The organism is Oribacterium sp. HCP28S3_H8, assembly GCF_052064775.1.
Taxonomy (GTDB): domain Bacteria; phylum Bacillota; class Clostridia; order Lachnospirales; family Lachnospiraceae; genus Oribacterium.
In genome coordinates this window covers 1-99,463 of the sequence record NZ_JBQHUZ010000010.1, presented here as the reverse complement: position 1 = coordinate 99,463, position 99,463 = coordinate 1, and the positions used below count along the sequence as shown (strand labels likewise).

General features: G+C 47.7%; 80 protein-coding genes and 2 tRNA genes. 15 read left to right on the top strand and 67 right to left on the bottom strand.

From position 1 onward, the window contains the following. Positions 1-511 precede the first annotated feature (511 nt). From ACTNEN_RS11690 to ACTNEN_RS11605, 18 genes are all read right to left on the bottom strand, one after another. Positions 512-585: transfer RNA gene (locus ACTNEN_RS11690), tRNA-Met, on the bottom strand. A 52-nt stretch (positions 586-637) separates the two neighbouring features. Next, positions 638-710 (bottom strand) — tRNA-Val (locus ACTNEN_RS11685). Positions 711-904: 194 nt separating this feature from the next. Then, positions 905-1,924 (bottom strand): glycosyltransferase family 2 protein, encoded by a 1,020-nt coding sequence (locus ACTNEN_RS11680; protein WP_441206679.1) that lies wholly within the window; start codon positions 1,922-1,924, stop codon positions 905-907. A gap of 124 nt (positions 1,925-2,048) precedes the next feature. Then, positions 2,049-2,984 (bottom strand): carbamate kinase, encoded by a 936-nt coding sequence (gene arcC / locus ACTNEN_RS11675; protein WP_441206677.1) that lies wholly within the window; start codon positions 2,982-2,984, stop codon positions 2,049-2,051. A gap of 14 nt (positions 2,985-2,998) precedes the next feature. Then, positions 2,999-6,214, bottom strand: a complete 3,216-nt coding sequence (gene carB / locus ACTNEN_RS11670; protein ID WP_441206675.1) for a carbamoyl-phosphate synthase large subunit — start codon at positions 6,212-6,214, stop codon at positions 2,999-3,001. A gap of 4 nt (positions 6,215-6,218) precedes the next feature. Continuing rightward, the gene (locus ACTNEN_RS11665; RefSeq protein WP_441206674.1) at positions 6,219-7,331 is read right to left on the bottom strand and encodes a carbamoyl phosphate synthase small subunit; all 1,113 of its coding nucleotides are present in this window, start codon (positions 7,329-7,331) and stop codon (positions 6,219-6,221) included. A 46-nt stretch (positions 7,332-7,377) separates the two neighbouring features. Further along, positions 7,378-8,214, bottom strand: a complete 837-nt coding sequence (gene dapF, locus ACTNEN_RS11660) for a diaminopimelate epimerase (RefSeq protein ID WP_441206672.1) — start codon at positions 8,212-8,214, stop codon at positions 7,378-7,380. 219 nt (positions 8,215-8,433) lie between these two features. Next, positions 8,434-9,141 (bottom strand): ABC transporter ATP-binding protein, encoded by a 708-nt coding sequence (locus ACTNEN_RS11655; protein WP_441206670.1) that lies wholly within the window; start codon positions 9,139-9,141, stop codon positions 8,434-8,436. Continuing rightward, complete coding sequence (locus tag ACTNEN_RS11650) at positions 9,134-9,913, bottom strand: ABC transporter ATP-binding protein (protein ID WP_441206668.1); 780 nt, start codon at positions 9,911-9,913, stop codon at positions 9,134-9,136. The genes ACTNEN_RS11655 and ACTNEN_RS11650 overlap by 8 nt, the downstream gene beginning before the upstream one ends. A 1-nt stretch (position 9,914) precedes the next feature. Continuing rightward, positions 9,915-11,006 carry a branched-chain amino acid ABC transporter permease gene (locus ACTNEN_RS11645; RefSeq protein WP_441206666.1) on the bottom strand — a complete coding sequence of 364 codons (1,092 nt, stop codon included), beginning with the start codon at positions 11,004-11,006 and terminating at the stop codon, positions 9,915-9,917. 13 nt (positions 11,007-11,019) lie between these two features. Continuing rightward, positions 11,020-11,901 (bottom strand): branched-chain amino acid ABC transporter permease, encoded by an 882-nt coding sequence (locus tag ACTNEN_RS11640; protein WP_441206664.1) that lies wholly within the window; start codon positions 11,899-11,901, stop codon positions 11,020-11,022. An 82-nt stretch (positions 11,902-11,983) separates the two neighbouring features. Continuing rightward, positions 11,984-13,189 carry an ABC transporter substrate-binding protein gene (locus ACTNEN_RS11635; RefSeq protein ID WP_441206662.1) on the bottom strand — a complete coding sequence of 402 codons (1,206 nt, stop codon included), beginning with the start codon at positions 13,187-13,189 and terminating at the stop codon, positions 11,984-11,986. 342 nt (positions 13,190-13,531) lie between these two features. Further along, positions 13,532-14,947 carry a D-alanyl-D-alanine carboxypeptidase family protein gene (locus tag ACTNEN_RS11630; RefSeq protein ID WP_441206661.1) on the bottom strand — a complete coding sequence of 472 codons (1,416 nt, stop codon included), beginning with the start codon at positions 14,945-14,947 and terminating at the stop codon, positions 13,532-13,534. Then, positions 14,944-15,786: a DNA-3-methyladenine glycosylase family protein gene (locus ACTNEN_RS11625; RefSeq protein ID WP_441206659.1), complete on the bottom strand. Its 843-nt coding sequence runs from the start codon at positions 15,784-15,786 to the stop codon at positions 14,944-14,946. Before ACTNEN_RS11625 ends, ACTNEN_RS11630 begins: the two co-directional genes overlap by 4 nt. Next, the gene (locus ACTNEN_RS11620; protein WP_441206657.1) at positions 15,767-17,803 is read right to left on the bottom strand and encodes an aminopeptidase; all 2,037 of its coding nucleotides are present in this window, start codon (positions 17,801-17,803) and stop codon (positions 15,767-15,769) included. The genes ACTNEN_RS11625 and ACTNEN_RS11620 overlap by 20 nt, the downstream gene beginning before the upstream one ends. 14 nt (positions 17,804-17,817) lie before the next feature. Further along, positions 17,818-18,150, bottom strand: coding sequence for a hypothetical protein (locus ACTNEN_RS11615; RefSeq protein ID WP_441206655.1), 333 nt, complete (start codon positions 18,148-18,150; stop codon positions 17,818-17,820). After that, entirely contained in the window at positions 18,122-18,637 is a 516-nt protein-coding gene (locus tag ACTNEN_RS11610) for a VanZ family protein (protein ID WP_441206654.1), read from the bottom strand. Before ACTNEN_RS11610 ends, ACTNEN_RS11615 begins: the two co-directional genes overlap by 29 nt. Positions 18,638-18,650: 13 nt before the next feature. Further along, on the bottom strand, positions 18,651-18,800 hold the full coding sequence (locus ACTNEN_RS11605) for a hypothetical protein (protein WP_441206653.1): 150 nt from the start codon (positions 18,798-18,800) through the stop codon (positions 18,651-18,653). Positions 18,801-18,905: 105 nt separating this feature from the next. On the opposite strand from ACTNEN_RS11605, the gene ACTNEN_RS11600 reads away from it, so the two are divergent. Then, the gene (locus tag ACTNEN_RS11600; RefSeq protein WP_441206652.1) at positions 18,906-19,637 is read left to right on the top strand and encodes a GNAT family N-acetyltransferase; all 732 of its coding nucleotides are present in this window, start codon (positions 18,906-18,908) and stop codon (positions 19,635-19,637) included. A gap of 139 nt (positions 19,638-19,776) precedes the next feature. On the opposite strand, the gene ACTNEN_RS11595 is transcribed toward ACTNEN_RS11600, so the two are convergent. From ACTNEN_RS11595 to ACTNEN_RS11510, 18 genes are all read right to left on the bottom strand, one after another. Then, a complete protein-coding gene (locus ACTNEN_RS11595; RefSeq protein ID WP_441206651.1) occupies positions 19,777-22,230 on the bottom strand; it encodes a glycogen/starch/alpha-glucan phosphorylase in 2,454 nt (817 codons plus the stop codon). A gap of 15 nt (positions 22,231-22,245) precedes the next feature. Further along, positions 22,246-25,500, bottom strand: coding sequence for an isoleucine--tRNA ligase (ileS, locus tag ACTNEN_RS11590; protein WP_441206649.1), 3,255 nt, complete (start codon positions 25,498-25,500; stop codon positions 22,246-22,248). A gap of 167 nt (positions 25,501-25,667) precedes the next feature. Further along, positions 25,668-26,087 carry a PTS transporter subunit EIIB gene (locus ACTNEN_RS11585; protein ID WP_441206647.1) on the bottom strand — a complete coding sequence of 140 codons (420 nt, stop codon included), beginning with the start codon at positions 26,085-26,087 and terminating at the stop codon, positions 25,668-25,670. A 27-nt stretch (positions 26,088-26,114) separates the two neighbouring features. After that, the gene (locus ACTNEN_RS11580) at positions 26,115-27,026 is read right to left on the bottom strand and encodes a LysR family transcriptional regulator (RefSeq protein ID WP_441206645.1); all 912 of its coding nucleotides are present in this window, start codon (positions 27,024-27,026) and stop codon (positions 26,115-26,117) included. Positions 27,027-27,038: 12 nt separating this feature from the next. Continuing rightward, the gene (locus ACTNEN_RS11575) at positions 27,039-27,785 is read right to left on the bottom strand and encodes a cell wall-binding protein (RefSeq protein ID WP_441206644.1); all 747 of its coding nucleotides are present in this window, start codon (positions 27,783-27,785) and stop codon (positions 27,039-27,041) included. A gap of 23 nt (positions 27,786-27,808) precedes the next feature. Beyond that, positions 27,809-28,795, bottom strand: coding sequence for a diaminopimelate dehydrogenase (locus ACTNEN_RS11570; protein WP_441206642.1), 987 nt, complete (start codon positions 28,793-28,795; stop codon positions 27,809-27,811). Positions 28,796-28,885: 90 nt separating this feature from the next. After that, positions 28,886-30,076, bottom strand: a complete 1,191-nt coding sequence (locus ACTNEN_RS11565; RefSeq protein ID WP_441206640.1) for an alanyl-tRNA editing protein — start codon at positions 30,074-30,076, stop codon at positions 28,886-28,888. Next, complete coding sequence (locus ACTNEN_RS11560; RefSeq protein WP_441206638.1) at positions 30,073-31,899, bottom strand: aminopeptidase P family N-terminal domain-containing protein; 1,827 nt, start codon at positions 31,897-31,899, stop codon at positions 30,073-30,075. The genes ACTNEN_RS11565 and ACTNEN_RS11560 overlap by 4 nt, the downstream gene beginning before the upstream one ends. 75 nt (positions 31,900-31,974) lie before the next feature. After that, a complete protein-coding gene (locus ACTNEN_RS11555) occupies positions 31,975-32,790 on the bottom strand; it encodes a Cof-type HAD-IIB family hydrolase (RefSeq protein WP_441206637.1) in 816 nt (271 codons plus the stop codon). Positions 32,791-33,005: 215 nt separating this feature from the next. Further along, on the bottom strand, positions 33,006-33,437 hold the full coding sequence (locus ACTNEN_RS11550) for an aspartate carbamoyltransferase regulatory subunit (protein WP_441206636.1): 432 nt from the start codon (positions 33,435-33,437) through the stop codon (positions 33,006-33,008). Positions 33,438-33,451: 14 nt separating this feature from the next. Next, the gene (gene pyrB / locus ACTNEN_RS11545) at positions 33,452-34,378 is read right to left on the bottom strand and encodes an aspartate carbamoyltransferase (RefSeq protein WP_441206635.1); all 927 of its coding nucleotides are present in this window, start codon (positions 34,376-34,378) and stop codon (positions 33,452-33,454) included. A gap of 16 nt (positions 34,379-34,394) precedes the next feature. Further along, positions 34,395-35,039 (bottom strand): orotate phosphoribosyltransferase, encoded by a 645-nt coding sequence (gene pyrE, locus ACTNEN_RS11540; protein WP_441206633.1) that lies wholly within the window; start codon positions 35,037-35,039, stop codon positions 34,395-34,397. Between the two features lie 115 nt (positions 35,040-35,154). Then, complete coding sequence (pyrF, locus tag ACTNEN_RS11535) at positions 35,155-35,853, bottom strand: orotidine-5'-phosphate decarboxylase (protein ID WP_441206631.1); 699 nt, start codon at positions 35,851-35,853, stop codon at positions 35,155-35,157. Between the two features lie 10 nt (positions 35,854-35,863). Continuing rightward, the gene (locus tag ACTNEN_RS11530; protein WP_441206629.1) at positions 35,864-36,775 is read right to left on the bottom strand and encodes a dihydroorotate dehydrogenase; all 912 of its coding nucleotides are present in this window, start codon (positions 36,773-36,775) and stop codon (positions 35,864-35,866) included. Further along, positions 36,769-37,491: a dihydroorotate dehydrogenase electron transfer subunit gene (locus tag ACTNEN_RS11525; protein WP_441206627.1), complete on the bottom strand. Its 723-nt coding sequence runs from the start codon at positions 37,489-37,491 to the stop codon at positions 36,769-36,771. The genes ACTNEN_RS11530 and ACTNEN_RS11525 overlap by 7 nt, the downstream gene beginning before the upstream one ends. Beyond that, a complete protein-coding gene (locus ACTNEN_RS11520) occupies positions 37,488-38,804 on the bottom strand; it encodes a dihydroorotase (RefSeq protein WP_441206626.1) in 1,317 nt (438 codons plus the stop codon). The genes ACTNEN_RS11525 and ACTNEN_RS11520 overlap by 4 nt, the downstream gene beginning before the upstream one ends. Positions 38,805-39,197: 393 nt before the next feature. Then, the gene (locus tag ACTNEN_RS11515) at positions 39,198-39,467 is read right to left on the bottom strand and encodes a type II toxin-antitoxin system HicB family antitoxin (protein ID WP_441206624.1); all 270 of its coding nucleotides are present in this window, start codon (positions 39,465-39,467) and stop codon (positions 39,198-39,200) included. A 24-nt stretch (positions 39,468-39,491) separates the two neighbouring features. Continuing rightward, on the bottom strand, positions 39,492-40,400 hold the full coding sequence (locus ACTNEN_RS11510) for a helix-turn-helix transcriptional regulator (RefSeq protein WP_441206623.1): 909 nt from the start codon (positions 40,398-40,400) through the stop codon (positions 39,492-39,494). 333 nt (positions 40,401-40,733) lie between these two features. On the opposite strand from ACTNEN_RS11510, the gene ACTNEN_RS11505 reads away from it, so the two are divergent. After that, entirely contained in the window at positions 40,734-41,504 is a 771-nt protein-coding gene (locus tag ACTNEN_RS11505; protein ID WP_441206621.1) for a type III pantothenate kinase, read from the top strand. Between the two features lie 83 nt (positions 41,505-41,587). Here the strand turns inward: ACTNEN_RS11505 and cls (ACTNEN_RS11500) are convergent, their stop codons facing one another. From cls (ACTNEN_RS11500) to pdxR, 5 genes are all read right to left on the bottom strand, one after another. Then, on the bottom strand, positions 41,588-43,135 hold the full coding sequence (gene cls / locus ACTNEN_RS11500) for a cardiolipin synthase (RefSeq protein ID WP_441206619.1): 1,548 nt from the start codon (positions 43,133-43,135) through the stop codon (positions 41,588-41,590). Positions 43,136-43,138: 3 nt separating this feature from the next. Next, complete coding sequence (gene tgt, locus ACTNEN_RS11495; protein WP_441206618.1) at positions 43,139-44,320, bottom strand: tRNA guanosine(34) transglycosylase Tgt; 1,182 nt, start codon at positions 44,318-44,320, stop codon at positions 43,139-43,141. A 174-nt stretch (positions 44,321-44,494) separates the two neighbouring features. After that, positions 44,495-46,699, bottom strand: coding sequence for a protein translocase subunit SecD (gene secD, locus ACTNEN_RS11490; protein WP_441206617.1), 2,205 nt, complete (start codon positions 46,697-46,699; stop codon positions 44,495-44,497). A gap of 207 nt (positions 46,700-46,906) precedes the next feature. After that, positions 46,907-47,434 (bottom strand): signal peptidase II, encoded by a 528-nt coding sequence (locus tag ACTNEN_RS11485; RefSeq protein WP_441206615.1) that lies wholly within the window; start codon positions 47,432-47,434, stop codon positions 46,907-46,909. 33 nt (positions 47,435-47,467) lie between these two features. After that, positions 47,468-48,598, bottom strand: coding sequence for a MocR-like pyridoxine biosynthesis transcription factor PdxR (gene pdxR, locus ACTNEN_RS11480; RefSeq protein WP_441206613.1), 1,131 nt, complete (start codon positions 48,596-48,598; stop codon positions 47,468-47,470). A gap of 139 nt (positions 48,599-48,737) precedes the next feature. Between pdxR and mutY the strand changes: the two genes are divergently transcribed. After that, positions 48,738-49,901 carry an A/G-specific adenine glycosylase gene (mutY, locus tag ACTNEN_RS11475; protein WP_441206612.1) on the top strand — a complete coding sequence of 388 codons (1,164 nt, stop codon included), beginning with the start codon at positions 48,738-48,740 and terminating at the stop codon, positions 49,899-49,901. Positions 49,902-49,910: 9 nt separating this feature from the next. Here mutY and cls (ACTNEN_RS11470) read toward each other — a convergent pair whose 3' ends face one another. The 4 genes from cls (ACTNEN_RS11470) to ACTNEN_RS11455 all read right to left on the bottom strand — a co-directional run bounded on the left by cls (ACTNEN_RS11470) (position 49,911) and on the right by ACTNEN_RS11455 (position 56,353). Next, entirely contained in the window at positions 49,911-51,473 is a 1,563-nt protein-coding gene (gene cls / locus ACTNEN_RS11470; protein WP_441206610.1) for a cardiolipin synthase, read from the bottom strand. A gap of 868 nt (positions 51,474-52,341) precedes the next feature. After that, positions 52,342-53,715 (bottom strand): DEAD/DEAH box helicase, encoded by a 1,374-nt coding sequence (locus tag ACTNEN_RS11465; protein WP_441206609.1) that lies wholly within the window; start codon positions 53,713-53,715, stop codon positions 52,342-52,344. Between the two features lie 153 nt (positions 53,716-53,868). Next, on the bottom strand, positions 53,869-55,017 hold the full coding sequence (locus tag ACTNEN_RS11460) for a mandelate racemase/muconate lactonizing enzyme family protein (RefSeq protein WP_441206608.1): 1,149 nt from the start codon (positions 55,015-55,017) through the stop codon (positions 53,869-53,871). A 46-nt stretch (positions 55,018-55,063) separates the two neighbouring features. Further along, positions 55,064-56,353 carry an SLC13 family permease gene (locus ACTNEN_RS11455; RefSeq protein WP_441206607.1) on the bottom strand — a complete coding sequence of 430 codons (1,290 nt, stop codon included), beginning with the start codon at positions 56,351-56,353 and terminating at the stop codon, positions 55,064-55,066. A 374-nt stretch (positions 56,354-56,727) separates the two neighbouring features. On the opposite strand from ACTNEN_RS11455, the gene ACTNEN_RS11450 reads away from it, so the two are divergent. The 4 genes from ACTNEN_RS11450 to ACTNEN_RS11435 all read left to right on the top strand — a co-directional run bounded on the left by ACTNEN_RS11450 (position 56,728) and on the right by ACTNEN_RS11435 (position 59,880). Further along, a complete protein-coding gene (locus tag ACTNEN_RS11450; protein ID WP_441206605.1) occupies positions 56,728-57,675 on the top strand; it encodes an AraC family transcriptional regulator in 948 nt (315 codons plus the stop codon). Further along, a complete protein-coding gene (locus ACTNEN_RS11445) occupies positions 57,672-58,460 on the top strand; it encodes an AzlC family ABC transporter permease (RefSeq protein WP_441206603.1) in 789 nt (262 codons plus the stop codon). Before ACTNEN_RS11450 ends, ACTNEN_RS11445 begins: the two co-directional genes overlap by 4 nt. A 1-nt stretch (position 58,461) precedes the next feature. After that, entirely contained in the window at positions 58,462-58,788 is a 327-nt protein-coding gene (locus ACTNEN_RS11440; protein ID WP_441206602.1) for a branched-chain amino acid transporter permease, read from the top strand. Positions 58,789-58,932: 144 nt separating this feature from the next. Next, positions 58,933-59,880 carry a 3-hydroxyacyl-CoA dehydrogenase gene (locus ACTNEN_RS11435; RefSeq protein ID WP_441206601.1) on the top strand — a complete coding sequence of 316 codons (948 nt, stop codon included), beginning with the start codon at positions 58,933-58,935 and terminating at the stop codon, positions 59,878-59,880. Positions 59,881-59,989: 109 nt separating this feature from the next. Here the strand turns inward: ACTNEN_RS11435 and ACTNEN_RS11430 are convergent, their stop codons facing one another. The 4 genes from ACTNEN_RS11430 to ACTNEN_RS11415 form a co-directional block, all read right to left on the bottom strand. After that, entirely contained in the window at positions 59,990-61,000 is a 1,011-nt protein-coding gene (locus tag ACTNEN_RS11430; RefSeq protein WP_441206600.1) for a GGGtGRT protein, read from the bottom strand. A 25-nt stretch (positions 61,001-61,025) separates the two neighbouring features. Then, positions 61,026-61,718 carry an iron-sulfur cluster assembly scaffold protein gene (locus ACTNEN_RS11425; protein ID WP_441206598.1) on the bottom strand — a complete coding sequence of 231 codons (693 nt, stop codon included), beginning with the start codon at positions 61,716-61,718 and terminating at the stop codon, positions 61,026-61,028. Positions 61,719-61,896: 178 nt separating this feature from the next. Next, entirely contained in the window at positions 61,897-63,294 is a 1,398-nt protein-coding gene (gene gltA / locus ACTNEN_RS11420; protein WP_441206596.1) for an NADPH-dependent glutamate synthase, read from the bottom strand. Positions 63,295-63,311: 17 nt separating this feature from the next. Beyond that, positions 63,312-64,193, bottom strand: coding sequence for a sulfide/dihydroorotate dehydrogenase-like FAD/NAD-binding protein (locus ACTNEN_RS11415; protein ID WP_441206595.1), 882 nt, complete (start codon positions 64,191-64,193; stop codon positions 63,312-63,314). A gap of 341 nt (positions 64,194-64,534) precedes the next feature. Between ACTNEN_RS11415 and mgtE the strand changes: the two genes are divergently transcribed. Then, positions 64,535-66,133, top strand: a complete 1,599-nt coding sequence (gene mgtE, locus ACTNEN_RS11410; protein WP_441206594.1) for a magnesium transporter — start codon at positions 64,535-64,537, stop codon at positions 66,131-66,133. 211 nt (positions 66,134-66,344) lie between these two features. Here the strand turns inward: mgtE and ACTNEN_RS11405 are convergent, their stop codons facing one another. Further along, a complete protein-coding gene (locus ACTNEN_RS11405; RefSeq protein WP_441206593.1) occupies positions 66,345-67,562 on the bottom strand; it encodes an iron-containing alcohol dehydrogenase in 1,218 nt (405 codons plus the stop codon). A gap of 286 nt (positions 67,563-67,848) precedes the next feature. Here ACTNEN_RS11405 and ACTNEN_RS11400 point away from each other — a divergent pair, with 286 nt between their 5' ends. Beyond that, a complete protein-coding gene (locus ACTNEN_RS11400) occupies positions 67,849-68,493 on the top strand; it encodes a hypothetical protein (protein ID WP_441206592.1) in 645 nt (214 codons plus the stop codon). A gap of 155 nt (positions 68,494-68,648) precedes the next feature. Here the strand turns inward: ACTNEN_RS11400 and ACTNEN_RS11395 are convergent, their stop codons facing one another. Both ACTNEN_RS11395 and ACTNEN_RS11390 read right to left on the bottom strand, forming a co-directional pair. Next, on the bottom strand, positions 68,649-72,284 hold the full coding sequence (locus ACTNEN_RS11395; protein WP_441206591.1) for a UvrD-helicase domain-containing protein: 3,636 nt from the start codon (positions 72,282-72,284) through the stop codon (positions 68,649-68,651). Next, positions 72,238-75,696 carry a PD-(D/E)XK nuclease family protein gene (locus tag ACTNEN_RS11390; protein ID WP_441206590.1) on the bottom strand — a complete coding sequence of 1,153 codons (3,459 nt, stop codon included), beginning with the start codon at positions 75,694-75,696 and terminating at the stop codon, positions 72,238-72,240. Before ACTNEN_RS11390 ends, ACTNEN_RS11395 begins: the two co-directional genes overlap by 47 nt. A gap of 270 nt (positions 75,697-75,966) precedes the next feature. On the opposite strand from ACTNEN_RS11390, the gene ACTNEN_RS11385 reads away from it, so the two are divergent. Then, entirely contained in the window at positions 75,967-76,545 is a 579-nt protein-coding gene (locus ACTNEN_RS11385; RefSeq protein WP_441206589.1) for a manganese efflux pump MntP, read from the top strand. Positions 76,546-76,728: 183 nt separating this feature from the next. Here ACTNEN_RS11385 and ACTNEN_RS11380 read toward each other — a convergent pair whose 3' ends face one another. Further along, positions 76,729-78,036: an O-acetylhomoserine aminocarboxypropyltransferase/cysteine synthase family protein gene (locus ACTNEN_RS11380; RefSeq protein WP_441206587.1), complete on the bottom strand. Its 1,308-nt coding sequence runs from the start codon at positions 78,034-78,036 to the stop codon at positions 76,729-76,731. A gap of 384 nt (positions 78,037-78,420) precedes the next feature. On the opposite strand from ACTNEN_RS11380, the gene ACTNEN_RS11375 reads away from it, so the two are divergent. Next, a complete protein-coding gene (locus ACTNEN_RS11375; RefSeq protein ID WP_441206585.1) occupies positions 78,421-79,002 on the top strand; it encodes an ECF transporter S component in 582 nt (193 codons plus the stop codon). Between the two features lie 2 nt (positions 79,003-79,004). After that, on the top strand, positions 79,005-79,991 hold the full coding sequence (gene add, locus ACTNEN_RS11370; RefSeq protein WP_441206584.1) for an adenosine deaminase: 987 nt from the start codon (positions 79,005-79,007) through the stop codon (positions 79,989-79,991). Positions 79,992-80,013: 22 nt separating this feature from the next. Here the strand turns inward: add and ACTNEN_RS11365 are convergent, their stop codons facing one another. Then, entirely contained in the window at positions 80,014-80,619 is a 606-nt protein-coding gene (locus ACTNEN_RS11365) for a uridine kinase family protein (protein ID WP_441206583.1), read from the bottom strand. Positions 80,620-80,691: 72 nt separating this feature from the next. Further along, positions 80,692-81,306, bottom strand: a complete 615-nt coding sequence (locus tag ACTNEN_RS11360; protein ID WP_441206582.1) for a uridine kinase family protein — start codon at positions 81,304-81,306, stop codon at positions 80,692-80,694. Positions 81,307-81,381: 75 nt separating this feature from the next. Here ACTNEN_RS11360 and ACTNEN_RS11355 point away from each other — a divergent pair, with 75 nt between their 5' ends. Beyond that, complete coding sequence (locus ACTNEN_RS11355) at positions 81,382-83,550, top strand: Tex family protein (RefSeq protein ID WP_441206580.1); 2,169 nt, start codon at positions 81,382-81,384, stop codon at positions 83,548-83,550. Between the two features lie 165 nt (positions 83,551-83,715). Here ACTNEN_RS11355 and ACTNEN_RS11350 read toward each other — a convergent pair whose 3' ends face one another. The 9 genes from ACTNEN_RS11350 to ACTNEN_RS11310 all read right to left on the bottom strand — a co-directional run bounded on the left by ACTNEN_RS11350 (position 83,716) and on the right by ACTNEN_RS11310 (position 94,159). Then, complete coding sequence (locus tag ACTNEN_RS11350) at positions 83,716-84,858, bottom strand: glycerate kinase family protein (protein WP_441206579.1); 1,143 nt, start codon at positions 84,856-84,858, stop codon at positions 83,716-83,718. Positions 84,859-85,069: 211 nt separating this feature from the next. Then, complete coding sequence (locus ACTNEN_RS11345; protein WP_441206578.1) at positions 85,070-86,593, bottom strand: PrpR N-terminal domain-containing protein; 1,524 nt, start codon at positions 86,591-86,593, stop codon at positions 85,070-85,072. A gap of 32 nt (positions 86,594-86,625) precedes the next feature. Beyond that, positions 86,626-87,228, bottom strand: coding sequence for a TetR/AcrR family transcriptional regulator (locus tag ACTNEN_RS11340; RefSeq protein ID WP_441206577.1), 603 nt, complete (start codon positions 87,226-87,228; stop codon positions 86,626-86,628). Between the two features lie 53 nt (positions 87,229-87,281). Continuing rightward, positions 87,282-88,682 carry a radical SAM protein gene (locus tag ACTNEN_RS11335; RefSeq protein WP_441206576.1) on the bottom strand — a complete coding sequence of 467 codons (1,401 nt, stop codon included), beginning with the start codon at positions 88,680-88,682 and terminating at the stop codon, positions 87,282-87,284. Positions 88,683-88,877: 195 nt separating this feature from the next. Then, the gene (locus tag ACTNEN_RS11330) at positions 88,878-89,816 is read right to left on the bottom strand and encodes a prolyl oligopeptidase family serine peptidase (RefSeq protein WP_441206575.1); all 939 of its coding nucleotides are present in this window, start codon (positions 89,814-89,816) and stop codon (positions 88,878-88,880) included. Between the two features lie 123 nt (positions 89,817-89,939). Further along, complete coding sequence (locus ACTNEN_RS11325) at positions 89,940-90,833, bottom strand: alpha/beta hydrolase (RefSeq protein WP_441206574.1); 894 nt, start codon at positions 90,831-90,833, stop codon at positions 89,940-89,942. Positions 90,834-90,917: 84 nt separating this feature from the next. Continuing rightward, positions 90,918-92,411, bottom strand: a complete 1,494-nt coding sequence (locus ACTNEN_RS11320; RefSeq protein WP_441206573.1) for a tripartite tricarboxylate transporter permease — start codon at positions 92,409-92,411, stop codon at positions 90,918-90,920. Positions 92,412-92,430: 19 nt separating this feature from the next. Further along, complete coding sequence (locus ACTNEN_RS11315) at positions 92,431-92,916, bottom strand: tripartite tricarboxylate transporter TctB family protein (RefSeq protein ID WP_441206572.1); 486 nt, start codon at positions 92,914-92,916, stop codon at positions 92,431-92,433. An 88-nt stretch (positions 92,917-93,004) separates the two neighbouring features. Further along, the gene (locus ACTNEN_RS11310) at positions 93,005-94,159 is read right to left on the bottom strand and encodes a tripartite tricarboxylate transporter substrate-binding protein (protein WP_441206571.1); all 1,155 of its coding nucleotides are present in this window, start codon (positions 94,157-94,159) and stop codon (positions 93,005-93,007) included. A gap of 238 nt (positions 94,160-94,397) precedes the next feature. On the opposite strand from ACTNEN_RS11310, the gene ACTNEN_RS11305 reads away from it, so the two are divergent. Beyond that, positions 94,398-95,375 (top strand): LysR family transcriptional regulator, encoded by a 978-nt coding sequence (locus ACTNEN_RS11305; RefSeq protein ID WP_441206570.1) that lies wholly within the window; start codon positions 94,398-94,400, stop codon positions 95,373-95,375. After that, positions 95,375-96,217: a LysR family transcriptional regulator gene (locus tag ACTNEN_RS11300; protein WP_441206568.1), complete on the top strand. Its 843-nt coding sequence runs from the start codon at positions 95,375-95,377 to the stop codon at positions 96,215-96,217. The genes ACTNEN_RS11305 and ACTNEN_RS11300 overlap by 1 nt, the downstream gene beginning before the upstream one ends. 10 nt (positions 96,218-96,227) lie before the next feature. Here the strand turns inward: ACTNEN_RS11300 and ACTNEN_RS11295 are convergent, their stop codons facing one another. From ACTNEN_RS11295 to garR, 3 genes are all read right to left on the bottom strand, one after another. Then, on the bottom strand, positions 96,228-97,082 hold the full coding sequence (locus tag ACTNEN_RS11295) for an aldo/keto reductase (protein ID WP_441206567.1): 855 nt from the start codon (positions 97,080-97,082) through the stop codon (positions 96,228-96,230). An 87-nt stretch (positions 97,083-97,169) separates the two neighbouring features. Further along, the gene (locus ACTNEN_RS11290; protein ID WP_441206566.1) at positions 97,170-98,069 is read right to left on the bottom strand and encodes a dihydrodipicolinate synthase family protein; all 900 of its coding nucleotides are present in this window, start codon (positions 98,067-98,069) and stop codon (positions 97,170-97,172) included. Between the two features lie 153 nt (positions 98,070-98,222). Beyond that, the gene (gene garR / locus ACTNEN_RS11285) at positions 98,223-99,119 is read right to left on the bottom strand and encodes a 2-hydroxy-3-oxopropionate reductase (RefSeq protein WP_441206564.1); all 897 of its coding nucleotides are present in this window, start codon (positions 99,117-99,119) and stop codon (positions 98,223-98,225) included. Positions 99,120-99,463 lie beyond the last annotated feature (344 nt).

Here is a 99,463-nt window from a genome sequence, read left to right as displayed (position 1 = left end):
GAAAATCCTCTTTAGAATCTTCAGGGTCTGTGTATTATTCGATCTTTGATTTTCAAGGTTCCGTTTTGCTCTCGTCTGTTTCGCGACAGCCTGTATATATTAGCAGGTAGCCTTGAAACTGTCAAGCAGTTTTTTGAAGGATTATTTGAATCTCTGGAGCTGATTGCAGCAGCGGTCATACGCTCTTTTATATTATATTCTCTTGATCCTTACCGATTTTTGTGTCCGTCGTTTGGCGAACTCATCTAAACTACCACCTGGGTGCATTACTGTCAAGTGTTTTTTATATTTTACCGATATATTTTGCTTTACAAATTTTATTTTACAAGCTACTTTCTATTATCGTCATTTATCATCTTGTCTTTTGCGTATATATGATCATAAGTACAAAGCTTTTACATAAGATAGAGCAAAAAGCATCCTTTTTTGGAACGCAAACGCCAGAAACCGCGAGAGATATGGTCAGAGCAGGTAACAAAAAAACGGTGCCATGCAACACCGTTTTCCATCGTAGCGAGAGGGAGACTTGAACTCTCGACACCGCGGGTATGAACCGCGTGCTCTAGCCAACTGAGCTATCTCGCCATATTTAATTTCGTCCCAGACCGCGCTAAATGCGCAGTCCAGACCAAATCTATGGGGCCTACAGGGCTCGAACCTGTGACCCTCTGCTTGTAAGGCAGATGCTCTCCCAGCTGAGCTAAGACCCCGTCCGTCGCCTGTTATCTTTGCGACTTGTTTATAATACAAGACGAAGTCTGTTTTGTCAACAATGAATTTTATGATTTTAAAGAAATCATGCCATACCGATCACACAGCTCTATTTATAGTCCCCAGGCTCATCCCTACATACTTAAGGTAGCTATGTCCACCGTAGTTCCGTAACAAAATCATGTAAAACAGCTCAGTTAAATCCATAGAACTTCTGCGTAACCTTATACGCCGCAATCGTCAGCTTATTGCCCACTTTGCCAGGCAGATTAACGCCCTGCCCCAGAAAGCTTGTACGAAGCCGAAGCCATAACCTGAAATTCTTTTTCTTAAGGTACTGCCACAGCTCCCGTTTTTTAGCCATGTTTTCTTCTGTACCGGATTTAATCGCAAGTATAGACGAAATGGTCGTAATAATATCCAGATAGTTAAACATATAGTGTCGAAGCTTAGCCGATGGTATCTTGGACAGGTCACAACAATCCGCCATAATTTTATTTACCCGAATCTGCTGATCAATCCTCCCGATCATCACTGCTTCATTTACCGACTGGTCTTCTCTGCCAATAAAATAATGGTACAGATTCACATCCATATAATACATCTTTTTTACAGAGGGAAGAGGCTGATATACAAAGATATTATCTACGTAAAAGGTATGCTTCGGCAGCACCAGACCACAATCTCTCAGCATCTGTGTGCGGTAAATCACCGAATGCATTAAAATATATTGCCCCAGCATGAAATGCTTTACATCCTTCCATCCGAAAATCTGATTCTGCGGAAATGCCGTGCGGTAACGCATTACCTTTTTATGCTCCTGTCCCACCTTATCATAGATAAAGTTTGCGACAAACATATCCACCGGTGTTCCTGCCATAACCTGCTCTCTAAGCTTTCCAAGCACCTCAGGCAAAGCCTTGTCATCCAGCCAGTCATCCGAATCCACAACCTTAAAAAATAGACCGGTCGCGTTTTTTAAGCCGGTATTCACCGCTTCACCATGTCCTCCATTTTCCTGATGTACCGCCTTGCAAATTCCCGGATACCTTGCTTCATATTCTCTGGCGATTTCAAAGGTATTATCCTTCTGTGAACCATCATCTACAATTATGATCTCCACCTCATCTCCGCCCGGCAGGATGCTTTCTATACAATGGCGCATGTACTCTGCTGAATTGTAGCATGGTATTGCGAAACTTATTAATTTCATAATATAACCTCATTCAATATAAAAAACAGTCATGCAGAGATTTTAACCCTGCATGACTGTTTTTACAAGTCCCCTGTTTTGGAGCCCATAACCATGTTACGCGCTCCTTTACCACATTATGCTCCTACTGAATCGTAGTTCCGGCAAGACCGGAAACCGCCTTTTCAGCAAGCTCCATAGATGTAATAATCGCCTTTCTGCCGTTTCCAGACTCCACAAATTCAATACCTGCTTCCACCTTAGGCTGCATAGAGCGGAACTCAAAATGTCCATCCTTTATATACTGCTTTGCTTCCTCAATTGACATCTTGTCCAGCTTTTTTTCATCCGGCTGACCAAATTTAAGTGAAACTTGATCTACTGCCGTGGTAATCAATAGAATGTCGGCATCCACTTCCTTGGCAAGAAGGCCTGCCGCAAGATCCTTTTCTATAACAGCGGCTGCTCCCTTAAGATTGTTCCCCTGCCGCAGCACCGGGATACCACCCCCACCGCAGGCAATCACTACCTGATCGGCGTCAAGCAGTGTCTTGATTGCGTCAATTTCCACAATAGATTTTGGCGTCGGAGCAGGTACAATTCTGCGGAACCTTCCATCTGCAATCATCTGCACATGATTTCCGTTATCCTCTTCCTTTTTGGCTTCCGCAGCATTCATAACCTTGCCCACCAGCTTGATCGGATTATAGAAGCTCTCGTCATAAGGATCCACAAGAACCTGCGTAAGAATCGTAGAGGCTGTCTTATAAATTCCCCGTTTCACAAGCTCCGCCCGCACAGCGTTCTGCAGATCGTATCCGATCATGCCCTGACTCATGGCTGAGCATACCGCGAGAGGTGTTTTGGTATACTGCTCCGGATAGTTCTCGGAGAGATCCTTCATGGCAGTATGAATCATGCCAACCTGCGGAGAGTTAGAATACACAATAGCAATCTGATAGCCGCTCTCCACAAAATCACCGATCATAACGGCAGTTCTTTTTACAGCTTCCTTCTGTTCCGGAAGTGTATATCCCAGGTCCTTATGTCCGAGGGCAATGACCATTCTTTTTTTACTCATTACGCTTCCTCCTGTTACGCCTTTCTATCCAGTTTTGCGATATCTATGAGATGCAGCTCAGCAGACTTATTTTCCAGAGAGGTGGCAAGCGCTCTTGCGGTATCAATCGCCGTAAGTACATTGACACCGGTCTCCACTGCATTTCTGCGGATCACAAAGCCATCCTTGGATGCCTCTGCACCCTCCTTAGGTGTATCAATGACAATGTCCAACTCATGTCCAAGCACGAGATCCAGGATGTTAGGCGACTCCTGCTCCACCTTACGTACCTGGAAGCATTTTACTCCACCTTCGGTCAGTGCCTGATAGGTTCCATGTGTTGCAAAAATGCGATATCCAAGCTTTTCAAAGCGCTTTGCAATCGGGATAATTTCCTTCTTATCCTCATCTCTTACGGTAATTACCATGTTGCCGTATTTCGGCAGCTGAATGCCCGCTCCCTGGAACGCCTTATACAGTGCCTCGTTAAAGGACTTTGCAATGCCGAGACATTCGCCTGTGGACTTCATCTCCGGTCCCAACGAAATATCCGCGCCTTTGATCTTTTCAAAGGAGAACACCGGCATCTTAATCGCATAGTAGTCTGCTTCCGGCTGCAGTCCCGGTTTGTAGCCAAGCTCCCGGATGGTATGCCCGCAGATAATCTGTGTTGCGAGCGGAACAATCGGGATTCCGGTGACCTTGCTGATGTACGGCACGGTTCTTGAGGATCTTGGATTCACCTCAATGATATAGACCTCATCGCCGTCCGCGATAAACTGCACGTTGACCATGCCGATGACATGCAATGCCTTGGCAAGCCGCTCGGTATAATCGATAACCCGCTGCTTGGCGGTCGGTGTAAGACTCCGCTCCGGATATACAGAAATCGAGTCACCGGAGTGGATACCCGTACGCTCGATATGCTCCATAATACCCGGGATGAGAATGTCTTGACCGTCACAGATTGCATCGACCTCGAGCTCTGTGCCCCGGATATATTTGTCGACGAGAATCGGATGCTCCTGCGCAATCTGGTTGATTTCTCCGATATATTCGTCAATATCCTGGTCGCTTATCGCAATACGCATGCCAGCTCCACCTAAAACATAAGATGGTCTCACAAGTACCGGATATCCCAGTTCGTGCGCTGCTTTCTTTGCCTCCTCTGCAGTAAATACCGTGTGTCCTGCTGCGCGCTGGCATCCTGTTTCCTGGAGGATCTTATCAAATCTCTCCCGGTCCTCTGCCGCATCCACGTCATCCTGCTGCGTTCCGAGAATCGGCACGCCCATTTTTTCCAGTGCATTGGCAAGTTTGATTGCTGTCTGACCGCCGAACTGTACCACTGCGCCATCCGGATGCTCGATGTCGACAACATTCCGCACATCCTCCGGAGTCAGCGGTTCAAAATAGAGCTTATCCGCAATATCAAAATCGGTTGAGACAGTCTCGGGGTTATTATTGATGATAATCGTCTCATAGCCCTCTCTCTTAAACTGCCATGTACTATGAACAGAGCAGAAGTCAAACTCGATACCCTGTCCAATCCGGATTGGTCCGGACCCGAGCACCAGCACCTTCTTATGCTTGGATGGATCACGGAAGGCTCCTGTTGACTCATTTTCAGATCCGAAAACACTGTAGTAGTATGGCGTTTCCGCTTCAAATTCCGCTGCACAGGTATCTACCATTTTGAATGCGGCATGAATATTCCACTGCTCACGGAAGTCATGGATTTCCTCCTCCGTATAGCCTGTAAGACGGGCGATCACACTATCCGGAAACTCTATCCTCTTGGCTTCTCTCAACAGAGTTTCATTCATGGACTCCTCATGGAGCCGCTGTTCCATCTCTACGATGATCTTAAGCTTATCGATAAACCATTCGTCAATTTTGGTAATCTCATGGATTTCCGAGTAGCTCCAGCCTCTGCGTAACGCCTCCGCAATGACCCAGATCCGCCGGTCATCCACATGATGCAGCATTTTATGAAGATCATGGTCGTCGAGCTCCGAGAAATCATAGGACAACAGAGAGTCCACGTGCTGCTCAAGTGAGCGGATTGCCTTCATCAGTCCGCCCTCAAAGTTGTTGGCGATCGCCATAACCTCTCCGGTTGCCTTCATCTGTGTGCCGAGGATATGATCGGCAGTGATAAATTTATCAAACGGAAGCCGTGGCATCTTGACCACCACATAGTCAAGCATCGGTTCAAATGCCGCAAAGGTCTTGCCCGTAACTGCGTTTTTAATCTCATCCAGCGTATATCCCAGCGCAATTTTAGCTGCAACCTTGGCAATCGGATAGCCTGTTGCCTTGGAAGCAAGCGCCGAGGATCTGGAAACTCTGGGGTTCACCTCAATGACACAATATTCAAAGCTCTCCGGATTAAGGGCGTATTGAACGTTACAGCCTCCAGTGATTCCCAGCTCGGAAATGATGTTAAGTGCCGAGGTACGAAGCATCTGGTATTCCTTATCCGACAGGGTCTGAGAAGGTGCAACGACAATGGAATCCCCTGTATGCACGCCAACCGGATCCAGGTTTTCCATGTTGCAGACCGTGATTACATTACCTGCACCATCGCGCATAACCTCATACTCGATTTCCTTCCAGCCGGCAATACTTTTTTCCACCAGAACCTCATGCACGCGGGAGAGACGTAGACCATTTTCCAGGATTTCCTGGCACTCCTCCCGATCCGCTGCGATACCACCGCCGGATCCACCCAGCGTGTATGCAGGACGCAGTACCACCGGATATCCGATAGACTCCGCCACACGGATACCATCCTCAACGGAGTGCACCACCTCTGACGGAGCAACCGGCTCATGGATCTTTTCCATGGTCTCCTTAAACATAAGACGATCCTCTGCCTTTTTGATGGTCAGAGCGGTAGTACCGATCAGACGTACATTATGAGACTTGAGAAATCCAGCCTCGTCCAGTGCCATCGCCAGATTCAGCCCTGCCTGACCTCCCATGGTCGGCAGAATCGAGTCGGGCTTCTCGAGCTCGATAACCTTTTCCACAACCTCAAGTGTCAGAGGCTCAATATACACGTGATCCGCGATATCCTTGTCCGTCATGATGGTTGCAGGATTGGAATTGAGCAGGACAACCTCAACGCCCTCCTCTTGAAGAGAGCGGCATGCCTGGGTGCCTGCGTAATCAAACTCCGCTGCCTGTCCAATGACAATCGGGCCGGAGCCAATGATCAGAACCTTTTTAATACTTGCATCTCTCATATACTCAGTTTGCCTCCATCATGCTGATAAATTGATCAAAAAGATATCCCGAGTCTCTCGGTCCGGGACAAGCTTCCGGATGGTACTGCACAGTCACAATATTTTTACCTACATAGCTAAGACCTTCGTTGGTCCCGTCATTGACATTGACAAACGCCGTTTTTGCGATCTCCGGATTAAGGGAGGCAGGATCCACAGCATACCCATGGTTCTGCGAGCTGATATACACACGCCCGCTGGCAAGATCCTTGACAGGATGGTTACCTCCACGGTGACCATATTTCAGTTTATAGGTATCCGCACCCGTGGCAAGTGCCATCAGCTGATGTCCGAGACAGATCGCAAAAATCGGCACGTCTGATTCATAAAGCTTCCGGATTTCTCTGATGATACCAGTATTCTCCTTTGGATCCCCCGGACCATTGGAAATCATAATGCCATCCGGATTACTGCCGAGAATCACCTCCGCAGGCGTATCTGCCGGGTATACCGTCACATCACAGCCATGCCGCTGCAGCGAACGTATAATGTTCCGCTTTGCTCCTACATCCAGAAATGCCACCCGCTTCGGCTCTTTCTCACCTGTATACCGGCTGCCATCCGGATTCTGTGCCTGCGCGGCATATACTTCCCTGGTTGTGGTCTTCATCACAACCCCACGTACCTGATATGCACGGATTTTTTCCAGGACAGGCAGAAGCGCATCCCCATGATAGCGCTTTGTAGTGATCATACCATTCATGGTCCCCTTATCTCTCAAAAGCTTTGTAAGCGCCCGGGTATCAATGCCGGCAATCCCGGGAATCTCATATTTTTTCAGGAAATTCTGAATGGTATTTTCAGATCTCCAGTTGCTCGGCATACGGGAAAGCTCTCTCACAATATATGCATCCGGCCATGGATGGGCAGACTCCATATCCTCTGTGCAGATTCCGTAATTACCGATCAGGGGATAGGTCATAACCACCGCCTGTCCTGCATAAGACGGATCTGTCAGCACCTCAAGGTATCCGGTCATCGAGGTGTTAAATACTACCTCGGAAATGACCTCCTTTTCCGCGCCGATCGATGTCCCCTTAAAAACAGTTCCATCCTCCAGTATCAGAAATGCATCCATTCTTTTTCTCCTTTATAACAAGATCAACTGTCTCTACTTTACTTAATTACAGTGGAAAATCTCCTGCAAAAACCTCTACTGCCGGTCCTGTCATGATGCAGTGTCCGTTGTCTGAAATATAGCGGATGCTGAGATCTCCTCCCCGGAGATGCACCAGCACCTCCTGATCCCTGTCCAGCTTACCTGCCATACAGCCCGCGGCTACCGCAGCCGTAGCTCCTGTACCACATGCCAGCGTTTCTCCGGAGCCCCGCTCCCAGACTCGGAAATCAATCTCTCTCCGACTGATCACACGGATAAACTCCGAGTTCACCTTATCCGGAAAGCGCTTATGCTCCTCAAAATCTTTGCCATATAAAAGAAAATCCAAATCAGAGACTTCCGAAACACCGAGCGCTTTATTGTCTTCCAGAAAATAAACAGCGTGGGGATTTCCCACATCAATGCCAATAAAAACGAGGTCCATGCCTCTCACAGTGATCCTTTCCGGGAGCTCACTTGTAAGCTTTGCCTGCCCCATGTCCACTGCTGCACTGATCATTTTTCCATTTTCTGTAAACAGCTCGATGTTCTTAAGCCCTGATTTGGTATCTATTACTGCTGTTGTACGATCTGCGGCAATCAAACCGTGATCATAAATATATTTTGCAACACAGCGAATGCCATTGCCACACATGTTTCCCTCGGATCCGTCTAAATTAAACATATGCATATATGCATCTGCCCTATCAGACGGCTCAATCAGAATCAGACCATCTCCTCCGACACCGAAATGCCGATCGGCAATCCGTCTAGCGAGACTGGAAGGGTCTGTAACCTGTTCCGAGAAGCAATTAACATACACATAGTCGTTTCCACAACCCTGCATTTTTGTAAATTTCATTTCATTACCTCTCTGAGATTTTTCATATCATATCATAAACCGACCTATGCTATCAAGGAAATTCCAAAATGTATACTATATGGAACATTATACATAAAATAAGCCATGCACCGCATATATATGCAGTACATGGCTTCTATAATAAATAATGACCTAAATACGATCTCCTAATAAGATCAGCTTAGAAAGCTAAGGTTCTACGAAATGATTTTTACAGCTTCATTTTTTTCTGCCAAGATAAGCTGCCTGAATCTCGTCATTGGCAAGCAGCTCTGCACCGGTGCCTGTCATTGTGATGCTGCCGGTTTCCATAACATATGCCCTGTCTGCGACCTTCAGCGCCATGTTGGCATTCTGTTCAATCAAAAGAACCGTAATGCCCTGCTCCTGGTTAATCCTCTTAATGATATTAAAGATCTCCTGCACAATAATCGGCGCCAGTCCCAGCGACGGCTCATCCAGCATCAGGATTTTAGGGTTTGACATAAGCCCCCGGGCAACCGCAAGCATCTGCTGCTCGCCTCCGGAGAGTGTCCCCGCAAGCTGCCAGTGCCGCTCCTCAAGCCGCGGAAAGAGCTTGTATACCCTCTGGATATCCTCTTCCAGACTATCGTTACGGAGATATGCACCGATCTTAATGTTTTCCAGCACCGTCATATCCGGGAACACATGTCTGCCCTCAGGACACAGCGTGATACCTTTTGCCACACGTTTTGCAGTTGGAAGCGAAGTGATATCCTCTCCATCAAAGGAAATACTGCCTCCGCTTGCCTTAACGAGTCCCGCAATCGCCCGGAGGGTCGAGGACTTGCCGGCTCCATTGGCACCGATCAGTGTTACGATCGATTGATCCGGAACCTCAAAGGAGATTCCCTTTACAGCCTCTATGCCGCCGTAATTAATTTTTAAGTTATCTACCTTAAGCATCTTCCGAACCTCCAAGATACGCTTCGATAACCTCCGGATTGTTCTGAATCTCCTCAGAGCTGCCCTGTGCAATCAGTTTACCGAAGTTAAGTACATATATTCTTTCCGAGATCTGCATAACCAGGTCCATGTGATGCTCAATCATAAAGACAGTCAGATGATACTGGTCACGAATTTTTACTATAAAATCCGTGAGCTCTTGTGTCTCCTGCGGATTCATACCCGCCGCAGGCTCATCCAGCAGCAGAAGCTCCGGAGATGTCGCAAGGGCTCTTGCAATTTCCAATCTGCGCTGCAGACCATAAGGCAGAGAGGATGCGATCTCATCCTTGAGCTCATAGAGATCCTGCTCTCTTAAAAGCTTTTCTGTTTCCCGGCGCATGCGGTCCTCCTCCTTAAGGTTCAGACGGAGCGTTGCCGTAAAAACATTATCATGTGCTCTCAGATGCTTGGCAATCAGTACGTTATCAAATACCGTCAGATTGGAAAACAGCCGGATGTTCTGGAAGGTACGAGCGATTCCAAGTCTTGTAATACAATCCGGAGACTTCCCTTTTAAATTCTCTCCCTTAAAGCTGACAGCGCCGGAGGTTGGCTGATAAATACCGGTGATACAGTTAAATGCAGTGGTCTTGCCGGCACCATTCGGACCGATGAGTGCCACAATCTCCCCCCTATTAACCTCAAGCGAAAGCCCATCAATTGCAGTTACACCGCCGAACTGCATGACAACATTTTCCATTTTGAGGACATTTTCCTTGACTTCATTCATCTTATCTGCCCTCCGCCTTTACTGCTTTCCGTTTCCGTCGGAAAAATCCAAATATTCCATCCCAACTGAACTCATTGGTACCCATCAGACCACGGGAGTAAAAAAGGACCACTACCATCAGAAGAATCGAAAAAATAACCATACGGAAGCCGGGGCGGAACAACGGGATGCTGACTCCTGCCACCGTCAGCGGCTCATCAAAGAAGCGGAGCAGCTCACGTCCGGCTGTAACCACAAAGGCTCCAAGTACGGAGCCTGTCACAGATCCGATTCCGCCGATGACTACAATTAAAAGGATATCATAGGTAAGAGAAACCTGGAATGTCTTGGAATCTATGGATCTCATAAACATTGCAAGCATACCTCCGCTGATTCCCGCAAAAAAAGAGGAAATCACAAAGGACAATTCCTTTGTATGGAAAAGGTTGATGCCCATCGCCTCCGCAGCGATTTCATCCTCACGGACTGCCTTAAACATTCTGCCATAGGAGGAATTGATCAGCAGCACCATCAGTCCGATGGAAACTACGGTCAGAATCAGCACCTGGAAAATACTGGAGAAGCCCGGGATAGACTTCAGCCCATAGGAACCGTTTGTGATCGTGTCCATCATCGGCGCTGCAATCAGTGCGCGTATAATCTCAGCAAAGCCCAGGGTGGCAATGGCAAGATAATCGGACTTAAGCCTTAGCACAGGGATACCGATCAGTGCGGCACAGGCTGCCGCCACAAGTCCTCCCAGGATCAGAGCCAGTGTAATCGGCGCCGAGAGATTGGCGATAAGAGGATTAATACCTGAGATGTAGTAAACAGAAGGTCTCTGACTTACAGGGATCGTCAGGATCGCGGTAACATAGGCTCCCAAAGCCATAAAGCCCGCCTGTCCCAGTGAAAACAATCCGGTAAAGCCATTCACAAGATTCATGGAAACTGCGACTACCGCATAAATCATGGATCGCTCTATGATAGATATGGCATAGCTGTAATTATACTTATTGGCTTCGAGAAATCCGCAGATCCCCAGCACAACGGCGATCAGCAAAAGATCCAGTACCGCGTCTCTTTTCTTTTTTCTTGAAAAGTCATACTTCATATATCATACCTCCTTAGACCTTGTTTGTGGTCTTCTCGCCAAACAGTCCGGTCGGGCGTACGAGCAGGATAATGATCAGCACCACAAAGGTAAATGCATCCGAGAAGGTAGAGTATCCTGCAGCTACAAGGGCAGTCTCACCCATGCCAAGGACAAATCCGCCGACAACAGCGCCGGGGATCGAACCAATACCGCCAAAAACTGCTGCCACAAAGCACTTAAGTCCCGGAAGCGAGCCGGAAAACGGAAATACCGTCATACGGTCCGTGAAATACAGGATGGAACCGATTGCTGCAAGCAGAGAACCGATTGCAAAAGTAAAGGAAATGGTACGGTTTATATCAATGCCCATCAGCGCTGCCGTCTCGTAATCCTTGGAGACTGCGCGCATCGCCATGCCCATCTTGGTGTGATGGATCAGGGTAATCAGGAGATATACCAGCACAATCGTCAGTACAGGTGTAAAAAATGTAACAAATGACGCGGACAGACCGCCGATCTTAAAGATTTTTTTGAGTCCCGGAATCTCCGGATATGCCATCGGAAGAGCCGTAAAAAGATACGTTGCAAGATTCTGCAGTAGGTAGGAAACACCAATCGCGGAAATCATGACGGACATCCTCGGAGCGGAACGCAGCGGCTTATATGCCACTCTCTCAATTCCCACGCCCAGTACCGTTGTCACAAGCAGCACAAAGGGAACAGCAATAAACCAGGGCATGGAGGCCATAGCAAAAATCATAAAATAGCCGGCCATCATAAAAATGTCTCCATGCGCAAAATTGATAAGTCGGAGAATGCCGTATACCATGGTATAGCCAATGGCGATCAGCGCATAGGCACCTCCGAGAGAAATACCTGTCAGACACTGCTGCAGGAATGTAGTCAATGACATAGTAGATGCTCCTTTATACATCAGAGAGGGGACCGTCCCCGGAAGGTACGTTCCCCTCTCAAGCAAAGCGTAAGCTTATGGATCAGCCGTCAATCGTGGTTGTGGTCAGGAACTTGAACTGGCCGTTTTCAATGGTCTTGATAAATGCCATATTCTTTTTAGCATCACCGTTTTCATCAAAGGAGATAGACCCGGTTACACCATCAAACTTGACATCCTTAAGAGCGTCCTTGATTTTCTCTCCATCTGTGGACTGAGCTGCCTCAATGGCATTGTAGAGAGCAAGGTATGCATCATAGCCAAGTGCCGATACTGCCGGAATGATTTCATCCTGCTTATTGTCCTTAAGGTAAGGCTTAAATCCCTCAATAAACGATTTCGCTTCATCGTTGGCAGGCTCTGCTTCATCAAAGAAGGTTGAAAGAACAACACCCTCGGCAGAATCACCTGCATTCTCGATAATGGTCGAGTTCTCCCATGTATCTCCCGCTGCAATCAGGGACGTGATGCCAAGCTCTCTTGCCTGCTTGATAATCAGCGGTGCTGTCGTAATGGAAGACGGCGCAAAAATTATATCCGGATTTGCCGCCTTGATATTGGTAAGCACAGCCTTGAAATCTGTCTGATTGGTCTGGAACTGCTCCTCATCCGCGATGGTTCCGCCAAGATTTGTAAATGCAGTCTTAAAGAAGGATCCAAGACCGGAGGAATAATCATCGCCAAGCTGTGTAAGAACTGCTGCGGTCTTATAGCCATTTTGCATTGCATAGTTAGCCATTACTGTACCCTGGAACGGGTCAAGGAAGCAGACACGGAAATAATAATCATTTCCCTCTGTAACCTGCGGATTGGTGCAGGATGCTCCAACAGCCGGAACCTTGGCATCTGCAAAAATCTGACCAGCGGCAATGGAAACGCCAGAGCCATAGGAGCCGATGACGCCGGAAACCTTCTCTCCCATCAGCTTGTTGGCTGCATTGACAGCCTCCGTCTTATCAGACTTGTTATCTACCTCAACGAGCTCAATGGTATATTCATCGTCACCAAGCTTGACTGTTTTATGTGTCTGATTGGCGTAACGGATGCCCAGCACCTCCTGGAAACCGCCGCCGCCGTTCTCGCCTGTGGTCGGCTCAAAAACACCAATTTTGATGACTTTATCTCCGGATGCGGATTTGGAAGCTGCTGCGCCAGAGGCTGCGCTTCCCGAGGAAGAGCTACCGCAGGCAGCAAGATTCAGCGCCATGGCCGCTGTCATGCCCAGAGCAACGATTTTTTTCATATTCATAACATTCCCTCCTTCTGTTTGCACAGTAGATACATTTGTATGCCTAATGCAAACATTTGCTTCATTTTACCATGCACATGAAATTTTGCAAGTATTAACGGAAAATTTATTTATTATGTCTTTCTATAACAAACAGTTATCAAAGCTTGTCGATATCTCCCGAACGGCATAACATATAGATATGTTTGATATAATATGGAGTCCATGAAAGCAAAAAAGCAGGCAAGCACATCGATGCGTAACCACACCGGCGTCCTTGCCTGCTTAAATATTCCGTTAAAATGTAAATGTATAAGCTTTGCTTAACTATAGTTCTTATGCAGTATCTCTGTCAATAGCAAACTACGTTTTTTTGCGGCTTTTCTGCTGCTTCTTTTTTTCTACAAGCTCCCGGAACTCCTCCTCGGTCATCTGCATATCCTTAAGTCTCTGTGCACGCTTCTCTTTCATCCTGCGGCTAAGCTTTCGGTCATCATGTATATTTTTGATGCCAAGCAATGTTCCACCTCCAAATACCGCAAAACCAAAAATCATAAGCGCCGTAAACGTACTGATGGTAGCCGCGACCGCAACCTTTGTTCCTGTGGGGATATCCCTAAGTATTACACTGATGGATGGCTCCTTCTGTATATAGTATTTACCGACGACTGCATCATCAAGATAGTAATCAATCCGTGCCACTGCATCCGCCGGAGCGGATCCCTCAAGATTATACTGCAAACGATAGCTGATACCGTCCTGTGAGCTTCCCTTAGGCAGCGACACATACATTTTTTTCTCAACCCGTAAATCTGCTGCCTTACAGTTGTCAGATACAATGGTATCTGCAATCAACCGCGCTGCAATCGCATCCTTATCATAGATTCCGTCCTTGACCGGCTGATTTTCCGTCTGGTTAAACCCAAGATCCAAAAGAGCCTTGGTATCAATATAATGATAGGGATTTTTATCTGCCAGAACTACAGACACCAATCTCCGACCATCGGACTTCGCCATTGTGATCAAAGTATTACCGGCATCCTTAGTGTATCCAGTCTTACCCGCTATCACACGCTCGTCATAATATGGAGATCCCCGAAGCAACATTTTATGCTCCATATAGACTGTATTACCTTCCGGAACACGCTTGGTTGCAGCAAGCTTATGCGAGGTGCAGTCTTCAATCTCCAGGAACTTCTTGCTATTCATGGCTGCAGCGCCGATCAGCGCCATATCATGCGCCGTAGTATAGTGATTGGTATCAAAAAGACCGGAAGGATTGGCAAAATGTGTCCCGGTGCAGCCAAGCTTTGCTGCCTCCTGGTTCATCATGTCCGCAAATGCCTCCCGCGAGCCTGCAACATGCTCCGCCAGTGCATTGGCTGCCTCATTGGCTGACTTTAAAAGCAGGGCATACAGACAGTCCGACACGGAAAGCACATCTCCCTCCTCAATCTGTGCATTAGAGGATCCTGTATCTACATTATAAACTGCGTCATGAGAAAATGTAACCTTATCGTCCAGGTCACAGTTTTCCAAAACTACTAACGCAGTCATGACCTTTGTGATGGATGCAGGATACATCCTTGCATCCATATTTTTCTCAAACAGGACTGCTCCGGTATCCACATCCATGACAATACCTGCCTGGGCTGTAAGCTCCGTTGTCGGCCAGTCCGCTGCTAGTGACGTAAACGGTGTGAGAGCAATCCATAGTATCAGAAACAGACAGATCTGGCACAGAAGTCCCCGGCGCCGTCTTATACCTGCTGATCTCATGAAATTCTCCTGTTATTTGTTGTTTTCCGCATTTCCAGTCTTGCGTAATGGAACATATACTGCTGTAGTACTCCTAACACTGGCTGATACTGCTGTGGCCATATATCCTGATACTTTTCATGGAGTACTCTGTTCATCCAGACATCCTGGGGACAGATTCCCAGGCGATGGAAACCAAAAAGTGCTGTACAGCTTGCCACCTTGATGCCGCATCCCCGGAGCTTCATAAGCACGGAGATCAGCTCTTCATCTGGAAGTGTTCCTATACCGTCAAGGTCCAGCTCTCCGGAAGCGCACTGCCTGGCAGCATCTAAAATGTATCCGATCCGATAGCCTGCACCCGTCGGACGCAACTCATCGATCGAACATGCAGCGAGAGCTTCAGCCGATGGAAATGCGTGGAAGCTGCCATACGCATTCTCTATTGGTTCCCCGGCAATTTCCGACATTCTCTCAACGATGGTCCGGATCGCCGGCACAGACTTACGCTGGGAAATAAGAAAGCTGATCAACGCTTCATAGGGATCCTGATGGAGGATACGGATCCCCTGCCCGTAGGACATGCAGCGTTTTAGAAATTCATCCTCCTCAAGGCAATAGGCGCGATAGGCACTGTAATCCACATCGAGATCAAAATAGTGACGGAAAAAGTCCGCCCATTCCTCCTCACTGCAGGAAAACTGAAACTCCTGATCGCCAAGCTGCCAGATCCTAAGGTACCTGCGGCCTGCCATCAGCTCCCAGCACTGCTCCTCCGTATGCACCGGCCGCATCCGGAAGCACTGACCGGACTCTGCAATCGCTGCCGGTGAAAAATCTTCAAGCGTCAAGCGGAGCATTGAGCACCTCTGTTCCCGGAAGCACAAACCTGCCATTGGAAATCACTGTGATCCGGCTCCCATCCTGGCGCACAGCTTCGATCTTGTCAAGCTCACGATACGAAATGGTAATATCCGTATGCACAGCAAAATATGCCTTCTCCGGATCCTTTTGACGCAGCGCAGAGCATTCATTTTCCTTGGCTATAAGCTCCTTGCCATCCGGATTATACAGCTTCATATCCTCCATAAAAGAGTAGCAGGTATCTCCTACAGCAAAATGCGGACCGGTTTTTTCTGAAATCAGGATCGGCATTCTGGCTCCAATGTCATACTGTTCCATCATCCGATAGGCGCGGGTATTGGTTCCGATGGCAAACTCACCCAGCGGCAAATGCTCCTTCTCCATAAAAATCGTCTTACGGATCAGCGCACGCCCTTCCCCCGGAGTATTTCCATTATCACAGCCGTACTCTGTAACCCTGCCGTCCTCAAAGCGGATTTTCAAATTTCTGAACCGGATGCCATTGATATATACGGACTGCACATGCAGGAGTCCTTCCGTTCCGGTCAGCACCGGTGAAGTAAAGACCTCTCCCAGCGGAATGTTTACATCCGCGAGACAGTTCTCAAAATTTGACTGCCGCTCCGGATCTCCAAGAGGATGCAGCATGACCTTCATATGTGTGTCATTGCCTCTGCCTGTAACCTCGACATAGACCGCCTGGTCCAGCGCAGCGATAAGCTTCTCCTGTACCGGACGGTATGTATCCGGATCCATCGTATTAATTTCCAGTGTCTCCCGGAAAATATCCCGGAAGTCAGGTCCGATGGATGGCAGCGGCCAGGAAATGATCGTAAAGGACCGTTCCTCCTCATGGATATATTTATGCGTCAGTACCTGCAGGCTGTTCCGGTACTCTCCATACGCCTCTGACTGATGCTCTGTGAATACAGGATTTGCCGGATGATGCGCGGGCTCAAACTCTGGTCCACCAAAGCACTCCATCACGATCGGTCCTGCATACCGGCTGATCTCGGGACGCATTTCCTCAAAGCACTGATTTCTCTCCTCCAGCATCCTCGATACAATCCTGTCACCCATCACAAGCTGAAGATCATAGGCATGATCATAGTCCATCTGCTGATTTGGAGAAATATAGTATCCTGCCGCACCTGCCGGATTGCGGGTCAGAAACCGTGAGGCATGTCTCGGAACTGTAAAATCATATCCATCCGCTGCAAGGTACTCTGCCGTCCTTCTCACGACTCGTTCCCAGCCTGCATCAAAACGGAACTCCGCAATAGATTTTTTACTGTACGGCTTCCCCTGCAGGATAAAGCCATCCCGATATCCCCTGTACCATGTATATGCCATACGGTCAACAATATCCTCCGGAAGCTTCGCTGCAAATGCTGCAGTTTCCAATGCCTCCTTTGAAACATACTCCCCCGTCCGGTACAGATACTCATTGTTGAGTAAGGATCCCTGCAGGACAATTCTTTTCAGAAGATGCGTACTCTCCTCCGGGTCATACTGCTCCTGCATGGAAGCACGAACCATGTCCTCAGAGTAATCATATGCATAGGAATAGAGCACAGACCGGATTTCCTGTTCCGAGGGCAGTTCCTCTCCCGTAAATATACAGTACAGCTGGATAAAGGTTTCCAGTACGACCGTAATGCTCTCATATCGTTTTTCAAACGCATCCGGCACAAGTCCCCGGATTTCTCCATAAAGAGCTGTCAGCTCCTTTTGAACCCCTCCAAGCTTCACTTCTGCAAAGGATGGGTTCATCCAACTATGCGCATAATCCCGTACCAGATCTCCATACAACAGCTGATTCTGCCGGATCAACTCCGGCATCCGGTCTGTTGTTAAAAGATCATCGTCCATAAAGGATCTAATAAAATCATCCAGTCGTCCGATGAATTCTGCCGCGGCACAAAAATACTCCCGGAAGGGAGACTGTACCGTATTTTCCAATGGGATTTCCCGGATCCTTGTCACCGCATCCCGATATCTATCCAGTATCATTTCTATCCTCTCTGTCATGCGGCGAGACGCAGCCCGACAAAAATAATCGTAATCCAGATCAGAAGGATGACTCCCGCTATAAAGCCTGCAATCTTTACCGGCAGATAGTTCCGACCTTCGTCCTTAAGAGCAGTTACAAGATGGATCAGCGCAAACACAGAAAATACCATAGATGTAATCCCCAGCGCGCCAAGAAACATTGGTCCCTGTCCCTGAGACATCGCCGCAAGACTGATTGTCACTGTCAGTGTTGCCAATGAAGCCAGTACCGAAAGTATAGATGGGATCGTGCCTCTTGCAATACTCTTATGTATATAATTATAGCGTTTTTTCTTTGCCACGGTCATACTGCCCTTTCCTACGATGGGTTCTCCGATAGTGTACGCTTCTCCTCCACTGCACAAAGGTGAAAAGCATATATCCCAGCAGCCCTCCTGTAGTATTTAAAATAATGTCATCCACATCACAGCTTCCCGCCCGGAATATAAGCTGTGTCATCTCAATTCCATAAGAAAGAAGATATGCACATAAGACGGTATTATACCAGTGTCTGCGTGCCCGATTGCTTATCACGGGTAAGATAAAGCCAAAGGGCATGAAGCCTGCAACATTTCCGACGAGATTCAGCAGCACTCCACGGATCCCGATCTGTTTCCAGTAAAACACATATCTCCGGATTTCCAGAAATGGCTTAAGATTATAGGTATAATCCTGCTTGACCATCAGCCCTCTCTCCTCCATCTCGGAAAAAAACATGAGATGCATGAGTACAAGCAGATAAAGAATAAACAAAAACCAGCCGATCCGCTGGTTTCTGGTCTCATGCTTTGCCATACTGTCCCTGAGATCAGAAAGTAATGTCGTTCTTTCTCTTAAGGAGCAGACTGCCATTGATAATCGACAGGATGCCTGTCACAATACCAACGGTCAGGATGATGATCCCTAGTGCAATGGAGCCTGCCCCGGTGTTACGCATTGTCTTATATATCTTTTCCATAAAAATCTCCTAACAATCATCAAGTCATTAATTCCGTTATTGTAGCATAAGCAACTTGGGCTTGCAATACATCCGCCCTTTGATATAATGAGCGTCATGGACGCGATGCTTTATAATGAACTAAGTAAAAAGGATCAGACAGCTCTGAGACAATTGATTTCTGTCTGCAACCAAGAGGATGGCACAAATTATGATACAGAGCCGGATGCGGATTTTTATTATATCATCCGAAATGAGGATAAAGAGGGAAGCGCTTGTGATGCAAACATCATTTCGGTGCTTTCCGGTTACTTATTGGGAGAAACACTGGATGGCGGGAAAGTACTGGAGCTCGAAGCATTCACCCATCCGGCACTTCGCAGGCTCGGTTATTTCTCTCTCTGCTTTAACAGTCTGAGGGATGATTTCCGCTCCTACCGGTTTCGTTTTAGCGTTAAAAGCATGGATCCGGAAAGCGGCACCATTTGTGAAGATACCATGCAGGTGCTAAAGGCGCTGCATGCCGGACATCTTTATGATGAGCTCATGATGTTAAAGCACCTGCCCGGTGGAATTTCTAATCCGGGTGATACCATCAGCACAGACTATGGAGAAATGCACTTCTCTCCTTACAATGCGCACACTCTCTACCTCTACGGCGTTCTGGTTTATGACCGGTACCTGAGGCAGGGGCATGGACGAGAGCTCATGGAATTAGCAGAAAAGGTACCTGCAGGACCATATACAGAACTTATGCTTCAGGTATCCTCCGACAACCAGATTGCATATCACCTTTACGAGTCCATGGGGTATCGTATCATCGACCGCATGAACTACTATCTGCTGCCACAGGCATAAAATTTCTAAATCCTCATCAGATAAAAATATATGCAAAAAGGACTCTGTCTTGTATGAAAGCTCCCCCGCTGTGACAACGCCTGCAGCGGGAGAACTTCTTTAAGACAAAGTCCTTGTTTTTTATATCCGGGCCCCAGGATCAATCTTTTACCTTAATCCGGTCCAGATGCCAGATATCTCTTACATACTCCTCAATGGTACGATCTGATGAGAACTTACCAGCATTGGCAGTATTAAGTATTGCCGCCTTTGCCCACCATTTCTCATCCTGATACTTCTCATCCGCACGAAGCTTTGCCTGATGGTAGGAATCAAAATCCTTAAGGATAAAGTATCTGTCTGCACAGTCAGACTCCTTGGTATTCAACAGTGAGTTGTACAACGGGCGGAAAAGCTCCGGATTCTCCGGGCTGTAGTAACCGTTAACCAGCTGCATCAGCACTCTGCGGATCGCCTGATTGTTATTAAAGATATCCATCGGATTATACTCATGGTTATGCTCCAGAGCAATAACCTCGTCAGAGGACATGCCAAAGATAAACGCATTATCCTCACCAACCTCATGGACGATCTCCACGTTGGCGCCATCCATTGTGCCCAATGTCAGTGCGCCGTTGAGCATCAGCTTCATGTTGGAAGTACCGGACGCCTCCTTGGATGCGGTTGAAATCTGCTCGGAAATATCCGCAGCCGGGATGATAATCTCTGCATTGGATACCTTATAATCCTCAATAAACACGACCTTGATCTTGCCATTAATGGATTCATCATTGTTGATGACATCCGCAACACTATTGATCAGCTTGATGGTAAGCTTTGCTGTCTTATATCCTGCCGCTGCCTTGGCGCCAAAGATATACGTATGCGGATAGAACGGCATGTCCGGATGATCCTTAAGCTCATTGTAAACATACATGACATTAAGGATATTCATGAGCTGTCTCTTGTATTCATGGAGACGCTTTACCATGACATCAAAGATGCTGTCCACATTAACCCGGATGCCATTATGCTCCAGAATATACTTGGCAAGACGCTCTTTATTGTGACGCTTGATTGCCATGAATTCGGCCTGTGCCTTGGAATCATCAGCATAAACCTCAAGCTTCTTAAGCTTTGGCAGATCCAGGATCCATCCGTCACCGATCTTGTCTGAAATCCAGTCTGCAAGCTCCGGATTGGCATGTAAAAGCCAGCGTCTTTGTGTGATACCGTTGGTCTTATTGGAAAATCTCTCCGGAAACATCTCATAGAAGTCCTTGAGCGTTTCCTTTTTGAGAATTTCCGTATGGAGCTGTGCCACACCGTTCACCGCATGCCCGCCGACAATGGCAAGGTGCGCCATCTTAACCTGCCCATCATAGATGATCGCCATCTTGGAAATCTTGTACTCTGCGTTGTCCGGATATTTTGCACGGATCTCATCGCAGAATCTTCTGTTGATCTCCTCAACGATCTGATAGATTCTCGGCAGAAGCTTTGAAAAAAGTTCAATCGGCCATTTTTCCAGAGCCTCGGCCATGATCGTATGGTTGGTATATGCACAGGTCTTCTGTGTGATGCTCCATGCCTCATCCCAGGCAAGTCCGTAGTCATCCATCAGGACTCTCATAAGCTCAGCAACAGCAACGGTAGGATGGGTATCATTCATCTGGAATGCAACCTTCTCATAAAGGTGATGCACATCCCCGTTATGTTTCTCCACATACTCCTGTACGGCAGTCTGTACCGATGCAGAAATAAAGAAATACTGCTGACGAAGTCTCAATTCCTTACCGGCATAGTGATTATCGTTAGGGTACAGCACCTCAACAATATTGCGGGCCATATTTTCATTTTCAACCGCCTTCTGATAATTGCCCTTGTCAAACTCATCGAGACGGAAGGTATCCTTAGCCTGGGCATCCCATACCCGAAGCGTATCCACTACATGATTGCCATAGCCAACCACCGGAGTATCATACGGGATGGCGATTACTGCCTGGTAGCCCTTCTGCGCAAAGTGAAGCTTGCCGTTATCATTAACGGTTTCTACCCATCCGCCAAACCGAACTTCTTTGGACAGCTCTGCTCTCTTAAGCTCAAAGGGGTTTCCGTCTTTCAGCCAGTCATCCGGAACCTCTTTCTGATAACCATCCACGATTTCCTGCTTGAACATACCGTATTTATAACGGATACCACAGCCGCATGCCCAATACCCGAGCGTTGCAAGTGAATCCAGGAAGCAGGCAGCGAGTCTTCCGAGACCACCGTTTCCAAGTGCCCAGTCCGGCTCCTGGTCCTCCAGTACATTGAGGTTAAGACCAAGCTCCCGGATCGCCTCCCGGATTCCCTCATGCGCTGTAAGATTAATGATGTTGTTGCCGAGCGCTCTGCCCATCAGGAACTCCATGGACAGATAATACACTCTTTTGGCATCCTGCTTCTCTGCTGCTTTTTTGGTAGCCATCCAGTCATCAATGATCAGATCCTGCACTGCGACCGCAACCGCATGAAATGCTTCATTGGGATTAAGATCCTCAAGACTTCTTCTGTAAAGCTTTCTTGCATTACTCTGAACTTCGCCCTTAAAGGCTTCTTTGTCAAATTTCACAGATGCTCCTTTCTGTTACTGAACCTTCTTTACCCCAAGCGTCAGATTCTCGCCGTTGATATCCCAGGCTTTTTCATAACCCTCAGCCGTATCATACAGCACCTGATCCGCCATAACAATTGTCTTAAGCTCTGCTTCATTTTTGCGGATGAGCTCTGCTATCTTATCATTGTCCTTTACATACACAAGGATATGGTCCATAACCTCAAAGCCGGCTTCCTTACGCATAGTCTGGATCTTGGAAATAACCTCGCGGACAAAGCCTTCCTCAAGAAGCTCCGGTGTAAGATTGGTATCCAGCACAACCGTAGCGGTATTATCCTCCTCCGTGACAAATCCATCCTTCTCGGAAACATCGATCAGAAGATCGTCTTTTGTAAGTACAACCTCAGTATCACCATCCACAGTAAAACGAAGACTTCCTTCATTATCCAGTGCGTCCATTGCCGCAGAGCCGTCCATCGCATTAAGATACTGCCGGATCGCATTTAAGTGCTTGCCATACTTCGGTCCTACGGTCTTTAACTGTGGCTTAAAGGTATATGCCGTAAAGGATCTGAGATCATCCTGGAAGTGGAGCTGCTTTACATTAAGCTCATCCTCAATGATATCCGTAAAATAGCCATCCAGGACGTTTTCCGCCTTGACATACATATCTCCGATCGGCTGACGGTTCTTAACCTGTGCCGTATTTCTTGCCGCGCGACCCAGGATCACGATGTGCAGCACCTCATCCATGGACTTCTCCAGCTCCGGATCGATCATGGACGCATCTGCCACCGGATAATCGCAGAGATGTACAGATGCTTTCGCTTCAGGATCCACGGAGCATACAAGATTCCGATAGATCGACTCCGTAATAAACGGTACCAGCGGGGCTGCGAGCTTTGCGAATGTCACAAGCGCCGTATACAGCGTCATATACGCGTTGATCTTATCCTGCTCCATGCCCTTTGCCCAGAAACGCTCTCTGGAACGGCGGACATACCAGTTGGACATATCATCCACAAAATCCTGCAGTGCGTTGGCAGCTTCCGGAATCCGGAAATTAGCAAGATTATCATCCGTAAGCTTAACTACTGTATTGAGCTTGGACAAAAGCCACTTATCCATAACGGAAAGCTTATCGTATTCCAGCTTGTACCTAGTCGGATCAAAATGATCAATGTTGGCATACAGTACAAAGAACGCATAGGTGTTCCAGATGGTTGAAAGGAACTTCCTCTGACCTTCCACAACAGCCTTATCATGGAAGCGGTTTGGCAGCCATGGTGCGGAATTGGTATAGAAGAACCAGCGGATTGCATCCGCGCCGTGCTTGTTAAGCGCATCCATCGGATCTACTGCATTCCCCTTGGATTTGGACATCTTCTGTCCATTTTCATCCTGTACATGTCCAAGCACGAGTACGTTCTGGTACGGAGCCTTGTTAAACAGCAGCGTGCTTTCCGCAAGCAGAGAGTAGAACCAGCCTCTGGTCTGATCCACAGCCTCACAGATAAACTGTGCCGGGAACTGAGACTCAAACAGCTCCTTGTTTTCAAACGGATAATGATGCTGTGCATATGGCATCGCACCGGAATCAAACCAGCAGTCAATGACCTCCGGCACTCTCCTCATCATACCGCCGCAGTGAGGACATTTCAGTGTGATCTGATCTACATAAGGCTTGTGCAGCTCAATATGCTCATATCCTACATAATCAGAAGAATATCCCTCTTTACCTTCGGCTTTGAGCTTTGCAAGCACCTCATCATAATTGGTGCTCCGCTCCCTAAGCTCCTCGATCGAGCCGATTGCATCCTGCTCTCCGCAGTCCGGACATTCCCAGATATTGAGCGGTGTCCCCCAGTAACGGTTACGTGAAAGCCCCCAATCCTGCACATTTTCAATCCAGGAGCCGAAACGTCCGGTTCCAATCGTTGCGGGATACCAGTTCACGGTCTGATTATTTCTGACAAGATCATCCCTTACCGCAGTCATCTTGATAAACCAGGATTCTCTTGCATAATAGATCAGCGGAGTATTACATCTCCAGCAATGCGGATAGTCATGCTCAAACTTCGGTGCATCAAACAGGATGCCTCTCTTGTCTAGATCCTTAAGGACCTCCGGGTCACAGCTGATTGCGCCGTGCTTGATCTCCTCCTCTGTCGGCTTGCATCTCATGCCGGCAAACGGGGTGTCCTTGGTCATGCGGCCCTGCTCATCCACAAACTGAACCAGCGGAAGATTATACTTCCTGCCGATCCGGGCATCATCCTCACCAAAGGCCGGAGCGATATGTACAACGCCGGTACCATCCTCAGCAGTAACATAGCTGTCTACAGTTACAAAATGTGCCTTTTTACGCTGTTTCTCCGCAACCCTGGCGGCGCACTCGTAAATCGGCTCATATTCAATATTCTCAAGCTGGGTACCCTTATAGGTTTCCAGCACCTCATATGCCTTTTCACCATCCTTGGCGAGAGGTCCCAGCACCTTATCCAGCAGCGCACATGCCATAATATAGGTATATCCGTCACATGCCTTAACCTTGGCATATTCCAGATCCGGGTTTACGCAAAGTGCCGTATTGGATGGAAGTGTCCATGGTGTTGTGGTCCATGCCAGGAAATATACATCCTGATCCTTGACCTTAAAACGTACAATTGCCGAGCGCTCCTTAAGCGTCTTATATCCCTGCGCAACTTCGTGGGAAGACAGCGGGGTGCCGCAGCGAGGGCAATAAGGCACAACCTTGAAGCCTTTGTACAAAAGACCTTTTTTAAAGATCTCCTTCAGTGCCCACCACTCTGACTCAATATAGTCATCATGATAGGTTACATACGGATGATCCATATCCGCCCAGAAACCTACCTTGTAGGAGAAATCCTCCCACATGCTCTTATATTTCCAGACGTTCTCCTTGCACAGGTCAATAAAAGGCGCAATACCATACTTCTCAATCTGTTCCTTGCCATTGATGCCGATCTGCTTCTCCACTTCCAGCTCTACCGGAAGACCATGGGTATCCCATCCCGCCTTTCTAGGCACCATGGCACCCTTCATGGCATGGTATCTCGGAATCATATCCTTAAATGCACGAGTTTCAACGTGACCGATATGCGGCTTGCCGTTAGCGGTTGGAGGTCCGTCGTAGAAAACATAGGATGGATCTCCTTCATGCTCTTTGATAGATTCTTCAAAGATATGATGCTCTCTCCAGAACTCCTCTACCTCATTCTCGCGCTCTACAAAGTTCATATTGGTATCAACTTTTTTAAACATTAGCGCCTTATCTCCTTAAATATTGGTATGCATCCGGCAGAATCACCGGAAAACGCACAATCTGCGTTTATAGCTCATTAATTATAAAGTAGAAGCCCTAATAAATCAAGTTAGCCCGGGAAGCTTTCTGCGCTTCCCGGGCTTCTGTAAATCATTTTATACCGCTTTTACTGTTCGTTTCCATCTGCTCTAAGCCGGCTCCGGACAGCCTCCGCAACCTCCTCCGCATGAACTCCGACAATAATCTGTACCGTCGTTTTGGATGGACGCAGCACGCCTCCTACTCCCGCGGCACGAATCTTCTTTTCATCCACCTTGTCATAGTCCTTGATCGAAGTCTTAATCCTGGTGCCATCCGCGTGGACCTCTGTGACATTGTCCGTTCCGCCCAGACCTTCCAGGATCCGTGCGGCAACCTGTGCAAAATCTCTGGACTCAAGCGTTACATGGAGCTTATCCTCTTCCTTAATAACATATTTACCATCCTCGCGTTTTTTCCTCCACGCACGGTAAGATAGAAATATAGCAGCAAGAGCGATAATGATGATTGCCGCCAGCAGGATATAATTAAAATCAGCCTGATTCATATCTATTTCTGTCGATTCCTTTCCAGCTTACAGTCTCTGCTTCTCATAGGTCCTGAGAATTTCCACATACTTCTCTCCCAGCATGGAAAGAGGTATTTTTTTTCTTTTAATATACCCTATGGTCATCGTTTCCTTTGTATCCAGCGGAATGGCGGTATATCCGTTTCCGTTCAGTTCCTGACAGATAATGCCGGAACAGAGCGTATATCCGTTGAGTCCGACCATGATGTTAAGGATCGTGGCGCGGTCATCCACCTTGATATACTTCTGATAATCATAGGTGCTTAATACCTCCTCCGCAAAGTAAAAAGAGTTCCGTTCCCCCTGCTCAAAGGAACAGCACGGATAATCCTGGAGATCCTCCATGGTAATCAGCTTCTTTTTTGCAAGTGGATTGCTTTTTGCCATAAATACATAAATGTTACAGTCAAACAACGGCACAAATTCGAGGGAGCTCTCCCTCAGAATCTTGCTGATCACCTTTTCATTAAATGCATTGAGATATATGATGCCAACCTCGCTCAGCTGGTTCTGGACATTGCTGATGACCTCCATCGTCTTGGTCTCATGCACGGAAAATTCAAAGGTATTGCTGTCACCGTACTCCCGGATCAGCCGGATAAATGCCTCAACCGCAAAGGTATAATGCTGCATGGACACGGAGAACTTCTGCTTTCGTGTCGTCTTATTGAGGTACTTATCCTCCATCAGCTGATACTGCTCCGTCACCTGGCGCGCATAGCTCAAAAACTCCTCTCCCTCCGGTGTCGTAATGATGCCCCGGTTGGAACGCGTAAAAATTTCTATCCCCAGCTCCTGCTCCAGCGCTTTGATCGCCGCAGAAAGACTGGGCTGTGTGATAAACAGACGTTTTGCCGCCTCATTCATTGATCCCGCATCCGAGACCGTGATTACCTGTTTTAACTGCTGTAAAGTCATGCTGTCCTTAACTCAATGCTCCACATAGGTAATAAACCCGGCAGGATCCGTGTAAATCCTGCTGCCTGAAAGATACATATCTGATATAAGGTCCATCGGACGGATTTTTATGATGCTGTCATTGACATACTTCTCCAGGATGGCGTTTGTCTGGAAGCATCCATCTCCCGTGTATAGCTGCTCTCCGGTCTTCTTGTCATACAACGTCATCGCCTTATACGTCACAAAGTTATAGTTGTTGCGTGTATCTCTGACAATTGTCGCCGGCGAACCAAAGGTAACCGTGGCATCCGGATGCTGCTTAAGTACCTCGACATAACGAGCTGTCTTTTCATTAAGTGACTCCACCGGCTTCCCATGAATCAGCTTGGAACCATACGCATCAACCTTACTGCCATCCGGTGTCGTCGTATCTGTGAGAACTGCGCCATCTTCTCCGAGATAAAAAGCTCCGACCCATTGATTTTTTAGCATAACGCCATCTGTATTAAAGTAATACCATTTGCCGTTGACCGGCGCCCATCCTGTAATCATACGGGAGTTGACGCAGTAGTACCAGATCTCCGTATCGGCATGAATCCATCCGTTAAATGGCTCTGCCTGATAGTTTTCCGGGATCACCTCCGGGTCAATATAAAAGTACCAGCTTCCATCTGTCTGCACCCAGCGGTCCTTGGCCGTAGCCGGAACCGCCGCAATGTTTCCTATGGCGAATGCTGTCAGCATCGCTGCTATCGCTCTCTTAAAGAAAAATCTCACCCGATGTCCTCCTAAGGTTAAATTTACAGAAGTGTATGTCTCTGCTCTTCCGCAGATTTAGGATTCAGATACTTCGGTGCCACATCAAACACCGTAATGCATCCTGTCTTTCCCTCCTTGCCAAGTCTATAGACTGCTCTTGCATAAGCCGCAAGAACCGAGCCTGTAAACTCCGGATTGGAATCCAGTGTCAAACCAAACTCCACAAGCTCATGATGCTCACCGTTTAAGCCGGTATTTCCGGAACGGATCACAAAGCCGCCATGCGGAAGCTCTGCATGCTCTCTCTGCATCTCCTCCTCGGAAATAAAATGTACTGTCACGTCATAATCTGCATAGTAATTGGGCATAGTCTTGATTTCCTGCTCTACTTTTGCGGGATCAGCACCTTCCTCAAGCACTACAAAGACCTCTCTCTTATGCATCTCACGTGCTGTAAAATCCGGATGGGCTCCGGCTCTTACTCTCTCCATTGCCTCATCCACCGGAATCGTATAGGACCTGGCATCCTTTACCCCCTCAACACGGCGTGCCGCATCAGAGTGTCCCTGAGATACGCCCTTTCCCCAGAAGGTATAGTGTCTACCCTGCGGCAGCACAGACTCACTGTAGATTCTTGCAACAGAAAACAGTCCCGGATCCCAGCCTCCGGAGATCATCGCAAGATGTCCGCTCTTCGAAGCCGCCTGATCCACCGCTGCAAAATGCTCCGGAATCCTCGGGTGCGTATCAAAGCTGTCGATGACATTAAAATACTTTGCATATTCCGGTGTCTGTACCGGCAGGTCCGTTGCCGAGCCACCGCAAAGCATCAGTACATCAAGTTTTCCCTGCCACTGAAGTACATCCTCTATGCTTACCACCGGCACTTGCTCCGTATGAAGATGAATGGAAGCCGGATCTCTCCTCGTAAAAACAACCGAAAGCTCCAGATCCGGGTTCTGCCGGATGGCACTCTCTATCCCGCGTGCAAGGTTTCCATAACCAAGTAATCCTAATTTAATGCTCATATTGTCTCCTGTCAGATGCAAAAGCATCCCCATATGTGATATTTTGTACGCTGCCTGTCAGGCGCTGTTATTATAGCATAGTATCAGGGCTTATACCGCAAAGATTTCCTTAAGTGTTCTTTCAATCTTTGCCTGCTCTACCTGTACACTGCCCTGGATCATTTCCTTCTGTCCGCCGCCTCTGCCCTGAAGTGCCTGATTAAAGGCTTTTCCCCCCGGACGGACATCCACAGTTTCACTGCCGATGACATATAAAAAGCTATGATCCTCGTTCTCTCCAAAGACACCCACAACCTCCGCCGGGGTATGCCTCATGAGGTAATCGCAGCATTTGCGAAGCTCTACAGGATTCATGCCCTCCTCAAAATCACAGAGCACCCTTTCCGGATACTCACGAAGTCCATCTGCCTTGATTTGAAACAGCTTCTGGTTAAGCTCCCCGATCCGCTGATCCTTGCGGTAGTCTGCCTCCATATATTTTTTAAGTGCATCCACCGCATCACCTGCATTCACAGAAAGCATTCTGGAAAGCTCTGTAATGAGCGCATGCTTCCTCTCATAATCATGAAAGGCGTCCTGTCCTGCAACCATCTCTAGGCGGACACCTCCGCGATGGCTCATGACCGACAGGATTTTGATAAGACCGATCTCTCCTGTACGCATCACATGTGTTCCGCAGCAGGCGCAGCAATCCGCGTCCTCAATCTCAACCAGCCGGACATCCCCCGTGAGTGCCTTCTTGCTCCGGTAGTCCATCCTGGTAAGCTCCTCTGCCGAGGGCCAGAGGATACGCACCGGGCGGTCCTCATAAATAACCTGATTTGCCTCCTGCTCGATCTCCATAAGCTGCTCCCAGGTCATCGGACCATCAAAGTCAATGGTCATGACACCATCCATGCCGGCGACCTTGGTATCCATGTGGAAGCCGACATTATGATATCCAAATCTCCGATGCACAATACCGGAGACGATATGCTCTCCGCTATGATTCTGGGTATTCCGGAACCTCCGTGTCCAGTCAATCCTGCAGTGATATATCTTGCCGCTCTCCAGCGGGCGGTCCGTATACACAAGATCCGGTCCGTCCTTTTGTTCCTGTACATCCAGTACCGTGGCATCGCCAATCCAGCCATGATCCGCCGGTTGACCGCCACCCTCCGGGTAAAAGCCTGCCTGATCCAGCGTCACGGCAAAGCTCTCTCCGGATTTCACGCAGCCAAGCACTGTGGCATCAAACTCTTTCACATAGGGAGTTTGATAATATAGCGCGTTTTTATTCACTTACATACCTCCCGGGTGGCATCCTTCAGCCACTGAAGCTCCTCTCCCGCGAAGTACGGAGAGATCTTCTCATATACTGTTTTATGATACTGATTCAGAAGCTCGATATCATGGTCCTCCATAATTGAAACGTCTATACCGTCAAGATCAATCGGACACATTGTCATGAACTCAAAACAAAGGAAGGTACCATATGAATTCCGCTCGGCTTCCTTAGTCAAGGTCAGATTCTCGGTACGGATGCCGTATTTTCCTTCAATATAGATTCCCGGCTCATCCGATTGGATATTTCCGGGCTCCAGGACTCCGTTCTGCATCGGATCCTCCAGCACCCGGTAGCGGATGGAGTTCGGACGTTCATGCACATTTAACAGATATCCCACACCATGCCCTGTACCGTGGTTAAAGTTAAGTCCTTCCTTCCAGAAAACCTCCCGTGCAGCATAGTCTATAGAAACGCCGATACAGCCCTTTAAAAATCTGGCATCCCCAAGCCGGAGCATTGCCTGACATACTCTAGTAAAATGCCGACGTTCCTCCTCCGAGATCGGTCCCATGACAATGGTACGTGTGATATCGGTGGTACCCTCAAAATACTGTCCTCCGGAGTCCACCAGATACATCCCTTCTGGCAGAAGCTCCGTGTCCTGCGCAGCGCTCGGTGCATAATGCGGCAGTGCTGCATTCGCCCCGTATGCAGAAATCGTGGTAAAGCTGTTTTCCAGAAATCCGTCCTGCTCTCTCCTGAGCCTCTCAAGATACTCCGCACCGGAGATCTCCGTAAGCCGGTCCGTGCCGAGCAGCTTCCTTGCATGCTCTGTAATCCTGCCATCCTGCCCGAATGCGTGCTTCAGGAAGTACATATACCTTGTCACCGCAACGCCATCCTTGATGTGCGCCTTTTTTTCGTTGGCAATTTCCGTCTCATTTTTCACCGACTTAAGGACGGAGGTCGGAAGCGGCTTGTCAATGACCTGCATCGATGCATCAAGCGCTTCCACAAGCCGGTAATTGGTCCTTCCGGTTTCCAGAAGCATCGTACCGTCTCGAAGCTGCGCGGCAGCATCATAGACCTTGGAATATGCCTCGAGATGCACCCCCAGTCCGGTAAGATATGATCTTGTTTCCTCATCAAAATCTGCAGGATTGGCAAAAAGATAAGCATCCTTTTGTCTGAGAAGCAGATAGGAAAGGAAAACCGGATTGCATGGGATGTCATCGCCCCGGAGATTTAAGAGCCAGGCAATATCATCAAGACTTGTGATGATATGATACTCGGCGCCCTCCTCCTGCATCCTGCTGCGAATGCGGGCAAGCTTATGCTCCGCGCTCTCTCCGCTGAAGCGCTCCTCCAGAATCCAGACCCGGGAACTTGCAAGAGCCGGACGGGAGGTCCAGATAGCTCCGACAAGATCTGTGTCCAGGCACTTGCCATGCTTTTTGTCCGCGGCAGTCTGCAGGCGTTTGCCCTTACGGTCATCGACACAGCGTCCGTCAAACCCCAGAACTCCATGCTCCGGCATAAGCTCGGAAATATAGTCTTCTGCAAAAGGCACTCCCGGCTCACCCATTTTCATAAGCTCAATTCCGCTGCTGTTAAGCTCCTTTGCCGCCTGGATAAAATATCGTCCATCCGTAAACAGCGCGGCTTTATCAAGACCAATCACGAGCGTGCCCTCTCCTGTAAAACCACTGATAAAACGTACGGTCCGGAAATATTCCCCGACATACTCGCTTTGATGGAAGTCATCCATCGGGATATAACAGACATCAATGCCTGTCTGCTGCATCTTTTTTCTAAGCTCAATAAGCTCCTGTTTCATGCCTACGCTTCCTCCTTGTCTTGCTCTATATAACACCTGCCCGTGTCCTGATCCCGGCACGCAGCTATCTGCCTCTTACGAAATCAACCCGAAATATATGAGCGCATGATAGATTCCATCCTGGTCGATTGCATCCGTGACATAGTCAGCAATCTCTTTAATCTCCGGTACGGCATTACCCATAGCGATGCCACAGCTCACTGCTTCAAGCATGCTTCTGTCATTATGACTGTCTCCAAATGCATAGGTTCTCTGCCAGTCGATCCCCAGCTTTTCTGCAAGGAGGTGCAGCCCGTCCGCCTTGGAAAAGCCTTTTTCAAACACGTCTGCTCCGGTATCCTTGGAAAACATCAGCACAGAGAGCTCCGGGAATGCTCCGGCAAGCTCATCCGCTCCTGCCTTGTCACCGCAGTAGGCAAGTGCACGCACGGGAAGCTCCAGGAGTTTTTCCGGAGCGTCAAAATTTCTCTCACTGCTGCCCCAGTAGTCCATATCATGCTTTACCACCTGATCCGGCCAGGTAAAATAATCCACTTCATCAATCTGCATCCCTACGGCAAGACCATGTCCCTCGCAGAACTCCAGCACCCGCTTAAGAAGCCCGACATCCATCCGGTGATCCTGCAGGACCTCCGTACCATACTCCACACGTGTGCCATTCATATGCACTAACGCATCCGGCTTAACTTGATTTAGATACTCCACGCTATATGGGGCATGCATATTTCTGCCGGAGGCGATAACCGTAAGATAATGCTTTTCCTGAAGCTTACGTATGGCATCTAATGCCGATGGAGTGATCTGCCAGGTCTTATGGTCCAGTAGTGTATGATCCAGATCAAATGCCACGAGTCCTTGATATGTTTTATGATAATTACAATCCTCTGTCATATTTCCCTCACAACAATGTGAACTTAATTTTACCGGTCGCCGGAAACAATGTCAATTGCCGGCCCTGTAGTCACTAAAAACGATATTGAACACGGTATTGTAACAAGCGATGCAAAGCAGAGTATTTAAAATGCAAAGCATTGTCAAAAAGCATATCAAAAAGAGCCACAGGGCAGCTTCCTCCCCATGGCTCCTGGCTTCTAACTTACAAAGCTTTAATTCAACTCTTCTTTTTTTACAATGGTGTCACAGTAAGCGCAGCGGTACAAAGCCTTGCTGCGGTCCACAATCTTAAAAATCTGCGGCAGCTCCTGCTCAGTAGAAGTAATGCAGCGCGGATTTTTACATGCCAGCACATTGGTCAGCGTTTCCGGAAGCTGCAGACTTTTTTTAGCTACACGCTGTCCGTTTTTGATATAGTTCACGGTAATGCCCGGATCAATGTAGCCAAGTACATCCAGATCCAGGTCCAGATCCTCGGAAATCTTTACGATATCCTTTCTGCCCATCTTATGCGAGGTGCAGTTCTGTATCAACGCGACCTGCGAGCTCAGGCGGTCCAGATGCAGATATTTGTAAACCAGCATTGCTTTGCCTGCACTGATATGATCCAGTACGATTCCATTTTCGATTCCATCAACATTCATGCTGCATCCCCCCCTTACTGATCCAGTCCCAGCAGGTACAGGATCAAAGCCATACGCATCTGCTTGCCGCAAAGTGTCTGATAAAAATACTTTGCTCTCGGATCCTGATCAACTGCCACGGAAATCTCATTGACTCTCGGCAGTGGATGCAGGATTGCCATATCCGCCTTGGCGCTCTTAAGCTTGTCCGGAGTGAGAATGTAAATGTCCTTGAGTCTTACGTAATCCTCCTCGTTAAAGAAGCGCTCCTTCTGTACACGGGTCATGTACAGGATGTCAAGCTTCGGAATGGCCTCCTCCAGGGAACGGGTCTCCTCAAATTCCGCACCGGCATCATGCAGCTTATCAATTTCATACTCCGGAAGCCTCAGTTCTTCAGGTGAAATTAAAATATAGCGGTTATCTGGATACCTGAGCATTGCGTCAATCAGACTGTGTACCGTCCGTCCAAATTTCAGGTCGCCGCAGAGTCCGATCGTAAGTCCGCTAAGCCTCTGTTTTGTTCTCCGTATGGTGAGCAGATCCGCAAGCGTCTGCGTCGGATGAAAATGTCCGCCATCACCGGCATTGATAAACGGTACCGTTGTGTGCATCGCGGCAACCACCGGCGCGCCCTCCTTCGGGTGACGCATAGCGATAATGTCCACATAATTGGACATCACGGAAATGGTATCTGCAACCGACTCGCCTTTGGACGCACTGGAGCTGGATGCCCCGGCAAAGCCCAGCGTCTGTCCTCCAAGTGCCAGCATGGCAGACTCAAAGGAGAGTCTCGTACGGGTAGACGGTTCATAAAACAATGTTGCAAGCTGCTTGTGTGCGCAGCGGTCCTGATATTTCTCCGGATTTCTCTCTATGTCATCCGCAAGTGTAAAAAGATGCTCCAGCTCCTCTACAGAGAGATCCAGGATATTGATAATACTTCTTGCTTTACCTTTCATTTCCAGCCGTTCCTCCTCAGCCCTTGTGTGTCATCCAGCTCTCATCCGAAGGATTGTCACGGAACTTGAGAAGCTTTGCCTCATCCTCCGGCTTAATGTAGTTTTCCTCGACAGCAACCTTAACAAGCGTATCCAGATCACAAAGACTTGTATTGCAGATATCCGCTGCCTTAAGCCTGTCGAGACCCTTCTGCATGCCATAGGTAAAGATCGAGATAATGCCAAGCACATCCGCGCCAGCCTCCCGGAGCGGATTCACGCAGTCCAGTACCGATCCGCCGGTGGAAATCAGATCCTCGATGACGACTACCTTCTCTCCCTTTTCCAGGCGTCCTTCAATCTGATTTTTACGGCCATGATCCTTGGCAGATCCACGGACATATCCCATAGGCAGTCCCAGAATATCCGCTGCGATCGCTGCATGCGCAATACCTGCAGTACTGGTACCCTCCAGTGCCTCTGCCTCCGGATACAGCTCCCGGACCTTATCCGCAATGGCATGCTCCACCATGGAACGCACCTCCGGATAGGAAAGCACCAGACGGTTATCACAGTAAATCGGGGATTTGATGCCGCTTGCCCATGTAAAAGGCTCATCCGGTCTCAGAAACACCGCCTTAATAGAAAGCAGTCCCTTTGCAATATCTTCCTTTGTTGCCATAGCTAATCTCCTTTTAAATCCAAACCTCTGTTAAATACCTGCGTACTTCCGTACCTGCCACCAGCGTGTCTTGCTGCGCTTCTTATCGTCCTTCGTATTGCCCCTCTTGCTGACCTCAGCCGACAAAGTCCTGCATAGCGCGCTCGTAGGCCGCCACCGGATCCACTGCCTTGGTAATGGAACGGCCGACCACAATATAATCCGAGCCGATCTCTCTTGCCTTTTCCGGTGTGGTCACTCTCGACTGGTCTCCCTTGGCATCTCCTGCAAAACGGATACCGGGTGTCACAGTTAAAAAGCCTGCGCCGACTTCTGTATGAATTTTACCAGCTTCCAGCGGAGAGCATACAACGCCGTCCAGACCTGCCGCTTTGGCATTTTCAGCATACTGCACTACCACATCCTCAATCGGACGATCAATCAGAAGCTCATTTGTCATCATTTCCTGTGAGGTAGAGGTAAGCTGTGTAACAGCAATCAGAAGCGGACGGGTTCCATCCTCTCTGGTAAGTCCCTCGACAGCAGCCTGCATCATCTTGACTCCGCCAGCCGCATGCACGTTGGTCATATCCACACCCAGATCCCGAAGCGACTGCATGCCTCCCTTTACTGTGTTTGGGATATCGTGAAGCTTTAAGTCCAGGAAAATCTTATGGCCTCTTGCCTTGATCTTTTTTACAATCTCCGGTCCCTCGGCATAAAAGAGCTCCATGCCAATCTTTACAAAGGGCTTCCTCCCTGTAAACTTATCAAGAAATGCATAGGTCTCCTCTGCATTTGGAAAATCGAGTGCAATGATTACGTCCTTTCCCATTGTTTCCTCCTTATGCTATGACACCGATCACATCGGACAGCTTCTCAATCTTTAACTCCCGGCAAAGCTCCGGCAGATCCTCAATGATCTGCTGACAGGCAAAGGGGTTGACCAGATTGGCAGCTCCTACCTGTACCGCGCTTGCTCCTGCCATCATCATCTCAATCACATCCTCTGCGGAGGAAACTCCTCCCATGCCGATGAGCGGAATTTTCACTGCCTTCGCCACCTGATACACCATCCGGACCGCAACCGGAAAAATCGCAGGACCGGAAAAGCCTCCCATTTTATTGGCAATCACCGGCTGTCTCCTCCGGATATCGATCCGCATGCCAAGCAGCGTGTTAATGAGAGACAGTCCGTCTGCTCCCGCATCTTCCGCCGCCTTGGCAATGGATGCAATGTCCGTCACATTGGGGCTCAGCTTAATATACACCGGCTTGGATGTGACCTTCTTAACTTCCCGCGTCACCTCTGCAACATTTTGGCAGCTGGTGCCGAATGCCATGCCTCCTCCGTGTACATTGGGGCAGGAAACATTCACCTCAAGGATCCCTACCTCCTTTACAGCATCCATGGCTTCCGCAAGTCGTACATATTCCGGGATGCTGAAGCCGGAAACATTGGCAATCAAAGGCTTATGGAAATGCTTCGCAAGCTCCGGGATTTCCTCGTGAATGACGGCATCCATACCGGGATTCTGCAGACCGACGGAATTAATCAGACCATCCGGACATTCCGCTATCCTCGGAAGCTCGTTTCCGTATCTCTCCTCCACGGTCGTTCCCTTGATGCTGATAGACCCAAGGATATCCAGATCATAAAGATCCCAGTACTCTCTGCCATAACCGAAGGTACCGGATGCAGGGATCACAGGGTTGTCAAGGTGAATCCCTGAAAGTTCTGTACTGATGTCTACCATACGATCTCCTTCCATGAAAGAACCGGACCATCCTTGCAGATCCGTTTATAGCCATCCTTTGTGCGGGTACTGCAGCCCATGCACGCACCAAAGCCGCAGCCCATCCTTGCTTCAAAGCTGAACTGACCGTCCTGCACCCTGCTATAAACCGCCTTAAGCATCGGGAGCGGTCCGCAGGAAAAAGCGTAAGAGTGGTCACCAATCAAATCGGTTACAAAACCCTTTTTGCCGTAGCTGCCGTCCACCGTCGCTACATTTACAGGAACACCCAGCGCACGGAACTCGTCCTCATAAAATACATCTTCCTTGGAATTAAATCCAAGCGCGACATATGGATGCTTTCTCGCCTCTACAAGCTTTCTGGTTAAGGCATAGAGCGGCGGCACGCCTACACCTCCGCCAGCCACCACCGGATTTTCAGGAGCGACAGCAATGTCATAACCGTTTCCGAGCGGCATCAGCGCGCGGAGATATTCGCCTGTTTCCATATAGCTCATATCCTCTGTGCCGTGTCCTACGACCTTGTAAATCAGTGTGAGCTTGTTTTTGGACCAGTCGCAGATGGAGATCGGGCGTCTTAAATACCGACCGGGAAGCGAGATATTTACAAACTGACCCGGCGCTGTGATCTCCGAGGTGTCGCCGTCCAGAACCATGCGGAAAACATCTCTTGCGATTTCCCGGTTCTCAAGGATTTTAAATTCTATGTCCTTCATGCCAGTATTCCTTTCTCTCTGTTATAAACCTCCTGCCCTGCAACAAAGGTGCTGACAACCTGTCCCTGTACCTCCATGCCGTCAAACAAGGTACTGTGTCCCATAGAGTAAAACTGATTTACATCTACGTTCCAGACTGGTGCGAGATCGAGAACTGTAAGATCCGCATCAGCTCCGTCCTCAATAAACTCCGGTCCCGGCAGGGAAAAGACCTGACGTGGGTTTACAGACATGAGCTCGATAAGCTTCTCCAGCGTAATGGCACCTTTGCCGCTCTCCGGATGCTCCGGATCTCTTAATACAAGGTTATGATATAGTGCAGGGAATGAAGTCTCCAGCCCGACAATGCCAAAGGCGCTCCCATCCAGTCCCTTTGATTTTTCATCTTTGGAATGCGGTGCGTGATCTGTGATAATGCAGTCGATCGTGCCATCCTTAATGCCCTCCAGCAGCGCATGTCTGTCCGCTGCGCTGCGGATCGGCGGATTCATTTTCCACTTGCCGTCCTCCTGGAGATCCATGTCCGTAAACATGAGGTAGTGCGGTCCGGTCTCACATGTTACATGTACGCCCCGGCTCTTGGCGTCCCGGATGATTGCCACCGACTCCTTGGTAGAAACATGGCAGACATGGTAATGTACGCCGGTTTCCTCTGCCAGCTGCACATCACGCTTCACCTGCTTCCACTCGGAAGCGCTGTTGATTCCCACATGGTGATGGAGCCTTGCATACTCCCCGTCATGGATGCATCCGCCCGGTTTCAGCTCCCCCTCGTCCTCACAGTGTGCGACAATCATCTTGTTGAGTTTTGCAGCGCGTACCATGGCTTCCCGCATCCCGGATGTCTCCTGCATACCCTTGCCATCATCGGTAAAGGCGCAGACATAGGGTGCAATCTCTTCCATGTCTCCGAGCTCCCCTCTGCCGCTTTGATTCCGGGTAATGGCGCCATAGGGATATACATGAATCACCGCATCCTTCTCGATGATTTCCATTTCTTTTTTCAGGTTTTCCAGAGTGGAAGGAACCGGCTTCAGATTGGGCATGGCACAGATGGCGGTATAGCCTCCATGTGCGCCTGCCTCAGAGCCGGTTCGGATCGTTTCCTTATACGAAAAACCGGGCTCACGCAAATGTACGTGTACATCTGCGAAGCCCGGAATAATAAACAAGCCGTTTAAGTCATAAACGGCATCTATAGCGATTTCGTTTTCTGAAAAACTTAACAAGACCTTCCGATCAGAAATGACTATATCCTGCTTACGGAATCCGTTCCTTGTAAATATCTGCGCATTTTTAAGAAGAGTGTTCAATATTTCCTCCTGTCAAAGTGCTTCCGTTGTTAAGTTCCGAAATACTATATCATAGAAGGGGTAAAAAAACAAGGGAGGAAAAAGGGTGGTTGTGAGAGGACTGGGAGTCCTCTCACAATCCCTGCGGGACAACGATCAGAGATCGTTGCCATGTCGTATCTGAGTTTGCTTCATCCCGCTACGGGTGGTGGTTGTGTGAGGACTGGGAGTCCTCTCACAATCCCTGCGGGACAACGATCAGAGATCGTTGCCATGTCGTTCCGGAGTTTGCCTCATCCCGCTACAGATGGGGGGTTGTGTTCGGACTGGGAGTCCTCTCACAATCCCTGCGGGACAACGATCAGAGATCGTTGCCATGTCGTAACTGAGTTTGCCTGATGCAAACTCAGTTACTCACTCATCCCATCCTTCTCTTGGCATGCGGAGGGCGATCATGGTTTTGGTCTGGTTCTCCTGCACGGGGATGTCGTCGAGGTGGGTCTGCATTGGCAGGTCGTTGTGCTCCTCGATTTCTGTCAGCATCCAGTTGACGCCTTGATATCTTGCGTCCTCCAGTGCGCTTTCCATGTCGTTACCGCTGCCATAGCAGCCTTCAAGATCTACAAAATCAACACGGAAGCCTTGCTCCTGTTTTGTAATGATTGCGGGAAAATAAAAAGTCATATAAACTAACTGCTCCTTTTACATTTAATCCTTTACTTCAATTCCAAAATTTTTGCGGTACCTGTGCGGTGTCACTCCGATGATGGAACGGAAAATCTTGATAAAGTTACCTATATTATGAAATCCGCATGCCTCTGCAATTTCGTAGGCATGCTTGTCTGTCGTACGTAACAGCTCCGCCGCCCGCTGGATCCGGTAGCGGTTAATGTACTCAAGCGGAGAAATGCCGATCACACTGCCAAAAAAGCGGATAAAATACTGCTCGTTTAAATCTGTGAGCTGAGACAGATCATGAATATATATTTTTTCATGATAATGCTCCCGGATATAATTGACAGAGTCCTTGATCACTTTAACCTGCCGGTCCTCTTCTGCTGCCGGATCAACCTCTCGCAGCAAGCCAAACGCGTCCAGCTTTCCGATCAGCTTAAGCAGCTCCGACTTTAAAATAAGCTGATTTGCCACCGTTTCCAGCGTATACCTGCAGCTGCCTGCAATGGAGCCCTGCTTACGTCCTTCCTCATGATAGCGCTGGATAATATCGTTTACAATATGCAGCACCATAAGAAATCCGAGGTCGGAAACCGTAATGAAATCAGGAAAGTGCAGTTTTCCCTCCATCAAAGGCCGCAAAAGTCTAAGCTGTACCGGATTGTCCTCTCTGAACTGAATGCCGGCAAGATCCACAGGTATCGCAAATTCCTCCCCGGTCTCATCCCCCAGGGACTCCAGCTTATAAAGGTCACCTGCATTAATAAAAGCAAAGCATTCATCGCTGATCTCATGCTCTACCATATTAATGGTAAGGTTATATTGTCCTGACTTAAAATACAGAAGCGTAGGAACATCATCCCAATGGATGCCCACCTGCAGCCTTTGCTCTGCACCTTTTTGAGACTCATATAAAATACATTTATCCTGAATGATATCCATTTGTTTTTGCCCGTTTACCCTTAGTTTCTTCTGTATCGTCACAATACAAAGTCATAATAGCATAATTTCCGGATAACTTACAAGTATACTGCTTGCATCCACCCTGCCGGGCGATGAATCGGCCGTTTCCAGGCTTGATACGAAATCATCGTATTTCCCGAAGATACTTACATCAATCCCTCGTAACCGCTTCCATAAGCCTCCGGATTACCCTATAGCAAGTTTTTCTTTTCCCTTGTATAATGAGGTGAAAAAGCAACGTACTACGGATCATGCAACATAGATCACCAGCAATTTAGAATATAAGACGTAAACGCTTTAGGAGGGACTTCCATGATACTTGCAGTGGACTGCGGCAATACCCACACGGTGCTCGGCTTGATTAACGGAACCAGAAATATTTCGCAGGTTTTCCGCATCGAGAGCAATAAAAAGAAGACCGAGTTTGAATACGCATCGGAAATAGAACGGATCCTGGAAATGCTCAGGATTGACCCATCCGGCATTGAGGGTGTCATTATTTCCTCTGTCGTTCCAATGCTTACAGATATCCTGAAATCCGCGCTTCGGCTGGTAACCGGAAAAACCGCGCTCATTGTAGGCGCCGGGATCCGTACCGGACTCCGGATACAGATTGATGATCCGGGGACAGTTGCCGGGGACCTGGTCACCGCTGCCGTTGCCGTCAAAAATGAATACCCTCTGCCCTGCTTTATCATTGACATGGGCACTGCCACAACCGTCACTGTGGTAAACCAGTCCGGAGCCTATATTGGAGGTGTCATTATGCCCGGTGTTATGCTGTCGCTCAATGCTCTCACAAAAGAGACCTCCCTCCTGCCTTCGATCGATCTCGCGCCTGCCAGAAAAATCATCGCGACTTCCACCCAGGAATCCATGAAGGCAGGCATTCTCTATGGCTCTGCAGGTGCGCTTGACGGCATTATCGACCGCTTTATCGAGTCTGTCGGAGAGCCTGCATCCATTGTAGCCACGGGAGGTCCGGCTGCTACCGTATGCAAGGTCTCAAGACACAGCATCATCGTCGATGAACATCTCCTGCTCAAGGGTCTCTGGTATCTTTGGAAAAACAATCAGCGTTGACATTTCCGCTCTGCCGCTCCAGTAGGGGATGAGCATTGCTCTTGCCAGATTCTATATGCTCTATGCCCCGACCTTCGGATATCTTACAAAAGCGGTGCAAACAAACGTAAAATACACTGCCAGATGCGCATGCTTGTAGGACGTTTTCCGGCATATTTGTCTGTGACTTCACAGGATCCGTTAAAAATCTCCTGAAAATCCTCTTTGACATGGCGAAGGCAGGGATAATGATAGAGCAGTACTGCATTCTCAAAATGATGATAGAAGCTTCTATAGTCATAATTGATGGTTCCAATCGTGCAGAGCTCATCATCCACCAAGGTCATTTTGGCGTGAATAAATCCGGGAGTATACTCATAAATCCTGACACCGGTTCTCACCAGTGCATTGTAAAAGGATCTTGTGATTCCATATACAATTTTTTTATCAGGGATGCCGGGCGTTACAATCCGGACATCCACTCCGCGCCTCGCAGCCATGCTTAACTCCCGGATCATACCGTCTGTAAGAATCAGATAGGGAGTTGCTATATATACATACCCCTTTGCACTCCGGATCATGTTCATATAGACATCCTCACCGGTATGAATTTCATCAAGGGGAGAGTCCCCAAACGGCACACAATAGCCGCTGTTTCTTGCCTGATACGGAAATTCCGGCAGAAACCGGCTTAAATCGTGATCTGTTTCCTCGATTGCATTCCACATCTCCAGAAACAAAAGTGTAAGCGTCCGCACTGCATCTCCGGAAAGTCTGATGCCTGTGTCCTTCCAGTAACCATACGGATGCGTGACATTAAAGTATTCATTGGCAAGGTTATAGCCGCCGGTAAAACCAACCTTGCCATCAATCACCGTAATTTTACGATGATCACGGTTATTCATAAAGAGATTCACAACCGGAATCAATGGATTAAAGACTCTGCACTCAACACCATTTTGCCGCATTTCCTTTATGAACTGCGGATTGATAAAGCCGACCGAGCCTACATCATCGTAAAACAGGCGAACCTCCACTCCGGCGCGGGCTCTCTCAATCAGCACATCCTTGATCTGCTGAAAGGCCTGCCTGTCCTCGATGGCATGATACTCCATGAAAATGAACTTCTCTGCCTTTTTTAACGCATCTCTCTGCGCAATAATCGCATCAATTGCTTCCTTATAATAAACCACGTCCGTATTATGATACACAGGAAACCCACAGCTATGCTTTAAAAAATACATCTGATTCGCCACTTCCGGATTCTCCTGCCTGAGCTCACAAAAGACCTCCGTATCATCAGGGAAAGCTGCCTTAATCTTCCGGTCAATCCGCTCAAATTTCCTGCGCATAGTCTTAATAAAATTAGAGCGGTTACTTAAGAGATAAAACGTAAGACCCAGGATTGGCAGCGCCATAATAAAAAGGATCCAGGAGAGCTTGATGTCCGGAGCTGTATGCTTGCCAAAGATTCCGAGAACAACCAGTATCGTCACGAGCCTCGTGATCAGCGATATCACAAGGTAATTCTCATTGAGACGGAGAACTACCAAAGCAAACCACGTGATCTGCAGGCATACAGAAAGACCTACAATAATCATACGCACGATACTGTTGCGTACATCCTCCCGGTGTTTCTTCTTTGGCATCATATTTTACTCTTCTCCACGATCATAGGTTCCTAAGGTATTGAGAGCCTCTTTTTTCCACTCATCCCAGGTACCTCCCCGGATGGCTCCACGGATTTCCTCTGTAAGGTGATTATAAAAATACAGGTTATGCAGTACGCAAAGCCGCATACCAAGCATCTCCTTTGCCTTTAAGAGATGACGGATATACGCACGCGAATATCCGCCGGTATAGGTCCCATCCGGATTTTTCAAGCCGGCGCAGGCAGGGCACTTGCATCCCTCCTCGATCGGACGGGCATCCAGCTCGTACTTCTGATTAAAGAGGTTGATCTTGCCCTTATGTGTATAGACATGTCCGTGGCGTCCGTTGCGGGAAGGGTAGACACAGTCAAAAAAGTCGATACCTCGATCTACGCTCTCAATGATATTTGCCGGTGTCCCGACACCCATAAGATAGGTTGGCTTCTTTCTGGGGAGATGCGGCACAACCACATCCAGGATATGGTACATTTCCTCATGGGTTTCTCCGACCGCAAGACCGCCGACGGCATACCCATCCAGATTCATCCCGCTGATGATGTCCGCATGGCGAATACGAATGTCTTCAAGGATACCCCCTTGATTAATGCCAAAAAGAAGCTGCTGAGGATTTACGGTATCTGGCAGCGCATTGAGCCTTGCCATCTCCTTCCGGCAGCGCTCGAGCCAGCGGGTAGTGCGCTCAACTGAGGGCAGGATGTATTCGCGTTCCGCAAGCGCCGGAGGACATTCATCAAAGGCCATGGCAATGGTTGAGCCCAGATTGGACTGAATCTGCATGGACTCCTCCGGTCCCATAAAAATCCGGCGTCCATCAATATGCGAATGAAAGGTCACACCCTCCTCCTTAATCTTACGCCCGGTACCTGCCAGACTAAAGACCTGAAATCCGCCGGAATCCGTAAGGATCGGGCGATCCCATTTCATAAATTTATGGAGCCCTCCAAACTGCTTGATAAGGGCATCTCCGGTTCTTACATGGAGGTGATAGGTGTTGGAAAGCTCCACCTGTGTCCCGATACAGCGGAGGTCATCGGTGGAAACTGCTCCCTTGATTGCTCCGACGGTTCCGACATTCATAAAGACCGGCGTTTCAATGGTGCCATGTACGGTTTCCATATGGGCAGATTTGGCTCTCCCATACTCTGCGACAATATCATATTTCATAATTTTTACGTTACTCCTCGTTTCCAAATAAAATCAGATGCTCTGATCATGCTTTTCCGGATCGCATAACCTGACTGCATCTGTAATTTTATAAAATGAATGAAAAAGAAAAAAGTCCGGCTCGATGATGGAGTCGGACTTAATCGTATCTGATATCAAGAACTGCGTCAAGATTTACTTCTGCCCGGAAGCTTCCGCCTTCTTACCGGCGGCCCTGGCAGCTTTCTTTTTATCTTTACCGCTGGACTTTGCCTTGGCAGCCTTATTTTTGGAATTCATCATTGTAAGGTCATACCAGAGAGGTCCGGCAATCATAACAGAAGACCAGCATCCGGAAACAATACCAACCATCAGTGGCATGGTGAAATCACGGATGGACGACACTCCAAGGATAAAGAGTACCAGTACGGTGATAAATGTCGTAAGCGACGTATTAATGGAACGGGTCAGCGTCTGTGAAACGGCATCATTTACAGCAAGCTTCAGATCCTTCCGACCATCCGGCTTTGCCAGGTTTTCACGGATACGGTCAAAAATTACGATGGTCGCATTGATCGAGTAACCCACAATCGTCAGGATACATGCAATAAAGGTGGAGCCGACAGCCCAGCGGAGTCCTGCATAGAATGCAACCGTCACCAGTACGTCATGTGTCAGCGCAATGACCGAAGCCGATGCAAAGCGGAAATCGCGGAAACGTACCCAAATGTAGATCAGCATACAGATGATGGCAATGACAAATGCCCATGCGGCATCCTTTTTCATCTCCACGGACACAGCTCCGGAAATGTTTTCGGTTGTAATCTTGTTTTCATCCACACCGAAGGTGTCTACCAACTTGTCATACAGCTCGGTACGCTCCTCCGTTGTCAGTGTGCGGGTCTTGATGATAACCTCGTTGGTTCCGGCAACCTTGGACGCCTGTGTGGAGGAATCACCTCCGGTCACTTCCTTAAATACCGGGATCACCTTGGCATCGATATCACTCATGGAAAGATCCTCGTTAAAGGTGACATTGGTTGAGGAACCTCCCTGGAAATCAAGATCATAGTTAAATAAGTTGCCGGTTCCGGCTTTGTTGACGCCCATAAAGATGAAGCCCGCTGCGATGACAACAATAGAAATTGCATATGCCTTTTTGCGGAAGCCTACAAAATCAAAGACCTTTGCCTTTTTACGGACACCGTAAAGCTTGGGATTCTCAGCACCAAGCTGATAGAAGCACCACATGATGGAGCGTGTAACAAACAGCGCGGTAATCAGCGAAATCACAATACCGATGGCAAGCGTTGTCGCAAATCCCTTGACCGTACCGGAGCCTCTCAGATACAGTACCGCGGCTGCGATCAGGGTTGTAATATTTCCATCCAGGATCGCAGACAGTGCCTTGCTGTAGCCTGCCTTAATCGCGTCATGCACGTTATTGCCAAGTCCCAGCTCCTCCTTGATACGGGTAAAGATGATGACATTGGCATCTACTGCCATACCGATTGACAGGATGATACCCGCAATACCTGGCAGCGTGAGCGTAACCTCAAATGCCTGCAGAAGCACAAGCTCCAATCCGACATACATAACAAGGGCAAGGGATGCCGCAAGACCTGGAAGCAGATATACCGCGATCATAAACAGCATTACGAGTCCAAGTCCGATTGCACCTGCGCGAAGCGAAGATGAAATAGCCTCCTGTCCAAGGGTCGCACCGATTACATTGGAACGAAGCTCTGTAAGCTGTACCGGCAGAGCACCGATCCGGATCGTAGATGCAATGTTGGTTGCCTCCTGATAATCTGTAATACCGGTGATGGAAGCCTGTCCTCCGCTGATTGCCTCCTGGACATTTGGGGAAGAAATAACCTCATCATTATAAATAATGTAAAGAGGCTTACCGACATTGTCTGCAGTTGCCTGGGCAAATTTCTCGGCACCGGCATCGGTAAAGGTAAGCTCGATCACATACTCTCTCGAGCCGCTTTTATCGGTCATCCCGGCAGTCGCATTTTTAACATCATCACCTGTTAACAGCACGTTGCCGTTTTCATCTGCAAACTGCAGTGTACCCGGCTCTCCAAGCTCCTCCAGGATCTCATTGGCATCCGTTGCACCCGGGATATCAATATTGATCCGGTTGCTGCCCTCCTGATACACCTGTGCCTCTGTGGAGTATCCCTGTGCTTTCAGCTGAAGCTTATAAACCGTATCGGACATCTGCTCGGCAGTCGGGTCAGGATCCACGGTCTGATACGTAATCGAAACACCGCCATTCAGATCCAGGCCAAGCTTGATATCCGGTGCGCCGACATATCCGAGGAAACAAAATCCTGCGGTAATCGCCAGTGTCAGCAGCAGCACCAGGCATCCTTTGACTTTCTTATTCATTGGAACATCTTCCTTCTGTAAATATTCACATACGTTTTCGCACGTTATGTGTTGCAAACTTATGATGCGGCAAATGACCACACGTAATCGGATTTTATCATATCGACCTACGCATGACAAGCAAAAATGAGGCATGTACCCAGCTCTCCGGTGCCCTCTGGTGCATGCCTCATCTCATAATGCCGTACTGCTTTATGCACAGATGTTTCATTCATCACGCCTTAAAAAGGCGGAGATAACATACAAAATTCCACCCAGATAAATGGACAGATCCGCAATGTTCACAACCAGTTTTCTAAACCACGGCAGATTGATATTAAGATAATCCGTCACCTTTCCCTTCCTTACCCTGTCAAGAATGTTGGAGAGTGCCCCGCCGATGACAAAGGAAATTCCAAGCTTACGAAGCTGAAATTTCCCCGGGTGCTCCACTGTCAGCGCATGCAGCCCCCCTGCAAGAAAGCCTGTCAGCGTGATGGACACAAGCTTTACAAACTCCGGATATGTGCCGAATCTTCCCCGGGAAAAGCCCGGATTATGCACACGCATGATCTTGACCTGTCCTTTGGTCCCTGGCATTTCCCTCGGAAAATTCTCCTCCGGCTCTGTATCAATGGCATTTTTAAAAAGCTGGTCCAAAAGACAAACAGCGCCGGACAAACTCATCAGGCGCAGAAACTCCCCGCTCCACTTCCACGCAGTCCGCACAGCCGCAACATTTTTTAATACCTTCATAGTCATTTCCTCGCGATCCTGTTGTTTTTCTGATTATAGCATACTTTCCCTGCGCTGTCGCCGGCGTCTCCTCACCCTGTTGATATGCCTCTCAAAGTCTCCGTCCCGGATAAACTCTGACAGCACATACTGCTCAAACACCGGCACTGTACAGGAATAAAAGGAAACTCTCTCCCAAAGCGTGCCGGCAAGAGCCTCCGGCAGGATCAGATAGCCAATACGCACCGATGGCGCAATTGTCTCGGAAAACGTATTCACATAAATCACCGTATGATCCGGTTCCAACGAAAACAGTGTGTCCTCCGCCTTGGCGGACATGGAGAACTCCGAGTCAAAATCATCCTCAATGATGATGCCTCCCCGCTCCTCTGCCCAGCGAATGTACTCATTCCGTTTAGATGCGCTCGCGGTGATTCCGCTCGGATAACTGTTAAACGGCGTCACATGCAGTACCGAGGCCTGTGTCCTCTTAAGCTCTCCGGAGCGGATTCCCTCCTTCCCCAGCTTTAACATGTCGCACTTGACTCCGCTTGCTTCATACACCTTACGAATCTTATCATAAGAAGGAGCTTCCAATCCGAAAATCCGCTCACTCCCAAGCATCTGCACAATGATTGTATAGAGATATTCCGCACCGGAACCAATCACCAGCTGCTCCGGCTTTACCATGATGCCGCGGCTTCTCCTGAGATACTGGCTGATGGCTTCTCTTAACTCCGGGACTCCGTTGTTAGGAGATTTTACAAGAATTTTGTCGCCGTATTCCGTAATCACCCTGCGCATGGTTCTCGCCAGGATGGAAAAGGGGAATGCTTCTCTCCGGTCCTCCGCCGCCTCCCGGATCTCAAACCTACCATCGCGTCCCGGATCCTCATGTGTTTCCTGCGCTGTTTCTGATTCCAACGGCATGGAAAACAGATCTCCCTCCCGATATGCTGCAAAATAGCCGCTGCGCTCCCGCGACTCAATATAGCCCTCCTCGGTTAAAAGGTCATAGCAATGTTCCACCGTAATCACCGAGATGCCGGTTTCTTCCGCAAGGATACGTTTGGACGGAAGCTTGTCCCCAAGGCGGTATGCCCCCTCGGTAATATCCTTTCTGATCTGATGATAAAGCTGCAGATACGCCGGCAGTGCACCCGCCCGTTCAATTTTATATTTCATAGCCTTCGCTTCCGTTTATTAAATTCATCTGCCCTGTGCCAATTGCCTGCACTTTATCCTTAGTATATTGTGTAACAATCAAAAAAGATATATGATTCTTGATATCTTATCTCATCGTTTGTTTATAAGGAGGTTGCGAATGAATATGCCGGAGCTTCATCCCGGGGATTTCAGCATGCAGCTGCTCCGCTGGTATAATACGCATCGACGCAGCCTTCCATGGCGCGAGGATCCGACCCCATACCATGTCTGGATATCAGAAATCATGCTGCAGCAGACAAGAGTCGAGGCTGTAAAGGACTATTACCGCCGCTTCCTTCATGCATTACCTGACATCGCAGCTCTCGCTCAAGCCCCTGAGGATCTCTACATGAAATGCTGGGAGGGTCTCGGATATTACTCCCGAGTACGGAATCTCCATAAGGGCGCGATCCAGATCATGGAGGAGTATCATGGTGTCATGCCGGACAACAGCCAGGAGCTCCTTAAAATCGCAGGTATCGGACCTTACACGGCTGCCGCCATCGCATCAATCGCTTTTGGAGAGCGGATCCCGGCAGTAGATGGAAATCTGCTGCGTATCTTTGCACGACTGACAGAATACAACGGAAATATAAAAACGGATGCTGCAAAAAAGTCCGCATCCGCCTGGTTTCTGGAGCATATGCCATCTCTTGGTGCCGGGGATTTTAATCAGGCGCTCATGGACCTCGGCGCGATGATCTGTATTCCCAATGGGACACCTCTCTGCGGGCAATGTCCGTTAAACATCTGCTGCCATGCCTTTGACCATGAAACGATCCAGACGTATCCGATGACTGCGCCTAAAAAGCAGCGGACCGTGGAAGACCGGACGGTATTTCTCATTCACGATGACATGAAAATTGCCATACGGAAACGTCCGGCCCGGGGTCTGCTGGCGGGTCTCTATGAATTTCCTAATACTGAAGGACATCTCCTGGAAAAAGAGGCGCTCCGGTACGTCCAAAGTCTTGGTTTTTCACCACTTAGGATAAAACGCCTTCCGGAGGCAAAGCATATTTTTACACATAAAGAATGGCATATGATCGGATACGAGATTCTCGCGGATGAGCTTGCACCAGTCCCTTCATCCTCTTATATGGCAGAAAATGATTTAGAGCTTCCTTTGACAGATGCCATCCGGCAAAAGCCGCTGCAGGTCCCGGACGCTGCAGCTTCTCCGGATGAGTGCGGAAAAATCCGGTTGGTAAGTCTTAAAAGTCTTAAGGAGCAGTACTCTCTGCCTTCCGCCTTCCGTGTCTACCGCAGCTTATTACAATAATTCCACGAGTTACATTAATTCCGCAAACAGACGCAGAAATAAATCCAGAAGTCGTCTGCCGTTGCTGCGCTCAGAACGGTAATATGCCGTCACCTCACGGCATTCTGTAAACATCTGATCAAAGTCCTCCTTCATCTTATGGACAGCATCGCAGTCATAGAGGAAGCAGCCATTCTCAAAATGATGGTAAAGACTGCGGTAATCCAGGTTGATGGTTCCGCAGGTTGCCATTTTATCATCTGCAATGCTCATCTTGGCATGGCAGAACCCGGGCGTCCACTCATAGATACGAACACCGTTTCGTACCAGTCCGTTGTAGAAGGAGCGTGTCACACGATATACCAGCTTCTTATCCGGGATTCCCGGTGTGATAATCCTGACATCCACGCCTCTTTTAGCTGCAAGCCCAAGCGCATGGTTCATCTCATCTGTAATAATCAGATACGGAGTGATGAAATAGCAATAGCGGTCTGCCTTGTCAGCCATGCTGATATAAACATTCTCACCCACATGCTCATCATCCATCGGACTGTCCGCATATGGCTGTACAAAACCATGCTGCGCCGCATGATAATCATACTGTGTAATAAATCTTGCCGCATTAGGATCATCCTTATCCGTATCCCGAACGGCATTCCACATTTCCAGGAATGTAAGCGTGAGGCTTTGCACCGCATCTCCTTCAAGACGTATGCCCGTATCCTTCCACATACCATACGGATGTGTCAGATTAAAATATTCATTTGCAAGATTATATCCGCCGGTAAATCCGATCTTATTGTCGATCACTGTGATTTTACGGTGATCTCTGTTATTAAGGAAAATATTAAGACCCGGTGCAAAGGGATTAAACACCCGGCACTGGATTCCAAGACGCTCCATCTTCTTGGTAAAATCCGTATTGATAAATCCGATGGATCCCATGTCATCATAAAAGACCCGTACCTCGACCCCTGCATGTACTCGGTCCACCAGAACCTCCTCAATCCGGTGCCAGGATTCCTTATCCTCTATGGCATGGTACTCCATAAAAATAAACTGCTCCGCACGTTTCAGGTCTCTCAGCTGCGCCTCAAGCCCATCTGCCGCATCATTATAATAGGTAACATCCGTATTCTGCCACACCGGATAGTGGGCATAATGATTGATATAATCAGCAATTGCGCCTGCATCCGGATCTCTCTGCTCGAGTGCCTCCAAGGTTTCCTTCCTGCCATGTAAAACCGGAAACAGCAGCGCATCAATTTTCTCATACCGGTTCCGCATTTTTCTTGTGGAGCCATTGAGTCCGATCAGAAAATACAGGGTAATACCAAGCACAGGCGCCGCCATGATTAAGATGATCCAGGGCATCTTCATCGCGGAGGTTTTATGCTGTCCGTAGATCACCAGCACAAGAAGCAATCCTACAATAAACGTAATCAGCTGAAACCAGCGGAAATACTGGTTAAGGCGGAAGAAAAACAAAACCAGAAGTCCAATCTCCAGCACCAGTGAAAGAACCACAAACGCCATCCGCAGCACACCATTTTTACCAGCTGCCTTGTGTTCCATCGTTTCCTTTTGCTTCATATCCGTCTCCTCTGTAAGGTCTCATTATCCTTGTGATACTCCATTATCATATCACTTAGCCGTCCTGATTTCACTTCATTTCCAAAAGCTTATACCCGCTCCGACTCATGTGCAAACGCATCGCCACTTGCACTGTCCAAAAAAGGCTAAGATCTGAAAACCTGACCAAAAACCATAGCGAGTGAAAAGTAATAGCGCGTGCCCGCCGGGCACACAAAAAAAGAGGTACCTGCTTTCACCAGATACCTCTTTGAGCGCTTACTTCATTAAATTACACTATCTAGTACTTCGGTTTGTACCTTCTTTCGTAGATTTTGTGGATTTTTAAATGAAATCCTGCTTAAGTCTCTATTCAGTTGTCTCTACTCAGAACTTTGGTTTGTACCTCTTTCTGTAGATTTCTATTTATATTTCAGATACCTTCTTTACGATATCATCGATAAATAGATTATTTCTTTTCACCGGTCTTTTCTAATATCCCCAACTCACCAGCTTTGAGAAATAATCTGAAGATTCACTTCTTATCTCGATCGATCTCTGGATGAATTGACGGTTCACCAGAATCTCACATTTGTATTTTTCTCTTATCTGGCAGTGAGGATATTAACGACTGAATCTGTTGGAATCATCGCTTTGTACCTCATACTTTCTGCAGTTTAGTTTCGCAGGTACTTCCCCTGCACTTTGTCTCTGTTTTTGTTCATCTTTTCTCGTCGGATGAACTTCCATCGACTTATTTTTCTTGACACCTTTATGATATCACGAAAGAGATAATTTACAAGTGTTTTTGGTAAATAAAAATTATTTTTATTTTGTTCTTCTGTTACCAGCCAATGCGCTTCTACACGATGCAATCCCATCCTGGCAGTCATGCGGTTTTCTTTTGCGATGATTTCTGTATGGGTTTTGAAGCTCTGCTCTGGAAATGTTTTCCGCCATCGACAGACTGCCTTAGAGACGCCTTTTTATGCCGGAATCGCGGCTTTTCCGCTTTGCTTCCACGCGGCATTGCCATTCTGTCCGATCCCGGACGCTCTCCATAAACTTTACTTACTTTTTTACTTACGTTGCTTCTGCCTCTTAAGTGTTTTGCTGCCGGTGCCGCCTTTTTCTTCCTCTCCAACGCGACAGACCACTCCGTCTCTATCTCGGGGATCTCCCTGCGTGTCAGTCTCTCAATATCATAAAGTCTCTCCATCTCATCCTCGCAGCAAAGTGTGATCGCTTCACCCTCCGCTCCGGCTCTGCCGGCACGTCCGATTCTGTGAATATATGACTCTGCTTCCTCCGGCAGATCATAATTAAACACATGCGTGATTTTTGGGATATCTATGCCACGAGACGCCACATCTGTTGCTACCAGCACCTTAATCTTGCCGGACCGGAAATGCTCAAGAGCATTCTGGCGCTGTCCCTGCGTCTTGTCTCCATGGATTGCAACCGATTCGATCCCCTGCTTTTTAAGCTCTCGCACCAGACGATCCGCTCCATGCTTGGTTCTTGTAAAAACAATAGATTTTTTGACATCCTCCTGCCGTAAAAAGCTTCCCAGCGCAAGCTTTTTATCCGCATGCTCCATGAAGCAGATTTTCTGCATAACTGTATCTGCCGGACTGGATACCGGAGCAGTTTCAATGCGGACCGGATCCTTTAAAAGCTCCTCTGCCAGCTTCTCAATTTCCTTTGGCATCGTAGCAGAAAACATAACCGTCTGGCGTTTTTCCGGAATCTGCTTCACAATTTTCCGGATGTCTGTAATAAATCCCATATCCAGCATACGATCGGCTTCGTCCAGTACAAACGTATTGATATCCTCCAAAGACACAATACCCTGCCCCATGTAATCCATAAGACGTCCCGGTGTTGCCACAAGGATATCGCATCCATTGGCGAGCGCCGCAAGCTGCGGTCCCTGCTTTGCGCCTCCATAGATGCAGACCGTACGCAGCTTAAGGTATCTGCCATAACGTTTAAAGTTTTCCAGGATCTGAATGGCAAGCTCTCTCGTCGGAGTCAAAACCAGCGCACGGATTTCGGAAGGGCGCTTTACCTCCAGCTTGTTAAGAATCGGCAGTGCAAATGCAGCTGTTTTTCCGGTGCCCGTCTGTGCCGTCGCAATCATATCTCTCCCTGCCAGCATCTCCGGGATCGCTTTTTCCTGTATCGGGGACGGCTCCTTATATCCGGCCTTTGCCACCGCACTAAGAATATCTCTCTGTAAACCTAGTTCTTGAAATGTCATATAGCAATATTCTCCTACAAAAAAGCTGACCAGGGTTTCCTGATCAGCTTAAAAATCTTCATCAAAAAATACTTGAGTATCTTAACACAGAATTTTCAAAAAAGATATGTATATTAAAAAAACAAGAGCTTCCTTACGTTTTAAAACACGTTATTACCAGTCCTTCACCGAACCGTCAAAATACCGGAAAGCGGTATTGCTACCCCGCTCCTTTGCCGGATACAACTCCTCTGCGTCATCTGCCAGTTCCACACCGATGCCGGGTGCCTCGGGAATCTCCATAAAGCCATCCTTAAAGCGGAGCGGTTCCTTCACCATCCGATCCTCTGCTCCATTCAGACAGAAACCAGGAAGTTCCTGGATCCCGAGATTTGGAATAGACGCACAAATCTGGAGGCAGGCTGCTGTAGACACCGGCCCGAGCGGATTATGCGGGATAATCAGTACATCGCTTGCTTCGGCGATAGCCGCAACCTTTTTGGCCGCTGTAATCCCACCCATAGCGCAGACATCCGGACGCAGATACTGTGCAGCATTTCTGCGGATCACCTGCTCATATTCCTTTATGTTAATAAAGCGTTCACCTGTTGCAACTGGCACGGAGATCTTGGAAGCTACCAGCGCCATAGTATCCACGTTATCCGGTGTCACAGGATCCTCCAGTACCATCGGACGATACCTGGAAACCTCTGTTCCAAAAGCAATGGCCTCCGGCACCGTCATGCCGCGATGATTTTCAAGGATAAAATCGAAATGCGCACCTAATGCTTCCCGGATAACCCTTACCTTCTCAAGCTCATCCTCTACTCTGCCGGAAAAGAACTCATCAAATCCGTTATTGGCAGATTTCTGCGGACCATTGACAAAAATTTTAGCGGCATTAAAGCCTTGATCCTGCAGTTTCTTATACTCATCTATCAGTACATTGAGATCTGTACTGTGCTTCATTACAGACGCATAGCAACGTACCTTGTTTCTGGTTTTACCACCAAGGAGCTGATATACCGGTACTCCCAGCGCCTTACCTTTAATATCCCAGCAGGCAATATCAATCGCCGAAATGGCACTCATAATGACGGATCCACGGAAATAAACGGCTCGGTACAGATTCTGACCGATATCTTCAATATTAAAAGGATCCTTACCAATCAGATATGGAGTGAACTTTCGGATCGCATCCGCTGTGGAGCTTAAAAATCCCCAGTTTCCGGCTTCGCCCAAGCCTTTGATCCCGGCATCCGTATAGATTTCCACAAAAAGATAATGCTTGGCAAATCTGAGCTTTACATCTGTAATTTTCATAAATTCCTTTCTGACTTATCCGCCTAACAAAAGTTTATTGCTAAATTCAGAAGCATGGGAACACAGTCATAGTATATCCAATAAATACAACACTTAGAAGTATGGAAATCAGCCATCCACCCTTAAACAAATCGGTAAGATTGTAGCCCGCGTCGCCCATACACATTGGGATTGCCGGTGTTGCCATCGGTGTCATGAATGCTGTCAGAGAGCCTGCATTTACCAGAAGCACAAGTCCGATGGGATTAGCTCCCAGTGCCTGACAAGTCAAGAGACAAATCGGTACAAACACTGCAGATACTGCACGATTCAGCATAAACTGTGTAACAATAAACGGGATAATAAAGAACAGCGCCCCAAGTATGTAGCTGTTATGTGTTCCTCCTCCAAGACCAGCAAGCCCTTTTCCAATCAGATCTCCGGCGCCGGTAGCCGTTAGCGCCGTGCCAAGTCCCAGAGCACCTACATAAAGCAGAATCATATCCCACGGCACATCTCTGAGAGATGCCTTCTGGTCTACCACACCAAAGAGCACCATAAGCAGAGAACCTGCCAGTGCCACCCACCAGTTTTGAAGATGAAGCTGTGCAGAAAAAATCAGGATGATGATCGTTCCAAAGAAAACGATAATACCTGCCATATCAGCAAACGGAGAAAGCGTACTTGCATTGCTTCCGCTCCGTTTCTCATTGCTCTCTGTTTCCGAATGGCGGTCTGACGGCATAAACTTTGGTGCAAGAAATACTGCCCAGGCAAAAGTTACCAAAAGTACAGGCCACTCACCCTTAAAAAAGTTAATTGCGTTAAATCCCTCTGTAAATCCATAGGTTTGAAAAAAACCCTCAAACTGTCCTGCCATCTGAATCGCGGTGGGTCCCGGTAAGATACCACAGGTAGCAATCGCTACAACCACGAGTGGGAAAAGGTATTTGCTTCGCGGCTGATTGGTACTGTCACATAAAGCAACAAGCAACGGAGAAACAATCGCATAAACAACCATCGGACTTGCAATAAAGTTAGATAAAAGGATCGTAAGCAGAACATATCCGGCATATGCTTTGGAAAATGAGCCTCCTGTAATATGCAGCAGTCCACGACACATCTTATCCACCATAGATGTGCGGCGGAATCCTGCAGCAACAATAAACATAGCCGCCATAAGGATCGTATTAACATTGGCAAAGCCTGCCAGTGCCCCCTCTGCATCGATGCAGCCCGTAATATACAGCAGTGCAAGTGAAATCATAGATGTCAGCCACATCGGTATTTTATTGAGAATGTAGCTGATCAATGTGAGCACAAAGATCACGAGACAAATCATTAGCTGAGTATTCATAAAGCCCCCTTTGAATAAATGTTTTCCGGGTGATTCCGGTAAATGATGGATACAGAGTATCAGCATTTCCTGAAAAAATCGTTGAAAATATTATGGCTGAATGTTTCTCTCTCCTGATTGTTCACTCATTTTAAGTAATTTAAGACGCACATCCTGCATAATTCATCCAAATATTTTGCCTGTTCTTATCCATAGGAATGGATCATTTTCCAGTCATAATCCTCCACTTTATTCCTTCGATTTCCTATTTGCTTTAAAAATATTAAGCGTTATAATCGGTACTATTGAAAATTTGCATTCAAATATCCGGAACCGGTAAAAAGTTTGGATTTTGATAATGATAAAAGGATGATATGTTTTGAAAGGTAAATCCCATGGATCTCATTTACCAACATGAATGGTCAGAAAGCGGCATTTCCGTAAATAGCTATGTACATCAGCTCAGAAATTATCGTTATAACTGGCACGAAAATGAATATGAACTGAATATCGTCCTCACCGGCAGTGCGGAATTTGTCCGCGGTAATGATTATTTCACCCTGGAAAGTGGAGATATGATCCTGATCAATCCAGGCGTCGGTCATGCTTCCTACAGCCTTATGGATAAAACTGCAGCTCTTGTCATTCATATCCCACAGGAAGCTTTTAAGCCTTTACTGGAACAAGGTCAAAGCTACCGTTTTATATATGTGACCGATTATAAAAGCCGCAATACATTAACGGCAAAAAAGCTTCGTTACTACGCAGCCTCCCTGTATCTTTCTCTTGCAAAATTGGACAGACTCAGCGTATTTCGCTCCCGGGCGCTTATCGATCTGATAGCTGCCTTGCTTGTAGAGGAAGTACCCCGGACAATCTCTTCGTATCATAAGGAGGATGAACTGCATAAGCAGACAATTCGTATCATGACAAAATATATGCAGGAACATTTTGCGGAAAAAATCACTCTGGATGATCTTGCATCTCTTACCCAATATAACCGAACGTATATTTCCACGCTCTTTAAGGAAACACTGGGAATACGATTTTATGATTATCTGATCCGTCTCCGTATATCCAATGCGCTCTACAGTCTCAAGGATGAGACTCTTACTCTCACCGATGTAGCACTGGACAATGGTTTCCCGGATCTTAAAAATTTTAACAGCAGATTCCGGGAATTTATGCATATCTCTCCCTCACAGTATCGTGCAATGATCCGCAGCGATCCGCATGGGTTTCTTATTAACCAGCGGCACTTTTATCATCCGGAGGATCCGCTTATAGCACCGGTACTCAAGAGTTATCTGGATATTTTTGCAAAAGGAAAGGATGTATTATGACAAGGCGTGTGATCAGATCCGCTTTTATCAAATCACTGCCAATTATGGCTGGCTATATTGTACTGGGTATGGGATTTGGCATCCTGCTTTCTAATCACGGTTATGGAGTCCTTTGGAGCTTTGCCATGGGGCTCTTTATCTATGCTGGTTCCATGCAGTATGCCGGTGTCACTCTGCTTTCCAGCGGTGCCTCTTTGATCACTGCCGCCATCATGACCGTCATGATCAATGCCCGTCATCTTTTTTACAGCATATCCATGATCGACCAGTACAAAAACGCCGGGAAATACAAGCCCTATATGATTTTTGCTTTAACCGACGAAACCTATTCTCTGCTCTCTGACGGATACTGTCCAGATGGAGAAAACATTCACCAATTTCGTTTTCTGGTTTCTCTTTTTAATCAGATTTACTGGGTCTTTGGCTGTGTGGCAGGTTCTCTTGTGGGCTCTGTCCTGCCGTTCAGCACAGAAGGCATTGATTTCTCCATGACCGCTTTATTTATCGCATCCTTTACGGGACAATGGATTAATACCAGGCAGCATCTTCCTGCTCTGATCGGGCTACTCTCCTCTCTTGTCTGCCTTGTGCTTTTTGGACCGGAGCGTTTTCTGATTCCTTCCATGCTGGTTATTACACTGATTCTATCCTTACTCCGTAAAAAACTCACGCAGGAAACCATTAAAGAAGAAGCAGCAGACGATATTAAAGTTAAAAATATAGAAGCGGATCCCATGGAAATGAACAAACCTGTTGAACTCTCAGAAGCCGGAAAGGAAAACTAATATGAATACTGATTTTCATGCTGCAATGCTGATCGCAGTGATGTCGATTGTAACCATCCTGCTCCGCTTTCTGCCGTTTATTATTCTTAATGGAAAAAAGACACCCGCTTACATAAGCTTTCTTGGCGAGGTGCTTCCCTCTGCCATTATCGGAATGCTGGTCATCTACTGCCTGAGAAATACAGATCTGACACACGCTCCTTTTGGAGCTCCGGAAATCATTGCATCGCTGGCTGTAATCATCCTGCAGGCAGTAAAAAAGAACTCCCTCGTAAGCATCTTGTGCGGTACCCTGATCTATATGTTTCTTGTGCAGCATGTTTTTTGATTGTATTTTTTTGTATACAATGCTAAAGTATCCTTACGTAGATACATTTCATATACATGCGAATGTAATCTTACTGAATATGACGTAGATCCGGTATGAATCATACTGTTTCTCGTAGGATCCTTAGAAAGTGAGGTATAAAAGATGAAAAATATCGTATTAATCGGCGGTGGTGTCCTCGGAAGTCAGATTGCCTATCAGGCGGCTTACCGTGGATTTGCCGTTACCATCTGGCTTAGAAGCGAAGGCTCCATCGGTCGTTGTCAGCCAAAGCTGGACAGGCTGCACGAAATATATTTATCAGATTTAGAAGCAGCAAAGCAGTATATCGGTCGTGAACATGCGCCTGTTCCGTCAGCATTGTTTGATGATTTTCAGCATTGCAGCAAGGAGGATATTGATGCGCTTAAGAAAAAAGCCGATGAAGCATATCATACATTAACACTTACAACTGATCTTGACAAAGCACTAAAGGATGCGGATCTCGTGATTGAGGCTCTGGCAGAAGACCCGGAACAGAAAAAAGAGTTTTATGAAAAGGCAGCACCACTGCTTCCGGAAAAAACGATTCTTGTGACCAATTCTTCTACACTGCTTCCAAGTAATCTTGCAACCTTTACCGGTCGCCCTGCCAAATTTCTTGCACTGCATTTTGCCAATGAAATCTGGAAAAACAATACTGCAGAGGTTATGGGACATCCCGGCACAGATCCGGCAGTTTATGACGAAGTTGTTCGATTTGCATCTGCAATCGGTATGATACCTCTCTGTCTTAAAAAAGAGCAGCCGGGATATCTGCTTAACTCTCTCCTGGTTCCGCTGCTGAATGCCGCCCAGGCTCTACTTGCCAAAGAGGTTGCCGATCCCGAAACCATTGATCTTGCATGGACCAAAGGTACCGGTGCACCTATGGGACCTTTCCAGATTTTGGACATCGTCGGTCTTACCACCGCATATAACATTGTCATCATGAATCCTCAGGCAAAGGATCCGGATTCCATCCCCGGAAAAATCGCCGCTACACTAAAGAAATATATTGATGAAGGAAAAACCGGCATTAACGCTGGCGAGGGATTCTATAAATATCGTTAACTACGAAATATTGGAAACTGCAAAAAAAAGAGAGACCTGGTTCAAGCGACCAGGTCTCTCTTTCTCATTATAGAGAAATATGGGAAAATATAGGATAACTATATTTAACTTAGAACTTCCCTGCCTTAGCAGCCTCTGCTACAGCAACGGCAACGGAAACGGTGGCGCCGACCATCGGGTTGTTACCCATGCCGATCAGACCCATCATTTCAACGTGTGCAGGTACAGATGAAGATCCAGCAAACTGTGCATCACTATGCATACGTCCCATGGTATCTGTCATACCATAAGATGCAGGACCAGCTGCCATGTTATCCGGATGTAAGGTACGACCTGTACCACCACCGGATGCTACGGAGAAATACTTCTTTCCGGCTTCCAGACGTTCCTTCTTGTAGGTACCGGCAACTGGATGCTGGAATCTTGTCGGGTTGGTAGAGTTACCGGTAATGGAAACATCTACATTTTCCTTCCACATGATTGCAACGCCTTCCGGAACAGAGTTAGCACCATAGCAGTTAACCTTGGCACGTGGACCATCAGAATAAGAGATTCTCTCTACTTCCTTAACCGTATTGGTATATGGATCATACTCGGTTTCCACAAAGGTAAACCCGTTGATCCGGGAAATAATCTTAGCTGCATCCTTGCCAAGACCGTTGAGGATAACTCTCAGCGGCTTAACACGTACCTTGTTGGCATTGTTGGCAATACCGATAGCACCTTCTGCGGCAGCAAAGGACTCATGACCTGCAAGGAAGCAGAAACACTCTGTATCCTCTGAAAGAAGCATCTTACCAAGGTTTCCATGTCCGAGACCAACCTTACGGTTATCAGCAACAGAACCCGGGATACAGAAGGACTGAAGTCCCTCACCGATTGCGGCAGCTGCATCTGCTGCTGTTCTGCAGTTCTTTTTAATGGCAATAGCAGCACCTACGATGTATGCCCAGCATGCATTCTCAAAGCAGATGGTCTGCACGCCTTTAACCATGTTATAAACGTCAAGGCCAGCGTCTTCTGTGATCTTGCGGGCTTCTTCGATATCTTTGATACCGTATTTATTTAAAGCTTCATTGATCTGCTTGATACGTCTCTCGTATCCTTCAAATAATGCCATATCTTTTTCCTCCTTCTGACCTTACTTACTGCTTACGAGGATCGATGAACTTAACAGCGTCATCAATACGTCCATACTGTCCCTTGGCTTTTTCCCATGCGGTATTTGGATCGTCACCCTTTTTGATAAAATCAGTCATCTTGCCAAGGTTTACATACTTATAACCGATAATCTGATCATCCTTGTCCAGTGCAAGATCCGTAACATATCCCTCTGCCATCTCAAGGTAGCGAGGTCCTTTTTTCAGAGTACCGTACATAGTACCAACCTGTGAACGAAGACCCTTGCCCAGATCCTCAAGTCCGGCGCCGACAGCAAGGCCATCATCTGAAAATGCGGACTGAGAACGTCCATATGCGATCTGGAGGAAAAGCTCTCTCATAGCAGTATTGATTGCATCGCATACAAGGTCTGTATTTAAAGCCTCAAGCACAGTAAGTCCCGGAAGGATTTCTGCTGCCATAGCTGCAGAATGTGTCATACCGGAGCATCCGACTGTCTCAACCAGTGCTTCCTGGATAATACCCTCCTTAATGTTAAGGGAAAGCTTGCAGGCACCCTGCTGTGGAGCACACCAGCCTACACCATGTGTAAATCCGGAAATGTCCTTAACTTCCTTGGCCTGAATCCATTTTCCCTCTTCAGGAATCGGAGCTGCGCCATGATGAACACCCTGCGCAACAGGGCACATGTTCTCAACCTCATTTGTATAGGTCATATGAATCTCCTTTCAATTTTCCTGCGGATCAAGTGCGGAAACGCAGGAACTCTCATTCAAGGCTTCTATGTCCCCGGCCTTCTGCTCCGGGAACATAAACACTAGTATTTTCCCACAAGACTGCGTTATTTTCAAGTATTTGATTGACAGAAATCTAACGGAAATCCGGCATCAAAGATCACTCTTTTCTTCCGTTCAGATACTCATCAATCCCCTTTGCTGCAGCCTTACCTGCACCCATGGCAAGAATTACCGTTGCCGCTCCGGTCACAGCGTCTCCACCGGCATATACGCCCTGCTTGGTTGTCTCGCCGTTTTCTTCCTTCGCGATGATACAGCCGCGGTTATTGGCTTCCAGTCCTTCCGTTGTTGAGGTAATCAGCGGGTTAGGTGAAGTACCGAGGGACATGATAACACAGTCACAATCCAGAACATATTCCGAGCCTTCGATCGGTATCGGACGACGTCTGCCGGAGGCATCCGGCTCGCCCAATTCCATCTTCTGTATCTTCACGCCCTTAACCCAGTCGTTTTCATCTGTAAGAATCTCAACCGGATTCTGCAGGAGGTCAAAGATGATTCCCTCCTCCTTGGCATGATGAACCTCTTCTACTCTTGCCGGAAGCTCCGCCTCTGATCTTCTGTATACAACATGTACTTCGGCGCCAAGACGCAGCGCTGTTCTTGCCGCATCCATCGCAACATTTCCGCCGCCGACAATGACTGCCTTCTTACCGCACTTAATCGGTGTATCAGAGTCCGTACGGAATGCCTTCATAAGATTATTTCTGGTCAGGAACTCATTGGCGGAATAAACGCCGTTGGCGGTCTCCCCCGGGATATTCATAAACTTCGGAAGACCGGCTCCGGTTCCCAAAAATACTGCATCAAAACCTTCCTCATTAAGAAGCTCATCTACCGTAATGGACCGACCCACGATAACGTTGGTATCAATCTTGACTCCCAGCTTCTTAACATTTTCAATCTCCGGGATTACCACCGCATCCTTAGGCAGACGGAACTCCGGGATACCATAAATCAAAACGCCGCCCGGTTCATGCAGCGCTTCAAAAATTGTCACTTCATATCCAAGCTTTGCAAGATCGCCAGCACATGTAAGTCCTGAAGGACCGGCGCCGATAACCGCAACCTTCTTGCCATTCGGCTTTCCCGCTTTGGCAGCAAAATACCCATGCTCTCTTGCCCAGTCGGCAACATATCTCTCCAGCTTTCCGATGGCAACCGGCTCTCCCTTAAACCCACGGATGCACTTACCCTCGCACTGTGTCTCCTGAGGGCATACACGTCCGCACACAGCCGGAAGGGAAGATGACAAAGCGATGATATCTGCCGCTCTCTCAATATTTCCCTGCTGAATCTCATGGATAAACTCATTAATATGGATCGCTACTGGACATCCCTTTACGCACTGTGGATTTTTGCAATTCAGACATCTGGATGCTTCCGCCTTAGCTTCCTCATCATTGTATCCGAGGCAGACCTCCTTGAAATTGGCAGCTCTTACCTTAGGATCCTGTTCACGAACCGGAACTCTCTTTAATACATCAACAGCCATTATTGCATCCTCCCGTCTTAATTGCATTCACCGCAGCCGCCGTGTGCCTTTTCCGCCTCAAGAAGCGCAAGCATTGCCTGCCCCTCCTCTGCCTTATAGGTCTGCTGCCGCTTCATTGCAAGATTGAAATCCACCTCGTGTCCGTCAAACTCCGGACCATCTACACAGGCAAATTTCACTTTACCACCAACAATCAGCCTGCAGGCACCGCACATACCGGTACCGTCGACCATAATCGGGTTCATAGATACCACGGTCGGAATACCCATGTCTTTTGTCGTAAGACATGCAAATTTCATCATAATGACCGGACCGATGGCAATACACTTGGTATATTTTCTGCCTTCTTCATTGACCAGCTTTTTAAGTACGTCCGTTACCACACCCTTGGCTCCATATGATCCATCATCTGTAGTAACATAGACATTGGCGGCAACCTCCCGCAGCGCATCTTCCATGATGAGCAGATCCTTATTGCGGGCGCCCAGAATCACATCCGCTGCGATGCCATGCTCATGCAGCCATTTTACCTGCGGATAAACCGGAGCCGCGCCAACACCGCCGGCAATAAAGATAATGCTCTCCTTCTTAAGATCCTCAAGCGGAGTTTCAATAAGCTCCGAAGGCCTGCCCAAAGGCCCTACGACATCCGTAAAGGAATCTCCGGCTTTAAGATGGCTCATCTTTTCTGTCGAAGCTCCAACGACCTGAAATACAATCGTAATGGTGCCGGCTTCTCTATCATAGTCAGCAATGGTAAACGGAATCCTCTCTCCCAGCTCTCCAAGCTTTGCAATCATAAACTGACCCGGTTCACACTTTCTGGCGACAAATGGTGCTTCAATAATCATGAGCCAGTCTTTGTCTACCAGATGCTCAACTTTAGTGATTTTATACATCTCTTCCTCCATGCTTTTGAGTTATGGTCTGTTTTCCGACCTCTCGCGTTTCATGCCTGATCATGATGCATATATTATAACAGGTGTCCATCGGATTTCCAATAAACAATTAACAATATTGTGTAATATTTAACAAGCGCATTGCGTAAAAGTCATCTCATTATATGAACTTTCTGTAATCGCCGTTGAAAAATTCCATGTACACTTCCTCGAAATGTTGCCCGGAGCTTTTTAAAATGTTTTACAAAAAAGTTCAGTAAACTCTTTCGTTTTCAGCATTTAAATTTTACAATGATATAAGATACTGCATTTTGATTATATGTGTTTCAGGGAGGCCGGCTATGGAAGATCTTAAGCAGAGTAAAACCGACATGCTGCAGCAAAGCAGCCATGATACTGTAAATTCCACATCGGAACCGGCAGAGGAGAAGGACACAAAAAATACGGACATTGATATCCCGGAGGAGAGCCGTCCTAACCTGACCGAGCTTTTTGAGTCCATTCCGGACCAGAGCAAGGATAAGGACAAGGATGATGAGGATCGAAATCTGATTCATACGGATTCCGATGACTTCGATCAGAATAAGGAACCGGATGAAGACGATGATAACGAACTGGAAGACCTCATCGATCAGGGTAATAAGGAAAATATCGGAGATTATTACGAGGATATGCAGCCTGCCGACTTCGTTGAGGAAGTCGATGAGCTGGATGACGAGGATATCGATAAGCTGCCGGAATTTCTTGACACAGAGCAGCTGACCGAAATCATGGAGGAAGCAGACGATGATACCCGTCAGCGTCTCGGAGAGCACATCAACGATGACCAGCTCCTTGAAATGTTTGAGGAAATGTCCAAGGATGATATCGTGGATATCCTGGGTGAAATGGATATCGCAAGGCGGAAGCGTCTTCTGAACCGCATGAAGGCAGGCGACCGCAGAATCATTCACACGCTCCTGCAGTATCCGGATGATTCTGCGGGAGGTATCATGACCACCGAGTATATTGCCCTCCGGGAGGACCGTACCTGCGCGGAGGCCCTGGATACCATCCGTGATATCGGTCCTAAAACCGAGGTGATCGAAACGATTTATGTTACAGACAGTGACCGCCAGAAAAAGCTTGTGGGGACTGTCGATCTCAGAGATCTGCTGAGTGCTTCCAGAAACACGAAGCTTATGGAGATCATGGATGATCAGGTTGTGTCCGTGGAACCGGAAGTGGATCAGGAGGAGGTTGCGCAGGCAGTATCCAAATACGATCTGCAGGCGATCCCGGTCGTGAGCCGCAAGGGTTCCATCCTGGGCATCATCACCGTTGACGATATCATTGACGTCATCAACGAGGAGCATGACGAGGATATCGCCCATTTGGGAGGAACCTCCGCAGAGGAAGGCATGGACACAACACTCTGGGAGTCTGTACGCATGCGTCTTCCATGGCTGCTTGTGAATCTCCTCACCGCCTTTCTCGCATCCTTTACTGTAAAGATTTTTGAGAGTACCATTGCTCAGGTTGTTGCTCTATCCGCTACCATGACCATTGTATCCGGTATGGGCGGGAATGCAGGCACGCAGACTATGTCCGTCATGGTCCGGGAGCTTGCCAACGGTGAAATAAAGTTTTCCGAGTGCTGGAAAGCTTTTTTAAAGGAAATCTTTCTTGGTGTTGTAGACGGTGCCGCTACAGGCGTTGTCACTGGTATTGTCGTTGCACTGATTTATGGCAACGCATACCTCGGTCTCATCATTTTCCTTGCGATGATTGGAAATCTCGTGGTTGCCGGTATCTTTGGTTTCCTGGTACCACTGGTACTGGAAAAGCTGCACGCAGATCCGGCGCTGGCATCCAGTATCTTTGTGACCACCGCGACGGACGTACTCGGATTTTTTATCTTCCTGGGACTCGCCAAGGCATTTCTGCCATTTCTTAAATGAATAAACATCGCCACCTGAGCCTATAGGTCAGGTGGCGTTTGCGTATCGGCACATAGAATCAATTAACAATCAAGGCAGCTATAAACGCAGGAGGGATCGGATGATTTAAAATCATTCGCTCCCTCCTGCGTTTTCATTATAAGGATCTTTTTATATTACACTTGCTCTTTTAGGTCGACAATATCTGATTAATCTAAACTTACTTCAGTAATCAGAAATCTACCTCTGTATCATAGTAGCAGCACTTCAGCAGCTTCTCCATCTCCTCCTGTGACGGCTGACGTGGATTGGAGCCTGTACATGCATCTGCAATAGCTCGCTCTGCAATACCAGGAAGTCTCTCAAGGAATACTTCCTCCGGTACAAAGCCCTGCTCGGTCGGATAAGAATCCTTACCATAATGCTGGATGCAGTGCGGAATGTTAAGCTCATCATTCATGCCACGGACATACTTAATCAGAAGCTGAACCTTCTCATCATCGCTGCTGCCTCCGAGATGCATATAGTCTGCGATCACCGCATATCTCTTTTTGGCAGTCTCATCCTTTGCATTAAAGGCAATAACCTTAGGCAGGTACATTGCATTGGCAGCACCGTGGATAATATGTGCGCCATAATCTGCAAATACCGCACCTGTTTTATGCGCCATGGAATGTACGATACCAAGCAGTGCATTGGAAAATGCCATACCTGCAAGACACTGTGCATTGTGCATAGTATCACGGGCAGTCATATCTCCATTATAGGATTTTACCAGTGTGTTCTGAATCAGCTCAATCGCATGGATAGCCAGAGGATCTGTAAAGTCGCAGTTTGCTGTGGATACATATGCCTCAATGGCATGCGTCAGCGCATCCATACCGGTATGTGCAACCAGCTTCTGCGGCATGGTTTCTGCAAGCTCCGGATCTACAATGGCAACATCCGGTGTGATTTCAAAGTCTGCAATCGGGTACTTGGTTCCGTTTTCATAATTTGTGATAATTGAAAAAGCGGTAACCTCGGTAGCTGTACCGGAAGTAGATGAAACAGCACAGAAATGAGCCTTATGCCGAAGCTCAGGGATACCAAATACCTTGCACATATCCTCAAAGGACAGATCCGGACACTCATACTTGATCCACATTGCTTTAGCCGCATCAATCGGAGAGCCGCCGCCGATTGCAACGATCCAGTCCGGCTTAAACTCCTCCATTGCTGCCGCACCCTTCATAACAGTTTCAACAGAAGGATCCGATTCAATGCCTTCATACAGCTTTACTTCAAATCCTGCTTCCTCAAGATACTGCTCGGCTCTCTGCAGGAAACCGCCACGCTTCATGGAACCGCCGCCAACGCAGATCATTGCTCTCTTACCCTTCAGATTTTTAAGCTCTGCCAGGGAACCCTTGCCATGATAGATGTCTCTTGGTAAACAAAATCTTGCCATACTATACTCTCCTTTATTCATTTTATTATGTGAATGCAGCCAGCCTGAAGCTGCACACTGCATATGTTATTTTTTTAACAGCCATAAGCATTATACCGTAGCCGGGTAATATTGTAAACACAAATATGATATTTATTTATCATTCCTGTTACTTATTTATCATTATATCTTTTGACCCATTTTCCTGTTACTATGATATAAATGAAATCATGCCATTACCAAGATACTTCTGGTAGCGGTAGTACATTGCACTAAACAAAAATCTGCACATAGAAAGGTCTTACATATGATTAAACTGGAAAGAACCTCTGTCATGAATCTTGAAAACGCCATGAGAGGCGCGAGAAATCCGATGAACTCCTGGGCTCGCTCCGACTCTTATTACGATGAACACGGAAATTACATCCTTGGTCCCAATGACCTCTCGCTCGCAAGACGTCTCCGGCTTGCAGGCTCCGACCACCGGAAATTCATCCGTCAGATCATGGTATCGGTGGATATCACCGCTCCCATCTACTGGTGGAAGGAATTTGATACCTATAAGGTTGCGACCGTTGCCAATTCCACGTCCACCATGCATAAGATCCATTCCAAGCCGATTGAGCTTGAGGATTTCTCTCATGATCATCTGACCCCGGACGCTCTCGAGATCATGTCTGCTTATATCAATGAAATTGAGAAAATCCGCCTCCGCTATATGGAAAACGGCAAAAATAAAGAGGACTGGTACAATCTGATCGAGATGCTGCCGGAATCCTATAACCAGATGCGGACCGTTACACTAAATTACGAAACGCTGGTTAACCAGTATTTCAGCCGCCGAAACCATAAGCTCACCGAATGGCATGAGTACTGCCGCTGGATTGAAAGCCTTCCCTATGCTTCAGAAATCATCATTGCAGAAGATACCCCGGCGGAAGCAGATTCCTGATTTTCCTGATTTCACACAGAAGATCTGCCTGTTTATGGCATAGGCGTAATTTCATTCCACCATCAGACTCTTAAGAGGCATAACGAGAATGCAGCCTATAAAAAGCGCACATGACAAAGCCCGAAGCTTCCGCCCCGGGCTTTGTCATCGATGCTTCAGACCGCAATGGTCTTTTCCAGCACAATAGAATAAATCAGTTTTTTCTTTACCGGCATCTGGAGGATGGAGGAAAGTGCATCCGCATAAAGCTCGAGCTGCTTCTGATACCTCCCTACAAGAGTTTCCTCCTTATGCACATGATCGGACTTATAGTCCACAAGCACAATCCCGTCCTCCTCTACAATAAAAGCATCGATGATACCCTGGAGAAGAATCGGCTCGGTAAGTGTACTGTCCGGAAAAAGGTAGTTGTACGGTACCTCTTTCATAAAATGCTGCTCCCGGAACAGGCGTCGTTTCTCCTGTGCTTTACGGAACTCCGCCGCAAGTTCCGTTTTTAAAAAGGCAGCAAATCTTTTTTCATTGATCAGCTTATACTCTGCCTCCGGCAGCAAGTCTGCCAGCTGATTCATGTCCTTACTGTAGTCGTACCTTGCGAGTGCGTGATGATACGCATCTCCTACCATGGCACCTGCAGGCTCCAGATACTGCTCTGATGAACCGCTGTGGTCCGCAGTGATGTGCCAGGTCTCTGCTGCAGCTTCTTTTTCATACTGCTCTATGGCAGCCTCCTTAATCTCTGAAACCGAATGCTTCGGATACAGTTTTGTAGCAGCCTCGTGCGGGTATTGGTACGCAAAATCCTCCAGCATCCTCTGGTAAAGCGGACTTTTATCAGGATAGGCACTGATTTCCTGCTGCAGCTCCTCCGAGAGCAGCACCGTCTTTTTAAGCTCATCCCCCTGCAGCTTTCCAAGATCTGCAAGGCTCAAGGTCTGTAAGCGAATCGAGCATTCGGAACTTCCCGTTGCTAAAAGCCGGCTGCCCATTGCCATGGTAATCCAGTCAAGATAGCACTGTGCCGAACGGATTCTGGAGCCAGTGATTTTTGTATCGTCATCCTCACATTTTGCCATAAATTTATCAAGGTCAGAACATGTCGCTGTAAGGATCAGCTTATCCTGTGCCCGGGTCATTGCAACGTACAGGACTCTCAGCTCCTCGCCAAGCTGATCCATCTCCATTTTTTCCCTTAAGGCGAATTTTTTAAGACTTGGGATACGCACACGAGTTTCCGGGTCAATATAATCGCACGCCATGCCGAGCATCGGATCAATCAGGAGCTTTGCATTTAAGTCACTTCGGTTAAACTGCCTGGAGAGACCTGCTGTAAAAACCACCGGGAACTGCAGTCCTTTGGATTTATGGATGGACATAATCCGTACCAGATTGTCCTGATCGGAATACACCGATGCCTCTCCCTGGTCATTATCATATTTTTTCAGCTTCTCAATATAACGGATAAAATCAAAAAGCCCTTTGTAGCTTGTCCTCTCAAATCTTAGTGCTTCATCAATCAGCTGATCCAGATTTGCTTTCCTTCGATTGCCTGCCGGCATGGCTGAAGCATAATTATAATATCCGGTCTCATCATAAATCCGGTACAGAAGCTCATGAATTGTTAAATAATGCGACATACGGCGGAAGCGATCCAGCATGGCAAAAAAGCTCTGCTGCTTCCTGCGAAGCGACTCCGGAAGTTCCTCCCCGGAGGCGGATGTCCCGGACTCTCCGAATGTCTCAGGTTCTTTATCCGTCACAAGCTCTCCTGGTGCTTCGGTTTCTACCAAAGCTTCCATTTCTTCCGAAGGTAAGGTTGCTTTAGTAAAAGCATCCTTATCCGCTTCCATATCCGGGAAGCTCCGGATCAGCGTCCCATCCTTTGCTACCAGCTCCGCAAGCTCCTCATCCGTAAATCCGCCGATCGGAGAGCGCATGACTGCGGCAAGCGGAATACTCTGCCTCGGGTTATCGATGATACTGAGCAGCGAGAGGATGGTTTCCACCTCCACTGCCGTAAAATATCCTTCATTCGTAATGCAATACGCGGGGATCCCGGCATGTCCTAGGATCTCTACCATTTTGTCTGCCCAGGCACCGGGCGAACGCATCAATATCACGATATCTCGGTATTCATATCCCTCCGCACGCAGCTTATGAATCCTGGCGGCAATGAGCTCTGCTTCCGCCTCCTCCTTGCCAAGGTTTGGCAAAGCAGCATCTGTTTCTGCCGCAGCATCCTTTAATCCCAGCACAAGAAGCTCTGTGGTATAATCCCGCTCCCGGAATGTCCCTTCTCTAATGGCTTTTTCGTCCTCGGACTGCTCGTCTCTACCGGCATACAGCGCCGACCGGTCCGTATAATCAATCCCCCCTACTTCCTTTTTCATAATGCGGTAAAATACGTCGTTGACGGACTGGAGTACCGTATTTCGGCTGCGGAAATTCCTGGAGAGCTCGATTTTTGGATATGTACTGTCATAAAGCTTTGTAAGAAAGAGATCTGGTCTTGCCAGCCGGAAGCTGTAGATACTTTGCTTCACATCCCCTACCTGAAAGACATCCGGACGTCCGAAGCGTTCACCCGATAATGCCCGGATCAGCTCTTCCTGGACAAGATTGGAATCCTGATACTCATCCACCAGGATCTCCCGGTAGGCTCTTGCATAATCATCCGCAATCAGAGAGGGTTTCCGTTCCTCGCCCTCTCCTGTATACAGGATTTCCAGTGCCTTATGCTCAAGATCCGAGAAATCCAGGATACGACGGTCCGCCTTCTCCTCCTCATATCTGTCCAGATATTCCTGCGTGAGCTCAAGTAAAACCCGGATATGCTGATCCAGATCCGCCTGCATTTTTAAAAGCGTAGTTTCATCCGGTAAAAACAGTCTTTTTTTAAGCTCCTGAAGATCTGCCTTTACCAGATTTCTCATGTTTTGTACATTGTCCTTCCACAGGCTTTTGGACCGTGGCAGCCGATCCGGCACATACCTGCCTGCTGCTGAAACCATCTCCCGCAGATGATCGCAGGCAAGAAGCTCCTCCAGCGTATCAAGGTCATGCTGTAGAGCCGGAAGGTATGCCTCCGGTCCATCCTCCTCAAGGCAAAGTTCTATTGCCTCTTTGAGAATATCCCTGTCATCCCGAAAGCCTGCGCGTAAATCTTCTATGAGAAATGCTTCCACTTCAGCGTTATTTTGTCTGGCTTCCGCTCTTAAATACTCCATCGGCCAGGGATGCGACTCCGCAGCTTCCGCCACCTGCAGAATCAGTTCCTCGATACCTTTATCCTCCTTACGATCGGAAAACTGATCTACAAAAGCGATATAGCATTCCTCCTGCTCCTGATAATGCGTCTCCATCATGTCCCGGATAATATCACTTTTTAAAAGCTTGAGTTCTCCCTCATCTCCAATTCGAAATGACGGATCCAGACCGATCACCGCATAATTTTCCATAAGGATCCGCCTGCAAAAAGAGTCTATCGTGGAAATATTGGCATTCTGAATGTTTCCCGCCTCCCGGATCAGAAGCTCATTCCCCGGATGTTCTCTTAACTTCTCCTCAATGGCACTGCGGATCCTATCCCGCATCTCCTGTGCTGCCGCATCCGTAAATGTCATAACAACCATCTGGGACAATGAAACCGGGTCCTCCTCATCCATCAGGCGGTCAATGACATGCTGTACCAGCACTGCCGTTTTACCGGAGCCTGCCGCTGCCGAAACCAGCAGATTTCCTTCCTTATGATTTATGACCCTCTTCTGATCCTCTGTCCACATTGCTGTCATTTTCTATCCTTTCCCAGATTTCCTCCGGTTTTGCCTTTATGCCTGTCCGATATGCAAAGCCCGCAATTCTCGGATCAAACCCGCAAACGGCATGATACGGGCAGAAGCTGCATGCAGTATATTTAGCATCCAGTCTTACGGGATCAATAGAGATCCTGCCTTCTTTAATTTCCGCTGCGTCCTGCCGGATCTGCCGGTCCACATACTGTCCAAGTGCCATAAACCGTTCCGTGGGTGCCACAGATTTTTTCTTTTCATCCACCATGCCGTTTTTGACAGTGACCGGGATGATGTCAGATTCCTTCTGGATGGTACGATCCATGTGCCGGACAGCATCCAGGCTGGTATTGACCAGTCCATCCATCCGGAGCGTCCGAAGCCGCGCCTCCGAGAGATCCTTGGCTGCCGTCAGATCTTCTCCATTAAGGACAGGATCATCAATGTGATAATAAAACATCCCCGCCGGCACAATTTCCTTTTCAGAGAAGCGAATCGCAGCTTCCGTAAGCGCAACATTCAGATATGTGGCAAGCTGGATCTGCTGTCCGTCATATATTTTAGCGAGATCGAAGCTTGTAGCCCCGGTCTTATAATCAATGACCCGGACGTAAACATGCCCCTCATCCTCACAACGGTCAATCCGGTCAATGCGTCCATGGAGCCGGATCCCATCCCGCACAAAATCGAAGCTTTTTTCCACACCCACAACCTTGAAATCGCCGCGTCGCAGCTGTTCCCCCAGCGCCCACAGGGTGGTTTTTGTGACCTTCCGCACCTTACGGACAATATATTGATTTCGTGCGCTGTCCAGCATCATGCTGTGGCTGTACTGCGACGAAACCCTGGCAACGCTTTCATTTGCAAGCTCTGTAAGCTCCTGCTCCGTAAGCTCTGAGATCGTTTTACCCATTTCCTCCGCAAGCCGGAAACAAAGCTCAATTGCGGCATGATACAGATTTCCGATATCAAAAGCCTGTACCTCATAGGTTTTGCGCTCCATGAGGCGCAGTCCGTAATGCAGGAAATGCGCATATGCACACTGCCTGTACTGCTCAAGGCGCGTAATTGAGCCCTCAAGCACACTTCCGTATACTTCCATGGCAACCCTCGGGTCCAGCTGATTTCCACTGTATCTTGTGAATGCCGCCGTTAAAAGCTGCCGCGCTGCATCCCGGTAGTCCGGATCCCGATACAGTAGCGCAAAATACCGTATCGTTTTTTCCCATGCCTCCGTGTGGCTCTGCTCTTCTGAAGCATTCGCAGCTTCCAGAAGCCCGGGCATATTTTCTGCTATGGCACGTAATGCCTCCTTACGGGTATAAATCCTGCGAGCTTCCGATCTGAGGGAATGAATCCGAAGCCACGGGAAAAATCTCTTAAGCTCCAGAATCAGCGAGGAGGCCTTCTGTCCCTTGCCGTCTCTGCCACGCATCGGATATGACAGGATCAGTCTGTCCCTTGGATTCAGGAGCGCGCGATATATATAAAAGCGCTGAATCAGTGCATTTTCCACCCGGTCCGGAGCCAGCTCCATTCCCAGCTCTTTAAAGAGCGCCCGATCCCTGTCTCCCAGCAGCTTCTGATCTGACTCCGCCTTTGGGATACGATCTGCCGTGATCCCCGCGATAAAAAAGAGTCTCGGGTTTGCAAAACGGGAACGGGTGAGATCACCGATCAGCACCTGATCCAGCGTTGCCGGAATCACCCTTATGGAAGCCTGCTTGAGTCCTGCTTCGAGGATATCCCGGAACTCTGTCCGGGATGCCTTGGTCTCGCCCAGAAGCTCAGTAATCCGCATAAGTACCTCATCAATGGCATCCATGCCTTGCCTTAGCTCCTCTGCACGATTCTGATCTCCCTCCTCTTGAAGTGCCTCTGCTTCCTCCGTGACAAGCTGCCGCGCAGAAACTTCCTCCAGCAGCTCCTTCAGTGCCTGAACTCTCACGGAAATGGCAGCGTAGCGGTCGGAAATCTTGTCACGCATCGTAAGAAGCGGAAGCATAAATTTCTGCCGGAGATCCTCATGCTCATCCCATACGCTCTGATAACGGCTGACGCCTCGTATGCCCCGCTCCCGGAGGAAATTATCGAACTGGTCAACAAGATCCTCCTCCATGGGACTGCTGTCCGGGAGCGCTCTCAGATACCTGAGCACGCTGTCAAATGTAAAATCACGGTCAATCACCTCAAGTGCTGCCCGCATTACCTCGGCATAGGGAGAATCCAATAGACTTCCCGGATCGTCAAAAAAGTACGGGATATCTGCCTCGGAAAAGGTCTTGTATACAATATCCCTGTATGCCTCCGGTTCTGTCAGTAGGATACTGATCTCCTGATACCGGAAATGCTCCTCACGCACAAGCCTCTCAATCTCCGTGGCAATGGCTTCCATCTCCCGCCGCTGATCCGGTGCCTCCCAGATTTCCATCCCCTCAGGTTTTCCGGGAAATTTCTCTATGACTCCGTCAAAGCGGTAAAGATTCTGCTCCAGGAAATCAAGCTCCGGCAGCTTCTCAAATCGTGGAAGTCGTAAAAATGGCGATCTTACCTCTCCTGTGACAGCATCGTATAGGTTTAAATTGATATCCGGAAGTATGCTGATATTGTTTTTTTCCGCTAGCTCCGTTACTGTCTGTACGGTTTTTCCGGTAAGATAAAAAAGCTCCTCCGGTGTTTTAGGGCTGTGGGCTGTACTGTTATCTCTCCTTCCGAGATCCAGGCAAAATTCTACCCGGTCCGCTACCAGCATCATCTCCTCCAATACATTTTTCTGAATCGGAGTAAAGCCTGTGAAACCATCCAGTGCGATCACAGCTCCATCGATGAGCTTTGTTTCCGGAAGATACTGATAGAGACGATCCAGCAGCTCCTCCTCTGTCATGTACCCATGCTCCTCCATATAGTTACGGAAGGTTTCATAAATTAGTGCAAGATCATGAAGCTTTCCTTTGGTATAAAGGGATTCTGCATGCTCTGCTGCAAGATCCAGCATCTCCGGCAGGATCCGGTACTGGTAAAATTCGGAGATCTGTGACTTAAGCTCATCAAGGAAGCCCGGTTTATTGAGCTGATGCGTGTAAAGTGTAAGCTTGTCCTTAATATCCTCCGCCACCTTACGTAAAATCATGACCTTGCCGGTATCATCAATGATCCTCGGTACCGGCATGGTAAGCTCCTCAAAAACGCGATAGGCAAGGCGGTTAAAGCTCAGGACATCAATGTTGATAATCCCCTTACGTGCTTTATTTTCAGGATGAGAGATTACCCGCTTCTGCATGGCAAGCGTATCCTGCTCCGGTACAATGATAAGCCAGGGTTTACAAAGATTTGCGGGAGCCTTGGTCACAAACTCCCGGAGGATGTATTCGGTTTTACCGGCGCCCGAAGCGCCAAAAATAAACTGTACTGCCAAAAGCTTCTCCTTCCGGAAAGAACATATTTTGATAAAAGCATCATATCATAAAGCATGAGCAAATTTTTGTCATCTCGGCAAAATCTGCATGAAATTACCTATGAAACTGTTTTTGCATCAAATCAAGCCAAAGGCTGCCTATGAACCTACACCTACTTATAAACCTATGAAAATGACCTCGTAGTCCTCGCCGCAAACTTCGCATTAGACTTGACTAATAAGATCTTAAGCTCATATAATAGCGGAATTATGTCAGGAGGACCGCAATTCATGCACTATCTTTTATTTCTTATAAACAGCGCCTTGCTGGGCGTCGGACTAGCTATGGACGCGTTTTCCGTTTCCATGGCCAACGGTCTCCGGGAGTCCCATATGGATCAGCAGAAAACAATAAAAATCGCCGGAACCTTTGCCGGATTTCAGTTTCTGATGCCGATGATCGGATGGACCTGTGTGCATACCATCCTGCTGCTCTTTGAACAGTTTCAGAAGCTTATCCCCTGGATTGCGCTGCTGCTTCTTGCCTATATCGGAGGTAAAATGCTCTGGGACGGCATGCACTGTGAGATACCCGAGGAGGATCAGGTCACGGGGAACTGTGCTCTGATCATGCAGGGGATTGCCACCTCCATAGATGCACTCTCTGTCGGCTTTACCATCGCAGCATATCATCTGGATGCCGCATTACTTGCGTCTCTGATCATTGCTGTTGTCACCTTTATCCTCTGCTATCTAGGAGTAGGTATCGGCAAACGCTTCGGTACCCGCCTCGCCGGTAAAGCTACGATCCTTGGCGGTCTCATCCTCATCGCGATCGGACTTGAAATCTTTATCAGTGGAATACGATAAACAAAATACCGTAGGATTTTCCGAGTAAGCTACCCGGTCATTGAACCAGCGAGAATTTCCTCTTAGCATCCTAAAAAAACTACCGCCGCAGGGCTCGAACCTCTGCGGCGGTAGTTTTTCTTATTTTCATTTTTAGGAGGATGCAAAAACGATAGAACAATAACAAGGGCTGATCATAAAAGCTCAGTCACCGTAAACGGCCTTAAATGCCTGATCGAGGTCCGCAATGATGTCCTCGATACTTTCAATACCGATGGAAAGACGGATGGTATTTCTCTTGATGCCCTGATCCTTAAGCTCAGCATCATTGCACTCTGCATGTGTTGTGGTTGCCGGATGCACAACGAGTGACTTTACATCAGCAACATTGGCAAGCAGGGAGAAAAGCTCCAGATGGTCAATGACATCCTTTGCTGTCTGCTCATCGCCTTTGACATCAAAGGTAAAGATGGATCCGCCGCCATTAGGATAGTATCTCTTATACAGCTCCTGCTGTACCGGATCCGTAGAAGCTGCCGGATGAGAAACATACTCTACATGCGGATTATGCTTAAGAAAATCTACAACCTTCAAAGCGTTTTCCGTATGTCTTTCTACCCGGAGAGACAGAGTTTCGAGTCCCTGCAGCAGAAGCCATGCATTGAGCGGCGCAAGAGTTGCTCCCTCATCTCTCAGGATAATGGCTCTTAAATACGTAGCAATGGTTGCCGGCGCCGTATCCACTGCAAAATTAAGTCCATGATATGACTCGTTTTTGGTAGCAAGCCACGGCCATTTTTCCGGCTGATTCCAGTTAAACTTACCGCCGTCAACGATCACGCCGCCCAGAGTCGTACCATGTCCACCGATAAACTTCGTCGCGGAATGCACTACGATATCCGCGCCATGCTCAATCGGACGGAGCAGTACAGGAGTCGCAAAGGTATTGTCAATAATCAGTGGCAGATCGTGCTTATGCGCAATCTCAACCCATTTGTCAAGATCCAGAACTTCACCGTTAGGGTTTCCCAGTGTCTCCGCATAGAGTGCCTTGGTATTTGGCTGAATCGCAGCCTCCACCTCCTCGTAATTATACGGATCAACAAAGGTTGTCGTAACGCCAAACTCAGGATAGGTATGTGCCAGATAATTGTAGGTACCGCCATAGATATTTTTAGCCGATACGATATGATCTCCGGCATGAGCAACTGCCTTGAATGCATATGTCACAGCTGCTGCACCCGAGCCGACGCCAACGGCAGCAACACCGCTCTCCAGTGCTGCAACTCTCTGCTCAAATACATCCACGGTAGGATTGGTAAGTCTGCCGTAAATGTTTCCGGCATCCTTCAGCGCAAATCTTGCGGCTGCATGATCCGCATTATTAAATACAAATGCGCTTGTCTGATAAATCGGTACGGCTCTTGCTCCGGTAGCAGGATCTGCTTCCTCCTGACCAACATGGATTGCCTTGGTATCAAAGCCGGAATTTGCAAAAGATTTCTTAGCCATATGTTGTTCCTCCCATTCATTATTCTGTATATTACTGTACTTTTGGAAATTAAGGAAATGCTGTCATCTATGATATCGTATGCATCGCATTTCTGTTAGCTTCTTGCTGATGAAGCCATCATACAGCACAGCACTGTCCCTGTCTAATATCTAATATTTTGATTTAGATATAGACAATATTTATAAAGAGACGCGATATCGCATGAAAAATAATCTTCTAACAAAGCTAATCAAAACGATCAAACAGCTCCAAATACACCAGTTCTTCTCCGGACAAATCAAAACCAATGATCTGGTCATATTATATTTTCCATATTTGGTAATAGTAATATTATCAGACGATGTCTATAATGCACGGTAATAAAACACAGCAGGAGGTACATCATGAAAAACTCAAAAACCTATCAGCTTGCACTTGCCGCTCTCTTTGCGGCTTTATCCTATGTAGTATTTACATTTCTGCAGATCAAGATCCCGGTGGGAGGAGACATGACCTCGATCCATCTAGGAAATGCGGTTGTCGTGCTCGCCGCATTCATCATAGGCGGACCTCTGGGAGGTATTGCCGGTGCCATCGGTATGAGCATCGGAGATTTTTTTGATCCGGTCTACGCGCCGCTGGTACCCAAGACTTTATTCTGTAAGTTCTTTATCGGTGTCATTACCGGTTTGGTTGCGCATCATTTTGGTAAGATCACAAAAAACAATGATACGAAGCATGTCCTGCACTGGGCGATCTTTGCCGCCATCGCAGGTCTTGTCTTTAACGTTTTTGCAGACCCGATCATCGGCTACTATTATAAGATCCTTGTGCTTGGCAAGCCTGCCGCAGAGCTTTCTCTAACCATAAATTTTGTTTCCTCATTTATTAATGCGGTTGCATCTGTTATAGTATCCGTAGTGGTTTATATGGCACTGCGCCCGGCGCTTAAAAAAGCCGGTTATTTTGAACAGCTGAACTGGTAAAAATGGAAAATCTGATTGATCTGCATATACATCTGGATGGCTCGATTCCTCTCCGCACAGCACGCAGGCTTGCGAAACTCGAGGGACTTAACAGCATAGACGACACGGAGCTTCGGCGGCGCATGACCGTACCGCCGGATTGTCCGGATTTGAATGCCTATCTCGCTGCATTTGCCTTTCCGCTTAAGCTTTTACAGACCCCGGAGGCTGTGGAGATCACGACCTATGATCTGCTCACAGAGCTCCGTTCCGAGGGCGTAATCTATGCCGAACCGCGCTTCGCGCCTTCTTCGCTCACCACCTCCGGGATATCTCAGGAGGAGGTTGTGGAAGCAGCGATTGCCGGACTGCAGCGTTTCATCCGGGATCAGTCAGAGGACATTAAAGTACATCCGGAGCATCCGACGCTCCGGGCAGGTCTGATCCTATGCATGATGCGGGGCCGTGGAGAGGAGGCATTCAGAGCCTCCATGGATACGATCCATGCAGCTAAAAAATATCTCGGCAGAGGTGTGCTCGCCATGGATCTCGCCGGCGCGGAGGCATTGTTTCCAACCCGGGAGTTTGCACCGCTGTTCCGTATAATCCGTGGGCTTGACATTCCATTTACAATCCATGCGGGTGAAGCGGACGGACCGGACAGCATTCGTGATGCCATCCGTTTTGGAGCATGCAGAATTGGTCATGGCGTCCGCTGTCTCGAGGATCCGGAACTCGTTGAACTTCTATGCAAGAAGCAGATTCCGCTGGAGCTCTGCCCGACAAGCAATATCCAGACCCGGATTTTCCCGTCTTTTGATGCATTTCCGCTCCGGAAGCTCCTGTCTGCCGGTCTTAAGATTACCATCAATACCGACAACATGACGGTTTCCGATACGACGCTTAATAATGAGTTTGCAAAACTGAAGGAAGCATGCGCTCTCACTTCCAACGAAATGCATATGCTTCTTACAAATGCCAAAGAGGCTGCGTTCACCCATCTTACGTAAGGGGAAACGCAGCCTCTTTTTATTATGACCAGGAAATCACAAGATCACTTTTTTCCTTTATGTTATACCGTTCAAAATATGCATCTTCCTTGGGAATCCACTTGTCGATAAAATCCTGAAGCTTTTCCTCTCCGCTTCTCTCAAAAATATGCTGCCGGCGGGTTTCTTCATCGATATCCATAAAGATCCTGAGCTGGTAGGGATTACCAAAATACGGATGCTGGCTGTAGGAGCCCTCAATAATATTAAGGCGCTTCGGCGGAATTGTGATTTCATCGTCCGGGCGAAATCCCATAATGCTGCAGCGGAACGGGCGGTATACTACCGGATCTCCGTAAAAAAGCGGAATCAATACCTCCTCCCGGAATCTCTCATAGTCTACATTTCCACCAACCTCCTGCATTCGCTCTTCGGTCCTCTGCTCCGGTCTCAGAAAGAAATCATCCATATGAAACACATTGGCATCCAGTTTCCGGGACAAAAACTCAGCGAGCCTCGTCTTGCCGCTGCCGCATTTACCGTCAATCGCAACCATGAGGATCTCCTCCTCCGGATCGCGAAGCAATTCCTCAATAGCATCCACTGCCGGATAAAAACGTCTTTCCTTAAGATCTGTAACCTCACTCATACTTCCTGCTTCCTGTCAATTACGTTCCTGTAAAAATACTATAAAGCCCGCTATATGCCTTACGAATACAATTTACGCAAGGGACTCACTCTCAAATGCAATCGTAAGATCACATCTCTCCTGCACCTTAAAGGCATCAATGTAGCGGTCTGTCTTGGGAATCCACTTATCGATATAATCATCCAGCTCCGCTGTGCCCTGCCGGTCTATGACATTGGCAATCTGCTGCGGATATTTTACATCCATAAAAATGTGATATTGAAACGGATCACCGAAATACGGATGCATACTGTAGGTTCCCTCAAAAATATTAAGCCTTTTGGGAGGAATGTCTCTTGCATAGGCATCATCAAAATCCATGGTTAGATAGTTAAACGGCCGGTAATGTACCTTCTCTCCCGCAAGGACCGGAAGCAGCACTTCTTCTTTAAAGCGCTCATAGTCAACATTTCCGCCCACCTCATGGAGACGCTCCGGCGTCCGCTGATGCGCCTGCAGATAGTAATCATCCAGATGAAACAAATTGCAGTCAAAGCGCGACGCAAGATATTTGGCTATGGTTGTCTTGCCTGCGCCAGTCCTACCATCAATGGCAAGCAGCAGGATCTGCCGGTCACTTTTTAAAAGCCTGCGGATCGCCTCCACTGCCGGTTGAAATCTCTTGTTATTTTGTGTTTTATCTTCCATAATGGAATTCTCCGCAGTATTCTAAAGAGTACATAATTACTAAATTTTATGCGTAAACAAAAAGGAAGTCAAGTAATGAATATTTCAGAAAAACTGGCATCAGAGCTTTCCATCCGTGTCCCGCAGGCAGAGGCGGTAATCCGCCTGATTGATGAGGGCAATACCATCCCCTTTATCGCCCGCTATCGTAAGGAGCTCACCGGAGGTCTGGAAGATGATGTGCTGCGACCGTTTGAGGAGCGGCTTACGTATCTTAGAAATCTGGAGGAACGCAAGGCAAGCATCCTCTCCTCCATTGAGGAACAGGGGAAACTCACAGAGACTCTCCGTGCAGAAATTGATGCAGCGGATACTGCCGTTAAGCTGGAGGATCTGTACCGTCCATATAAGCCAAAGCGCCGCACGCGAGCCATGATGGCAAGAGAACGCGGTCTGCAGGGACTCGCCGAATACCTTGGCAGTGACAAAACGCCGGTTCCGGTAGAGAAGGAAGCTGCAAAATATATAAATCCCGAGAAGGCTGTCCCGGATATCAAAACTGCAATCCAGGGTGCGGAAGATATCCTGGCTGAGGACATCTCCGACAACGCAGATTTTCGGGCATGGATCCGCCGGAAAACCTGGAATGAGGGCGTGCTGCTTTCTGCTGCCAGAACCAAGGACATTGCCGGAACCGTAACACCCTACAGTAATTATTATGACTACTCCGAACCGGTCCGTCAGATCCCCGGACACAGAACCCTTGCCATCAACCGCGGCGAGAAGGAAAAAATCCTCACGGTGAAGGTTGAGGCACCTGCGGAAGACTGCATTCGCTATCTGGAAAGCCACAGCCGGATCGGTAAGAATCCCATAACCGACTCCTATCGCAGGGACGCGATCCAGGACTCCTACCAGAGACTGATTGCGCCCTCCATTGAGACCGACATCCGCAATGAGCTTACCACCCGGGCAGAGGATGGCGCCATGCAGATCTTTGCTGCAAACCTCCGGGAGCTTCTGATGCAGCCCCCGATCGTAGGTAAAACCGTGCTTGGCTGGGATCCCGGATACCGTAATGGATGCAAAATCGCTGTAGTGGATCCGACCGGTAAGGTGCTGGATACCACGATCATTTATCCGACCAAGCCTGCAGGACGCGTGGAGGAAGCAATGCGCACCATCGGTAAGCTGATCGAGAAGGATCACGTTGACCTGATTGCTCTCGGCAATGGCACCGCCTCCAGAGAAAGCGAGCAGATCATCGCGGATTTCCTGAGCAGCAGGCATCTGCCGGTAAAATATGTCATCGTCAACGAAGCCGGTGCCTCCGTCTACTCTGCCAGCAAGCTTGGTGCAGAGGAATTTCCGGATTTTACCGTAGAGGAGCGTGGTGCCGTATCCATGGCGCGCCGTCTGCAGGATCCGCTCGCAGAGCTCGTAAAGATAGATCCACAGGCGATCGGTGTCGGACAGTATCAGCATGACATGAACCAGACAAAGCTCTCTGCACAGCTCGGAAACGTCGTCGAGGATTGCGTCAATGCAGTGGGAGTGGATGTGAATACCGCGTCCGCCGTGCTGCTCGAGCACATCTCCGGAATCAACAAAACCATTGCAAAAAATATCGTAAGCTACCGGGAGGTAAATGGCTCCTTCCAGAGCCGTCGGCAGCTTCTTAATGTGCCAAAGCTCGGCCCTAAAGCCTTTGAGCAGTGCGCCGGCTTCCTCCGGATCCGGGATGGAAAAGAAGTCCTGGATAATACCGCCGTGCATCCCGAGAGCTATGAAGCAGCAAAGAAGCTCCTTAAGCTCCTCGGTTTCACAGAAGCAGACGTACGTAACGGAAAGACCCGGGAGCTTGCTGCTACGGTTAAGAAATCCGGGCAGGGTATGGAAAAGCTTGCTGCAGAAACCGGAGTCGGAGCCTATACACTCTCCGATATCCTCTCGGAGCTTCAGAAGCCCGGACGGGATCCACGGGACAACGCACCTGCACCAATCCTCCGGAGCGATATCCTGGATTTTAATGACCTGAAGCCAGGCATGGAGCTTAAGGGCACCGTACGTAATATCGTGGATTTCGGCGCCTTTGTCGATATCGGAGTCCATCAGGATGGTCTCGTGCATATCTCACAGCTTGCCGACCGTTATGTGAAGCATCCCCTGGATGTTGTGCATGTAGGAGACATCGTAGACGTAAGGGTGCTCTCTGTTGACCCGGAACGGAAAAAGATCTCGCTCACCATGCGGAAGCAGAAATAAACCAGCATTCGGAGTCAGAAAGCAGACCCATAAAAAATCACAAGGAGGGATTCACCGAGCCTATGTCTCAGTGATCCCTCCTTGTTATATGTTGTTAATAAGCATGCAATCATTACACTATTTTGACACTGCTTTCATAAACAGCATACAGCTGCCTGTGCATACTTATTTTGCCATCTTCATCCCAGCCTTTAAGAAGCGGAACATCCGGACCGCTCCCTTATAATACAGCTCCTCTGCATTAGAGAGCGCCTCCTCCAGTGGCATCGGTCCGTCTACGGTTGTCATGATCGAGTCAATGCCGTGCGCATAAATCTTGTCATAATCTCTCCCCAGGGATCCGCAAAGTGCTGCTACCGGAACCTGATGCTTTTTGGCACGATCTCCGACTCCCTGCATTACCTTGCCAAAGCAGCTCTGCCAGTCGGTTCTGCCCTCTCCGGTAACCACCAGATCCACGCCTTCCAGGCGCTTATCAAAATCAATGAGATCCAGCACAGTCTCAATACCGGATTTCATCTCCGCATTAAGATAAATCATCAGTGCTGTACCCAGACCGCCGGCTGCACCTGTACCTTGATAGTCGTCCGGATTTTTACCGAATTTCCGAATAATGACATCACGATAGTTCTGCATTCCCTTCTCCAGACGATCCAGAATCTCCGGCGTACCGCCCTTCTGCTTACCAAAGGTATAAGTTGCTCCATCCGGTCCGCACAGTGGATTGGTCACGTCACACATAACCGTAAAATGCGCATTTTTAACCGCCGGATCCAGACCGCTCACATCAATATCACAAACCTTTTCCAGATCTTCGCCCTTGCCCATCAGCACATTTCCATCCTTATCAAGGAAGCGAATGCCTAAGGCGGAAGCAAATCCCATCCCTCCGTCATTGGTTGCGGAGCCTCCGATCGCAATAGAAATGTCTGTATATCCTGCATCGAGTGCCGCTTTTAAAAGTTCACCAGTTCCATACGTTGTTGTATTTAGTGGATTTCTTTTATCCTCGGGAACCATTGGCAGTCCGGACGCCGCTGCCATCTCAAGAACTGCCTCGGTATCAGACAGTCTGCCATAGAAGCCATGCTCTGTCTCCATCAGCGGACCATGCACATCCACATGCACAATCTCACCGCCGCGGGCTTTTACCACTGCCTCCGTGGTACCCTCACCGCCGTCAGCTACCGGCACTCCTCCGGTCTCCAGCTCTCCAAAAACCTCTGCAGCCGCCTTACTCAAAAGAGCGATGGTCTGATCGCTGGACAATGTCCCCTTAAACGAATCCGATGCAAATAAAAATTTCATAGTATGTTCTCCATTCTGTGAATTTAAAATGCCATATATCTGTCATTGCCGCCAGTCTACGGTGCTAAGCAAAATGCAATTATTAAAATTGTATTTTATTTTGGTAAAAGAAGCAATGCTTAATAGATACAAAGCCCCCCTCACTTTCTGTTAAAAATGACGAGAGTTTTGCTAAAGGTTCCATATTATTTCATATATTTTCATTATGCGCTTACAGAAGTTCATACTGTTTCAGTTTCCGCCACAAAGTGGTTTTGCTGATCCCCAGCATTTCTGCGGTTTTTTCCCGGCTGCCCATGTTTTCTGTCAGCACCTTAAGGATTCTCTCCCGCTCCTCATCTGCTGCCGTTTTCCGGTTTTTAAGTGGATTTGTCACTGCTGCATCCATCTGGACCTGTGCCTGTCCGGAGACATATACATCTGTGCAGTTTTCTACACGCGCACCATAAAGCTCCTGATACAGACCGGTAATCTCCTCCGCGCGGATACTCCTGTGATCCTCCGCGATGATCAGACGTTCCAGGAAGCTCTCAAGCTGGATCCGTCCCCCGGGCCAGGAGAAACTCCGGATCACCTGCATGGCATCTTTTGTGAGCACATGGTATTTGCCATAACGCTCTGTCAAGGTCTGCATATAGATATCCGTAAGATACGGGATCTCCTCCGGTGTGTCCTTAAGCTCCGGGATCCGTATGGCAAACGCCGCCAGCCTCTCATAAAGCTCTGGCAAAAGATACGGTGCAAGCTCACGTGTCTTAGACACCACGATGACATTACGAAACATCAGGATCTCCAAGAGCTTCTTCTGAGACCTGAGATCCAGATTCTCTATAAAATTGATCTCGAGTGTTCCCTTAGCAGCCTCAGCTACACATCCATTACGTCCAAACAGATCATTATATGCATCCTGTCCCGGTACACAGTCATACTGCACAAGCTTCTCACTGGAGTGCCTGGACTTATTATGCATTGCCTTGCAGAAGGCATGATACAAGGTACCCACCGGTTCAATGATCAGTTTCGGACAATCTGTACGGGAAAACGTCTCTGCGAGATCCACGGCTCTCTGCATGCTGGCACTCTGATATGGGAAATTAACAAAAGGCCGCTTGCCGGAGATCTTGTCTTTATCTTCCCCTGACGTAAACGGATAGCTTCCCGTCTCAAACGTATCCGCAAGCTGAAATGCTTCGCGGATAGCTTCCGCCACAGCATCCTCGGTATTGGTAAGAAACAGAGACGGAACTCCTGCCTCATCCGCCACTCTGGACACCGTCCTGCCACCAATGATAAGATCTGCCTTATCCTCGACCGCCTGCAGTGCTGCCGGCTGAAGAAGCTCCGGATTCTGCACAAAATACTCTTTAAGTCGGACATCACACTCCGCCTCAAGACCGGACATATCGCATGCCATGTTTTTAAACATAACGATTGCAATATTTGGATGAGGTTTCTTAAGGACACGCTTGGCGCGCTCCAGCAGATCGCGGATACCCTGACGAGTCGTGACGATTTCCACAACCGGGATATTGGTATACTGCTTGATCATCGTTGCCTGCAGTCCCCGGGCTATAATAATTTCCGCGCCCTGGTTAATTGCCTGCCGGGCTTCCGTGACAGAATCCTCGGATTCTATGATTTTCATGAGAAACAGCTGCTTTTTCATTTCCTGCAGTACATCATGTGCAAGACGAAAAAGCTCATCATTAGGAACCAGCAGTGCGATATTTTCCATGAACTTTATCCCTTTTTATAAAAATGTTTCATTTAAGACAGCTTCGTACGTTTACCTGTATGATAAAAAATAGCGGCGATATCTTCCGGACTGTCCTTATAATCTGCCTTTCTCCACTCACGGTACATATTATACACGGAGCCTGCAAAAGCACTGACAAGCAGGCTATCCTTGCGAGTATTATGCTCCGGGATGACCCATTTCCACAGCATATATTCCGTGATTTTGGATAGAAACAGATCTCCCATGCCACAGGATATCAGTATATCAAAAAACTGATGATGCTTATATAAGAATTGAAAGCTATGGACCATATATTCCTTACCATAGTATATATTTTCAAGCCCGGCAGCATCAATTTTTTCATCCTCTCTCTGATACTCCACGATCAGCTCGTTCAGATGCTCTGTTAAAATATCCTCTATGGAATTAAAATTCCGGTAGAAAGACATCCTCGAAACCTGCGCTTCAGACGTCAGGTCGGAAACACTGATGGTGGAGAATGCCTTACTCCGGAGGAGACGAAGTAAGGCTGCATACATTTTCTGTTTCACAAATGCATTGCTCTGCCGGCTTTTATCTGTGCTTTTATTTATGCTTTTATCTGTGACTTTATCTACGCCTTGATCCGGCATACAGGCGTCCTCTCTCTTTTTCCATCATGTATTGATATATCAAATTATGCATGTCACTTCATATCCTTATAATTGTCATAGGAACTAGGTTTAACCTTTGTTTCCGCCCAGAGCTTATCCGCGCATGGTTTCCACTGCTCTGCATACGGTTCACACTTCCTGCAAAGATGTTCTGCAGACTCCGGCGACTGTAAATCTGTGGATCTGGCACCTGTTTCCTTCACCATCTTCTGTAAAATTTCCGGATTTTCCAGCATTGGGCATGGCCGTAAATGATTCTTATTAAATGGCTGATTTTCATAGTATGCCATAAACAGCGGCTGGTGCAGGATCTCAAGTAAATTACTGGTCCGGATATTGGCATTGGAATAGTGGATAAACACACACGGCTCTGCATCACCATTGGCATTAATATGAAAATAATTTCTGCCTCCGGCGATACAGCCGCCTACAAACTCTCCATCGTTCTGGAAGTCCATCGTAAAGATACCCTTGCCTTTTGTCAGACTACGAATCTCACGCACCCTGTTTTTGACAAGGGTTCTCTGCTCTGGTGACGGCAGAAGCTCAAGAGACGCATCATTTCCAACCGGCATGTAATGGAAATACATGGCATACCTGCAGCCTTTATTTATCATAAGATCTACAAATTCGTCACTTGTAACGACCTCGTAGTTTTTAGAGGTATAGCAGATGGATGTACCAAAAACCAGACCATTCTGCTTCATAAGATCCATGGCATGCATAACTTTGCCAAAGACTCCCTGCCCTCTCCGTAAATCATTCACTTCGGAAAATCCCTCAAGACTGATCGCGAGATACAGGTTTCCGACTCTCTTAAGCTCATCACAGAAAGCTTGATCCACAAGCGTACCATTGGTAAAGGCAAGAAACGCACAATCCGGGTGCATTTCACAGAGTTTAATAAGATCCGCCTTCCTCACCAGTGGCTCTCCACCGGTATACATATAGAAATATACGCCAAGCTCATTACCCTGACGGATCACACTATCCATTTCTTCCAGCGTAAGATTCAATTTATTACCATACTCTGCAGCCCAGCATCCGGTACAATGCAGGTTACATGCACTGGTCGGATCCATCAGAATCAGCCACGGAACATTGCAATGGTACTTGGCACGCATCTTACGGATCGTTTTTGTTCCGTACAAAAAGGATTCAAATCCTAGATTCAACGCCAAGGTTTTTAATACATGTGGATCTACCTCGTTCAGCACACGGTTAATGTATTTATTTAAGACACTGTCTTTATTATTGACAAAATCCCGTGCCTTATCAAAATCCACATCCGGCTTTTCATCTGACATATATTTTTCCATCAGATCAATCAGTCTGCATACACCCTGCCCGCGGTTCTTATCTACGTCTTTTAACACAACGTCAATTGCCTTAGATGCCGCTAATCTGGCTGCTGAATGTCCTATGCTGCTCATATCCAGTCACCTCATTCTGATAAATTATCAGGATTCCTTTCTATAATCTTTAAAATTAAATTTTTTGATGTTACAGTCTGTAACATTATTATATGCAATTCTGCCTGATTTGACAACCTGAATAAATAAAAAAGCGAGTGGACACACCTGCAGCTTCAGTGGTCCACTCGTTGTTCTAATCTATTTGCATTTGCCCTAGCATACTTTATGGTTTAATTTATCATCAAAAAACTGCAGCATAAGTCTCTTGACAGATGGCTGGAAAAAGTCCTTGGTTCCATGTCCTGCTTTATGGAGGATATACAAATCCGCACGATCTTCCAGACCGGCGTCAACAATTTTCTGGTAAAAATCCTCACTTATATCTACCGGAACCAACTTATCCGCATCTCCATGCAGAATCAAAATCGGTGCCATACGGTCATTGATCAAGTATGGCGGGCTAATCCGCTCAGCTCTCTTGATCATATCCTCGTTATAATCTCCTCCCATTAAAGCACCACCATGAGATTCGGCAACGTTTTTCCACCGGTAATGCTCCGGATCTCTGTTATATTCCTGCTCTTCAAAACGCAAAAGCCCCGGAACGTCCACCGGCCCAAACATATCAATGCAGGCTTGTACCTCGTCACTGTAATCCAGCCACTCACCTTCATGCCATTGATCAAGATTCATATCTGCTAAAGCCGCAAGATGTCCTCCTGCGGAGCGTCCGATAATTCCTATACGCTTTGGATCAATCTCATATTCTGCTGCATGCGCCCTCAAAAATCTGATGGCTGTCTTTACATCTATAATCTGATCCGGCATATGTCCCTCTGCAGAACTTCTGTAATACATTGATGCAACCACATATCCTGCATCGGCGAGAAATTCCATTTCGGCGACCATCAGGTTTTTATCGCAGCCGCGGTATCCACCTCCCGGCACCCACAAAATTGCAGGTTTTGGAGTCTTATCCTCCTCATCCGCAACCCCCATGGCAAGGCGCATCTCACTGTTGCCATTTTGCAGCATAATAGACATTTCAAGGTCAAGATCATTTCCATTCAGATCCTTAACCTTAGAATATACTATACTGTCTATAAAATTGATGCTTTTACGCTTTTTACCCGGTTCGATGATTGTACGCATACATTTTCCTTCCAAATAATCTCTTTATACTTCTATAAATTTCTTTATATTGCTGTTCAAATCCCCGGAAACTCGGGTGAGTACTTGACTTACCCGGGTTTCCAAGAGAGGATTAACAAATATTTACAGGCCTGCAGACTGGAGATACTTAATAATCAACTGCTGCCCTTCCTGCCATGGTCCGGAGCAATGAATGATAAAACCATGATCTGCATCCGGAAATACTTTTGCCGTCACTTTAACCCCCGCCAGGAACAGCTTCCTGGCATAGTCAGCGTCTTCAAAACGAAAATTATCACGGCTTGCTGCAATTATGAGTGTATCCGGAAGGCCACGAAGCATCTTTTCATCTGCCTTAATTGGGCTGCAATAAGGTGATGCCAGTTTTTCCGGGTCCAGCTCCGTGTAACACTCATTAAACATGCGTCCCCGCTCCGCAGGGATCAGATTGTGCTCTGCATCCGGTTTATCTGAAGGATTCGTTGCCATATCAAAGCACCCATATCCCAAAACCTCGCAGCAGAGTCTGAACTCCTTTGTTTCATTGGCTTTAAGCGCGGTAACTGCCGTAAGATTAGCTCCAGCGCTGTAGCCTCCCATGGAGACACGCTTTGGATCAGCATCCCAGCTCGTCAGCATAGAAAACACCCATTTCACAGCGTCATAACACTGATTTACCGCAGTAGGATATGGGTATTCCGGAGCAAGGCTGTAATCAAGATCTACCGCAATACCCTTAAGGGCGTCCGCAACCTTGCATGACCATATCTCATCTCTTTTTTCATGCGGGCGTACAAAACCGCCGCCGTGCACATTAATATAAACCGGACAGTTTTCTATACGATTCTTAGCAGTAAACACATATACCTTCATCGCCCCACCGGAGGTTTCCAATGTAATCTCCTCTCGGGCACAGCTCTCCAGATATTTACTATACTCCTCTGTAATATGTTCCACCGCAACGCTATGTCCGCGCAATGCTTCAATCAGCACTGCCTTTCTTTCCTCTGTAAGCATGTCGCTTACCACCTTTCCTGAATTTACAGATCTCGTCAATTACACTTAATTTGCCTTAAAATACATCAGTCAATTCTCTGCACTTCAAGCAGTCTTTGCCTTATGCGCTTTGAGAACTTTGCGTACCAGCGGTCCAAATAAGCTATAGATCGTTATAATGATAAAGATCAACGAGATGGGACGGGTAAAGAATAGAGAATAATCACCCTTACCATATGATACGCCCATACGGAAATAGCTCTCAATCTTACCACCCAGGATAAAAGCAAGCATCAGCGGAGTCATCGGCAGTCCAAAGAAATCCATAATAACCCCGACAAGTCCAAAGAACAATACCAGATAAACCGAAAACATAGAAGTCGTTGCGGAAAAAGCTCCCATGAAAGCAATTACCAGAATTGCACTATATAAGTAATGATACGGTGCTCTCAAAAGAAGCGGGAAGAATTTCTTGGTGAACAGCTCTGTAATAAAAATTGCAATTGCTGAAATAAGGACCGTTGCAAAAATCAGATCTGCCAGCACCGGATTGGTCTGGATAAACATCGGACCCGGCTGCAGTCCATGAATCGTCATGGCAGACATGAGTAGTACCGTAGTCGAATCTCCCGGAATACCTAGTGAGATCATCGGGATAATGGCCCCTCCCACACCAGCATTGTTAGCAACCTCTGTTGCCCAGACGCCTTCATCCACACCGGTTCCAAACAGTTCCGGATGCTTTGACATCTTCTTTGCCTGTCCATATGCAATGATATTGGAAATACCGGAACCCATACCAGGCAGAAATCCAATCCACAGTCCAATGAGCATCGAAACACAGATGACTCGGAAATTGTCTTTAAAATCCTTTAATGTCAGGCCCAGTCCAGATAGTCCCTGACTGTCAACCTTAGGCATTTCCTGCTCACCCTTGGCATAGCTTGTTGCAACCTGCTGCAGTGCAAATGTACCCATCAAAAGACATACCACATTGATGCCCCCAAATAAGTTATAGTTATCAAAGGTAAATCTCATCTGATTGGTGACAGAATCGGTACCGACACATGCAAAAAACAGTCCTAAAAATGCTGCAATCATGCCTTTGAAAACAGAGCCGTTGGATAATCCGACAACCATGGTAATCGCCATCAGACAAAGCGAGAAATATTCCCATGGGCCAAGCTTCAAAGCAATATCCGCGATATACGTCGAGCAAAGAGTTGCCACAATGATTGAGATAAATGTACCAAGGAACGATGCGGTGATACCAATCGACAGAGCCTTGCCGGCCTTACCTTTTTTAGTCATCGGATAACCATCGTAGCAGGTGGCGATGGAAGCGCCTGATCCCGGAATGCCTACAAGCACCGCTGCAATAAATGATCCGGACACACCTCCAACATACATTCCGACCAGCATGGAAAAGCTAAGCTCGGTACTCATGGCAAAGGTCATCGGAAGGATCAACGTAATCCCCAGTCCACCAGACAGTCCTGGAATTGCGCCGAGGATTGCGCCAACAACGGTACAGATGTACATCATGATGAAATTCATCGGCTGCATCAGAGTGCCTAACGCAGTTAAATAATCAGCCATTTTCAGTCTCCTTCCTCGCTTATATCATAGAAATACCTACGGACTCCCAAATACTACCCTTCGGCAGTGGAATGTTAAAGCCTCTGGTAAATCCAAAATAGCAGATACTTGACAAAACAATGCAGAAAATCAGGCAGACTGCCACATTGATTTTTTTGTCTCCTTTGAGTGTCCAGATAAAAGCAAAAAGTCCTGCCACTCCGGTGATCCAGAATCCGATCAGATTCATAAAAACGGCAAATGCGAGACACTCTGCCATGATCACGATCAGCCTGATATATCCGGCATGATCAAGATACGGTTTGTTATCCTCTCCCGGACCGTCAAATATCATGGACAGAACCGCAAACACCGCAAGGCCAATGGCAGAAATATACGGAAATAGTCTTGGACCTGGTTCATTGGATACAAGCATCTCCGGGACCTTGGACGTGCCATATCCTATCAAGGCGGCGACGATAAGTGTAAATACTCCCATAACATACGTACGATTTATCTTTTTCATATGTCCATCCCCTTTCTGAGAAATGCCCGGCGGCATAAAGCGCACCGGGCATTATGATACAGAACTCAAAGCTACTTACCTGTACAGATTATCTCTTTTTAAGTCCCATGGATCCGACAAGCTCATCAAGTGAAGACCATTCTTTATCAAATGCTGCTCTTGCATCCTCCAGATTTACCGGTTCTGCAAATGTTGCCATCTTTTTATTGCCATCTGTAAAGGACTGCTGCTTTTCTGCTGCCATAACCGCACTATTGATTGCCTGTGCCGCCTCATCCGATAAGCCCGCAGGAGCAAGCAGATAATAATTAGAATCCCAGGTACAGTTCACACCCTGCTCAACTGTAGACGCAAATTTCTTATCCAGATCCTCACCTAACAGTTCACTCATTGACTCGAGTGTAGATGCCTTTGGGCCAAGGGTACCGAGGATTGTCAGCTTCCCATCTGCATCATAGTCCTTGGCGTTAGGAATCGAACAGTTTGCAATGTTGATAGCCTTGGAGGCAACCTGTGTCAGCTTATCTGCTTCCGAAGAGCACTGTACAAAATTAACCAGCTTTGTGTCACCGACCAACTCCTCAATAAGAGAAGTGAAGAGCACCTGCGTTGTACCACCCAGTGAGCATCCTACCGTCAGCTCTCCCGGATGTGCTTTGATATAGTCGGCAAGTTCGGTGAAGTTTGTATATTCTGCATCCGGATTAGCGATAATTGCCTGCGGACCGCCCTGATTTACGAGACCAACAACCGTAAGGTCATCCTTCATAGAAGTCTGCGATGCTCCGGTAAAATACTGGATGATTCCGCCGCCATGAGAAACATTTAGTGTCTTGCCATCTGGCTTGGCATTCTTGGTATGCTGCATGCCAACTTCACCGGTATCATAGTTTGTTACCACGAAATTAACCTTTGGACATACCTCCTGGAGTGCCTGTGTCAGATAACGAGTATATAGATCCGTACCACCACCTGCTTTTGCCGGTACATCCACATACACGGTTGTCCCATCCGGCCATACTGAGCTGACATCAACACTTGCAGCATCTCCGGATGCAGCTTTTGAACCAGTCTCTGCTGCTGCACTGCTATCAGTTGTTTTGGCATCTGCTGATGCTGTAGTTCCTGCTGTAGATGCTGCTGCCGTAGTTCCCGCATTAGGTGTAGAACTGTTTCCGCATCCTGCCAGTACGCTCATTGACATTGCCGCAAGGACAAGTCCTGATACAAGTTTCTTTTTCATAAAAATCCTCCCATGAAAAAAAGCCGATAAAATATAAGTATTAGTTATTATTTCAGCAGATAAATCCTCATACAAAATACCACTTTTATTGTATCATCTGCTGTATTATACTTAGTATATTCTTAACCGCAGCGCTTTCACTGACGTTTCATATTGTCCTTATTATACGTTGCGGGCCTAAGGCAAACAATCCTGAAATAGTTATCATATTTATTAGCAAAGGTTATAAATCTTTTACATGAATACTAAGACCTGTAATTATCTGATCGCAATCGAACAATATAAAACTCTGTCCAAGGCCGCGCAAAGTCTGGGAATCTCACAGCCCGCCTTAACCAAGTTTCTTATATCTGCCGAGCTTGAAGCGGAGCACAAGCTATTTGATAAAGTCCAGAAAACTTATATCCCCACAGAAGCCGGCAAAATCTATCTGACCGCCTGTCGCAAAATGCTGGAGACTGAGCAGCGCACTTTAGCCGCCATTTCAAGGCTCCATGCCCCTGCTCAACGTTTCCTCAATGTAGGTGTTACTCCTTACCGCGGAACTCAGGTTTTCAGCCGGATCTTTCATAGCTTCAATGACCGGTACCCGGAAATACAGGTAAATTTAAAAGAGGAATATATGACAGATATGAAATCCGATCTTCTCTCAGGTCAACTGGATCTTGCCATCGGATCCCTGCTGCCTAAAGACGAAGAGCTGTTTTCTTTTGCTTCCTCATCTTATGAGCCCATGTGTCTTGCAGTACCGCTGTCACATCCTGCTGCGGCACGAAGTAATGATTCCGGTGACTTTTTCCCAGTCATCAATTTTACAGATCTGTCAGATGCACCTTTTGTAATGTGGGGTTCCGGTACAACAAACCGGAAATTAATCGAAGCCTACATGGAACGCTATCACTTTACGCCGACCATTGTGTATGAAAGCAACAGCGCAATCCTTGTGAATGAAATGCTGAAAAGCGGCATCGGGATCGGGTTCATTCCCCGTTCTTTCTGCAAAGCGCACGAGAACCGAGTCTATTTCTCCACCTGGCCTCCAGTGCAAAGCTTTATCGGCATATTTTATAAAAAAGGCAGAATTCTGAGCACAGAAGAACGCTACTTTATATTCCTCCTGCTGCGTGACTCCGGCATGTGTAATACCAATGCCGGCATGAATATCTATTTCAATAAAATTTCCCGAAGCATCATTCAAGAATTTGGAGGCATTTAATGGATACCAGACAGCTTCAATACATTATCGCAATTGCCGAGGCAGGCCAGCTTTCAGCTGCCGCTGATCGGCTCTTTATTACCCAGTCCGCTCTTTCCCAACAGCTAGCGAAATTAAAAAAAGAAGGACTTCCTCCTCTTTTCCGAGAGGAGCGACGCCGCATGGTACTGACCGATGCCGGTAAAATCTACCTGAACGGTGCACGTACAATTCTACGTACAGAAAGTCTGGCAAAAGCACAGATGGATCTTCTCTCGGAAAACAAAGTGCTTCGTTTCCACTTTTCTATTGCGCCTTATCTTCAGTCCGACATCTATCTCGATGTTCTGCCAGCTCTCCGGAAACAGTTTTCTCAGGCTGTAATTGAAGTTTCAAGTGACACCACAGAGGGCACACGCAATGCGCTCTCCCTGGGAACTATAGACATGGCACTGATTCCCGATATTTATCAGCAGCAGGATTTTTACACCTATACACAGGTCCTAAGAGATGAGCTTGTCATTGTTTCCGGCTCACAAACAATAAATATAAATCTGCCAATGGTTCTCCCTGCAGAGCACTCCTATCTCAGAGAAATGTGCAATCGGATCTTTTCCCAGCTTAACCAATATCCGGAAATCTATGCGGAAAGTAACGACATATCCATTTCGCTTACGCTGGTAACTCAAGGTATCTGCAACACCATCCTGCCACGCTCACTGTTGAAAAAAGACTCTCTGACTCTCGTTTCTTTTTCTGAGCCTTATTATTTTAATCTTGTCTGCATCTATCAAAAAATGGCGGCATCCCCCATACTGGATGCCGCCATCAAAGAACTGAAACAATATTATCAAAAAAACTGATTTGTGCCCTCTACTGCATGTCGAGATATTCCTTATGTGTCGGAGCCGGATATGCCCGGTCAATTGCCGCAAGATCCTCGGCTGTGAGTATGATCTGGTCCGCCTTGGCATTGTCCAAGGTATGCTCTGCCTTTGAGCTTCTCGGGATTGCGATCGTGTGTCCATTGCGAATGTTCCATGCCAGCAGAATCTGCGGTACCGTCGCATGATATTTCTCCGCAAGCTCCACGAGTGTCCGGTTACGGAAAAGCCCATTTCTGAGAGACCCCGCCTGTGCGAGCGGACAGTATGACATAAGAGCCACATTATGCTTAAGCATCCACGGAAGCAAAGAGTACTCAATTCCGCGGGAGCCGGTATGGTAGAGCACCTGATTCACAAGACAGTTCTGGCCTCCCGGAAGTCTCCAGAGCTCCTCCATATCATCAATGTCAAAATTGGAAACGCCCCAGGCCTTGATCAGCCCCTCAGCCTTAAGCTCCTCAAGGCGGTCTACCGTTTCCTGCAGCGGATACCGGCCTCTCCAGTGATAGAGATACAGATCCAGATACTTCACACCCATGCGGGAGAGACTTCCCTCCAGAGCGCGACGCATCCGCGTGCCTCCTGCATTTCCGGGCAGAACCTTGGAAACAAGAAACAGCTGAGAGCGGTCCAGTGTGCTGATCGCCTCACCCAGCATGTCCTCCGCAGCGCCGTTGCCATACATTTCCGCTGTATCTATCAGCGTCATGCCGGCTTCCACACCCTTTCGGATACCTTCAATCTCCTGCTGCCGGCGGTTCCGCTGCTCTCCAAGATACCAGGTGCCCTGTCCAAGCGCCGGGACCGTTACACCGTTGGCAAGTAATACATTATGCTTCATAATCTACCTCTTAACAAATCTGTCTCTTAACATAAAAGGCAGCGGGACTCCCGTCTCACTGCCTCACATAGATAAACGGGGGATCTGTCAGATCAGCCCTGCCTCTTTCATAACCTTTTTAAAATACTCAAGTGTTGCCGCATTGGTGGTCGGAAGTGACGGAAGATACGGGTCGCCAACCTCCTGACCGCGAATGTTAGCCATATCCTTGGCTGCCACAGGGAACGAAGCCTTATCCATCGCAAGACGAACCGGATTAAGCTTGAACTGTGCTTCGCGTGAGCCCTCAAAATCTCCGGCTGCAAATTTCTGATATACATCCTCGATGAGACCTGGCATAAAGTTACCAGCGGTACATACGCCGCCGACAGCACCAACGCAGAGGGATGCATAAAGCAGGGTATCCTTACCTCCAAAGACCTTGAAATTTACATCACGGTTTCTGCGGACACACTCCTCTGTCAGAGTGATGTCACCGGAGGTATCCTTCATACCTACAATATTGTCTACATCATGTGCAAGCTCGGTGACAAGATCTGCAGTCATACCGTATCCTACACGTCCGGGGTTATTATAAAGAAGCACTGGAGTCTCCGGAATTGCCTCTGCAATCGTCTTAAAATGCAGATACAGCTCATCATGTGTCGGCTTAAGGAACATCGGCTGCAGTACAGAAACGCATGCTGCGCCATTGGCAACCGCCATCTTGGCAAGCCGTACTGCCTTTTTGGTATTGATCGCACCAATGCCAAAATATACAGGTACTCTGCCGTCCGCCTGATCTACCATGATCTTAAGACCTCGCTCCATTTCGTCTTCCTCAATCTGGTAGAACTCACCATTGGAGCCAAATGCCAGGATACCCTGCAGTCCACCATTGATCACAAAGTCAACCTGTTTCCTCATACCGGCTTCATCGATTTTTTCATCCTTGTCGATGACGGTGATGATCGGGACAACAACGCCCTTAATAAAATCTGTATTCATATTACTGATCCTTTCACAGAAGAATTTACACGCAGAAAATATAAATTCGTATTTTGGATGCAAAAAGCCCGGCACCCGACGTCGATACAATAACGCTCGGGTGCCGGGCTTCCTTACTCATAATTCAGAAATGCTCTCGCAGCTCTGATGAAATTACTTGTTGTCCTTAACGATGGATACGCCAGTCATTCTCTCATAGTACTTAACGATATCATCGTGATCGCAGGAACCCTCATCATGGTTCTTAAGCTCCTGCATAACCTCCATCATATGAGCGGTCATAGGAACCGGCATATTGATGGCATGTGCGGCATTCAGAGCATTGGTAAGATCCTTGATGTGCAGATCAATTCTGAAGCCTGGCTTGTAGTTGCCTGCAAGCATCATCGGAGCCTTGGCATCCATAACTGTGGAGCCTGCAAGACCGCCGCGGATTGCCTGATATACAAGCTCAGGATCTGTACCGGCCTTCTTGGCAAAGGTAAGAGCCTCTGCAACAATACCGATGTTGGCAGCTACAACCATCTGGTTAGCAAGCTTTGCAACGTTGCCGGATCCCAAAGGTCCAACATAAACTACAGAACCTGCCATAACCATAAGGAGATCATAGTACTTATCAAAGCTCTCCTTCTTACCACCAACCATGACAGAAAGAGTTCCGTCAATAGCCTTTGGCTCACCACCGGAAACAGGAGCATCCAGCATATCTACGCCGATCTTCTCAAGATCTGCACCGATCTTCTTTGACTCAACCGGATCGATAGAAGACATATCAATGAGGATAGACTCACCCTTGCGGAAGCCCTCTGCAAGACCATCCTTGTTAAATACAGCTGCACGAACATGAGGAGAGTTCGGAACCATTGTAATTACAACGTCTGCAAACTCAGCCAGATCTCTGCCGCACTTACCAGCCTTAGCGCCGCAGGATACAAGATCGTCAATAGCCTCCTGCTTAAAGTCAAAAACCATTACATCATGGCCTGCCTTTACAAGGTTCTTAGCCATCGGACGTCCCATAATACCAAGTCCAAGAAATCCTACTTTCATTTTAATTCCTCGCTTTCTTATGTAAAAACAATCATTACCTTTTTTAAATGAGTCATCTCTCAACTCACGTGCCTATCATAATAGAAGCGTCTCAGAGATACAATCCATAAATCGACTGAAAATCAGGAGTTTTTTGCTCAATTTGTCAATTTTAAGTATTTGGATTCATATCATTTCATATCGTTTCTATTTATTGCAATCTATCGTATTTGATCTGCGATTTTGTAAGCTTTAGGTAAATAGCAACCCGAGAGTCCCGTTTGTACTCCAAGAATCCCATTTTGTAAATGAGATTCCTGTTTTGTAAGCGAGATTCCCCTTTTGTAAACGAAAATCCCGTTTTG

What these genes read in the sequence shown, in the direction of transcription:
- mutY (WP_441206612.1), top strand. Translation starts at nt 48,738, where the DNA reads ATGAATATGCCGGAGCTTCATCCCGGGGATTTCAGCATGCAGCTGCTC.
- ACTNEN_RS11435 (WP_441206601.1), top strand. Translation starts at nt 58,933, where the DNA reads ATGAAAAATATCGTATTAATCGGCGGTGGTGTCCTCGGAAGTCAGATT.
- ACTNEN_RS11570 (WP_441206642.1), bottom strand. Translation starts at nt 28,795, where the DNA reads ATGAGCATTAAATTAGGATTACTTGGTTATGGAAACCTTGCACGCGGG.
- ACTNEN_RS11555 (WP_441206637.1), bottom strand. Translation starts at nt 32,790, where the DNA reads ATGACAGAGGATTGTAATTATCATAAAACATATCAAGGACTCGTGGCA.
- tgt (WP_441206618.1), bottom strand. Translation starts at nt 44,320, where the DNA reads ATGAAATATGATATTGTCGCAGAGTATGGGAGAGCCAAATCTGCCCAT.
- ACTNEN_RS11365 (WP_441206583.1), bottom strand. Translation starts at nt 80,619, where the DNA reads ATGAGTGAGGTTACAGATCTTAAGGAAAGACGTTTTTATCCGGCAGTG.
- ACTNEN_RS11630 (WP_441206661.1), bottom strand. Translation starts at nt 14,947, where the DNA reads ATGAGATCAGCAGGTATAAGACGGCGCCGGGGACTTCTGTGCCAGATC.
- ACTNEN_RS11455 (WP_441206607.1), bottom strand. Translation starts at nt 56,353, where the DNA reads ATGAATACTCAGCTAATGATTTGTCTCGTGATCTTTGTGCTCACATTG.
- ACTNEN_RS11650 (WP_441206668.1), bottom strand. Translation starts at nt 9,913, where the DNA reads ATGAATGAAGTCAAGGAAAATGTCCTCAAAATGGAAAATGTTGTCATG.
- secD (WP_441206617.1), bottom strand. Translation starts at nt 46,699, where the DNA reads ATGAATAAGAAAGTCAAAGGATGCCTGGTGCTGCTGCTGACACTGGCG.
- ACTNEN_RS11550 (WP_441206636.1), bottom strand. Translation starts at nt 33,437, where the DNA reads ATGAATGTTGATGGAATCGAAAATGGAATCGTACTGGATCATATCAGT.
- ACTNEN_RS11400 (WP_441206592.1), top strand. Translation starts at nt 67,849, where the DNA reads ATGATTAAACTGGAAAGAACCTCTGTCATGAATCTTGAAAACGCCATG.
- ACTNEN_RS11380 (WP_441206587.1), bottom strand. Translation starts at nt 78,036, where the DNA reads ATGGCTAAGAAATCTTTTGCAAATTCCGGCTTTGATACCAAGGCAATC.
- ACTNEN_RS11505 (WP_441206621.1), top strand. Translation starts at nt 40,734, where the DNA reads ATGATACTTGCAGTGGACTGCGGCAATACCCACACGGTGCTCGGCTTG.
- ileS (WP_441206649.1), bottom strand. Translation starts at nt 25,500, where the DNA reads ATGTTTAAAAAAGTTGATACCAATATGAACTTTGTAGAGCGCGAGAAT.
- ACTNEN_RS11290 (WP_441206566.1), bottom strand. Translation starts at nt 98,069, where the DNA reads ATGAATACAGATTTTATTAAGGGCGTTGTTGTCCCGATCATCACCGTC.
- ACTNEN_RS11325 (WP_441206574.1), bottom strand. Translation starts at nt 90,833, where the DNA reads ATGCTTACAGAGGAAAGAAAGGCAGTGCTGATTGAAGCATTGCGCGGA.
- ACTNEN_RS11465 (WP_441206609.1), bottom strand. Translation starts at nt 53,715, where the DNA reads ATGACATTTCAAGAACTAGGTTTACAGAGAGATATTCTTAGTGCGGTG.
- ACTNEN_RS11625 (WP_441206659.1), bottom strand. Translation starts at nt 15,786, where the DNA reads ATGCTCCGCTTGACGCTTGAAGATTTTTCACCGGCAGCGATTGCAGAG.
- ACTNEN_RS11560 (WP_441206638.1), bottom strand. Translation starts at nt 31,899, where the DNA reads ATGAAACAGGAGCTTATTGAGCTTAGAAAAAAGATGCAGCAGACAGGC.
- ACTNEN_RS11615 (WP_441206655.1), bottom strand. Translation starts at nt 18,150, where the DNA reads ATGACCGTGGCAAAGAAAAAACGCTATAATTATATACATAAGAGTATT.
- mgtE (WP_441206594.1), top strand. Translation starts at nt 64,535, where the DNA reads ATGGAAGATCTTAAGCAGAGTAAAACCGACATGCTGCAGCAAAGCAGC.
- ACTNEN_RS11445 (WP_441206603.1), top strand. Translation starts at nt 57,672, where the DNA reads ATGACAAGGCGTGTGATCAGATCCGCTTTTATCAAATCACTGCCAATT.
- garR (WP_441206564.1), bottom strand. Translation starts at nt 99,119, where the DNA reads ATGAAAGTAGGATTTCTTGGACTTGGTATTATGGGACGTCCGATGGCT.
- gltA (WP_441206596.1), bottom strand. Translation starts at nt 63,294, where the DNA reads ATGGCTGTTGATGTATTAAAGAGAGTTCCGGTTCGTGAACAGGATCCT.
- ACTNEN_RS11350 (WP_441206579.1), bottom strand. Translation starts at nt 84,858, where the DNA reads ATGAAATTTTTATTTGCATCGGATTCGTTTAAGGGGACATTGTCCAGC.
- arcC (WP_441206677.1), bottom strand. Translation starts at nt 2,984, where the DNA reads ATGAGTAAAAAAAGAATGGTCATTGCCCTCGGACATAAGGACCTGGGA.
- ACTNEN_RS11530 (WP_441206629.1), bottom strand. Translation starts at nt 36,775, where the DNA reads ATGGTAGACATCAGTACAGAACTTTCAGGGATTCACCTTGACAACCCT.
- ACTNEN_RS11375 (WP_441206585.1), top strand. Translation starts at nt 78,421, where the DNA reads ATGAAAAACTCAAAAACCTATCAGCTTGCACTTGCCGCTCTCTTTGCG.
- ACTNEN_RS11580 (WP_441206645.1), bottom strand. Translation starts at nt 27,026, where the DNA reads ATGACTTTACAGCAGTTAAAACAGGTAATCACGGTCTCGGATGCGGGA.
- ACTNEN_RS11665 (WP_441206674.1), bottom strand. Translation starts at nt 7,331, where the DNA reads ATGGATGCATTTCTGATACTGGAGGATGGAACTGTTTTTAAGGGGACA.
- ACTNEN_RS11680 (WP_441206679.1), bottom strand. Translation starts at nt 1,924, where the DNA reads ATGAAATTAATAAGTTTCGCAATACCATGCTACAATTCAGCAGAGTAC.
- ACTNEN_RS11635 (WP_441206662.1), bottom strand. Translation starts at nt 13,189, where the DNA reads ATGAATATGAAAAAAATCGTTGCTCTGGGCATGACAGCGGCCATGGCG.
- ACTNEN_RS11360 (WP_441206582.1), bottom strand. Translation starts at nt 81,306, where the DNA reads ATGGAAGATAAAACACAAAATAACAAGAGATTTCAACCGGCAGTGGAG.
- ACTNEN_RS11620 (WP_441206657.1), bottom strand. Translation starts at nt 17,803, where the DNA reads ATGATACTGGATAGATATCGGGATGCGGTGACAAGGATCCGGGAAATC.
- ACTNEN_RS11430 (WP_441206600.1), bottom strand. Translation starts at nt 61,000, where the DNA reads ATGGCATTATTTGAAGGATACGAGAGACGTATCAAGCAGATCAATGAA.
- pdxR (WP_441206613.1), bottom strand. Translation starts at nt 48,598, where the DNA reads ATGAAATATAAAATTGAACGGGCGGGTGCACTGCCGGCGTATCTGCAG.
- ACTNEN_RS11525 (WP_441206627.1), bottom strand. Translation starts at nt 37,491, where the DNA reads ATGAAGGACATAGAATTTAAAATCCTTGAGAACCGGGAAATCGCAAGA.
- ACTNEN_RS11300 (WP_441206568.1), top strand. Translation starts at nt 95,375, where the DNA reads ATGGATACCAGACAGCTTCAATACATTATCGCAATTGCCGAGGCAGGC.
- ACTNEN_RS11450 (WP_441206605.1), top strand. Translation starts at nt 56,728, where the DNA reads ATGGATCTCATTTACCAACATGAATGGTCAGAAAGCGGCATTTCCGTA.
- carB (WP_441206675.1), bottom strand. Translation starts at nt 6,214, where the DNA reads ATGAGAGATGCAAGTATTAAAAAGGTTCTGATCATTGGCTCCGGCCCG.
- ACTNEN_RS11640 (WP_441206664.1), bottom strand. Translation starts at nt 11,901, where the DNA reads ATGTCATTGACTACATTCCTGCAGCAGTGTCTGACAGGTATTTCTCTC.
- ACTNEN_RS11305 (WP_441206570.1), top strand. Translation starts at nt 94,398, where the DNA reads ATGAATACTAAGACCTGTAATTATCTGATCGCAATCGAACAATATAAA.
- ACTNEN_RS11320 (WP_441206573.1), bottom strand. Translation starts at nt 92,411, where the DNA reads ATGGCTGATTATTTAACTGCGTTAGGCACTCTGATGCAGCCGATGAAT.
- ACTNEN_RS11405 (WP_441206593.1), bottom strand. Translation starts at nt 67,562, where the DNA reads ATGGCAAGATTTTGTTTACCAAGAGACATCTATCATGGCAAGGGTTCC.
- ACTNEN_RS11600 (WP_441206652.1), top strand. Translation starts at nt 18,906, where the DNA reads ATGCTTTATAATGAACTAAGTAAAAAGGATCAGACAGCTCTGAGACAA.
- ACTNEN_RS11385 (WP_441206589.1), top strand. Translation starts at nt 75,967, where the DNA reads ATGCACTATCTTTTATTTCTTATAAACAGCGCCTTGCTGGGCGTCGGA.
- ACTNEN_RS11315 (WP_441206572.1), bottom strand. Translation starts at nt 92,916, where the DNA reads ATGAAAAAGATAAATCGTACGTATGTTATGGGAGTATTTACACTTATC.
- ACTNEN_RS11425 (WP_441206598.1), bottom strand. Translation starts at nt 61,718, where the DNA reads ATGACCTATACAAATGAGGTTGAGAACATGTGCCCTGTTGCGCAGGGT.
- dapF (WP_441206672.1), bottom strand. Translation starts at nt 8,214, where the DNA reads ATGAAATTTACAAAAATGCAGGGTTGTGGAAACGACTATGTGTATGTT.
- ACTNEN_RS11395 (WP_441206591.1), bottom strand. Translation starts at nt 72,284, where the DNA reads ATGACAGCAATGTGGACAGAGGATCAGAAGAGGGTCATAAATCATAAG.
- cls (WP_441206619.1), bottom strand. Translation starts at nt 43,135, where the DNA reads ATGATGCCAAAGAAGAAACACCGGGAGGATGTACGCAACAGTATCGTG.
- ACTNEN_RS11335 (WP_441206576.1), bottom strand. Translation starts at nt 88,682, where the DNA reads ATGAGCAGCATAGGACATTCAGCAGCCAGATTAGCGGCATCTAAGGCA.
- ACTNEN_RS11510 (WP_441206623.1), bottom strand. Translation starts at nt 40,400, where the DNA reads ATGGATATCATTCAGGATAAATGTATTTTATATGAGTCTCAAAAAGGT.
- ACTNEN_RS11645 (WP_441206666.1), bottom strand. Translation starts at nt 11,006, where the DNA reads ATGAAGTATGACTTTTCAAGAAAAAAGAAAAGAGACGCGGTACTGGAT.
- ACTNEN_RS11355 (WP_441206580.1), top strand. Translation starts at nt 81,382, where the DNA reads ATGAATATTTCAGAAAAACTGGCATCAGAGCTTTCCATCCGTGTCCCG.
- ACTNEN_RS11330 (WP_441206575.1), bottom strand. Translation starts at nt 89,816, where the DNA reads ATGCGTACAATCATCGAACCGGGTAAAAAGCGTAAAAGCATCAATTTT.
- ACTNEN_RS11485 (WP_441206615.1), bottom strand. Translation starts at nt 47,434, where the DNA reads ATGAAGGTATTAAAAAATGTTGCGGCTGTGCGGACTGCGTGGAAGTGG.
- ACTNEN_RS11610 (WP_441206654.1), bottom strand. Translation starts at nt 18,637, where the DNA reads ATGGCAAAGCATGAGACCAGAAACCAGCGGATCGGCTGGTTTTTGTTT.
- pyrF (WP_441206631.1), bottom strand. Translation starts at nt 35,853, where the DNA reads ATGGGAAAGGACGTAATCATTGCACTCGATTTTCCAAATGCAGAGGAG.
- ACTNEN_RS11515 (WP_441206624.1), bottom strand. Translation starts at nt 39,467, where the DNA reads ATGACTTTTTATTTTCCCGCAATCATTACAAAACAGGAGCAAGGCTTC.
- ACTNEN_RS11345 (WP_441206578.1), bottom strand. Translation starts at nt 86,593, where the DNA reads ATGGAAAATATCGCACTGCTGGTTCCTAATGATGAGCTTTTTCGTCTT.
- ACTNEN_RS11310 (WP_441206571.1), bottom strand. Translation starts at nt 94,159, where the DNA reads ATGAAAAAGAAACTTGTATCAGGACTTGTCCTTGCGGCAATGTCAATG.
- ACTNEN_RS11605 (WP_441206653.1), bottom strand. Translation starts at nt 18,800, where the DNA reads ATGGAAAAGATATATAAGACAATGCGTAACACCGGGGCAGGCTCCATT.
- ACTNEN_RS11585 (WP_441206647.1), bottom strand. Translation starts at nt 26,087, where the DNA reads ATGAATCAGGCTGATTTTAATTATATCCTGCTGGCGGCAATCATCATT.
- ACTNEN_RS11295 (WP_441206567.1), bottom strand. Translation starts at nt 97,082, where the DNA reads ATGAAGCATAATGTATTACTTGCCAACGGTGTAACGGTCCCGGCGCTT.
- pyrE (WP_441206633.1), bottom strand. Translation starts at nt 35,039, where the DNA reads ATGGCAACAAAGGAAGATATTGCAAAGGGACTGCTTTCTATTAAGGCG.
- ACTNEN_RS11460 (WP_441206608.1), bottom strand. Translation starts at nt 55,017, where the DNA reads ATGAAAATTACAGATGTAAAGCTCAGATTTGCCAAGCATTATCTTTTT.
- ACTNEN_RS11440 (WP_441206602.1), top strand. Translation starts at nt 58,462, where the DNA reads ATGAATACTGATTTTCATGCTGCAATGCTGATCGCAGTGATGTCGATT.
- ACTNEN_RS11340 (WP_441206577.1), bottom strand. Translation starts at nt 87,228, where the DNA reads ATGCCGGATCAAGGCGTAGATAAAGTCACAGATAAAAGCATAAATAAA.
- ACTNEN_RS11655 (WP_441206670.1), bottom strand. Translation starts at nt 9,141, where the DNA reads ATGCTTAAGGTAGATAACTTAAAAATTAATTACGGCGGCATAGAGGCT.
- pyrB (WP_441206635.1), bottom strand. Translation starts at nt 34,378, where the DNA reads ATGAAAGGTAAAGCAAGAAGTATTATCAATATCCTGGATCTCTCTGTA.
- cls (WP_441206610.1), bottom strand. Translation starts at nt 51,473, where the DNA reads ATGAAGCAAAAGGAAACGATGGAACACAAGGCAGCTGGTAAAAATGGT.
- add (WP_441206584.1), top strand. Translation starts at nt 79,005, where the DNA reads ATGGAAAATCTGATTGATCTGCATATACATCTGGATGGCTCGATTCCT.
- ACTNEN_RS11415 (WP_441206595.1), bottom strand. Translation starts at nt 64,193, where the DNA reads ATGTATAAAATCACTAAAGTTGAGCATCTGGTAGACAAAGACTGGCTC.